At 65.8% G+C, this 115,343-nt stretch carries 73 protein-coding genes and 1 pseudogene (1 of these 74 running past the window's edge); 33 read left to right on the plus strand and 41 right to left on the minus strand.

Annotated features, from left to right (window positions below; all coding sequences use genetic code 11):
- Window positions 1–508 precede the first annotated feature (508 nt).
- The 4 genes from GTZ97_RS14510 to GTZ97_RS14525 form a co-directional block, all read right to left on the minus strand.
- Window positions 509–862 carry a hypothetical protein gene (locus tag GTZ97_RS14510; RefSeq protein WP_161651363.1) on the minus strand — a complete coding sequence of 118 codons (354 nt, stop codon included), beginning with the start codon at window positions 860–862 and terminating at the stop codon, window positions 509–511.
- Between the two features lie 45 nt (window positions 863–907).
- Window positions 908–1,768, minus strand: a complete 861-nt coding sequence (locus GTZ97_RS14515; protein ID WP_161651364.1) for a hypothetical protein — start codon at window positions 1,766–1,768, stop codon at window positions 908–910.
- Window positions 1,769–1,865: 97 nt separating this feature from the next.
- Entirely contained in the window at window positions 1,866–2,861 is a 996-nt protein-coding gene (locus tag GTZ97_RS14520) for a phage exclusion protein Lit family protein (RefSeq protein WP_161651365.1), read from the minus strand.
- A gap of 1,170 nt (window positions 2,862–4,031) precedes the next feature.
- A complete protein-coding gene (locus GTZ97_RS14525; RefSeq protein WP_161651366.1) occupies window positions 4,032–4,484 on the minus strand; it encodes a hypothetical protein in 453 nt (150 codons plus the stop codon).
- A 302-nt stretch (window positions 4,485–4,786) separates the two neighbouring features.
- Between GTZ97_RS14525 and rimO the strand changes: the two genes are divergently transcribed.
- Both rimO and GTZ97_RS14535 read left to right on the plus strand, forming a co-directional pair.
- A complete protein-coding gene (gene rimO, locus GTZ97_RS14530) occupies window positions 4,787–6,202 on the plus strand; it encodes a 30S ribosomal protein S12 methylthiotransferase RimO (protein WP_161651367.1) in 1,416 nt (471 codons plus the stop codon).
- Window position 6,203: 1 nt separating this feature from the next.
- The gene (locus GTZ97_RS14535; protein WP_161651368.1) at window positions 6,204–7,412 is read left to right on the plus strand and encodes a PLP-dependent transferase; all 1,209 of its coding nucleotides are present in this window, start codon (window positions 6,204–6,206) and stop codon (window positions 7,410–7,412) included.
- Window positions 7,413–7,419: 7 nt separating this feature from the next.
- On the opposite strand, the gene GTZ97_RS14540 is transcribed toward GTZ97_RS14535, so the two are convergent.
- Window positions 7,420–8,316: a metal-dependent hydrolase gene (locus GTZ97_RS14540; protein ID WP_161651369.1), complete on the minus strand. Its 897-nt coding sequence runs from the start codon at window positions 8,314–8,316 to the stop codon at window positions 7,420–7,422.
- A gap of 176 nt (window positions 8,317–8,492) precedes the next feature.
- On the opposite strand from GTZ97_RS14540, the gene GTZ97_RS14545 reads away from it, so the two are divergent.
- Window positions 8,493–14,615, plus strand: coding sequence for an alpha-2-macroglobulin family protein (locus GTZ97_RS14545; protein WP_161651370.1), 6,123 nt, complete (start codon window positions 8,493–8,495; stop codon window positions 14,613–14,615).
- A 53-nt stretch (window positions 14,616–14,668) separates the two neighbouring features.
- Window positions 14,669–16,891 carry a penicillin-binding protein 1C gene (gene pbpC / locus GTZ97_RS14550; RefSeq protein ID WP_161651371.1) on the plus strand — a complete coding sequence of 741 codons (2,223 nt, stop codon included), beginning with the start codon at window positions 14,669–14,671 and terminating at the stop codon, window positions 16,889–16,891.
- Here the strand turns inward: pbpC and smpB are convergent.
- Entirely contained in the window at window positions 16,871–17,362 is a 492-nt protein-coding gene (gene smpB, locus GTZ97_RS14555) for an SsrA-binding protein SmpB (protein ID WP_330863622.1), read from the minus strand. The genes pbpC and smpB overlap by 21 nt on opposite strands.
- Window positions 17,363–17,373: 11 nt before the next feature.
- Here smpB and GTZ97_RS14560 point away from each other — a divergent pair, with 11 nt between their 5' ends.
- Both GTZ97_RS14560 and GTZ97_RS14565 read left to right on the plus strand, forming a co-directional pair.
- A complete protein-coding gene (locus tag GTZ97_RS14560; protein ID WP_161651373.1) occupies window positions 17,374–17,847 on the plus strand; it encodes a type II toxin-antitoxin system RatA family toxin in 474 nt (157 codons plus the stop codon).
- Window positions 17,834–18,229, plus strand: coding sequence for an RnfH family protein (locus GTZ97_RS14565; protein ID WP_236651236.1), 396 nt, complete (start codon window positions 17,834–17,836; stop codon window positions 18,227–18,229). Before GTZ97_RS14560 ends, GTZ97_RS14565 begins: the two co-directional genes overlap by 14 nt.
- A gap of 7 nt (window positions 18,230–18,236) precedes the next feature.
- Here the strand turns inward: GTZ97_RS14565 and GTZ97_RS14570 are convergent, their stop codons facing one another.
- The gene (locus tag GTZ97_RS14570; RefSeq protein WP_161651374.1) at window positions 18,237–18,761 is read right to left on the minus strand and encodes a DUF4124 domain-containing protein; all 525 of its coding nucleotides are present in this window, start codon (window positions 18,759–18,761) and stop codon (window positions 18,237–18,239) included.
- Window positions 18,762–18,885: 124 nt separating this feature from the next.
- On the opposite strand from GTZ97_RS14570, the gene guaB reads away from it, so the two are divergent.
- From guaB to GTZ97_RS14590, 4 genes are all read left to right on the plus strand, one after another.
- Window positions 18,886–20,358, plus strand: coding sequence for an IMP dehydrogenase (gene guaB / locus GTZ97_RS14575; protein WP_161651375.1), 1,473 nt, complete (start codon window positions 18,886–18,888; stop codon window positions 20,356–20,358).
- Window positions 20,359–20,483: 125 nt separating this feature from the next.
- On the plus strand, window positions 20,484–21,773 hold the full coding sequence (locus GTZ97_RS14580) for an MFS transporter (RefSeq protein WP_161651376.1): 1,290 nt from the start codon (window positions 20,484–20,486) through the stop codon (window positions 21,771–21,773).
- A 6-nt stretch (window positions 21,774–21,779) separates the two neighbouring features.
- Window positions 21,780–23,384 carry a glutamine-hydrolyzing GMP synthase gene (guaA, locus tag GTZ97_RS14585; RefSeq protein ID WP_161651377.1) on the plus strand — a complete coding sequence of 535 codons (1,605 nt, stop codon included), beginning with the start codon at window positions 21,780–21,782 and terminating at the stop codon, window positions 23,382–23,384.
- Between the two features lie 112 nt (window positions 23,385–23,496).
- Window positions 23,497–24,027, plus strand: a complete 531-nt coding sequence (locus GTZ97_RS14590; protein WP_161651378.1) for a 2'-5' RNA ligase family protein — start codon at window positions 23,497–23,499, stop codon at window positions 24,025–24,027.
- An 11-nt stretch (window positions 24,028–24,038) separates the two neighbouring features.
- Here the strand turns inward: GTZ97_RS14590 and GTZ97_RS14595 are convergent, their stop codons facing one another.
- Window positions 24,039–24,443, minus strand: coding sequence for a SirB2 family protein (locus GTZ97_RS14595; RefSeq protein ID WP_161651379.1), 405 nt, complete (start codon window positions 24,441–24,443; stop codon window positions 24,039–24,041).
- A 71-nt stretch (window positions 24,444–24,514) separates the two neighbouring features.
- Window positions 24,515–26,077, minus strand: coding sequence for a methyl-accepting chemotaxis protein (locus GTZ97_RS17030; RefSeq protein WP_161651380.1), 1,563 nt, complete (start codon window positions 26,075–26,077; stop codon window positions 24,515–24,517).
- A 231-nt stretch (window positions 26,078–26,308) separates the two neighbouring features.
- Here GTZ97_RS17030 and tadA point away from each other — a divergent pair, with 231 nt between their 5' ends.
- The gene (gene tadA, locus GTZ97_RS14605; RefSeq protein ID WP_236651237.1) at window positions 26,309–26,920 is read left to right on the plus strand and encodes a tRNA adenosine(34) deaminase TadA; all 612 of its coding nucleotides are present in this window, start codon (window positions 26,309–26,311) and stop codon (window positions 26,918–26,920) included.
- Between the two features lie 25 nt (window positions 26,921–26,945).
- On the opposite strand, the pseudogene GTZ97_RS14610 reads toward tadA, so the two are convergent.
- From GTZ97_RS14610 to GTZ97_RS14620, 3 genes and pseudogenes are all read right to left on the minus strand, one after another.
- Window positions 26,946–27,341 (minus strand): annotated as a pseudogene (locus GTZ97_RS14610) (ribonuclease HI family protein); the annotation flags it as partial.
- Window positions 27,331–28,413 carry a DUF72 domain-containing protein gene (locus tag GTZ97_RS14615; protein WP_161651382.1) on the minus strand — a complete coding sequence of 361 codons (1,083 nt, stop codon included), beginning with the start codon at window positions 28,411–28,413 and terminating at the stop codon, window positions 27,331–27,333. The pseudogene GTZ97_RS14610 and the gene GTZ97_RS14615, both read right to left, overlap by 11 nt.
- 58 nt (window positions 28,414–28,471) lie before the next feature.
- Complete coding sequence (locus GTZ97_RS14620) at window positions 28,472–30,157, minus strand: electron transfer flavoprotein-ubiquinone oxidoreductase (RefSeq protein ID WP_161651383.1); 1,686 nt, start codon at window positions 30,155–30,157, stop codon at window positions 28,472–28,474.
- A gap of 199 nt (window positions 30,158–30,356) precedes the next feature.
- Here GTZ97_RS14620 and GTZ97_RS14625 point away from each other — a divergent pair, with 199 nt between their 5' ends.
- The 6 genes from GTZ97_RS14625 to GTZ97_RS14650 all read left to right on the plus strand — a co-directional run bounded on the left by GTZ97_RS14625 (window position 30,357) and on the right by GTZ97_RS14650 (window position 53,589).
- Entirely contained in the window at window positions 30,357–31,142 is a 786-nt protein-coding gene (locus tag GTZ97_RS14625; RefSeq protein WP_161651384.1) for an SDR family oxidoreductase, read from the plus strand.
- Between the two features lie 102 nt (window positions 31,143–31,244).
- Window positions 31,245–31,712, plus strand: a complete 468-nt coding sequence (locus GTZ97_RS14630) for an acyl-CoA thioesterase (protein ID WP_161651385.1) — start codon at window positions 31,245–31,247, stop codon at window positions 31,710–31,712.
- A gap of 163 nt (window positions 31,713–31,875) precedes the next feature.
- Complete coding sequence (locus GTZ97_RS14635) at window positions 31,876–32,589, plus strand: CoA transferase subunit A (protein WP_161651386.1); 714 nt, start codon at window positions 31,876–31,878, stop codon at window positions 32,587–32,589.
- A 2-nt stretch (window positions 32,590–32,591) separates the two neighbouring features.
- Complete coding sequence (locus tag GTZ97_RS14640) at window positions 32,592–33,236, plus strand: CoA transferase subunit B (protein ID WP_161651387.1); 645 nt, start codon at window positions 32,592–32,594, stop codon at window positions 33,234–33,236.
- Window positions 33,237–33,547: 311 nt separating this feature from the next.
- On the plus strand, window positions 33,548–51,916 hold the full coding sequence (locus GTZ97_RS14645; RefSeq protein ID WP_161651388.1) for a leukotoxin LktA family filamentous adhesin: 18,369 nt from the start codon (window positions 33,548–33,550) through the stop codon (window positions 51,914–51,916).
- Window positions 51,907–53,589 (plus strand): ShlB/FhaC/HecB family hemolysin secretion/activation protein, encoded by a 1,683-nt coding sequence (locus GTZ97_RS14650; RefSeq protein ID WP_161651389.1) that lies wholly within the window; start codon window positions 51,907–51,909, stop codon window positions 53,587–53,589. Before GTZ97_RS14645 ends, GTZ97_RS14650 begins: the two co-directional genes overlap by 10 nt.
- Here GTZ97_RS14650 and GTZ97_RS14655 read toward each other — a convergent pair.
- Complete coding sequence (locus tag GTZ97_RS14655) at window positions 53,576–55,105, minus strand: sensor histidine kinase (RefSeq protein WP_161651390.1); 1,530 nt, start codon at window positions 55,103–55,105, stop codon at window positions 53,576–53,578. The genes GTZ97_RS14650 and GTZ97_RS14655 overlap by 14 nt on opposite strands.
- A gap of 20 nt (window positions 55,106–55,125) precedes the next feature.
- Window positions 55,126–55,674: a heme NO-binding domain-containing protein gene (locus GTZ97_RS14660; RefSeq protein WP_161651391.1), complete on the minus strand. Its 549-nt coding sequence runs from the start codon at window positions 55,672–55,674 to the stop codon at window positions 55,126–55,128.
- A 128-nt stretch (window positions 55,675–55,802) separates the two neighbouring features.
- Between GTZ97_RS14660 and GTZ97_RS14665 the strand changes: the two genes are divergently transcribed.
- Entirely contained in the window at window positions 55,803–57,296 is a 1,494-nt protein-coding gene (locus tag GTZ97_RS14665) for a DNA recombination protein RmuC (RefSeq protein ID WP_161651392.1), read from the plus strand.
- Here GTZ97_RS14665 and hemH read toward each other — a convergent pair whose 3' ends face one another.
- The 11 genes from hemH to GTZ97_RS14720 form a co-directional block, all read right to left on the minus strand.
- Window positions 57,297–58,409, minus strand: a complete 1,113-nt coding sequence (hemH, locus tag GTZ97_RS14670) for a ferrochelatase (protein WP_161651393.1) — start codon at window positions 58,407–58,409, stop codon at window positions 57,297–57,299.
- Window positions 58,406–61,672: a hybrid sensor histidine kinase/response regulator gene (locus tag GTZ97_RS14675; protein WP_161651394.1), complete on the minus strand. Its 3,267-nt coding sequence runs from the start codon at window positions 61,670–61,672 to the stop codon at window positions 58,406–58,408. The genes hemH and GTZ97_RS14675 overlap by 4 nt, the downstream gene beginning before the upstream one ends.
- 65 nt (window positions 61,673–61,737) lie before the next feature.
- On the minus strand, window positions 61,738–62,673 hold the full coding sequence (locus GTZ97_RS14680) for an adenylate/guanylate cyclase domain-containing protein (protein WP_161651395.1): 936 nt from the start codon (window positions 62,671–62,673) through the stop codon (window positions 61,738–61,740).
- A gap of 136 nt (window positions 62,674–62,809) precedes the next feature.
- A complete protein-coding gene (rpoD, locus tag GTZ97_RS14685) occupies window positions 62,810–65,077 on the minus strand; it encodes an RNA polymerase sigma factor RpoD (protein WP_161651396.1) in 2,268 nt (755 codons plus the stop codon).
- Window positions 65,078–65,187: 110 nt separating this feature from the next.
- Entirely contained in the window at window positions 65,188–67,248 is a 2,061-nt protein-coding gene (dnaG, locus tag GTZ97_RS14690; RefSeq protein WP_161651397.1) for a DNA primase, read from the minus strand.
- Window positions 67,249–67,333: 85 nt separating this feature from the next.
- Complete coding sequence (gene adk / locus GTZ97_RS14695) at window positions 67,334–67,990, minus strand: adenylate kinase (protein WP_161651398.1); 657 nt, start codon at window positions 67,988–67,990, stop codon at window positions 67,334–67,336.
- 109 nt (window positions 67,991–68,099) lie between these two features.
- Window positions 68,100–68,873, minus strand: a complete 774-nt coding sequence (gene kdsB, locus GTZ97_RS14700) for a 3-deoxy-manno-octulosonate cytidylyltransferase (protein WP_201748307.1) — start codon at window positions 68,871–68,873, stop codon at window positions 68,100–68,102.
- A gap of 1 nt (window position 68,874) precedes the next feature.
- Window positions 68,875–69,084 (minus strand): Trm112 family protein, encoded by a 210-nt coding sequence (locus GTZ97_RS14705; protein ID WP_161651495.1) that lies wholly within the window; start codon window positions 69,082–69,084, stop codon window positions 68,875–68,877.
- 34 nt (window positions 69,085–69,118) lie between these two features.
- Window positions 69,119–70,189 carry a tetraacyldisaccharide 4'-kinase gene (gene lpxK / locus GTZ97_RS14710; RefSeq protein ID WP_330863621.1) on the minus strand — a complete coding sequence of 357 codons (1,071 nt, stop codon included), beginning with the start codon at window positions 70,187–70,189 and terminating at the stop codon, window positions 69,119–69,121.
- 5 nt (window positions 70,190–70,194) lie between these two features.
- Window positions 70,195–70,620 (minus strand): ExbD/TolR family protein, encoded by a 426-nt coding sequence (locus GTZ97_RS14715; RefSeq protein WP_161651497.1) that lies wholly within the window; start codon window positions 70,618–70,620, stop codon window positions 70,195–70,197.
- Between the two features lie 22 nt (window positions 70,621–70,642).
- Window positions 70,643–71,278 (minus strand): MotA/TolQ/ExbB proton channel family protein, encoded by a 636-nt coding sequence (locus GTZ97_RS14720; RefSeq protein ID WP_161651401.1) that lies wholly within the window; start codon window positions 71,276–71,278, stop codon window positions 70,643–70,645.
- Between the two features lie 350 nt (window positions 71,279–71,628).
- Between GTZ97_RS14720 and xseA the strand changes: the two genes are divergently transcribed.
- The 7 genes from xseA to zapE all read left to right on the plus strand — a co-directional run bounded on the left by xseA (window position 71,629) and on the right by zapE (window position 81,283).
- On the plus strand, window positions 71,629–72,951 hold the full coding sequence (gene xseA / locus GTZ97_RS14725) for an exodeoxyribonuclease VII large subunit (protein ID WP_161651402.1): 1,323 nt from the start codon (window positions 71,629–71,631) through the stop codon (window positions 72,949–72,951).
- A gap of 121 nt (window positions 72,952–73,072) precedes the next feature.
- Window positions 73,073–73,654 carry a superoxide dismutase [Fe] gene (gene sodB, locus GTZ97_RS14730; protein WP_161651403.1) on the plus strand — a complete coding sequence of 194 codons (582 nt, stop codon included), beginning with the start codon at window positions 73,073–73,075 and terminating at the stop codon, window positions 73,652–73,654.
- 308 nt (window positions 73,655–73,962) lie between these two features.
- A complete protein-coding gene (locus GTZ97_RS14735; protein WP_161651405.1) occupies window positions 73,963–76,821 on the plus strand; it encodes a 2-oxoglutarate dehydrogenase E1 component in 2,859 nt (952 codons plus the stop codon).
- Between the two features lie 106 nt (window positions 76,822–76,927).
- Entirely contained in the window at window positions 76,928–78,208 is a 1,281-nt protein-coding gene (gene odhB, locus GTZ97_RS14740; RefSeq protein WP_161651407.1) for a 2-oxoglutarate dehydrogenase complex dihydrolipoyllysine-residue succinyltransferase, read from the plus strand.
- Window positions 78,209–78,278: 70 nt separating this feature from the next.
- Entirely contained in the window at window positions 78,279–78,596 is a 318-nt protein-coding gene (locus GTZ97_RS14745) for a PspC domain-containing protein (protein WP_161651409.1), read from the plus strand.
- Window positions 78,597–78,640: 44 nt separating this feature from the next.
- Window positions 78,641–80,080: a dihydrolipoyl dehydrogenase gene (lpdA, locus tag GTZ97_RS14750; protein WP_161651411.1), complete on the plus strand. Its 1,440-nt coding sequence runs from the start codon at window positions 78,641–78,643 to the stop codon at window positions 80,078–80,080.
- 90 nt (window positions 80,081–80,170) lie between these two features.
- Window positions 80,171–81,283, plus strand: coding sequence for a cell division protein ZapE (gene zapE / locus GTZ97_RS14755; RefSeq protein WP_161651413.1), 1,113 nt, complete (start codon window positions 80,171–80,173; stop codon window positions 81,281–81,283).
- A 39-nt stretch (window positions 81,284–81,322) separates the two neighbouring features.
- Here the strand turns inward: zapE and GTZ97_RS14760 are convergent, their stop codons facing one another.
- Window positions 81,323–82,090, minus strand: coding sequence for a PP2C family protein-serine/threonine phosphatase (locus tag GTZ97_RS14760; RefSeq protein WP_161651414.1), 768 nt, complete (start codon window positions 82,088–82,090; stop codon window positions 81,323–81,325).
- A 104-nt stretch (window positions 82,091–82,194) separates the two neighbouring features.
- On the opposite strand from GTZ97_RS14760, the gene GTZ97_RS14765 reads away from it, so the two are divergent.
- Window positions 82,195–82,398 carry a YdcH family protein gene (locus tag GTZ97_RS14765; RefSeq protein WP_161651416.1) on the plus strand — a complete coding sequence of 68 codons (204 nt, stop codon included), beginning with the start codon at window positions 82,195–82,197 and terminating at the stop codon, window positions 82,396–82,398.
- 6 nt (window positions 82,399–82,404) lie between these two features.
- Here the strand turns inward: GTZ97_RS14765 and GTZ97_RS14770 are convergent, their stop codons facing one another.
- A complete protein-coding gene (locus tag GTZ97_RS14770; protein ID WP_161651418.1) occupies window positions 82,405–84,996 on the minus strand; it encodes a [protein-PII] uridylyltransferase in 2,592 nt (863 codons plus the stop codon).
- 16 nt (window positions 84,997–85,012) lie between these two features.
- Entirely contained in the window at window positions 85,013–85,831 is an 819-nt protein-coding gene (gene map, locus GTZ97_RS14775; RefSeq protein WP_161651421.1) for a type I methionyl aminopeptidase, read from the minus strand.
- A gap of 152 nt (window positions 85,832–85,983) precedes the next feature.
- On the opposite strand from map, the gene purL reads away from it, so the two are divergent.
- Window positions 85,984–90,021, plus strand: a complete 4,038-nt coding sequence (gene purL, locus GTZ97_RS14780; RefSeq protein WP_161651499.1) for a phosphoribosylformylglycinamidine synthase — start codon at window positions 85,984–85,986, stop codon at window positions 90,019–90,021.
- Window positions 90,022–90,165: 144 nt separating this feature from the next.
- Window positions 90,166–91,251, plus strand: coding sequence for a calcium/sodium antiporter (locus GTZ97_RS14785; RefSeq protein WP_161651423.1), 1,086 nt, complete (start codon window positions 90,166–90,168; stop codon window positions 91,249–91,251).
- A 10-nt stretch (window positions 91,252–91,261) separates the two neighbouring features.
- Here GTZ97_RS14785 and GTZ97_RS14790 read toward each other — a convergent pair whose 3' ends face one another.
- The 6 genes from GTZ97_RS14790 to GTZ97_RS14815 form a co-directional block, all read right to left on the minus strand.
- On the minus strand, window positions 91,262–92,176 hold the full coding sequence (locus tag GTZ97_RS14790) for a ribose-phosphate diphosphokinase (RefSeq protein WP_161651425.1): 915 nt from the start codon (window positions 92,174–92,176) through the stop codon (window positions 91,262–91,264).
- 1 nt (window position 92,177) lies between these two features.
- Window positions 92,178–93,734 (minus strand): thymidine phosphorylase family protein, encoded by a 1,557-nt coding sequence (locus GTZ97_RS14795; RefSeq protein WP_161651427.1) that lies wholly within the window; start codon window positions 93,732–93,734, stop codon window positions 92,178–92,180.
- 10 nt (window positions 93,735–93,744) lie between these two features.
- A complete protein-coding gene (locus tag GTZ97_RS14800; protein ID WP_161651429.1) occupies window positions 93,745–95,538 on the minus strand; it encodes a hypothetical protein in 1,794 nt (597 codons plus the stop codon).
- 2 nt (window positions 95,539–95,540) lie between these two features.
- Window positions 95,541–95,858: a DUF2322 family protein gene (locus GTZ97_RS14805; RefSeq protein ID WP_161651431.1), complete on the minus strand. Its 318-nt coding sequence runs from the start codon at window positions 95,856–95,858 to the stop codon at window positions 95,541–95,543.
- 66 nt (window positions 95,859–95,924) lie between these two features.
- A complete protein-coding gene (locus tag GTZ97_RS14810; protein ID WP_161651433.1) occupies window positions 95,925–96,821 on the minus strand; it encodes a UDP-2,3-diacylglucosamine diphosphatase in 897 nt (298 codons plus the stop codon).
- 104 nt (window positions 96,822–96,925) lie between these two features.
- On the minus strand, window positions 96,926–98,893 hold the full coding sequence (locus GTZ97_RS14815) for a peptidase U32 family protein (RefSeq protein WP_161651435.1): 1,968 nt from the start codon (window positions 98,891–98,893) through the stop codon (window positions 96,926–96,928).
- 43 nt (window positions 98,894–98,936) lie between these two features.
- Between GTZ97_RS14815 and GTZ97_RS14820 the strand changes: the two genes are divergently transcribed.
- A complete protein-coding gene (locus GTZ97_RS14820; protein WP_161651437.1) occupies window positions 98,937–99,737 on the plus strand; it encodes an acetyltransferase domain-containing protein in 801 nt (266 codons plus the stop codon).
- A gap of 22 nt (window positions 99,738–99,759) precedes the next feature.
- Entirely contained in the window at window positions 99,760–100,431 is a 672-nt protein-coding gene (gene rpiA / locus GTZ97_RS14825) for a ribose-5-phosphate isomerase RpiA (RefSeq protein ID WP_161651439.1), read from the plus strand.
- Between the two features lie 25 nt (window positions 100,432–100,456).
- Here rpiA and GTZ97_RS14830 read toward each other — a convergent pair whose 3' ends face one another.
- The 5 genes from GTZ97_RS14830 to GTZ97_RS14850 form a co-directional block, all read right to left on the minus strand.
- Window positions 100,457–101,101 (minus strand): glutaredoxin family protein, encoded by a 645-nt coding sequence (locus GTZ97_RS14830; protein ID WP_236651239.1) that lies wholly within the window; start codon window positions 101,099–101,101, stop codon window positions 100,457–100,459.
- Window positions 101,102–101,127: 26 nt separating this feature from the next.
- Window positions 101,128–103,179 (minus strand): M3 family metallopeptidase, encoded by a 2,052-nt coding sequence (locus tag GTZ97_RS14835; RefSeq protein ID WP_161651441.1) that lies wholly within the window; start codon window positions 103,177–103,179, stop codon window positions 101,128–101,130.
- A 49-nt stretch (window positions 103,180–103,228) separates the two neighbouring features.
- Window positions 103,229–104,092, minus strand: a complete 864-nt coding sequence (gene folD, locus GTZ97_RS14840; protein ID WP_161651443.1) for a bifunctional methylenetetrahydrofolate dehydrogenase/methenyltetrahydrofolate cyclohydrolase FolD — start codon at window positions 104,090–104,092, stop codon at window positions 103,229–103,231.
- 131 nt (window positions 104,093–104,223) lie between these two features.
- Entirely contained in the window at window positions 104,224–104,868 is a 645-nt protein-coding gene (locus GTZ97_RS14845; RefSeq protein WP_161651445.1) for a response regulator transcription factor, read from the minus strand.
- A 6-nt stretch (window positions 104,869–104,874) separates the two neighbouring features.
- Entirely contained in the window at window positions 104,875–107,463 is a 2,589-nt protein-coding gene (locus GTZ97_RS14850; RefSeq protein ID WP_161651447.1) for a PAS domain S-box protein, read from the minus strand.
- Window positions 107,464–107,654: 191 nt separating this feature from the next.
- Between GTZ97_RS14850 and aceE the strand changes: the two genes are divergently transcribed.
- From aceE to lpdA (GTZ97_RS14865), 3 genes are read left to right on the plus strand one after another with little or no spacing between them, the layout of a single operon-like run.
- Window positions 107,655–110,357, plus strand: coding sequence for a pyruvate dehydrogenase (acetyl-transferring), homodimeric type (aceE, locus tag GTZ97_RS14855; RefSeq protein ID WP_161651449.1), 2,703 nt, complete (start codon window positions 107,655–107,657; stop codon window positions 110,355–110,357).
- 18 nt (window positions 110,358–110,375) lie between these two features.
- Window positions 110,376–111,731 carry a dihydrolipoyllysine-residue acetyltransferase gene (gene aceF, locus GTZ97_RS14860; protein ID WP_161651451.1) on the plus strand — a complete coding sequence of 452 codons (1,356 nt, stop codon included), beginning with the start codon at window positions 110,376–110,378 and terminating at the stop codon, window positions 111,729–111,731.
- Between the two features lie 10 nt (window positions 111,732–111,741).
- Window positions 111,742–113,595 (plus strand): dihydrolipoyl dehydrogenase, encoded by a 1,854-nt coding sequence (lpdA, locus tag GTZ97_RS14865; protein WP_161651453.1) that lies wholly within the window; start codon window positions 111,742–111,744, stop codon window positions 113,593–113,595.
- 17 nt (window positions 113,596–113,612) lie between these two features.
- Here lpdA (GTZ97_RS14865) and GTZ97_RS14870 read toward each other — a convergent pair whose 3' ends face one another.
- On the minus strand, window positions 113,613–114,020 hold the full coding sequence (locus tag GTZ97_RS14870; protein WP_161651455.1) for an MAPEG family protein: 408 nt from the start codon (window positions 114,018–114,020) through the stop codon (window positions 113,613–113,615).
- Window positions 114,021–114,151: 131 nt separating this feature from the next.
- Window positions 114,152–115,343 carry the 3' portion of an error-prone DNA polymerase gene (locus GTZ97_RS14875; RefSeq protein ID WP_161651457.1) on the minus strand. Its footprint extends 1,952 nt past the window's final position, so the window shows 1,192 of its 3,144 coding nt (coding positions 1,953–3,144); the start codon falls outside the window, past its right edge — the gene reads right to left on this strand; it ends in the stop codon at window positions 114,152–114,154.

Genomic DNA, 115,343 nt, shown 5'->3' on the forward strand with positions numbered 1-115,343 from the left:
GCGGTCCGCGTCACGCAGCACCGCAACCATTTGCTCTTCGGTGAATCGACTCTTTCTCATGGGCTCCTCGCAGGATGGGAGCCATCTTCCCAGGAATCACTGGAGCGAAGAAACCGGGCAGGTCAGCAACATCATGCACACAGCCTTATCTCTTGCGCCAATGACTTCCTCCTGAGTGAGTGGGGCACCCTTCTGCTTCTCAAGATTCAATAGCAAGGCGCTCAGAGCCGGAATCGGAACAGGAATCAGATCTTCGGATGCGCTCGAATCCACTGATTGTGGTTTTGATCGGCCAAGAAGTTTTGAGAGAAACGACATAGGTTTTTTCGTGAGGCCTAACGCCAAGGTTAACCGGCGCCGGAGCGCGAAGCGCGTAGGGCACCAACACTGGCCATAAAAATGCCGAAGGCATGGCCAGTGTTGGCGTCCGCGTTGAACCGACAGTTAGGCTGGGGCGCGAAGTGGAAGGGCGTAATCACTGCCATGGCTTGAGTTAATGTGTAGTTGGCTATTCGTCTTCGTCGGTGCAAGAGCTATCGGATGCGCGAGCGACGTATGCCTCCGCCTGGACCTCTTTGAGGAAGTCGATCAACTTCGTTACGTCGTCAGGGTGCACCGTGATGACGACGTCATCCTCGTGATGCTTTACCTGCTTGAGGCATACATGCCCCTTGGCGCCTACGTATACTTCGATTTCGAGTCGCTCTTCAATAATTCGCTTCATTTCGATAGCACTTGTTGATTCGAGGGTGTATGCGGCATCCAGCGCTGTGTTTTCGGAGAGCCTAACGCCCAGGTTAACCGGTGCCGGAGCGCGAAGCGCGGAGGGCACCAACACTGGCCATGAAAATGCCGAAGGCATGGCCAGTGTTGGCGTCCGCGTTGAACCGACAGTTAGCCCTGTGGATTAAAGCTCCTCTTGTTCCAACAATGCACGGGTACGGTGCAGTCGTTCCATGAGATTCCTAAAATAGCGATGCTCTTGCTCTTCCCTGCACTCCATAAGTGCCATCTCTGCATCACGCATAAGCATGTGTAGCTCTTCAATGCGAGCACCGAGAGGTTGTCGTTTATTGGATTTGAGCTTTTCCAAAGCGCTACTGATTCGCTCAAACTCAATGGCGGCAAGGCTGTTTGCCCGCAAGCCATTCCGGCTCTCATACAATGAGACCTCTACCATTTTTCTGATGTCGCGCATCTCCGCTTGCATTATCTCCATGGCAAAGTGCTCTTTGCCACCTTTAAGTTCAGGTATCCGGGCGGGGGAGTCCAGTGCAAGAAGTTTGACGATTGAATTTACGTTTCCTTGATCGCCATCTGCGGTGACGGTTGCTTTGATAGCCTCACTGAGCTCTTCTTGGCTGCGAAGGACCTCGTGATACTTCATGTCTTTAGAGTACTCAAGGTATCGAAGTGGAGCGATATCGAAGATACGAGGCGTTCCCTTTTCTTGGATCAACACAACTGGCTTATCAAACGCTTGGCGGATGCCTAGCTCAAATAGAACGTTTGGGTTTCTCGTGCTCAGATCGCATATGGCTATAGGCGCCTCGATGAGCTTCCTCAGAATGTCCAGATGAATAAGGTTTGACGCCTTGACTTCGTCTGCTCGGGTGGCTTTATAGCTAGCAGCCTCACAGCCCGGAACGATTATGTTGTCGTAGACCTGTTTGAAGTGGCCAGGCGGATAGCCATCGACATCGGCGATGGGCATGATGGTAAAGCATTCAGGCTTTGCTGCAGGCTTTTCGATCTTTTTATCGGTCATGTTTCTCTCTGTCGATGTAGGGGGCTAACGTGGAGGTGAGCGGCCTGCGCGGCTTTTCGCGCAGGTCCGCTCGACTGCCGGGTTAGCCTTCTGTTGATTACTCTGTAGCAACGACACGGTGTTGAAAATCCCGAATCTTAGTTTCTTTGATTACGTCATCGACATACACCATACCCATCGCAACTTTTGCGGTCTCCAACGGAGTCTGTGCGCCAAGAAGTCCCATGCGACGACCTGCGTCGGACATAAACAACGTTACACGAGGAAACAAGGTATCTAACTCCTGCGGCTTAAATCGCTTTAGGAATGTGCCAATGCCGGTCAGGACAACGTATTGGCGCTCGTTGGGAAGCGGATGACGCTTCCCCATCCGCTGCGTGAGTTGCTGGAATAGAACGAAGACTGAGGTAATCGCATACGTATAGAACTCATACGCGGCTACTCGGCTCGGGAAGGTGATATCAACACCTCGGCCGGTTGGTCCAAGCGCACCTTCAAAAAAGGCCAGTAGCCACTCTCCAGCCTGACGATCAGCCTCTGCCTCCAAGCCCCGAGAGATTCTGAGTTGTTCCGGGGTGAGAACGTAGCCGGAGCTACCAAATTCATCCACCGCGCTGCCGGTAGTTTTGTTGAAGTAGTCGCAGTGCCCGAGAACAATGTGAGCAAGTTCGTGCAGCAATATGTAGTAGGTCGCTATGTAAAAGGAGAAGTCAGCAAGGCGTTCTTTGCGAGATGGAGTCCCCTCTCTCTTGAGAACTTTGCACTGACCGACCCAGCTAAAATACTCGTAGTCCGTCAGTACGAAGCGCGACGCCAACCAAAGGCGATAGGAGAGCCCAGCGGAGAGAACTATGCGGTACGAAGAACCAAGGACAATTGGTTCCGCAAATGCCTCGATGTTGTTCGGGTCACTGGCCTTCACAAAGAGGTCAATTGAGACGGGAATTCCCATCCGTCCGCTGATGCGCAACTTACGCAAGATTTGCTCGAAATGTGCAGAAATACCCGCAAGAATCGGATCGAAGTGCTCAAAAAAATGCTGGTCGTAGCCGGGGCCTCCGATGTAGATGACGGGGTTCTTCTTTGGCGCCATATGCGAAGTACGTAGAGGTATTGGAAGAAGGCTAACGCCCTGGTTAACCGGCACCGGAAGCCGAAGGCTGGAGGGTACCAACATAGGCCATCAAAATCGCGAAGCGATGGCCTATGTTGGTGTCCGCGTTGAACCCCCAGTTAGGCTGGGGAGCGCAGTGGAAGGCCGTTTTGGCTGATATGGCCCGCATTTTTGGGCGTTGCAATAGGTCATTTAACCAAAGTTGGGTTTACCTGTACAGCGAGCGTTCGTACATGCAGTTCGGGCAAAACACGCCGTCATTGAGGGCCTTTCCGTGGCAGCCTGCTGATATGCAATTTTTTTCTGAAGTGCCGCCGTGTTTCTGTGCAAGATGATTCACTCTCGCAATAGTGTCGTCGTACGATTTCCAGTTGGCATCGCTGTCGATCTTAATAAAGAGGGCATCCCAGCTCAGTTGACGTAATCCACTCTTCGTTTGAGCGTCGATTTGCCATAGCTGTCCACATGAGGTGCAGCGCATTAGGTGGCTCAAGTAGTAGTTGCCGAGTTCGGGGTTCAATTGAATCGGTGTTCGATTCTCCAACTCTTCGAGACGCCGTAGCGGGAGCTTCTTGGTATCTCGATCTAGTACGGGCGGAAGCTCTGCGCAAGGGCAAGTTTTTTTAGCGGTCATTTTTGCGCTGTGTTGAGAAAGGCCTAACGCCCAAGTTAAGCGGCGCCGGAGCCCGATAGGGCGGAGGGTACCAACACTGGCCATGAAAATGGCGAAGCCATGGCCAGTGTTGGCGTCCGCTTGAACGCCCAGTTAGGCGCTGAGTGTGGGTGCATGGGCATGCCTAGTTGCCTGGAGGGGCAGGCTCTATTGTGAGCCGCCTGATGCCTGCAATGCTGATCAATAGAACGCTGAGACCCGCTAGAACATAACTGTGTCGAGCAAGTATGAGAACTGACGCCATGACTGCTGAGGCGAGCATGGCTGCCTGCGTCAATTTGACTTGTATAGGGCGCTGGCAAGAACTGCATGGCACCGGGTGCTTGAGCAGGATCTTTGCGCTCACATCATTGCCGCAGTGCGGGCATTTGTATGTCGGTAGAAGTCGCATGAAGACAGGCGCCTAACGCCCACGTTAACAGGCGGCTGCCAGCGAAGCTGGTAGACGTCCTGTTGAACAACCAGTTAGGCCACGTTTAGAGGTAGTCAAAGTAGCGAGTCCACCAAGTAAAACCAGGCTCAAGAGGCTCATTTAGACCATCGTAGAGCCCTTGCAGGGCAGTCTCAGGTACATATTGATAACCGTGCTCCGCCAGCAGACGTTGCGCCTCAACAATGCTATATTGCTCGATTGCGCTTCCGTGGATGGTGTACAGCTTGGCAAACCAAGAGAAGCGAAAGCAAATTGCATAGGCGAAGACTCTTGTACCACTGTCTGACGGTTGTTGGACGAGAACGCCAAGATCTGCGAAGAAGGATGCGTCTTGGACTTGCTTGTCCAGCTCCAAACGAGTGCCAAGCGAAGCTTCTAGCGATGGATGCAAAGCCTCCAACTCGGTGATGGAACCTTGCCAATCAGCGTCGGGCGGATGTTCCCAAGCGCCCTTAACGTCGCAGGACAACAGAAGTGCGTGTTGCTCGGTGTTCATTTGAAGAGGCCTAACGCGATATAGACATCAATCCAGCCGCATATCCGCGACGGATACCTGCCGCACACCGGCCAAAGAGACGGATAACCTGCGCAACCATCCCGGCGGCAAGTCCTTGTTGGGCAACGCTTTTTGATGCCTGGCACGTCAGTCCTCCCAGATTCGCCGTCGCTGCGCGCGCGGCGTTCCGCTTGTTATGCCGTCAGCATAGCGCCTGGCGGCCTCTTGCAACACGCTTTCAGGTGTCTTTCAGGAGGGCCGCGTCGCCCCGGCGCCCCCGATTTGCCGGACAATCTGGCCCCATGAGTTCCGACAACGTCACCGCCCCCACCGCCAACGCCCCGAAAATCGGCTTTGTCAGCCTTGGATGTCCGAAAGCCCTAACGGATAGCGAGCTGATCCTCACCCAGCTGCGTGCCGAAGGCTACGAAACCAGCAAGACCTTCGCCGGGGCCGATCTGGTCATCGTCAACACCTGCGGCTTCATTGACGACGCGGTCAAAGAAAGCCTCGACACCATTGGTGAGGCCCTGGCCGAGAACGGCAAGGTGATCGTGACTGGCTGCCTGGGCGCCAAGGCCGGGGCCGGCGAGGGCAGCAACCTCGTGAAGGATGTACACCCCAGCGTGCTGGCCGTGACCGGCCCCCATGCCACGCAAGAGGTGATGGATGCCGTGCACCTGCATGTGCCCAAGCCGCACGACCCCTTCATTGACCTGGTGCCTGAGGCGCGCGCGGAATTTCGAGGGGCCGCCGGCATCAAGCTCACGCCCAAGCATTACGCTTATCTGAAGATCTCTGAGGGCTGCAACCACCGCTGTAGCTTCTGCATCATCCCGAGCATGCGCGGCGATCTGGTGTCGCGCCCGATCGGCGATGTCTTGAGCGAGGCCAAGGCGCTGTTTGAATCGGGTGTCAAAGAGCTGCTCATCATCAGCCAGGACACCAGCGCCTACGGGGTCGATGTGAAGTACCGCACCGGCTTCTGGGACGGCAAGCCCGTCAAGACGCGCATGCTGGATCTGGTAGCCAAGATTGGCGAGATGGCGCAGGCCCATGGCGCGTGGGTGCGGCTGCACTACGTCTACCCCTATCCGCACGTGGACGAGGTGATCCCGCTGATGGCCGAAGGCCTGGTGTTGCCTTATCTGGATGTGCCTTTCCAGCATGCTCACCCGGATGTGCTCAAGCGCATGAAGCGCCCGGCCAACGGCGAGAAGAACCTCGACCGCCTGCGCCGCTGGCGTGAGCTGTGCCCCGAGATCGTGGTGCGCTCGACCTTCATCGCCGGCTTCCCGGGCGAGACGGAAGAAGAGTTCCAGTATCTGCTCGATTTCATGAAAGAAGCCGAGATCGACCGCGCGGGCTGTTTTGCTTATTCGCCGATCGAGGGCGCGCCGGCCAACGAGCTGCCGGGCGCCTTGCCCGATGCCGTGCGCGAGGAGCGCCGCGCCCGCTTCATGGAAGTGACCGAGGCGGTGTCGGTTGCCAAGCTGCAGCGCCGCGTGGGCGCGATCATGCAGGTCTTGGTTGACAGCGCGCCCGCGCTGGGCCGCAAGGGTGGGGTGGGGCGCACGTATGCGGATGCGCCCGAGATCGACGGCACCGTGCGCCTGCTGCCGCCCGAGAAGGCCAGCAAGACGCTGAAGGTGGGCGAGTTCACGCGCGCGCGCATCGTGGCGGTGGAAGGCCACGATCTGATTGGCCTGCCGATCTGATATGTCGCAAGACAAGCTCACCCAGCTGATCCACCACCCCTATCGCGCGCCGGCCGGTTTCGAGGCGGTGCAGCCGGGGGTGCACAAGGCGTCGACCGTGATCTTTGAGAACACGGCGGCGCTGCACAAGCGGCAGTGGAAGGACAAGAGCGGCTACACCTACGGCCTGCACGGCACGCCCACCACCTTCACGCTCGAAGAGCGCCTGGCCACGCTGGAAGGCGGCAGGCAGACGCTGCTGACGCCTTCGGGCCTGGCGGCCATCACGCTGGTGGACATGGCGCTGCTGCGCACGGGCGATGAGGTGCTGATCCCGGACAACGCCTATGGCCCGGGCAAGGATTTCGCGCGGGGGGAGCTGGCCCATTGGGGCATCGGCCATCGTTTCTATGACCCGATGGACCCGGCTTCGCTGCAGGCGGCGCTGTCTGAGCGTTCGCGGCTGGTGTGGCTGGAGGCGGCCGGGTCGGTGACGCTGGAGTTTCCTGACCTCAGCGGCCTGCTGCAGGTGGCGCGTCAGCACCCCGGCCTGGTCGTGGCGATGGACAACACCTGGGGCGCGGGGCTGGCGTTTGATACCTTCGAGTTGGGCGTGCCAGGCCCGGAGGGTTCGGACACCCGGGGGGTGGACGTCTCCATCCACGCGCTGACCAAGTACCCATCGGGCGGGGGCGATGTGTTGATGGGCGCCGTGACCACGCGCAACGAGGCGCTGCACCACCGGCTCAAGCTGACGCACATGCGGCTGGGCCTGGGGGTGGGCGCCAACGACGCCGAGGCGATCCTGCGCGGGCTACCCAGCATGGGTGTGCGCTACCAGGCGCACGACGCGGCCACGAGGCGGATCGCGCAGTGGCTGCAGGGCCGGCCCGAGGTGAGCCAGGTGCTGCACCCGGCGCTGGCCGATTCACCCGGCCATGCCCATTGGGCACAGCATTGCACCGCTGCGGGCGGGCTGGTGTCGATGGTGTTTGACGCCAGCCGCCATGCGCCCGAGCGGGTGCACGCCATGGTCGATGCGCTGCGCCTGTTCAAGATCGGTTATTCGTGGGGCGGGCCGGTGAGCCTCGTCGTGCCTTACGAACTCAAGGGCATGCGCCAGATGGGCGCGCTGGCTGGGCGCGAGGGCACGGTGGTGCGGCTGGCCATCGGGCTGGAATCGCCCGATGACCTGATCGCCGACCTGACGCAGGCCTTCAGCCAGCTCTGACGGGCTCTCAGCGCCCGGCGGCGTGCAGCGCGTTGCCGGCCGCGATCGCGTCGCCCGTGGCCTCGTAGGTTTCCAGCCATTTGCCGTAGCTGGGCATCTCTTTGACCTTCCAGGGGTGGAAGCGGGGCTTGTAGTAGGCGAAGTAGTAGCCCAGCGTGGGCGGGAACAGCCCGCCGGGCTTGTAGAACCACCACAAGCCCTTGGCCCAGAGCTTGAGCCGCTCGGTGAAGCCGAAGCCATCGACCTTGAACATGTGGTTCATGATGCTGGCCACCGTCAGCGGGAAGCCGATGCTCACAATCATCATCGACAACACGCGCCGGAAGTACGACACCTTGGCCACCTTGGTGAGCACGTCATAGGCCACAGCCTTGTGCTCGACTTCTTCGATGGCGTGCCAGGCGTACATGGCGCGCACGCGCGGGTCGCTGGTCTCCAGCAGCTCGCGGCGTTCGAAGAAGCAGGTGCACATCATCGCCGTGAGGTGTTCCAGCGCGGCCGTGGCCGCCAGGCGCTGGTAGCGGCTGGTGAAGCGGGGCAGCCGTTCGAAGAAGTGCTGCTCCAGCGCGCGGTTGATGTAGTCGATGTCCACGCCCTGGGCTGCCAGCCGGTCGTTGAACTGGCGGTGAACCATGCTGTGCTGCGCTTCCTGGCGGGTGAAGTCGCGCACTTCCTTTTGCAGTTGCGGGTCTTTCACGTCGTCGCGGAACTCGCGCACGCTGGTGATGAAGAACTTCTCGCCCTGAGGAAAGAGCGTCGACATGGCGTCGAAGAAGCGCGTCTTGAACGCGTCGTTGTCCATCCAGTAGCGGGGGATGTCGCCGTCCAGGCCGAAGTCAAGGTGCTCACGGGGCACGATGGGCACGTGGTCCTCATGGCGGGGGGCGTAAGCGGTGGCAGACATGCGGGCCTCCTTCTCGATGGTGGGTTGCCGACGGGCGCAATATAGGGGCGATTGGCGTGCCCGGGGGCATGTCACTCCCCCTTTCAGGGTATGAGGTGCGACAGCGCCAAAACCATGCCGGCGGCTAGACTTTGCGGGTCAGACGGGCGAGGGCGCCCCATGCAGAGAGGACGACGATGTGGCCTGGTAGGAAGGCAGGGCGCGCAGCCGCCTGGATGGTGGGCTTGCTGTTGATGCAGGGCGCCGGGGCGGTCGGAGTGCGGCAGGCGTCGCCACAGGGCGTGGTGGGGCAGGTGCGTCAGGTGAGCGTGTCCTTCACGCAGCCCGTCATCCCGCTGGGCGAGCTTCGAGGCAGCGCGCCGTTTGACGTGCGGTGCCAGGGGCCGGCGCCCAAAGGGCAGGGCCGCTGGGCCAACGAGCGCACCTGGGTCTATGACTTCGAATCCGATCTGCCGCCGGGCGTGCGCTGCGAGGTGGTGCCGCGCGCGGGCTGGAAGCCGCCCTTGCCGGCGGCCGGCACGCTGCAGGCATCGGCGTTTCGGTTTCAGACAGGCGGCCCGGCCGTGCGATGGGTGGAGCCGGCCGAGGGCGAGGGCCCGATCGACGAAGCCCAGGCTTTCTTGCTGCAGTTGACGGGCGAGCCCGATCTGGTCACCGTCGCGGCGCGGGCGCATTGTCTGGTGGAGGGCATCGGCGAGCGCATGCCAGTCAGGCTGATACAGGGGGCCGAGCGCGAGGCCGTGCTCAAGGCGCGCAACCTGTCGGGACAGCGGGCGGCCCAGGCCGTGGTGCTGAGCTGCCAGCGGCCTTTGCCGGCCGGCGCCGAGGTGAAGCTGGTCTGGGGCGCAGGTGTGGCCGCCAAGGGCTTGCCCACGGGCGTGACCACCACGGCTCAGAGCTATGGCTACACGGTGCGCCCGGCCTTCACGGCCGAGTTCAGCTGCGAGCGCGAGCGTGCCAACCGGCCTTGTCTGCCTGTGCGGCCGATGAGCCTGCGGTTTTCGGCGCCGGTGCCGCGTGAGTTGGCGCAGCAGATCCGCCTGCAGCCCGACGAGGGACCGGCCAGCAAGGGGCGCCTGTTGCATGAGTCGCAAGAGACCCCCAAGGGCGAGCTGGTGGATGAGGTGCGGTTCGAGCCGCCCTTGAAGGCCTCGGCCGGCTACCGCGTTACCCTGCCGGCCGGGCTGGTGGACGAGACCGGGCGGCCCTTGACCAACGCGGGCAGCTTTCCGCTCAAGGTCGTCACCGGCGTCATGCCGCCGCTGGCCAAGTTTGCGGCGGCGCCCTTTGGCGTGATCGAGCTGCATGCCGAGCCCGGTCAGCCCCCGGTGCTGCCGGTCACGGTGCGCCAGGTGGAGCAGGCCATCCCGGTGCGCAGCAAGACATTGACCTCGGCGCAGGACATCCTCGACTGGCTGGCCCGTGTGCGTCGGTATCACGAATCGCAGGTGACAGCCCGCGAGGCCGGTTTGCCCGCTGCACAGTGGAAGGAATGGGTCGAGGTGGAGGATGCGCGGGGCCGAAAGCGCAAGATCCAGCAAGACCGCTGGATTGCCACGCGCGAGCTGTCGCTGTTGTCGGGCGAAGGCGGGGTCAAGCCGTTACAGCTGCCCCGCAGTGATCCGAAAGACCCGCGTCCGTTCGAGGTGGTGGGCATCCCGCTGGGCGGCCCCGGCTATCACGTGATCGAGTTGGCCTCGCCGCGTCTGGGCGAGGCGTTGCTGCCGCAAGCTGGGCCGATGTATGTGCGCACGGGGGTGCTGGCCACCAACCTGTCGGTCCACTTCAAGCATGGGCGCGAAAACGCACTGGTGTGGGTGACCAGCCTTGACAAAGGGCAGCCCGTGGCGGGTGCCGAGGTGGCGGTGCATGACTGCGCCGGCACGCGGCTGTGGCAGGGGCGGACCGATGCGAAAGGCCTGGCGCAGGTGGATGCAGCGCTGACCAGCAACCGCCAGGGATGCGCCTTGCATGATGGCCTGTTGGTTCTGGCCCGCAAACCGCTGGCTGACGGGCCGTTCAAGGGACAGACGGACGTGTCCTTTGTCTTCAGCGGCTGGCAGAAGGGCATCGAGCCCTGGCGGTTCCAGCATCCGACCCAGTCGCCTGAGGCTTACTGGGGCCACGACGGTGTGCGCGCCCATACGGTGTTCGACCGCAGCCTGTTCCGCGCGGGCGAGACGGTGTCGATGAAGCACTTTCTGCGCTTCGAGCAACGCCATGGCCTGACCGGCTTGCCCAAGGCGCAATGGCCGGATACGGTCAAGATCGTCCACCAGGGATCGGACACAGAGTACCGATTGCCGCTGGCCTGGCGCGACCCGCTTCATGCGTTGTCGACCTGGCCAATCCCGGAAGACGCGAAGCTGGGGCGCTACGAGGTGAGCTTCGAGGGGCCGGCCATCCGCCAGCGGCCCGACGCCGAGGTGGAGGGTGGGCAGGGCGAGCGCCGCAGTTGGGCGGCCGGCAGCTTCCGGGTCGAGGCGTTCCGTGTGCCGCTGGTGGAGGCGCGCTTGACGGGGCCCAAGGGGGCACAGGTGGCGCCCCGCAGCCTGCCTTTGTCGGTACAGATGCGCTACCTCGCTGGCGGGGCCATGCAGCAGGCAGCCGGGCAGGTGACCGCCGTATGGCGTGAGCGCACGCCGCGCTTCGCGGATTACGACGGTTTCAGCTTCAGCCCGCCGCGCGAGTGGCAAACCGGATCGCGCACGGGCGGCGGCGCCGATGGTGCGGGCGAGGACGGGGACGATGGTGAGATGGAGGCCTCAGACGGGGCAGACCGCGTGCTGGCGCGGGCGGTGGGGGTGCTGACCGACCGCGAAGGCCAGGCCCGTGTGACCTTGGACAAGCTGCCCGACTGGCGCAAGCACGGACGCCCGGGAGAGGTGCAGGCCGAGTTGACTTTCACCGATCCCAATGGCGAGGTGCAGACGGTGGCCACCCGCGTGCCGGTGTGGCCCAGCGAGGTGGTGCTGGGCGTGGCCAGCAGCCGTTGGGCCGGCAGCGGCAGCGACGCGGGCCAGGCGCGCTTCAGGGTGGTGGCGCTCGATACCGCCGGCAAGCCGCTGCGCGGCCAGCGCGTGAAGGTCAGTGCGCGGATGGTTCAACATTACAGCCACCGCAAGCGCATCGTGGGCGGTTTCTATGCCTATGACAACCGCACCGAGGTGAAAGACCTCGGCACGGTGTGCGAAGGCCAGACGGATGCAAGGGGCCTGCTGCTCTGCGAGACCCGCTTCGACGAAGCCGGAGAGGTGGAGCTGATCGCCCAGGCCCAGGACAGCCAGAAGCGCGCAGCACAGGCTGCAACCAGCATCTGGGTGACCCGCCAGGGTGAGGTGTGGTTCAGCCAGGACAACGACGACCGGATGGATGTGCTGCCCGAGAAGCCTGGCTACGAGCCGGGAGAGACGGCGCGCCTGCAAGTGCGCATGCCCTTCCGTGAGGCCACGGTGCTGGTGTCGGTCGAGCGGGAAGGGGTGATCGACACCCGCGTGATGACCTTGAGGGGCGATGATCCCGTGATTGCCTTACCCATACCGAAGTCGCAGCGTGGCGCGGACGGCGAGCTTCGGAGCTGGGCGCCCAATGTGTACGTGAGCGTGATGGCGCTGCGCGGACGCATCCGCGAGGTGCCGTGGTACAGCTTCTTCACATGGGGGTGGCGCTCGCCGGTGGAGTGGGCTCGGGCCTTCTGGTACGAAGGGCGCAGCTACCAGGCTCCCACCGCGCTGGTGGACCTGTCTCGCCCCGCTTACAAGCTCGGCGTGGCGGCCTTGCGCATCGGGCGTGCGGAGCACGCGCTGAAGGTCGAGGTCATGCCCGAGAAAGCCGTCTATGGCATCCGCGAGACCGCACGCACCCGCATCCGCGTGACGCACGATGGCAAGCCGGTCACCGGCTCGATCGCCTTTGCGGCCGTCGATGAGGGGCTGTTGGCCCTGTCGCCCAACCGGTCATGGAACCTGCTGGATGCCATGCTTCAGGAGCGCGCCTGGGGCGTGGAGACTAGCACCGCGCAGAGCGAGGTCGTGGGGCGCCGGCACTATGGCCGCAAGGCCGTGGCGCCCGGCGGCGGGGGCGGAGGCAGCGCCACGCGCGAACTGCTCGACACCTTGTTGCTGTGGCAGGGCGATGTGGCGCTGGACGCGCGCGGCGAAGCGGTTGTCTCGGTGCCGATCAACGATGCCTTGACCCGCTTCCGGCTGGTGGCGGTTGCGGCATCGGGTCTGCAGCGCTTTGGCACAGGGCAGGCCGAGATTCGCGTCACGCAGGATCTGCAGGTGCTGCCTGGCCTGCCGCCGCTGGTGCGCGAGGGCGACCGGTTCGAGGCCATCCTGACGGTGCGCAACACCACCTCGCGGGCGCTGACGGTGCAGGTGGGGCTGCGCGGCGAAGCCGAGGCCACGGCCGATGCGACGCTGGCAACGGCCACGATCAACCTTCCCACGCGCCAGATCACGGTGGCGCCGGAAGGCGCGCAGGAGGTGCGCTGGCCGGTGGACGTGCCACTGGGCGCACAGCGTCTGGCATGGGTGGCCAGCGCGGCCACCAGTGCGGCCACCAGCGCGGATGGCGGCGGCAAGCCCTTGCGCGATCAGGTCCGGGCTGCGCAGGTGGTGGAGGCCGCCGTGCCCGTGCGCGTCTGGCAGGCGACCTTGGTGCAGGCGCCTGGTGGCGAAACCACGGGCCCGCAAACGCTGCTGGCCGTGGCGCCGCCGGGCGATGCCGTGCTCGACAAGGTGGGCGGCACCTCGCGGCCGCGCGGGGGGCTGCGGGTCAGCCTGCATGCCAGTCTGGCTGGCGCCATGCCGGGCGTGCGCCGTTACTTCGACACCTATCCGTTTGCCTGCCTGGAGCAGAAGGTGGCCAAGGGCCTCGGCCTCGCCTTGCTCACGGGCGACGCGGCCTTGTGGAACACGGTTGTGGGGCAGTTGCCGTCCTATCTGGACGAAGACGGCCTGGCTGCCTATTTCCCGCCCTCGGAGGGCGCCGGTGCGGTCGGATCGGATTATCTGACCGCACATCTGCTCAGCGTGGCCCACCAGGCCGGTCGGGCGTTGCCACCCCAGGCGCGCGAGGCCATGCTGGCGGGGCTGGCCGCGTTCGTGCGCGGGGAACTGGGCCGCGATGTATGGGCGCCTTCGGGCCTCGGCCGCGGCCAGGTCAACGACGCAAGGCGTCTGGCAGCCATCGAGGCCTTGGCCCGCTACGGCCGGGCCGAGGCGCGCTGGCTCGATACCGTTCAGATCACGCCCCAGGTCTGGCCGACCTCGGCGTTGCTGAACTGGATGGGCATTCTTCAGCGCGTCTCGGATGTGCCGCAGCGGGCGCAGCGCCTGGCTGAGGCCGAGCAACTGTTGCGCGCCCGGCTGATGCAGGGTGGCACCACGCTCAGCTTTGCGAACGAGCAGGACGACTTCTGGTGGTGGATGATGGAGTCGCCCGATGCCAACGCCGTGCGCCTGATCCTGGCGGTGCTGGACCGTCCCGACTGGCGTGATGACCTGCCCCGCCTGGTGCAGGGGGCACTGGCTCGGCAGCGGCAGGGCGCGTGGCTGACGACCCATGCCAACCTGTGGGGCGTGCTGGCCGTGCAGGGCTTTGCGCGACGCTTTGAAGCCGCGCCCGTTACGGGACGCAGCGTGATCCGCCTGGGCGAGACAAGCCGCGAGGTGAACTGGTCGCCCGAGCCAGGCCCATCCGGTGTTCAGGCGGCGCTGCCCTGGCCAGTGACGGGGCAGCCCAAGGCGGCGCCTGCTCCCGCGGCACTGACCTGGCAGCATCGCGGCACCGGCCGGCCGTGGGCGGCCGTGCAGACCTTGGCCGCCGTACCCCTGAAGGCGCCGCTTCAGGCTGGTTATGCGGTGCGCAAGACCATCACGCCGGTGGACGCGGCGGGCGAGCCGGTCAACGCCAGGCCACCGTATGCGCGGGGCACCATCCTGCGCGTGACACTGGAGCTCAATGCCCAGGCCGACATGAGCTGGGTGGCCTTGCAGGATCCGGTGCCGGGTGGAGCCACCGTGCTGGGCAGCGGGCTGGGCCGCGACAGCGCGCTGGCCACACAAGGCGAACGCCGAGCCGAGGAGGGCGCAGGGCCCATCTATGTCGAGCGCAGTTTCTCGGCCTACCGGGCCTATTTCGACTTCCTGCCCAAGGGGCGGCATGTGCTGAGCTACTCGGTGCGGCTGAACAACCCAGGGCGGTTCGCGTTGCCGCCCACGCGCGTGGAAGCCATGTACGCGCCTGAGACCTTTGGCGAGTTGCCCAATGGCAGTGTGGAGGTGGCGCCTTGATCTGGGCCGGCCTTCGCCACCGCCTTGCCTGTCGCCAAAGGGGCAGGGGCGTCATGAGGCACACGGTGGCAGCAGGCTTGGCAGCCTGGCTGGCGAGCGGGGTGGCGCAGGCGGCTTATCCGACGGTGGCCGAGGTGCGCGCGGCCCACCAGCCGAGCGATCTGGTGCTGCTGGATCACCGCGGGCGGCCCATCCAGAGCGTGCGGGTCGACGGGCAAGCGCGTCGGCTGCCGTGGGTGAGGCTGGAGGATGTCTCGCCCGCGATGCGTACGGCCATCGTGCTGTCTGAGGATCAGCGCTTCTGGCGACACAGCGGGGTTGACTGGCAGGCCGTGGCCGCCAGCGCGTGGGCCAACTTGTTCGACGCGCGCACGCGAGGCGCCTCGACCGTGACCATGCAGCTGGCGGGGCTGCTCGACAGCGATGCGGCACGCCCAGGCGAGGGGCGGTCGTGGACGCAGAAGGTGGCCCAGACCTGGGGCGCACGCCAGCTTGAAGCCCATTGGCGCAAGAGCGACATCCTGGAGGCTTACCTGAACCTGGTCCCGTTTCGGGGGGAGCTGGTCGGGCTGCCCGCGCTGACTCAGACGCTGTTTCGCAAGCACCCCGCCGGGCTGGACGCACACGAGGCGGCCATCGCCGCCGCGCTGGTGCGGGGCCCCAACGCGAGCGAGGCGGTCGTGGCGCGGCGGGCATGCCAGGTGTTGGCCTTGCAGCAGCGCAGTTGCGCCGGCATCGAGCTGCTGACGGCGCAGGCGCTGCGCCGAAAGGGCGCGCCCATGCTCGGGCCGCAGATTGCGCCGCATTTTGCGCGCTGGGCCCTGGCGCAACAGGGGCCAGGCGAGCCAGGCGGCCAAAGCTGGCCTGCTGACGCCCGCACCACGCTGGATGCGGCGCTGCAGCGCCAGGCCCGCGCACTGTTGCACCGGCATCTCGCCGAGCTCGCCGGGCAGCAGGTGGAAGACGGCGCCGTGGTGGTGCTTGATAACGCCACGGGGGCGGTGTTGGCCTGGGTGGGCAGCAGCGGCGCTTTGTCGGCGGCGGCCGATGTGGATGCGGTGCTGGCCCGCCGCCAACCGGGCTCGACGCTCAAGCCCTTTGTGTATGGCCTGGCCTTCGAGCAGCGGGTGCTGACGCCCGCCAGCCTGCTGCACGATGCGCCGGTGCAGCTGCCCACGGGCGCTGGGCTGTACATCCCGCAGAACTACGATCGGCGCTTTCGTGGCTGGGTGAGCGTGCGCACGGCGCTGGGCAACAGCCTGAACGTGCCGGCTGTGCGGGCCGGTGCCATGCTGGGGCCGGACCGGCTGGCGCAGCGCCTTAACGACCTGGGCCTGGCCCTGTCGCAACCGGGCAGCCATTACGGGCCGGGCCTGGCACTGGGCAGCGCCGAAGTCACCTTGCTGGCCCTGACCAATGCCTACCGCGCGCTGGCCAACGGCGGACACTGGTCGCCAGTACAAGCCTGGCGACCCGGGCCCGCGACCTCGAAGGCGAGGCCACAGCGTCAGGTCTTCTCGCCCGCGGTGGCCTACCTCGTGACCGACATCCTGTCGGACAACGCCGCACGCGCCATCACATTCGGGCTGGACAGCGCGCTCACAACGCGAGGCTTTGCCGCAGTAAAGACCGGCACGAGCAAAGACATGCGCGACAACTGGTGCGTCGGCTACACCGATCGCTACACCGTGGGCGTGTGGGTGGGGAACGCCAGTGGTGCGCCGATGCGCCGTGTCAGCGGCGTGTCGGGCGCTGCGCCCGTCTGGGCTGGCATGGTGCGCGCGCTGCACGAAGAACGCGTCTCCCGACCGCCGACCATGCCGGCCGGCGTGGTGCGCCAGGCCATCCATTACGAAACCGCGGGGGGCGAAGGTCTGGCCGAGCCCGACCGCGTGGAGGTCTTCCTGCAGGGCACGGCCCAGGCGCAATGGCAGCTGGCGGCAGGGGCGGGCGAGGGCGAAGCCGGGGTGGCACAGCCCGGGCGCCTGATTCGTTCGCCGGCCGATGGCGCTGTGCTGGCGCTCGATCCGGACATCCCGCCTCAGTCGCAACGTGTGCACTTCGAGGCCGCGCGCCATGTTCTGGCCGCCCCGGCGGGTGGCCGGGCTCAAGCGCCGGCCTGGTGGCTCAACGGCAAGCGGTTGGGCAGTGCCCGTGGGCCTGTGCGCTGGCTGCCCATGCCGGGCCGGCATGTTCTGGAACTGCGCCGCGGCAACGAAGTGCTCGATTCGGTGCGGTTCGAGGTGCGGGGCGCCTCAGTCCTTGCCGCTGGATGAGACCTTGTGCCGCATCAGGCGGCCCTTCTCTCGCTCCCACTCGCGTTCTTTGACGGTGTGGCGCTTGTCGTGCTCGGCCTTGCCCTTGGCCAGCGCGATCTCGGCCTTCACGCGGCCGCCCTTCCAGTGCAGGTTGAGCGGCACCAGGGTGTAACCCTTTTGTTCGGTCTTGCCGATCAGGCGCCGGATTTGCTCCTTGTGCATCAGCAGCTTCTTGGTGCGATCGGCCTCGGGCTTGATGTGCGTCGAGGCGGAGCGCAGGGCGTTGATGCGCAGCCCGATCAGAAACAGCTCACCGTCCTTGATGACCACATAGCCGTCGGTCATCTGCACCTGGCCCTCGCGAATGGCCTTGACTTCCCAGCCTTCCAGCACCACACCCGCTTCGAAGCGTTCCTCGAGGTGGTAGTTGAAATGGGCTTTGCGGTTCTCGGCGATCGTCATGGGGGCGCGGCGGCTTCTCTCTAAAATACCGACATTCTATGAAGCACGTTCACAAGTCCGTCTTGCTCTGGTACTCACCCCGTGAAATGTATGGGCTGGTGACCGCAATCCAAGACTATCCGCAGTTTTTGCCTTGGTGCGATCGCGCCGAGTTGCTCCAGACCCACGACGATGGCGTCACCGCGCGGCTGCACATCGCCTTTGCCGGTGTGCATCAGGCCTTTACCACGCGCAACACCCATGAGCCCGGCCGCAGCGTGCACATGACGCTGGTGGACGGCCCCTTCTCGCAACTGGAAGGCACGTGGCGCTTCCAGCCACTGCAGCAGCCCGGCACCGAGCCCACGGGCGATCCCCTGGACGCCCCCGCCTGCAAGGTGGAGTTTTCGCTGCACTACGCGTTTGCGAGCCGCACGCTGTCGATGGTCGTCAGCCCCGTGTTCGACCGCATCGCCAACACCTTTGTCGAAGCCTTCGTGAAGCGGGCCGAGCAGGTGCATGGCCCGCGCTGAAGCTCAGATGGGCGCGGCGATGCGTGTGGAGGTGTGGGTGAGCCTGGCGCCCCGCGAGGTGCGCGGGCAGACGCTCCAGTTGCCCGCTGGCAGCACCGTTGCGCAGGCCATCGAGGCCACGGGCTGGGTGGGCCAGCTGCAGGGGCTCGATGGCACGTCGTTTCACGATGGGTTGCAGACCGGCGCCTGGACCTTGGCGATCTGGGGCCGCAAGACCACCCTGGGCCACGTGCTACGCGAGGATGATCGCGTGGAGTTGCTCAGAGGGCTGACCGTGGACCCGAAAGAGGCGCGGCGTGTGCGATACCGCGCCCAGGGCGAGAAGCTCCCGAAGGGCTTCCACCGGCCGCGCACGCCAAAAGACCCGACGCGGCAGGGCTGAGCCGCTTTCAGCGGCAGCTGGAATCGATGATTTCCTGGGTGCGCTGCATTTCCGCGGCACGGCCCTTGTCGTCCAGGATCTCGCGTTCGCCGTTGGCGTTGGTGCGCGCGATGCGGATGCCGTCGTTCAACGAGCGTTGGTAGGCACGGGCGCGTTCGCAGTTCTCGGCGCGGGCCTTGGCGGCGCGCTCTTCCTCTGCTTTTTTCTGGGCCTGCTGCCTGGCTTTTTCTTCAGCCTCGGCCTTGCGCTTGCGGGCGTCGAGTTCGTCGACCTGCTTCAGCTCTGAGCTGGGGGCCGACGCGGGCACCGCGGCGGGAGCGGGGCGGTTCGCGGCCCGGCTGCCCGAAGGGCGCGCCAGGATGAACTGTTCGGGCGTGCCTGGAGGCGGCGGCCGGTCGCTGTATTGGATGGCGCCATTGGCGTCGCGCCATTTCCACTGCGTCTGGGCCTCGGCGGTCGACGCCAGACCCATCAACACCACGACGGAAGAGAAGGCGGCTGCGACGAGCCGGCGGGCTTGCACACTGGTCATACAGCGCAGTGTAGCGAAGCGTGTCGCCGCCATGTGCAATGGATTGTCAGGATGCGTGGCGTGTGCCACGCAGAGGCCCCGGACCGATCCGCGTATAATCCGCTTTTGCGTCTGGAGCCCGTTCATGCGCCTGCTTGGAAAAGCCCTCACGTTCGACGACGTGCTGCTGGTGCCAGCTTATTCCCAAGTGTTGCCCCGCGACACTTCCCTGGCCACCCAATTTACCCGCAACATCCGCCTCAACCTGCCGCTCGTGTCTGCCGCGATGGACACCGTGACGGAGGCCCGTCTGGCGATCGCCATTGCCCAGGAAGGCGGCATCGGCATCATCCACAAGAACCTGACGCCCAAGCAGCAGGCGGCCGAAGTGGCGCGGGTCAAGCGCTATGAGTCGGGTGTGCTGCGCGATCCGATCACGATTTCGTCGGGCGTGAAGGTGCGCGACGTGATCGAGTTGTCCAAGCAGCACGGCATTTCCGGCTTCCCCGTGGTGGACGACGGCAAGGTGGTCGGCATCGTGACCGGCCGCGACCTGCGCTTTGAAACCCGCCTGGACGCGCCGGTGCGCGAGATCATGACCCCGCGGGAGCGTCTGATCGTCGTCAAGGAAGGCGCCAGCCTGAACGAGGCCAAGGCCCTGATGCACCAGCACAAGCTGGAGCGGGTGCTGGTGGTCAACGACGCGTTCGAGCTGCGCGGCGTGTTCACCGTCAAGGACATCACCAAGCAGACCAACTTCCCGAACGCCGCGCGCGATCCGCAGGGCAAGCTGCGCGTGGGTGCCGCCGTGGGCGTGGGCGAAGGCACCGAAGAGCGCGTGGAACTGCTGGTCAGGGCCGGTGTCGATGCGCTGGTGGTGGACACCGCACACGGCCACAGCGCGGGTGTGATCGAGCGCGTGCGCTGGGTCAAGAAGAACTTCCCGCACGTCGAGGTGATCGGCGGCAACATCGCCACCGGCGCGGCTGCCCTGGCGCTGGCTGAAGCCGGTGCAGATGCAGTCAAGGTGGGCATTGGCCCCGGCTCGATCTGCACCACCCGCATCATCGCGGGCGTGGGCGTGCCCCAGGTGACCGCCATCGACAACGTGGCGACCGCCCTGCAAGGCACGGGCGTGCCCCTCATCGCCGACGGCGGCATCCGCTACTCGGGCGACATCGCCAAGGCCATCGCTGCGGGCGCCAGCACCGTGATGATGGGGGGCATGTTCGCCGGCACGGAAGAAGCCCCGGGCGAGGTCATCCTGTATCAGGGCCGCAGCTACAAGAGCTACCGCGGCATGGGCTCGATTGGCGCCATGAAGGCCGGCTCGGCCGACCGCTACTTCCAGGAAAACGACGAAACCACCAACCCGAACGCGGACAAGCTGGTGCCCGAGGGCATTGAAGGGCGTGTACCGTACAAGGGCTCGGTCGTCACGATCCTGTACCAAATGGCTGGCGGCCTGCGTGCGTCCATGGGCTATTGTGGCTGCGCGACCGTCGAAGACATGCGCAGCCGTGCCGAGTTCGTCGAGATCACGGCGGCCGGTATCCGCGAGAGCCATGTGCACGACGTGCAGATCACCAAGGAAGCCCCGAACTACCGCATGGAGTGACCGGACGCCTCGGTCATGACCTGCGCCCGGCTTCTGGCCGGGCGTTGGTGTTTTAAGCGCTGAACATGAAACCCGCCTCGGCCCCCGATCACTCCCCGACTTCCGCCGGCAGTCGGGTGGCGGCCATGCGCTTCATCATGATCACGGTGGTGCTCGACATGATCGCCATCGGGTTGATCATCCCAGTGCTGCCTGCGCTGGTCGGCACCTTCACCCAGTCGCAAACCGAGCAGGCCGAGGCCTATCGCCTGGTGATGCTGGCGTTCGGGGTGGCCAACTTCCTGTGCTCGCCGCTGCTGGGTGCGCTGTCAGACCGCTTCGGGCGGCGCCCCGTGCTGCTGATCGGCATGACAGGGCTGTCCATCAGCCTGTTCACCACCGCGCTGGCCACGGCATTGTGGATGTTGGTGGCCGTGCGTCTGGTGTCGGGCGCGATGCAGGCCAACATTGCGGTGGCCAATGCCTATGCAGCCGATGTGTCCACGGCCGAGAATCGTGCCAAGCATTTCGGCATGCTGGGCGCGATGTTCGGTGTCGGCTTCATGCTGGGGCCCATACTGGGCGGCCTGCTGGGTGCGGTCGACATCCACCTGCCGTTCTTTGTCGCGGGCGCGCTGACGGTGCTCAACGGGCTGTATGGCTACTTTGTGCTGCCCGAATCCCTGCCGAAAGAGCGTCGCAGCCCGCTCAGTTGGGCCAAAGCCTCGCCGTTCACAGCTTTCAAGGCGCTGAACCGGCTGGAAGGCATGGGCCCGCTGGTGCTGATCCTGGCGCTGTCCGGCCTGGCTCAGTTCACGCTCAACACCACCTGGGTGCTGTACACCCAGATGAAGTTTGGCTGGGGGCCGCTCGAGAATGGCGTGTCGCTGTTTGCCGTGGGCCTGATGTCGGTGATCGTGCAGGGTGGCCTGATGGGCCGCTTCACGTCGGCATTTGGCGCCCGGCGGCTGGCGATCGCCGGGCTGGTGTCCTCATCACTGTGTTTCTTGGGCTGGGGCCTGGCCTGGGAGGGCTGGATGATGTTCGTCATCGTCGCCCTCAACGTACTGGGTTTCACCGCTCAGCCGGCCATGCAGAGTCTGATTTCCAACTCCGCGGCGCCTCATGTGCAGGGCCAGACCATGGGCGCCGTGGCCGCCGTCAACAGCCTGATGGCCGCCGTGGCCCCGGTGGTGGGTCCCTCGCTGCTGGTGTGGGTGGGCCACCTGCCGCAGGGCGATTGGCGCATCGGTGCGCCGTATTACCTTTGTTCAGCGCTGCAACTGGTGGCCGCCTTGCTGGTGTGGCGCCATGTGCGCCAGACCCCGCTGCAGGGCACTTCAGTGTCCGCAGCTCCCCGTACGCCCGCGCATGAAAGCCCGGGCTCTCATGCACCCGACCCGGTTGATTCCTCCGTGAGCGCCTCGCCGCGCTGAAGCACCATGCACGACAAGATCCTCATCCTCGATTTCGGCTCCCAGGTGACCCAGCTGATCGCGCGTCGCGTGCGCGAGGCCCACGTCTATTGCGAGATCCATCCCAATGATGTGTCGGACGACTTCATCAAGTCGTTTGCACCCAAGGGCATCATCCTGTCAGGCAGCCACGCCTCGACCTACGAAGACCACCAGCTGCGTGCCCCGCAAGCCGTGTGGGATCTGGGCGTGCCCGTGCTCGGCATCTGCTACGGCATGCAGACCATGGCCGTGCAACTGGGCGGCGAGGTGAGCTGGTCAGACACGCGCGAGTTCGGCTACGCCGAGGTGCGCGCCCATGGCCACACCAGGCTGCTGGATGGTATTCAGGACTTCGCCACGGCGGAAGGCCACGGCATGCTCAAGGTGTGGATGAGCCACGGCGACAAGGTCACCAAGCTGCCTGATGGCTTCAAGCTGATGGCTTCGACGCCCAGCTGCCCGATCGCCGGCATGGCCAACGAAGACAAGGGCTATTACGCCGTGCAGTTCCACCCCGAGGTGACGCACACCATCCAGGGCCAGGCCATGCTCAACCGCTTCGTGCGCGAGATTGCGGGTTGCCAGGGCGACTGGATCATGGGCAACTACATTGAAGAGGCCGTGGCCAAGATCCGCGAGCAGGTGGGCGATGAAGAGGTCATCCTGGGCCTGTCGGGTGGCGTTGACTCGTCCGTGGCTGCGGCTCTGATCCACCGCGCCATTGGCGACCAGCTCACCTGTGTGTTCGTCGACCACGGGCTGCTGCGCCTGAACGAAGGCGACATGGTCATGGATATGTTCGAAGGCAAGCTGCACGCGAAGGTGATTCGCGTCGATGCGTCTGACCTGTTCCTGGGCCAACTGGCCGGCGTGACCGACCCTGAGAAGAAGCGCAAGATCATTGGCGGCCTGTTTGTAGATGTGTTCAAGGCCGAGGCCGAGAAGCTCAAGCAAAGCGGCCAAGGCCATAAGGGCGCGACCTTCCTGGCCCAGGGCACCATCTACCCCGACGTGGTCGAAAGTGGCGGCACCAAGACCAAGAAGGCGACCACCATCAAGAGCCACCACAACGTGGGCGGCCTGCCTGAGCAACTCGGCCTGAAGCTGCTGGAGCCGCTGCGCGAGCTGTTCAAGGACGAGGTGCGCGAGCTGGGCGTGGCCCTGGGCCTGCCGCCCGAGATGGTCTACCGCCACCCCTTCCCGGGCCCGGGCCTGGGTGTGCGCATCCTGGGCGAGGTGAAGAAGGAATACGCCGACCTGCTGCGCCGCGCCGACGCGATCTTCATCGAAGAGCTGCGCAACACCATCGACCCGGCCACCGGCAAGAGCTGGTACGACCTGACTTCGCAAGCCTTCACGGTGTTCCTGCCGGTCAAGAGCGTGGGCGTGATGGGCGACGGACGCACGTATGACTACGTGGTGGCGCTGCGCGCCGTGCAGACGTCTGACTTCATGACGGCCGACTGGGCCGAGCTGCCTTACAGCATGCTCAAGCGCACGTCCGGGCGGATCATCAATGAGGTGCGCGGCATCAACCGCGTGACCTATGACGTGAGCTCCAAGCCGCCTGCCACCATCGAGTGGGAGTGAGTTCAGCAGCACCCGTGGATGCGATGGGGTGAGGGCGACTGTGGCAGAGCAGCTTACGCTGGACGGGTTTGCTGGGGAGGCTCCACAGCCCTACAGCCTGTTCTTCGCACTGATGCCCGACGCCCGTGCCGCTCAACAGGCGACGGAAGTTGCATCGCTGGTGGCGCGCGACCAGGGCTTCGCGGCCAGGGCCGACCGCACTTCCCGCTTTCACGTCACGCTGTTCCATGTCGGTCACTTCGCGGGCGAGATTCCTGCAGGTACGCTTGCCACTGCGCGAGCCGTTGCGGCGGAGATGGTGGCACCGCCCTTCGAGGTCTCATTTACCCACGTCGGTAGCTTTGCGGGTAGGCCGGGTAACCTGCCCATCGTGCTGCTGGGGGCAGACGCCGAGCCCGAACTGATGGCCTTTCAGGCCGTGCTGCAGGATCGGTTGCTGCGGGCAGGGCTGACGGCGGGCGTGCTGCACAAACGCTTCAATCCTCACCTTACGCTGTTCTACGGGCGCCAGCCGCTCGAGGCGAGCGAGATCACGCCCATCAGCTGGCGTGCCGACGCGTTTGTTCTGTTACGCAGCGTGATCGGGCAAAGCCGCTACATCGAAGAAGGGCGCTGGGCGCTCCGCGGACCTTTGGCGAAGTAGGGGGCTGCGGCTCACAGCCAGCTTGCCAGCGCGCCCAGCGGGTGATGCGCCCGCGCGATGCTGTACATCGCCAGAAAGCTCGCCAGCGCGGCGATGAAGGCCAGGCCCTTGCCTTGTCGGGTGCGGGCGCGCTTGAGCGCAAATGTGCCCAGGACGATGTAGACCACCAGCAGGGCCAGCTTGGCCTGCAGCCATGCCACGGCAAATGGGTTGAGCTGCAGCGCGATCAGTAGCAGCAAGGCGGCAACCAGCAGCGCCGTGTCGATCACCATGCTGACGATGCGCGCCCAGCGATGCATGGCCCAGCGCAGGCCGGCCAGCACCGATACGCCGCGCAGGGCAAACAGGCCCCCACTGAGCATGGCCAGCCCGACATGGCTGGCCTTGAGGGTGACGTAGAACTCGGACAAAGGCATGACGACAGATGACGGGCGGTGAATGACGCCCGCCATCATGCCAGCCCTTGCCCGAGTCCTTAGACGAGTCCTTACACGCGGAAGACAGCGACGGTCTGGACCAGTTGCACCGACTGCATGCGCAGGCTTTCTGCAGCGGCGGCGCCTTCTTCGACCAGCGCGGCGTTCTGCTGCGTGACCTGGTCCATCTGGCGGACGGCTTCGCCGACCTGCGAGACAGCCGTGCTTTGCTCTGTGCTGGCCGCACTGATCTCGGACATCAGGTCACTGACGCGCTGGATGGCGTTGACCACCTCCTGCATGGTCGTGCCGGCCTGGTCGACCAGCGTGCTGCCGTGCTCAACCCGATCCACGCTGGCGTGAATGAGCGCCTTGATCTCGCGGGCGGCTTCAGCTGACCGGCTGGCCAGGCTGCGCACCTCAGAGGCCACCACCGCGAAGCCGCGACCCTGTTCGCCTGCCCGGGCTGCTTCGACGGCGGCGTTCAGCGCCAGGATGTTGGTCTGGAAGGCAATGCCGTCGATGACACCGATGATGTCGGCGATCTTCTTGGAGCTTTCGTCGATGGCGCGCATGGTGTTGACCACCTGACCCATCACCTCGCCGCCGCGCACAGCCACGGCGCTGGCGCTCAGCGCAAGCTGGCTGCCTTGTGTGGCGTTGTCGGCGCTGTTGTGAACCGTGCTGTCCAGTTGCTCCATGGAGGCGGCAGTCTGCTGCAGCGAGGCGGCTTGTTCTTCCGTGCGCTGGCTGAGGTCCAGGTTGCCTTGGGCAATCTGGCTGGCGGCGGTCGCCACGCTTTCCGAGTTGGCGCGAACCTGTTCCACCACTTGTACGAGGCTGCCCTGCATGCGCTTGAGTGCGGCCATGACGCTGGCGTCGTCGCCCGCTTTCAATTGGATGGGGGTGGCCAGGTCACCGGCAGCCACGGCTTGGGCCAGCGTCACGGCCTCCGCCGGCTCGGCACCCAATTGCCGCATGAGGCTGCGAGCGATCGCCACGCCAATGCCAATGCCCAGCAGCAGCGCGCCGGCGACGAGGGCGATCATGGTGTTGCGCGCACTCGCATAGATGGCACTGGTGCGGGCCGAGGTGTCGGCAGCGTTCTTCTCCTTGAGGCGTGCGAGTTGGGTCAGCAGCTCGTCCAGTTTGCCGGCCTGCTGTGCGAAGTCACCGAACAGAAAGCGTGTGAGTTCAGCGCGGTCATCCAGGCTTGAGGCGCCGATCATCTCGTGCAATTTCGCGCCCATGCGCGTGTAGTCGCGCCAGACTTGGTCAATCTCGTCCAGGTAGCCTTTCCCCTCAGCCGAGAAGAACAGGGGGCGTGCCTTGTCGAGGTGGGCGCGCAAAGACTGCAGGTGGCCTTCGGATTTCTCCAGGTAGGTCTGGCGTTCCGCCTCGGTGGTCGCCAGCATGGCATTGCGCCGGTCGCGCGCAAGATAAACCATGTCAATGTTGGCTTCCTTGACGTGTGAAAGCGCGATGAGCTCGCGGCTGTACATGGTGTCCGCCTCGTCATTGAGCATGCTCATGTTGCGGATGCCGACACCGCTGACTGCCGCGCCGATCAGGCTGACGGCGGCGAAAGCGGTGATGAGCTGGGTGCGGAGCGAGAGTTGGGCGAAGGCAGTCATGGCGTGAAAATCGCATGTCGAGTCAGTGGAGCCCAGGAGGCCCTGGGCGTCGTGGTCGAAAAAACACCCGTTCGACAGCGGGAGCGAGATTCACTTCTGGGTACTGCAGTCGCTGGAGGCTATATCGGCCGCACCTGCGTTTCCTGCATCGCGAGAAGGTAACAATCGGTATGCCAGGGGGCGGCGATAATGACGGTTGCCTTCATCTCCTTGCTTCCGTCGTGCCCGCCCATGTCGATTGCTGACGAATACGCCATGCGCCTGGCCCTGGACCAGGCCCACAACGCCTGGCTGGCCGGCGAGGTGCCAGTGGGTGCGGTGATCGTGCGCGCGGGGCAGGTGGTGGCCACCGGTTACAACCGGCCCATCACCACCCATGACCCGACCGCCCACGCCGAGATCGTGGCCCTGCGTCACGCGGCACACCTACTTGAGAACTATCGGCTGCCCGAGTGCGAACTGTTTGTCACGCTGGAGCCGTGCGCCATGTGCGCCATGGCGCTGATGCATGCGCGCTTCAAGCGCGTGGTGTTTGCAGCGCCTGACCCGAAGACGGGCGTGGCCGGCTCGGTCATCGACCTGTTTTCAAACCGCCAGTTGAATCACCACACCGAGGTGGTGGGCGGCGTGCTCGCCGAGCCCGCCAGCGCCTTGCTCAAGCAGTTCTTTGCCGAGCGTCGCGCCCAGATCAAGGCTGAGCGCGACGCGCGCAAGGCCGCGGCGTCGCGTCAGGCGCTTCACGGTCTGGACGTGATCGAGCCGGAACCGGATCTGCCGGTGGGGCTGGTTGTGGAAGTCGAGAGCGATTTGCTGCGCGTCCCGCCGGACGAGCCGCAGGCCTGACGGGCAAGCCCACCGCTTCACGCGACAACCGGTCGGCCTCGGCATTGCGATGGCCGGGCACCCATGCGACTGAGAATGCAGCCAACGCGCTGGCCAAGCTCTGGATTTCGCTGACCAGTGCCTGCAGCGAGGGGGGAATGGAGGGTGGGCGAGCGACCGGCTGCAGGTGGTCTGCGGCGATCCGGCTGTCCGTTTGCAGGCGGAGCTGCTGCGCGCCAGCGTCGAGTGCCATGCTCACAGCCAGCAGGATGGCGCGCAGTTCGGCTTCGTTGTTGCAGCCCCGTCCTTCGGCGCGCACCGATCGTGTCTGAACGTCTCCCCCGGGCGAGCGCAGCACGACGCCCAGGCCCATCGGGCCCGGGTTGGGGGAGGCGCTGCCATCGCAGCACGCCGTCCACATGTCGGTCGCGTCAGGTGTCATGAGAGTTGGAAGCAGGTGGATCGACAATGGCCCGGGCCAGCGCCTCGACCGACAGCGGGGCGCAGCCTTCGGCCTTGTTGCTGATCGAGACGTAGGCAGGCAACTGCGCTTGTGCGGCAGCACGCACCACCTTGGCCAGCGTCTCGCGGGTGGCGAGGTCTTCGTCCTGCAGGCGGTTGAAAGGCTCGTACAGCGCCTTGGCTGATTCGTAACCATGCGCGCCGTGGCGCCGATGCAGGTTCCAGCGGCAGACCACCGGACTGGGCCATAGCTTGCGCAACACGGGCAGTTGCCCGTCGATGTCTGGCATGCGTGCATGCAGGCCCAGGCAGTAAGCCGCGCCAGTGTCGCGCAAGACCTCGGCCAGCTCGGGGCGAACGAGTGAAGCGTCGCGCAGCTCCACTGCGATCACGGCATCCGGTGCGGCCTGGTGCAAGTGGCGCGGGCGGGGCAGGGCGCTGAGCAGGGCATGCAGTCGGGCAAAGAGGCGCTCGGGTTGTCTCAACCAGTCTTGCGGCATGGGGCTGAGCTGAAACACCAGCGCGCCCAGCTTGGTGCCGAGGCCCTGCAGCGCTGGCATCACGAAGCTGCTCAGTGCAAGATCGGGATCGAGAAACAAGGGGTTGTGCGAGCGCCCGCGGCCCCGTTCGTCCCGGATCAGGGCGTCTGCCACCGCGGCGGGCGCCTTGACCATGAAGCGAAAGCTGGCCGGCACCTGGGCCGCGTAGGTGGCGTACTGCGCCTCCGGCAGGGCCTGGTAGAAGCTGCGGTCGATGCTGACGGTGCGCAGCAAGGGGTGCTGCGCGTAGGCGCGCAGACCCTGCCGCGACAGGGTGGATTCGCTGTGCGCACGTGCCCAGACCAAGTCCGTCCAGCCAGGATAGCTCCACGACGACGTGCCGAGGTGGACGAGGGGCGACAACAGTTCGCCGAGTGCGCGCTGGTCCGCGGCGAAGGCGGTGGGCTGCACCGGGCCAGTGGCACGGGCAGGCGGCGCACTGGGCAGCCTGGGCCGCTGCAGCGGCTGTGAGGGCGCGGGTGTGTCGCCGAACAGGTCGTCTTGCGGATCCATGGTGTGCGAAAGCAAAAGGGAGCCCCGAGGCTCCCTTTCTGCTGACCAGATCAGGCCATCACATGCCCGCGTAGTTCGGACCGCCGCCGCCTTCCGGCGTGACCCACACGATGTTCTGGGTCGGGTCCTTGATGTCGCAGGTCTTGCAGTGCACGCAGTTCTGCGCGTTGATCACCAGCTTGTCCTGGTTGTCGTCAGTCTTGACGAATTCGTACACGCCAGCCGGGCAGTAGCGCGACTCGGGGCCGGCAAACTTGGCCAGGTTGGTCTGCACGGGCACCGAGGCATTCTTCAGCGTCAGGTGGGCGGGCTGGTGTTCGTTGTGGTTGGTGTTCGAGACGAACACCGAGCTCAGGCGGTCGAACGTGAGCTTGCCATCCGGCTTCGGGTACTCGATCTTGGCGCACTGCGAGGCGGGCAGCAGGCGGGTGTGGTCGGCCTCGGTGCGGTGGATCGTCCACGGCGCTTCCTTGATACCCAGCTTGGGCAGCAGCCAGTGCTCGATGCCGGTCATCAGCATGCCAACGTACATGCCCTTCTTGAACCACTGCTTGAAGTTCTTGGAGGTGTTGAGCTCTTCCTTCAGCCAGCTGTTCTCGAAGCCGTTGACATAGGCCGTCAGCTCGTCGCCCTGGCGACCTGCGGTGAGGGCCTCGAACAGGGCTTCGGCGCACAGCATGCCGGTCTTCATGGCGGCATGCGAGCCCTTGATGCGGGCAGCGTTCAGGAAGCCGGCGTCACAGCCCACCAGGGCCCCACCGGGGAACACGAACTTGGGCAGCGACAGGATGCCACCGGCCGTGATGGCGCGGGCACCGTAGCTCAGGCGCTTGGCGCCTTCCAGATATTGCTTGATGCTGGGGTGGGTCTTCCAGCGCTGCATTTCTTCGAACGGGGACAGCCAGGGGTTCTGGTAGTCCAGACCCGTCACGAAGCCCAGGGTGACCTTGTTGTCTTCCAGGTGGTACAGGAAGCCGCCACCGTAGGTCTGGGTGTCCATCGGCCAGCCGGCGGTGTGCACCACCAGACCGGGCTTGGCCTTGGCCGGGTCGATTTCCCAGAGCTCCTTGATGCCGATGGCGTAGCTCTGCGGGTCTTTGCCTTCGTCGAGCTTGAACTTGGCGATCAGTTGCTTGCCCAGGTGGCCGCGTGCACCTTCGGCAAAGATGGTGTACTTGCCGTGCAGTTCCATGCCGAGCTGGAAGTCGCCGGTGGGCTCGCCGTTCTTGTCGACGCCCAGGTTGCCGGTGGCCACGCCCTTGACCGAGCCATCGTCGTTGTACAGCACTTCGGCAGCCGCGAAGCCGGGGAAGATTTCTACGCCCAGGGCTTCGGCCTGCTGGCCCAGCCAGCGCACGACGTTGCCCAGGCTGATGACGTAGTTGCCTTCGTTGTGGAAGCAGTTGGGGATCAGGGCCTGCGGGGTGGCCATGGCGCCGGTTTCGCTCAGCACCAGCACCTCGTCGGCGGTGACGGGCTGGTTCAGGGGCGCGCCCAGCTCTTTCCAGTTGGGGAAGAGCTCGTTCATCGAGATCGGGTCCATCACGGCGCCAGACAGGATGTGGGCGCCGGGCTCCGAGCCCTTTTCCAGCACGACGACGGAGATCTCGCTGCCGGCCTTCTCGGCCAGTTGCTTCAGGCGGATGGCGGTGGACAGACCGGCAGGGCCCGCGCCCACGATCACGACGTCGTATTCCATCGACTCGCGGGGGCCAAACTGCTCAAGAATTTCCTGGGGCGTCATCGTGATTCCTTCTGTCTGGGGCAACAGGATGGGGTGATTTTTCGAACAAGTCCGCGATTCTATGTCGAGGTGCATGCGAATTCACGCAGAAAATAGCACGACCGTTCGAAAATCGCCACCCTGGGCGGGGGGTGTGCCGGTGCTGACGCGGCTGCGTGCTAAGGTTGACGCCGACCGAGACTGCTGAGGAGCACCCCACATGAGCTACACCCTTGACCTTTCCGGCCGCGTGGCCCTGATTACTGGCGCCTCCAGCGGGTTGGGCACGCAGTTCGCGCACACGCTGGCCAAGGCCGGCGCGGCAGTGGTGCTGGGCGGCCGACGGGTGGAACGGCTCAAGACGCTGCGCTCCGAAATCGAGGCCTATGGTGGCGACGCCCACGTGGTCGGCATGGACGTGACCGACGTGACCAGCATCCGCTCGGCCGTGGCCCATGCGGAAACCGAGGTGGGCCCGATCGACATCCTGATCAACAACTCCGGGGTGAGCACCACCGAGCGCCTGCTGGATGTGTCGGAAGAGAGCTACGACTACGTGTTCGACACCAATACACGTGGCGCGTTCTTCGTGGCGCAGGAAGTGGCCAAGCGCATGGTGGCCCGGGCAAAAGGCGCTGCGCCGGGCACCTACACCGGCGGGCGCATTGTCAACATTGCCTCCGCAGCCGGCTTGCGCACGCTGCCCCAGATCGGCATCTACGCGATGAGCAAGGCGGCGGTGGTGCACATGACCAAGGCGATGGCTGCCGAGTGGGGGCGCTATGGCATCAACACCAACGCCGTCTGCCCGGGTTACATCGACACCGAAATCAACCACCACCACTGGGAGACCGAGGCAGGGCAGAAACTGATCAGCATGCTGCCGCGGCGTCGGGTGGGCCAGCCCAAGGATCTGGATGCGCTGGTCGTGATGCTGTGTGCAGCCGACAGCGATTTCATCAACGGGGCAATCATCTCGGCAGACGACGGCATGACGGCTGCCTGAGGCTTCGCGCGCTTGCGGGCTTGAAAGCCTTCGGGCCGCCCGCATGTGTGGTTGCGCCGGTTCACGCGTTGTGAGCCCTGTCTCGTCACCTGCGTTTTCGCCATGCGTCTCGACATCCCTGATCACAAGATCCTTGTTCACCAGATCCGTTTGCCCATCCTGTGGGGCGACATGGACGCGCTCGGCCACATCAACAACACCGTGTACTTTCGCTACATGGAGCAGGCCCGCGTGGACTGGATCACCACCATCCGGGGCGAGGTGACCAACGCCGAGGACGGCCCGGTCATCGCCAATGCGTTCTTCAACTTCTACCGGCCGCTGGTGTTTCCTGGCGAGGTGCTGGTCAAGCTCTATGTGGGCGACCCGGGGCGCACCAGCATCGATACCTTCGTGACCGTGGAGCGGGCCGATGAACCGGGCTCGCCCTATGCCGCCGGGGGGGCCACCTTGGTGTGGGTGAGCACCGGTGAGGGGCGGCCCGTGCCGCTGCCGGAGCCGATCCGGGCGCTCAAAGGCACACCTGCGTTGCCCGGCGCCGATGTGCCGCCCGCCTTGCCGCCACGCTGAGCGTCGCGCTGCTCGTCGCTGACGCGCTCCGTGGGCGTGTCAGCGCGAACGCCACACTGCCGGTTCGATTTGCGCGAGCAGGCTGGATTTTTGCTTCGCAGCCGGTGTACCCTCGGTCATGCTGCGCTGCAGCGAACTTCCCCTGTTGCCAAGGAGTGTGTGGATGAACAAGGTTTATCCCGATGCAGCCAGCGCGCTGGCCGGCATCGTGAAAGACGGGCAGTTGCTCGCGGTGGGTGGCTTCGGCCTGTGTGGCATTCCAGAGGCGCTCATTGATGCGCTTCAGGCCTCGGGCGTGAAGGACCTGACGGTGATCTCCAACAACGCGGGGGTCGACGGGTTTGGCCTGGGCAAGCTGCTCAACACGCGCCAGATCCGCAAGATGATCTCGAGCTACGTGGGCGAGAACAAGGAGTTCGAGCGCCAGTATCTGGCGGGCGAGCTGGAGCTGGAGTTCACGCCCCAGGGCACGCTGGCTGAGAAGCTGCGGGCCGGCGGCGCCGGCATCCCCGCCTTCTTCACCAAGACAGGCGTGGGCACCATCGTCGCCGAGGGCAAGGAAACCCGCGAGTTCGACGGAGAGGTCTACGTGATGGAGCGTGCGCTGGTGCCCGAGGTGGCGCTGGTGAAGGCGTACATCGCCGACAAGTCCGGCAACCTCGTCTTCCGCCGCACAGCCCGCAATTTCAACCCGGCAGCGGCCATGGCCGGCAAGATCACGGTGGTTGAGGTGGAGAAGATCGTCGAGACGGGCGAGCTTGATCCGGACAGCGTTCACCTGCCGGGGATTTATGTGCACCGCATCGTGCACAACCCCAACCCGGAAAAGCGCATCGAGAAGCGCACCATCACCGAGAAACCCGCGGCGGGAGTCTGATCATGGCCTGGACACACGATGAAATGGCGGCCCGCGCGGCCCGCGAACTGCAAGACGGCTTCTATGTGAACCTGGGCATCGGTCTGCCCACGCTGGTGGCCAACCATGTGCCCCAGGACATGGAGGTCTGGCTGCAATCTGAGAACGGCATGCTCGGCATCGGCCCCTTCCCGACGGAAGACCAGGTGGATGCCGACATCATCAACGCCGGCAAGCAGACGGTCACCGTGCTGCCGGGGTCGTCGATCTTTGGCAGCCATGAGAGCTTCGGGATGATCCGCGGCGGCAAGATCAACCTGTCCATCCTGGGCGCCATGCAGGTGTCCGAGAAGGGCGATCTGGCGAACTGGATGATCCCCGGCAAGATGGTCAAGGGCATGGGCGGAGCCATGGACCTGGTCGCGGGCGTCAAGCGCGTGGTGGTCCTGATGGAGCACGCGGCCAAGAACGGCGAGCACAAACTGCTGCAGCAGTGCACGCTGCCGCTGACGGGGGTGGGCGTGGTCGATCGCATCATCACCGAGTTGTGCGTGCTGGATGTGACGCCGGAAGGCTTCAAGTGCGTCGAGATCGCGCCCGGCGTGACGGCCGAGGAGATCCGCACCAAGACGGGTGCGCATGTGCACCTGTCGCACTTGATCGGATGATTTAGCCGGCTGATCCGTCGCATCCCGCCCCTTTTCAGGGGCTGAACGAGCAAGGCGCCCCGTAGAGGGCGCCTTTCGTTTTTTTTCAGAATGTGGCGTCATCACCTCATTCAGTGGTTCGCCCGAACGGACGACGTCGTTGCGCGACAACGCACCTTCCAGTCGATTGACGCATATCGACTTTCCATCTAGCCAGAGGATTGAGCAGCGGGGTGATTCCGCATTAAATGTGCGCTTTCTCACACCGCTCACCCATTGTCACGGTGCGCGGGTCGGTTGAACGGCGCCACTCAGGCGCAAGGGAGCGCACCATGAACCACATTTACCGTCTCATCTGGAATGCCGAGCTGTTCAGCTGGGTGGTGGCTCCGGAGACGGCCAAGCGTCAGGGCAAGTCGTCTCATGGTGTGGCGGCGGTGGATGTGGTGGGCGGTGGCGGCGCAGGCGCAGCCGGCGGGGCGGGGCGTTGGCGCCTGGCCGGCTCGACGCTGGCGTGTCTGTTGGCCTGGCAGACGGTGTGGGCACCGTCCTGGTTGAGCGCCCAGATCGTGACCGATGGGCGCACCCAGACGGTGGTGCAGACCAACGGCTCGGTGACCACCGTGAGCACCAGCACGGTGCGCGGCGCGAACGCGTTCAATTCGTTCCAGACCTTCTCCGTGGGCGCGGGCACCACCGCGAACCTGGTGTTGCCCAATGGCACCAACAACCTGATCAACCTGGTGCGCGACCAGCGCACCACGATCTCGGGAGTGTTGAATGCGATCAAGGACGGTCAGATCGGCGGCAACGTCTACTTTGCCAACCCCAATGGTTTCCTGATCAGCGCTTCGGGTGTGGTCAATGTGGGCAGTCTCACGATGACGACGCCGACGGCCGGCTTTGTGCAGGGCTTCTTCAATGGTCCGGGCAATCCGAGCGATGCTGCCACAGCCCAATTGCTGGGCGGCACGGCGCCTCGCAACGTGAATGGGCAGATCGACATCCAGGGCACGGTGAATGCTGCGGGGGGCGTTCGCCTGGCGGCCGGCACGATTGTGGTGGGCGGCGCGGTCTATAGCAACGCGAGCTTCACCGGCACTGCGCCCGACTTCTCGGACGTCGTCAATGTCAACGGCCTGCCTTCGGGCACGCGCGTGGTCGTGCAACCTGGTCGCATCGACATCGTGGCCGACGAACAGGTGACCGTGCGCGGCACCTTGTCGGCCTGGGTGAACGACAGTGCACCGGCGGGCGACATCTCGGTGCAGGTGCAGGCTCAGCAGACGCCCTTGCAGGACGTGGAAGCCGGCATCTTGCTGGAAGGCGCCACCATCCAGGGCGCCAACGTGACCATGTCGGCCAGCGCAGCCTACAGCAGCCGGCTGTCTCCGGTGGTGGTCAAGACCGTGCGTGCCACGGTGGACGTGGTCGACACCCAGATCACCGCGCAGGGTGGTGACATCCGGCTGAGCGCTGCGGCATCGGTCGACAGCGCCACAGGGGCGATCCCCATTCCTGCGTCGGTGTTGACGCTGGACAGCGAAGCGGGCGTGCGGGTGTCCGGCAGCAGCGAGTTGAACGCATCGGGCGCCGCCGTGTTGGAGGCCAGCTCCAACGTGCTGGCTCAGGCCAAGCCCACTTCCGCGTTGGCCAATCTCAGCGGCGACGGCTCGGTGGCCATCTCGGTGATCGACAGCCGCGCCACGGTGAGCGTGGGCGACCAATCCCGTGTGGAAACCGGCGGCGCCTTGTCGCTGCTGGCCGATAACAAAGTAGACGTGCAGTCGATTGCCGACGCCTCGGCGGCGGGCAGCAATGCGGCTGGTGCGTCTGTGGCGGTGAGCAAGGTGCTCAGTGAAACCCTGGCGGCCATCGAAGGGCAGGCCACGGCCGATGCGGGCGGGGCGCTGACGCTGTCTGCCAAGGCGGACACCAAGGTGACGACCACCGCCAAGTCGGCCGCCAAGGGCGCTCAGGAAGACACCAGCGGCAACAGCGAGAGCGCCAAGACGCTGAACGAGTACGGTGACACGGCGCAGACCTCCGAAGGGTCGGTCAAGGTGGCCGGTGCCATCGCGGTGGCCGATGTGAAGAGCGACACGCAGGCGCGCATCACCAGCACGGGGCTGGTCAACACCGACGCCAAGCTGACCGTGGGCGCCGATTCGCTGACGCAATCGAACGCCAGCGCAGACGGCAGCGCCACGGGCGGCACGACGGGCGTGGGTGCAGCCGTGGCCATCCAGATCGCGAACGTGAGCCATGCGGCCACGCTGGGCGACAACACGAATGTGCGTTCGCGCGGCGCCGAGATCACGGCGCTGACACAAGACGGCAAGGACCACGCTTTCTCGGCGACGGCCAAGAGCGGCGCGGGCGCCAGCAATGTCGGCGTGGCCGGCGCGCTGGGTGTCAACGTGGTGAGCAACCGCGCGCAGGCAGCGCTGGCGGGAGACGCCGACTCCGGCGGAACCGGCGCGCAGCTGGATGCCGGTGGCAATGATGTGCGCATCGAAGCCACCAACCGTTCGTCAAGCAACGTGACGGTGGGCGCGGACGTGACCGGCTCGGGCGATTCGGCCAAGGTCGGCGTGGGCGCGTCGGTGGGCGTGAACGTGGTGGTGAACGAAACCGACGCCACGGTGGGCGATGGCGCGCGCCTGACGGGCGCGCGTGACCTGACCATGGCGGCCAAGGCGGCCCACGCGCTGGCCAACACGGTCACGGGTGGGGCCAGTGGTGCAAAGATCTCGGTGACGCCGGTGGCGGCCACCACGGTGGCGGTGAACCGCACCGAGGTGCGCATCGGCACCGCTGCTGGTGAGTTGGCCACGTCGGGCGAGCTGGACATGTCTGCCGAGCAGACGGCATCGTCCAGCGCCACGGCCACGGGTCAGACGAGCGGCAACCGCGTCGCGGTGGGCGCTTCGGTGGCGGTCAACGTCAGCACCGATGAGGCGCGCGCCACGCTGGACCGCGATGTGACGGCTGGCGGCGCGGTGAGCGTGGCGGCCGATGGGCGCTCAACCAGCTCGGTTTCGGCCACGGCCAGCGTGGCCGGGGGCCAGAAGGCCGACAGCAACGACGAGCCGGCCGGCAGCGGTGGCACGCCGGGCAAGACGGTGGATGAGCAGGTCACGGCCCAGAAGGATTCCGCCCGCCGCAGCGGCTCAGCCGCTGACAGCGATGCCCAGGACAAGATCGACCAGAACGATCAGACCGCACCGAAGGCCGAAAGCAGCGAAGGCGGCGTCAGCGTGGCCGCCGCTGTGGGCGTGAACGTGGCCAAGGCCACCACCCAAGCCGAGGTCTCGACAGGCCGCACGGTGCGCAGCGGCGGGCAGGCCCGCGTCACCAGCACGCACGACATGGATGCGTCGTCGAGCGCCGATGGCAGCCAGGTGGACAACGGCAAGACCAATGTGGGCGTGGGCGCCGCGGTGGCCTTGAACCTGGCCACCTCGCGCAACACGGCCGTGGTGGCCGACGATGCCGATGTGCAGTCGGCCGGGCTCGTCGTCAAGGCCGTGACGGCCGCGGGCGAGACCCAGACCACGTCGGCCACGGCCAAGAGCGGCGCGGGCGCCGAGAACGTTGGCGTGGCCGGGGCGTTGGCCGTCAACGTGGTGGACCACGTGGCGCGCGCCGAGGTGCAGGGCAACGAGAACGGCGTTGGCACGGGTGCCAAAGTCGACGCGCAGGGCCAGGACGTGACCGTCGAAGCCCATACGGCATCGAGCAATACGGTGTCGGTCACGTCTGACGTCAAGGGCAGCGGCGACAACGCCAAGCTCGGGGTAGGCGCCTCGATCGGCGTGAACGTCACGAGCCAGACCACACAAGCCCGCGTGGGCAGTGGCGCCGTGCTGACCGACGCGGCCAAGGTGCGCGTGGCGGCCGATGCGGCGCATACCGCGTCGACGACGGCCACGGGCGGCGCATCGGGCGCCAAGGTCAACATCACGCCGGTGGCGGCCGTGACGGTTTCGGTGAACACCACGGGCGCCAGCATTGACGCTGGCGGGACGCCGGTCGCGATGACGGGTGCGCTCGAGATCGACGCCAGCCAGACCAGCTCGGTCACCACGCAGGCCACGGGCCGCGCGCAGGGCAATGTGGCGGTGGGCGCGTCGCTGGCCGCCGCCATTGCCAAGGAAGACGTGTCGGCTTCGCTCGACAGGAACGTGAGCGGTGCCAGTTCGGCCAGCATCGAAGCCGATTCCACCAGCAGCCTGCGCACGGAGGCTGTGGCAGGCGCCAAGGGCGCAGCAGAGAAGAAGAAAAGCGATGGTGAGCCCGAGGCGGGCACCACGGTCGATGAGCAGAAGCAAAGCCAGCTGAACTTTGCGAAGAACCGCAACAGCGCGACCAGCAGCACGGACACCAGCAGCCCCGAGGCGCGCACGCCTGACACCAACACCGATCAGTCGGGCGGCAGCAAGGCACAGGGCAAGAAGGTCAGTGTGGCCGCTGCCATTGGCGTGAGCGTGGCTGAGAACCAGGCCAAGGCACGCATCGGCCAGGGCGTGCGCGTGGAGACCACGGGCCGTGTGGATGTGAAGGCCGACACGCAGACCAACTACCGTACGCTGGCCACCGGCGAGGCCGTGTCGGACGAGATCGGCATTGCTGCGGCCGTGGCCGTGACGGCGACGCGCAACAAGACGATCGCCGAAGTGGGGGCAGGCAGCGAGATCACTGGCGCGACCGACGTGACGGTGCATGCGCGCTCGCGGCAGAACCGCGATAGCGCTTTCGTCAACACCCAGAGCGCCGAAGCGGTCTCGGGTGCAAGTGGTGGCGAAGTGGCCGTGGCCGGCGCGCTGGCGCTGGTGCTCAATGAGAACGAGACGCGCGCCTCGATTGACGAGGGCGCCGACATTGGCACCGTGGCCGATGCGGTCGACCATGTGAAGGTGCATGCCGAAGACACCAGCAAGGTGGCGGCTCAGGCACGCGCGGGCGCGCTGTCCAAGGGTGGGCAGAGCAAGGCAGGCGTGGGTGCATCGTTTGCCGTGCTGGTCTCGCGTAGCGAGGTGATGGCCTCGGTGGGCCGCGATGTGGCAGGCAGCTGGGGCCCGTCGGGCCTGCACGTGCAGTCGTTGACCATCCGCGCTGATCGGCATCCGGTGATGCTCAATCCCTTGCCGAATATCGCCGACGTGAAGAGCTTCAACTTCGACACGCTCGATCCGGCCAGCTACCTGGGGTCCAACAACTACTACACCGAGGCGGTCGCGGGGGCGGCCTCCAAGGGCGATGCGGCCGTATCGGGCGCATTCTCGGTCAATGTGTTCGAGAACATCACCGAGGCGCAACTGGCCCAGAACGTGACGGTGCGAAGCGCCGGCGTCCAGCCTCAAGCCGTGCCGGGGACGCCCAATGCCGAGCAGCTCGGCGTGGCTGTCCAGGCCCAGTCGGGCACCCGCGCGATCTCGTTTGCAGGCGCGGTTGCGGCGGCCAAGAAGGCGGGTGTGGGCATCTCCAACACCGACATCATCAACCGTGACACCGTGCGCGCCAGCGTGGGCGCGGGCGCTGATGTGCAAGCCAATGGCACGGGCGCAGGCGTGAAGGTCAGCGCCCAGGCGCAGCAGGACATCACCAATGTGTCGGTCAGCGCCGCGGCTGGCACTGAAACGGCCGGCGTGGCCGGGGTGCTGGGCGTGATCGTGTCGGACAACACCGTGGTGGCCGAGGTGGGCGAAGGCGCCCGTGTGGCTGCGCGTGGGGATGTTGGCGTGACAGCCGACAACGACAGCACCCTGGTGATGGTCACTGGGGGCGTGGCGGCTGGCGCCAAGGTGGGTGTGGGCGGCTCGATTGCTGCCAACATCGTGCGCAACACGACGCAGGCCACTCTGGGCCGCAATGCGGTGGTGGATGCCGGCCGGACGGTGGCGGTGAGCGCCCATGCGGACGAAACCGTGGTGACCGCCGTGGTGGCGGGTGCTGGCGGTGGCAAGGTGGGCGTGGCCGGCGCCGTGTCGGTGAATGTGGTCGAGTCGACCACGGAGGCGACGATCGGTCAGGGCGCCTACGTGAACACCGAAGCTGGTTATGCCACCAGCCAACAGGGCGTCACCGTGGAGGCCGTGGCCGACACGACCGTGGTGGGGGTGTCGGGTGGTGGCGCCGGCGGTGGCCAGGTGGGCGTGGGTGCGGCGGCGGACACCACCGTGTTGGCCAAGACGGTCAAGGCTGGCATCGCAGATGACACCCTGGCTGATGGCCGCCAGGCGGATGTGCGCGCTGCACGCGACGTGCGCATCGAGGCGCGGGCATCCGAAGATGTTGCATCTGCCACCATCGGTTTTGGTGGCGGCGGCAACGTCGGCGTGGGCGGCGCAGTGTCGCTTTTGATCGTCGAGAGCGACATCGAGGCGGCCATTGGCAACAAGGCTCGCGTGCAGGCGCAGGGCAATGTCAAGGTCCATGCCGAAGACGACATCACCGGCGTGCTGATCGCCGGTGGGGCGGCCGGCGGCGGCACGGCCGGTGTGGGTGGCTCGCTCGGCGTGGCCGTGCTGCAGGGGCAGACCACCGCCCGCGTGGGCGACGAAGCGCAGGTAACGGCGCGGGGGCAGGGCGCGGCGCAACAGGTCACGACCGGTGAAGCGGGCAAGGCGACCGAGGCCGCCAAGGGGCTGGCCGTGACCGCGCACACGCGTGAAGACCTGATCACGACAGTGGCCAGTGGCGCGGGCGGTGGCTCGGCCGGCGTGGCCGCCACGGTCTCGGCCAATGTGATCGCCAGCGAGACGCACGCACGGATCGGGCGCAACGCGCGCATCAACGAAGACAACACGGGCGCCTCGGCAGACCAGCAGGTGCGCGTGCAGGCCACGGGCGAGACGCTGCTCGTGAATACGGCCGCGGGGGCAGGCGGTGGCGGCGCAGCCGGTGTCGGTGCAGGCGCCAACGTGGGCGTGGTGATCAAGGACGTGCGCGCCACGATTGGCTATGGCAGCGTGGTGCGCTCGCGCGATGACGTGCGCCTGGGCGCTGATGCAATGACCACCACCGTGGGCACGACGGCCGGTTTTGCCGGCGGCGGCAGCGCCGGCGTGGGTGGCGCCGTGGCCGGTGTCGGTATTGGCGGCCATACAGAGGCATCCATTGAGGATGCGCCCGGCGCAGGCCAGGCAGCCGACATCCGGGTCACAGGAGGTGACCTGGATGTGTCCGCACGCTCGGAAAGCACGACCACGCTGGCCACTGGTGCCGGTGCGGGCGGTGGAGCCGCTGGTGTGGGGGTGTCGCTGGCCGTGGCGGTCAACACGGGTGAGACCGTGGCCCGCATTGGCGACCATGCCATTACCAATGCCAGCGGCACGACCCGCGTGGCCGCTCAGAACACGCAGCACGTCAACACGGTCACGGTGGCCGGCGCAGGTGGCGGGGCCGCCGGTGTGGCCGGCACGATCTCGGTGAATGTGGTGGCGTCGGATACGCGTGCCAGCATTGGCCAGAACGCCCGCGTCAACCAGGATGGCAGCATCACGTCGGCAGCCCAGTCGGTCGCGGTGACGGCGGATGACGAGATCCGTACCATTTCCGCGGCAGGTGCTGGTGCCGGAGGCGGCGCGGCGGGCGTGGGTGGTACGGCCGACGTCACCTTCGTGAAGAACAAGACGGCCGCGGTGATCGAGCAGGGCGCGCATGTGAGCGCCACCAAGGACGTGACGGTCGAGGCCCAGGCGGACAAGGACATCCATTCGGTGACCATCGCGGGCGCCGGGGGTGGTGCAGCGGGCGTGGCCGGCGCAGTGTCGGTGGTGGCTGTGGGCTCGCTGCTGGACGGCGAAGCCAGCGACGGGCTCAAGGGCAACAACACGGCGGCCTATTCGGACGGGCAGTTGACCAAGAGCGCGGTGGGCAGTCAGATGGGCACTGACGCACGTGCGCAATCGGCTCGCAGCACGCTCGATGGCAACGCCTCGGCGCTCGCCGTGGGCTCGCAGATGGGCGCGACGACGGCCGATATCCCGACTCAGGCCGTGGTGGCGCATGTGGCGCAGAACGCGCGAGTGAACGCGGGCGAAGACCTGCGCGTGGCCGCGGCGGACCGTTCGACGGTGGTGATCGCCGCGGGCGCCGGTGCTGGCGGGGGCGCCGCGGGCGTCGCCGGCGCCTTCGGCGTGGCCTTGCTGCGTGATTCGGCCACCGCGTCGATCGCCGCAGGCGCGCAGACCAACGCGCGTCAGCGCACCGAGGTGCACGCCACCACGTCCGAGGACGTCTACAACGTCGGTATTGCCGGCAGCGGCGCAGGCGCGGCGGATGTGAGCGGTGCTGTCGTCGTCAACGTGGTCTCGTCTCAGACGACGGCGCTGATTGGGGCCGCCCAGGTCAACCAAGACGCGGCCTATCAGACCAGCGCCCAATCGGTTGACGTGAAGGCCGACAGCGGCACCAACCTGGTCACTGTGGGCGGTACGGGCGGCGGTGCGGGTGTGGCGTCTGTGGGCGCGGCGCTGGACACCAATGTGCTGACGAAGGAAACGCGCGCCATCATCGGAGAAGGCGCGCAGGTCAAGGCGCGGGACACCGTCGCGGTGGAAGCTGCTTCCCGCGAGAACATCATCTCGGCTGGGCTGTCGATCCGTGGCGCAGGCGCCGCAGCGGTGGGCGCTGTGGCCACGGCCAATGTGGTGAACAACGTGACCGAGGCCTACATTGGCTCGCATCGCGACGACACCACCAAGCAGGCCGCCACGGTCGATTCCGAGGGCAACGTCAAACTGTCGGCCACCGACGACATCCTGATCATCTCGGCTTCGGCCGTGGGTAACGGCGGAGGGGCGGCTGGCGTGGGCGTCAATGTGGGCGCCAACGTGATCGGCAGTGTCACCCGCGCCTATGTGGGCGATGACTCGGTTGTGAACGCCCGCGGCAACGCGGCGGCGACCACGGTGTACAGCGGCGCCATCGGCGCGGCGACGGCGCTGCCCCCTGTGGCCGGCGGCCGCAGCGGCGGCATTGACCTCAATGGCGATGGGACATCCGAAGGCCAGGTCGGCAGCGGCATCTCGCTGCAGGTGCAGGCGCAGGGCAGCAATGGCCAAGGCGGCGCGAACAACACGGTGGATCCGTCCGCCCAAGGCCTGGGCCCGTCGGCTGTGGCCGGCGCCACGGGTGGCATCGGGGCCAAGCAGACCGAAACCACCAAGGGCCTGTCGGTCACGGCCATCAACAACGAGAAGGTCATCAGCACGGCCATCGGTGTGGCAGGTGCTGGCGCTGCGGCCGTGACAGGCGCGGCCTCGGTCAACGTGATCACCTCGCAAACCGAAGCGACCGTGGGCGACGGCGCGAAGATCAATGTGGGCACGCCGGTGGGCGCGGACCCGTCGGTTCGCGTTCGTGCAGCCGATCACACCTTCGTTGTGCAGACGGTGGGCACGGTGTCGGGCGCAGGGGCGGCCGCCGTGAGCGGTGCGGTTGACACCCTGGTGCTGGAGAAGCAGACGCGCGCCGAGATCGGCCGTGCCGAAGTGCAGGCGCGTCACGTACACGTGCGCGCGGAAGGCTCTGACACCTTGTACGGCATCAGCGCCAACGTGTCGGTGGGCGGTGCAGCTGGCGTGGGGGCAGCCGTTGGCGTGGCCGTCATCAGCAACGAAACCGAGGCCCGCATCCGCGCGGGTGCGCAGATTTCGGCCAGCGGCAACCTGGCCGTCCAGGCCGATCAGAACAGCCAGGTCGACCTGTACACCGTGAGCGGTGCGGCTGGCATCGGCGCTGTCAGCGGGGCCTTCTCGGTGGCCGTGGTCGACAACACCACACGCGCCGAGGTGGAAGGCGCCACGACGTCAGCCGGCGGTGCCGTGCTGGATGCCTCGGGCAGCACCGAGGTGGTGGCCAGCGGCCGTGAGGCCATCCGCACGGCGACGGTGAGCGCTGCAGGGGGCGGCGTGGGTGTGGCCGGCGCCGTAGGCGTGAAGGTGACCAAGTCCACCACCACGGCCAACATTGGCAACCACGCCAAGGTCAACCAGACCCGGCGCGGTGCGGCGCAGGATGTCACCGTTCGGGCCACCGATACCGTGGAGCTGAGCGGGGGCGGCGGCTCCGCCGCCATTGGTGCCATCGCAGGCGCCGGTGCAGTGGCCGATGTGAACATCGTTCGCAACACGACGACGGCCAGCGTGGGTGACAGCGCCCGGGTGCGGGCCGATCGGGATCTGACGGTCTCAGCTGAGTCGACCAAGGACGTGCAATCGGCCGCAGCTGCCGCGGCGGGCGGCGGTTCGGTGGGCATTTCGGGCGCGGTGGCCCTGGCCATCGTGGGCGCCAAGCTGGATGCCGACTCGCAGGAAGGCATTGGCAACGGCGGCACGGCCAGCAAGGCCGACGAGCAGATCCGGCAAGACAAGGTCAGTGGTCAACTGGACCACTCGGATCGCCTGCAGGGCAGTCGCACGGCCATCCAGAGTCGCACAGCCGGTCTAGGCGTGGGCGCGGACCTCAATGACAACCGCAGCAGCTCGCTGGACAAGACACGCGCCTTTGTCGGGCAGGACGCCACGCTCGTCACCGGCAGACACGTGCGCGTGGAAGCGACCGACCGGACACAGCTGCGCCTGGATGCCGTCGGTGCCGCCGCAGGCTTCGTGGGCGTTGGCGGCGCGGTCGGCATCGGCCTGACCAACAGCACAACCGAGGCCTTCATCGATGCGCGCACCACGGTCGACGCCGATGGCGACCTGACCGTGCAGGCCAACGCGCAGAACGTCAATGGCAACGGCTCGCTGGTGACCAGCGCGGCCGGTGCGGGTGGCGTGGTGGGGTTGAGCGCGTCGGTGGCGGTGCTCAAGGACACCAGCCAGACAAAAGCCAAGCTGGAGAACGACGTAGACGTGCAGGATGCGACGGCCACGACGGTGAGCGCCACGACCAACCGCCGTGCTCGAACGGAAGCCTATGGCGCATCGGCTGGTGCACTGGCTGTGGGGGCGTCGGTGGCACGCTCGACTTTCGAGGGTAGCACCCGGGCCGATCTGGGCCAACGCGTGAAGGTGCGTGGTGACGACCTCAGCGTGACGGCCAGCGACACCTCGGTGGCCAGCGCCAAGACCGTGGCCGGCGCGGCAGGCATTCTGTCCGGATCCGGCGCGGATGCGAAGGCGTCGATGACGGCCACCGTGGCCGCAACGACGGGCACCCAGATCGATGTGGTCCTGACCGATGACATGGTCGTGCAGGCCACCAGCACGGTGGGCGTGGATGCCGAATCGTTCGGCGTGTCGGTTGGTGCGGGTGCCGTGGGTGCCTCGCTGGCCACGGCCACATCCGCAGCCAATGTCCAGGCTCAGGTCGGAGATCAGGCCGCGATCACGGCGGCGGATCTGGATGTCAGGGCAGAGCGCCTGGTGGGCAGCACGCCCACGGCCCGCGCACGCGCCACGGGCGCGGCGGGTGGCTTGCTGCTGGGCGCCAACGCCACGGTAGCGCGCGCCGACGCTGGCGGTCGTGCCGAGGCGGGCGTGGGCGCGAGCAGCACGCTCAACGTGAGTGGCACCACCGAAGTGGTGGCAGAGAACCGCTCGCTGCAGGCCGCCTCGTCCGAAGGGATCTCGGCGGGCATCGTGGCGGTGGGTGCGAACTTCGCCACGGCCAATGCATCGTCCACGACGCAGGCCTCGCTGGGCGACAACGTGCGCGTGGTTGGCCAGACGCTGGATGTGCGCGCCAACAGCGACGACGCCAACTATGCCTACAGCATTGCGGGCAGTGGCGGCGTGGTGTCGGCACCGTTCTCCGAGGCAACCACCTCGAACAGCAGCCAGACCTTTGTGCGCACCGGCTCGGGCGACAACGCCGCCAGCAACGCGCGCAAGATCGACGTCACCCAGCTCCACCTGTCGGCCACCCACACTTCGCGCTTCGACAGCTGGATCGACAGCACCAACGCCTCGCTGGTGGGCGTCAGTGGCGCCAAGGCCACCAACACCGTCAGCAATGTGACCGAGACGCATGTGGGGGCAGGCGGTTACGTTGAGGCAGATCACATCACGATCGCGGCCGCCAACACGGTGCTCAAGCAGTCGCCAGGCAGCACGATTCCAGGCTTGAACGTCAACACGCCGGCGTGGAACGTGAACTCCAGCTCGGGCGGTCTGGCTGATGTGCCGGCAGCCAGCAGCACGACCACCATCAGCAACCGGGCAGCGGTCAATGTGGGTGCCGCTGCGAAGCTGGTGCAGACGGGCCTGCGCACCAACCCCGGCACCTTCCGCATCGACGCGTTCAACCAGGTCACCGCTTCGGACAAAGCCAAGCTCAGCTCCGGTGGTGCCATTTCGGCGGCGAGCGCCAAATCGGTCGTGCTGGCCAACAACAACCAGGCCATCGTGAATGTGGCGACCCAGGCTGAACTCAGCAGCGTGGGCGACATGGCGCTGGGTGCGCGCTCGGTGGCCGATGTGCGCGCACAGGCCGCGGTCGACGTCTATGGCGCCGTGGGGGTGGCTCCGGCTGGCGACAGCGTGGCCAGCTTCATGGGCACGCACACCATCGACATTGCCTCGGGCAGCCTGCTCAGTTCGATGCGCGACGTGCGCCTGTCTGCGGGCGCCAGCAGCACCGAACAGCAGACCACGGTCAACACGGTGGCGCGCACGGACGTCTACAACAACACGGCCATCCCGGTGAACCGCGATCCGGTGGCCGATGCCATCAGCCAGGTCCACAGCCAGATCAACATCGCGCAAGGGGCCGAGGTCGAAGCCTCTCGCCACGTGATGCTGTACGCCGAAGAGGGCGCTGTCACGGCCTCCGGCGTGGGCATTGGCAAGGATCTGTATCGCGAAGCCCTGGCCGCCGTGGCCAGCGCCGTCAGCAACGCCTTTGGTGGCGGAGACGTGTCGTTCGAAACCCGGACGGGCCGCTCCATCAAGGTGCAGACCTCGGATGTGGCCGTTGACGGTGATGTGCACGTTGGCATCCACCGCAAGCAGGAGTTGGTCATCGGCATGGATGGCACGGCCACCAAGCAGACCGATGGCATCTCGATCACGGGGACCGGCTTCCGCAATGTGGCCGCCGACATCATCGAGCGCATCGAGGATCTGAAGGCCCTGATCCAGGAGTACACCGTCACGCAGACGGACGCCAACGCGAGCATCGCTGTGGCGGCTTACCAGTCCGAAATCCGCTTCCTGGAGCGCAAGCTAGAAGAACTCGGTTATCAGGACCAGGCGGGCTTCTCGGGCGTTGCATCGATCAGTGCTCGACAGGCTGCGCAAGAAGCCATCGATGGGATGACCGAAACCAGCGCGGGCTACCAGACTACCCGTGGTGAAAAACAAAGCGACAACGCCACGCGGTCGGCGCAGAACAGCACGCTGACCACACAGAACAACGACCTCACGACGCACAACAGCACGCTGAGCTCACAAAACAGCACGCTGGCCGCGCAGAACGTCACACTGCAAAACGAGATCAACGCCTTGGCGGCCAATGATCCGCAGCGCGCAGTGAAGCAGGCTCAAATCGACGCGAACAACGCGACGATCAGCAGTAACAACACCACGATCAACAACAACAACACGACGATCGCCAACAACACCACCACGATCAATGCCAACAACACGCAGATCACGCAGAACAACACGGCGATCAGCGAGCTCAACGGCAAGATCGACAACCTGTCGAGCCTGATCAGTGGCATCAACCTGGATGACTACAGCAATGAGGTGCAACCAGGCCCAGTGGCCCGCTACCTGACGATCAGCGACAGCTTCGCGCAACTGGGCAACATCTACGTCCGAGGCGACCGCCTGCGCGGCTCGGGCATGCTCGATGCGCCGGGTGATGCCGAGATCAAGATCACCAACAACGGGCCGAGCTTCCTGGTGTTGAAGAACCTGACCATTGCGCCAGACGAAGGCGGCAAGGTCTACTTCAACAATGTGGACGTGGCCAACAACGGTGAGGTCAACCAGGTCAATGGGCTTGCAGGCGGAGCGAACCTGAAGTTGTTCACGGCGGAAAGCGCGGTGGATGCGAGCGGTCAGCCGGTCACGGCGGCAAAGCCCCGCATCCTGGTCGAGAGCAAGTACGACCCGCTGGATCCGATGTACCTGGCATCGACACCGGCCGATGTGGCACCGCTTGCGCCAGACATCATTCTGCAGGGCGACATCTCCAATACGCGCGGCCTCGTGAAGATCGACAGCGCAGCCGGCTCGATCCGCCTGGAGCAGAAGCGCGACGCGAATGGCGACCTGATCACACCGGTCGAAACCGCCACGATCCGCGCCGACACCGTCGAGGTGGCTACCCGCAACGGCGACTTCGTGCAGAGCTACACCGACAGCTTCTTCCATACGGCTGGCGGGCCCCTGACCATGGTGCCGGGTGACAGCCAGATCGGTACCGTGGACCGCGTGGACTACACGCCTGAGACGGCTGGCGCCGGGATTGTGGCCAACGGCAGTGTGTTGATCGCAGCCCGCTACCTGAACATCAACGGCACGATTCAGAGCGGCATCCCGGAGTGGGGCGTGAACGTGCCGGCCGACGCCACCGTGGCTTTGGGTTCTGGCACTGGCAGCTTCGCGCAGGCCCGCGCGGCGTACAACGCCAAGAGCCCCGCAGAGAAGGCCATTGCGGGCGCCGAGTTCTACGAGGTCAACGGCGCCAACGTCACTGGGCTGGGTACGGCCGCCAGCGGCAAGTGGGAGCAGATCAAGGTCTACTTCAACGCCAAGGAGAACCGCCTGGAAGTCTCTGGCGTGCAGGTCCAGGGTGGCTACATCGAGCTGTTCGGGCAGATCTTCAACACCAACCAGGCAACGGGTGGCGGCCAGCTGCGCGTGCTCGATGGTTATGGGCAGATCAAGGTCAGCAACGCCAGCGACCTGCCGATCTGGATCAACACGCTGGACGCTGGTCGCGGCGTGAACGGCAAGATCAACGTCACCAACATCACCGGGCTGGATGCGCAGGGGCGCCCGATCATGAGCACGCAGACGTTCACGCGCACCCCAGGCGGCAGCCGCGATGGTGGCACTTACAGCCCCACGACCGGCCTGCGTTACGCCATGACGGTTGGTGCGGACAGCGGCAAGCGCGAGTTCTACCGTTACTCGCAGAAGGGCTGGTTCGACATCCGATCGACCTTCAGCTCGCTGGCACTGGATCAATATCGTCTGCGCACCGTACCGACCACGAGCGACCCACTCGCACGCGGTGAACTGCTCAGCACCGGTCTGAAGGGCATCACAGGGCAGCCACACACGCACTACCGTGAAGAGTCAGTGGTGACCGATCGCACCTTCACCCCAGGCCGCAGTTGGAAGGAGTGCAACTGGTGGACCCTGTGTGCCAACGCTACGTACTACACCGAGTTCTCGGTAGCGACGTCCACAAAGACAGTCAAGACCACGAGCGTCCGCGCAGACTACCCGATCAAGATCAGCTACATCGGCCACGATCAGGGCCTGGTTCAGGTGAATTCGACGGGCGGCGTGGTCATCAACGGCGCCATCAACAACCGCAATGGCGACACGTCGATCACCTCGACGCAAGGCAGCATCAACCGCAGCGGCGACCAGTCGGTCATCAGTGGCAACAACATCAACCTGCAGGCCAACACGGGCATCGGCAGCACCACGGCACCGATGCTCGTCAAAGTCAAGGAAGGTGGGCTGCTGAATGCCACATCGAACTCGGGCGATGTGCGCGTCAAACAGGTGCTGGGCAACCTGCGTGTGGGCACGGTGGGCGGCACGGGTGTGGCCAATGTCATGCTCGAGGCCGACCGCAGCATCCTCAATGGCAACGCGAATGCGTATGTGCAAGGGCGCCGCGTCGAGCTGGTGTCACACAATGGGGGGGTGGGCGAGCTGTCGGCTGGCGTCGACAACCCGCTGACCGTGCGCACAGGCTACAGCGCCAATCAGGCCGACTGGCCTAACAACGGCCTGATGGTGAGCGCGCGCGAGAGCATCAACGTGTCGAATGTGGCCCAGACGGGCCAGGCGGCCTATTCGGGCAACCTGTTGCTGATCTCTGCCGAGTCGCTGGCCGGCGACGTGAAGATCCGCACCTCGGGCGGCCTGATCGACAACAACCCGTTCGCCACGACCGACCTGCGTACGCAGGACGAACTGGCCGAGCTGTGGGACAGCCTGCGCCTGCGCGGCCAGGGTGCCGTCGACAAGGCCGACGAAGCAGTGGCGGCGTTCGCACGCGGCAAGAAGAACAACTACGAGCTGTACTGGCAGCTGCGCCGCCAGCAGGCTGATGGCGGCACGACGTACAACGAGGCGTATCAGTATCAGGTCTCGGACGCCGAACGTGCAGTGTTGCGCACTGGCCGTCCAGAGGGCGAGACCGATGCGGCCTTCAATGCCTTTGTCGACACCTTCGCAGCCAACCGCACGGCGCAGTACCACCAGTTGCACGCTGAGGTGGGCGGTTTCACGGCCGCCTACGACCGCGGTTTCACGTACACGGTGAGCGCGGCTGAGGACGCGCAGATCCGTCGCGGCTCATCTTGGTCGGATGCGCAACTGATGTTGTCGGTCGGCGCAGGCCTTCTGAAGAACATCACCGACACGGTGGTCACGATCAAGGAGCCCAACGCCAAGGGGCGTAACGTGCAGCTGATTGCCGGCACCGGTATCGGTTCCTATGACGCACCCCAGGTGATCGACCTGAGCGCAGGGCTCGATGCCCTGACCGTCGAGCAGAAGGCCGCTCTGGCCGCTGCCGAGCGGGGCGACGCGGTGCTGGCCGGCAACATCATCACGATCACCCGGCCGCGGCCGGTCAATGTGGCCGTTGGCTCTGGTGCCCTGACGGCGACCACCGCCACCGGCGATCTGCTGATCGGCTCCGAGCAGGACCTGCGTCTGGATCAGGTCAGCGCCCCGGGCGACGTGCGGATCAAGACAGCCGGTGCCCTGATCAACGGTGCGGCCGCGGGCACGACCAACGTCAGTGGCCGCAACGTGATCCTGGAGGCCGCCAACGGAGGCATTGGCATCGTCAACCTCGAAGGCGAAGTCATCGGGGCCATGCGCATCGATGTGAACGGCAACCTGATCGCCCGGGCCGCTGGCGACATCTCGCTGGATGCCCAGGACGACCTGGCCGTCGACACCATCTACTCGCGCCAGGACGTCACGCTGGTGGCGGATGGCTCGCTGCTGGATGCGCATGTGGGCGAGTCCACTGTGACGCCTGAGACCAACATCCGCAGCCGCAGCATGCGGCTGACGGCCCGGAGCGGCTCGATCGGTACCTTCACCAACGCGCTCGATGTAGGGGTGAACGCGGATGGCCGTGTTCATGCGTTTGCGACCACGCCGGGGCAGGGCGTGCACCTGTTCGCGCCGGCCGGCGAGCGCCTGAACATCGGGACCATTCGCTCCGGCGACGCCCTCAGCCTGGGCTCGTCGACCGACATGACGATCGACGGTGAAGTCTCGGCCCTGGGACCGCTGTCGCTGACCGCCGGTGGAACGATGCACCTGACCGATCAGGCTGATGTGCATGCTACGACGCAAGGCTTGCGCCTGCGCGCCGGCAGCCTGCGCATGGACGATGCCGGCAACGGCAGCGACGCCGCGCAGATCCGTGTCGATCTGGGCAGCATCGACATCGAAACCGTCGGTGATGCGTTGATCACCGGTATCCAGGCTGGACGCGATGCGGCGGATGCCGTGCGCATCGTCAGCACCGCTGGGCGCATTCTGGACAGCGGTGACACCCGCGTGGACATCATGGCCATGGGCGGCGCTGCATCGCAGGTGACGCTGGTGGGCGCACAGGGCGTCGGCAACGACCCGCTGGACGTGGCCACGGCCAAGATCAGCGCCACCTCGGGCGGCGTGGTCGATCTGGCTTTTGTGGGCGACATCGACATCGTCGGCATCGAGGCGGGCAACCGGGTCCTGCTGACGGCCGACGGCAGCATCACGGGCAACAGTGTGGTGAGCACCGGACTGGGCGTGTCCAACCCCGATCAGAGCGTGTTCATCCGCGCCGAGACCGGGTTGGTCAACCTGCAGCAGGTGTCGGGCACGGCGGATGTGCAGCTTGCCGCGCCGACATCGATCCAGGTCGGCAGCGTGACGGTCGGTGGTGGCTTCTTTGCCGCCAGCGACCGCATCACCGCCTCGGTACAGGGCACTGGCGCCGATGCGCACGGTGGCGCGCTGACGGGCTGGGAAGGCGGGCGTGCCACGCGCATCGACGCTGTGTTCGATTCACCCACGGCCTTCCGTCTGGACACGGTCTCGACAGTTTCAGGCCTGCTTCGCGTGCCGACTGGCGAGTTCTGGGTGAGCGAAGTGGATGTGAGCCGCACGCTGACGCTGCTGAATCCGCAGACCACGCTGCTGATCGACCAGACGAGCCGACGCCTCAAGGACGCGGACGTGCAGCTCTATACCGGCGGCGCGCCATTCTCGCTGGGACTGTTCACCAACCACGTCGACACCGATGCCTGGGCCATCGGTCGCCGGCCCACCCATGAGGTGCTGTCCGCCAACGGCAACAACACCAGCGCGGTGGAAGAGTCCAACAACGTGTTCACCGAGAACCGCTCAGTTGACACGACACGCGGCGCGGCCCCTGCTGTCAGCCGCCCGGGGGGTGCTGTGACCGTCTCCGCGGACGGCGCAGTGAGCACCGACAACGGTCAGGGCAACTGCCCGGATGGAGCACAACAATGCGAATGACGATGATCCCGAAGATGGGCTGGCTGGCGGCAGCGCTGGCGGCCTGGCCTGCAATGGCCCAGGTGCCACCGGTTCTCCCTCAGACTGTCGACCCTGGCGCGCTGCAGCAGCGCCGCATTGAGGAAGAAGAGCGCCGCAGGATGATCGAGCGGGCCGAGCAGCAGCGGTCCGCACCGCCTGCGGTGGAAGCGCCGCCTGCCCCGGCGGCCACCAAGGCCGATGACACCGTGCGCTTCGAAGTGCGCGAGGTGAGCTTCACCGCGTCCGAGATCTTCTCGGCCGAGGAACTTCAGGCGTTTGCCAACGCGTTGAAGGGTCCGAACCGGACCCTGGCCGATGTCCAGGCCACGGTGGCCGAGATCAACGCCATCTACCGCAAGCGCGGCGTGGTCACGGCCCGCGCGGTGCTGCCGCCTCAGAATGTGGCCGGCGGCGTGGTGCAGATCCGGCTGGTCGAAGGCCGCGTTGGAGAGGTCCGCGTTCAAGGTGCCACGAGCACCCATCCGGATTACGTGCGCAACCGCATCAGCCTTCAGCCTGGCCAACTCGTGAGCCTGCCGGCGCTGGAAGACGACATGCTGTGGTTCAACCGGACCACCGATGCGCAGCTGCAGGCGCAACTCAAGCCGGGCGCGTCGTTCGGCACCACCGACGTGCTGATCAACATCAGCGAACCGCCCCGCCACCTGTTGCGTGTGGCCTATGACACGCTTGGCAGCCGCAGCACGGGCGAGTTGCGTACCAGCGTGGGCTACTACAACCGCAGCCTGCTGGGCTACCGTGACGAGGCGTCGATCACGACCACGCAATCGCGCGGCCAGCAGAGCTATGCGGCCGGCTACACCTTTCCGTTCAATCGCCAGGGTGGCCGCCTGAGCCTGAGCTATTACGACGACAACACGCAGATCCGCTTCGGGCCTTTCAAGCAGCTGGATGTGAGCGGCAAATCGAACAGCGCGTTGGCGTCCGTGCGCCAGCCCTTGGTGATCACCCGGCAGGCCCAGTTCGATCTGCTGGTGTCGGCCAAACAGCGCCGCACCGACAACTACACCGCCGGGGTGTTTCTCACGCGCGTCGAAACCACAGATGCCAGTGTGGGCGGCGAATGGCAATGGCTGGACAACGCAGGCTACTGGGTCGCGAACTACGCGTACACGAACGGGCGCGAACGCACCGTCGACCGCAGCCGCTACCACCATGGTCGTGGTTGGCTGCGTCGGCAGCACCAGCTGTCTGAAGGCTGGAACGCCACCGGCACCTTGTCGTTCCAGCACACCAGCATTGCGCTGCTGCCCTCAAGCGAACAGTTCGTGATCGGGGGCGAGGGCTCGGTGCGTGGCTACCCGGTGGGCACCTGGTCGGGCGAAACAGGCTATGTGGCCTCGTTCGAGTTGCAACATCCCATCGGACAGACGCAGTTGGGCACCGCCGGCACCACGCTGAGCGCAACGGGCTTCCTGTTCCTGGACCATGGCGATGTGAAGCCTTTCCGGCCACCCGAGACCACCTTGTCCAGTCACCAGCATCTGACCAGTGTGGGGTGGGGCGTCAACGCCGCGTTTGGTCAGCACACCAGCACGCGGCTCACCCTGGCTTACGCAATGAACAAGGTGCCCGAACAGGTACGCGGGCGAATGACGGCCCAGTTCCAGCTGGTCGTCAACTTCTACTGACCGAGGCGGGCAGCCACAGGCTCACCTGCGTGCCCACGCCCGGCTCGCTCGTGACCTCGACGGCCCCGCCGTGCAGGTGGACGATCTGCTGGACCAGGCTCATGCCCAGCCCTGAGCCCGGGATGTTGCCTGACGGATCGGCCCGGTAAAAGCGCTCGAAGATGCGTGCCAGCTGGGCCTCGGTCATGCCGATGCCCTGATCGCAGACGCACAACCGTATCCCTTTGCGGTCCCCAAGCGGCGTGGCGGTGACCGACAGGGTGACAGGTCCGCCTTCTGGCGAGTATTTGAAGGCGTTGGACAACACATTGCCCAGCGCTTGCCCCGCCTTCAGACGGTCCACAGCGATGTCGGGCAGCTCTTCGTCGATCGCCAGGCTGAACCGCGCCATGGCGTCGGCATCGCAATAGCCCGTGAAGACCTCTTCCAGCCACTCCGGCACGGGCACGGCTTCGATGTGAAAGTCGCTGCCCTGGCGCGCCTCGAGGCGCGCCAGATCCAGTACCTCATTGAGCAGGGTGACCATCCAGGACGACTGTCGGTAGATGGTTTCGGCCACGTACTTGGCCTTCTCGGGCGGCAGGGCGCGCTTGACGAGCATCTCGCTGAATCCGTAAATGCTGGTCATCGGCGTGCGAAGTTCATGGGCCGCCGTGGTCATGAATTCGGTCTTCATCCGATCCAGCTGCGTTTCAGCGGTCACGTCCCGGATGTACAGCACGTGCGCGTCGCAGCCCGCGTTTCTGTAGCGGATCTTCAGATGCTCACCCGTGCGCGTCATGACCACCAGGGCTGGCGGGGCCTGAGCGGTCGCCGGTGCCTGTGCATCGGCCGTGGCCAGGGCGGGTAGATCCAGCCTGTCTGCATCCGTGGGGATCAGCATCTCCCTGAGCCTGACCGTGACGGTCTCGATGCTGCAGGGCATGGTGGTGCTCGCAGGCCATCCCAGTAGGGTGGTGAACAGCGGGTTGTGCTGAAGCAAAGCACCGTCCTGATCGAAGTAAGCCACCCCATGACCCGACAGTTCGGTCATCCACTGCAGTTGCTGCCCCTTGACCCTCAGGCGCTGGGCCAGCCGTTGCGCATCATCGACCGATGTCTGCAGCGCTTGCTGCAGCAACAGCAGGTCGCCTGTTGCATCATGCAGGGCCAGGTCGCCAAGTTGCAGACCAAGTCTGCGCAGGTCGTCCAGTCTGGTCACCACAGGTGACAGCAGCAGCAGCACGCCACCGTCCGCCTGCCCCACAAGCTGCCCGCGGAACATCGGGGCTGGCTCGGTCTTGCCCCGCAGCACCACGGCGCTGCGATCAAACGTCCGCCAGTCCGTGTGATCGGCCAGACCCCGGGGGCGTGTCGGTGTCAAGGCATCGCGCACAGGCGAGCCGACGATCAGGGTCGGAACAGCGCGCAGAAGCGCGGCGCCAGCCGACACCACGCGTAAATCGTCGTCAAGTAACAGGAAAAATGGAAATGCCGCTTCGAACGCCTCACCGCACAAGACTGGGCGGGCGGTCACGGAGGCAGGCAAGGGGGCGGTCATGGCAAGGGCCGTACCTCGAAGACATCGACCGGGTGTGTTGGCGTTCGTGGATGTCGGTGATGAACCTCTACCGCCTGCCCGAACCGTCGTCCCAGCCCCACGATCAAGCCCTCCACCATGGGCGCGAGCCCATCCCGCTCTGACTCATAGTGCAGCAGCATCTCGCCGTTCGCGCCGTCCTCGACACGGAAGTGTGGGGGGCGGATGTGTGGCATCGTCGCTTCCATGCGGGCGTGCATGTGGTTCATGCCCTCGAGAAAGCTGCGAAGATCGCTGCCACACATGGTCAGCATGTCGCCGTAGCCCTCGTCTGCGGTGTAGAGAATCCAGTACTCGCCGAATGCCCGAAGCACGTCGGCAGGCGGCATACCCAGTTCCTGGCTCACTGCGCCCACGAGCCGATAGGTGACGCCGTCGTCATAGGTCTGCATGGCCACAAAGCCCTCGTCGGGCCAGTCGGCCTGGCGGCACACGCGGCGCCACCCCTCCTGACCACGCAGGGACACGACCAGTTGCTCGATGGCGCGATTGACCAGACCGTACATGGGGCGCTCCTTTCACGCGAAGGCCACATGGGTCTGTAGTCGGCTCGTCGAGCCAAAAGATGAACCCGGTGTGACCCGCATCACGCCTGCCGGACCGGTACTCCATCACGTCTGAGACAATCCCGCGCATGAACTGGATCCTTCTTGCGCTTGCCGTCGTCAGCTGTCTTCTGCTTCTGTGGCTGGTGATTCGTCGGCAGCCCGGTGTCACCGTTGCCGATCTCGAGCGCGTGACCCTGGCCAGCCAAACCCAGCTCAGCCAAGCCACGGCGCAGCTTGAGCGCCAGCTGCGCGACGAGCTCTCGCGCAGCGCCAGTGGCACGCGCCAGGAGCTGGCTCAGACGCTGGGCCTGTTCCAGCAAACGCTGCTCAGCCAGCAAGGCGATGCCACCCGCACACAGAACGAGCAGCTCGACAGCTTCCGCGTGCAGTTGGCCACCTTCCAGCAGGCGCTGTCGGACGGCATGCGCGAGAGCAGCCACCAGTTCGGCCTGCAGTCGGCCGCCTTACGCGAGGCTCAGGCATCGGGCCTCGCCCGCTTCAACGAGGCGCAGGAGGCCAGCCTCAAGCGCCTGTCCGACACCACGACGGAGCAGTTGCGGGCTTTGTCCGAGGCGAATGACCGGCGCCTGGCCGAGGTTCGCCACACCGTCGAGCAGCGCCTGCAGGCACTGCAGGCCGACAACGAAAAGAAGCTGGAGCAGATGCGCCAGACGGTGGACGAAAAGCTGCACGCCACACTGGAGCAACGCCTCGGCGAAAGCTTCAAGCAGGTGGCCGAGCGGCTCGAACTGGTCCACCGCGGTCTGGGCGAAATGCAGCGGCTGGCCAGCGATGTGGGCTCGCTCAACCGGGTGCTGAGCAACGTCAAGACGCGCGGCATCTTTGGGGAGGTGCAGCTCGCCGGTCTGCTCGAGCAGGTGTTCACGCCCGAGCAGTACGCCGTCAACGTCGAAACCGTACCCGGCAGCGGCGCACGGGTCGAGTTCGCCATCCGGCTGCCTGGCCGCGGGGAGCCCGACCAGCCCCTGTGGCTGCCGATCGACGCCAAGTTCCCGCGCGAGGATTACGAACGCCTGCTTGAGGCGCAGGACCGTGCCGACGTGCCGGCGGTCGAGCAGGCCGCCAAGGCGATTGAGGCGCGTTTGCGGCAAGAGGCTCGCACCATCCGTGACAAGTACCTTGCGCCGCCACACACGGCGGATTTCGCCATCCTGTTCGTGCCCACCGAAGGGCTGTATGCCGAGGCCCTGCGCCGGCCAGGGCTGGTAGAAGCGATGCAGCGTGAGTGCCGCGTCATGCTGGCCGGCCCGACCACGCTGCTGGCCACGCTCAACAGCCTGCACATGGGCTTCCGAACCCTGGCGCTGGAAAAGCGCTCGGCCGAGGTCTGGCAGGTACTGGGGGCCGTCAAGACCGAGTTCGCCAAATTTGGCGACGTGCTGGCCAAAACGCGCAAGAAGCTGGATGAAGCCAGCAACACGATCTCGTCGGTCGAGACGCGTACACGGGTCATGGGGCGCGCGCTCAAGCAGGTCGAAGCGCTGCCCGATAGCCAGGCCCAGACCCTGCTGCCCGGCGCAGATGCCGCCGAGGCGACGGAGGCCGACGAGCAGCCCTGATCAGCGTGCCGCGCCCATGGCCCGAGCGCGCTCGCACTGGGCCTTCAGCGCCGCCTCGGTGGGTTGTTGCACCGGCTGAGTCGGCCAGCCTTGCAGGTGGCGCTCGATCAGGTCGCACAGCGCCGTGATCCACTGCGGCTGGTCGTTGAGGCAGGGAATGTAGTGAAACGCCTTGCCACCGTGGTGCAGAAACGTCTCCCGGGCCTCCATCGCGATCTCTTCCAGCGTCTCGATGCAGTCCGAGACAAACGCGGGGCAGATCACGTCCACCCGCTCGTTTCCAGCCTCGGCCAGCGCCTTGAGTGAGGGCTCGGTGTAGGGCTCGAGCCAGCGCGCCTTGCCGAACCGGCTCTGGAAGGTCACCATGTACTCATCGGGCTTGAGGCCTAGGCGCTCTGCCAGCAGGCGGCCCGTCTTGTGGCACTCACAGTGGTACGGGTCGCCCAGCATCAGCGTGCGGTGCGGCATGCCATGAAAGCTCATCACAAGCTTGCCCTTGTGGCCCACACCAATGCGGCCTTCCTTCTGCCAGTGAGCGCGCACCGTGGCGGCCAGCGCCTCGATGTAGGCCGGGTCATCGTGGAAGTGATTGATGTGGCGCAGTTCGGGCAGCAGGCGTGTTTGCAGGCCCCAACGGAACACCTCGTCCATCACGCTGGCCGTGGTCGCGCCGGAGTACTGCGGATACATCGGCACGACGAGGATGCGCGTGGCGCCTTGGGCCTTGAGCTCGTCCAGCACCGAACCCACGCTTGGCTGCCCGTAGCGCATGGCGTGTCGAATCAGCAGCCGGTGGCCGCGCTCGCCCAGCGTGCCTTCGACGCGGGCTGCCTGGCGCTGCGTCCACACTCGCAGCGGCGAGCCCTCCGGTGTCCAGATGCTCGCGTACTTCTCAGCCGATTTGCGCGGCCGCACCCGCAGGATGATGCCGTGCAGGATGGGCATCCAGACCAGTTTGGGAATCTCGACCACACGCGGGTCGGCCAGGAACTGACCCAGGTAGCGACGCAGGGCGGGGGCGTCGGCGGCCTCCGGGGTGCCCAGATTGACCAGCACGACAGCGGTCTTGGGCGGGGTGCCGTGGGTGTAGGCAGGTTCTTTGGCAACGCTCATGGCTCGCCATTGTCCATGGCGGCCGCCAACCTGCGCAGCTCTGTGGTCACTGCCACGATGTCGATCGGTTTGGTCCAGTAGCCGCGAAAGCCGCACGAAAGCGCACGCTCGATGTCTTCTGGCATCGCGTCGGCTGAACACATGTAGGCAGGCACGTGCTCGAGCCCCGGCAGCGTTCGCAGTACACGCAACACGTCAAAACCAGACATTCCCGGCAGGTGGGCGTCCAGCACAAGCACGTCGGGCGAGGCCTGTTGTGCCATCTCCACCGCCATGTCGCCGTCTTCGGCAATGCTGAGGTTCAGTTCGGCAAAAGGACGCAGGGCCTCTTCGAACAGCATCGCGTTGATGCGGTTGTCCTCGACATACAGCACATTCAACGCGCGTGCCGGGGCGGAGGGGGAAACAGGGGGCATGGGCTCCACGGAAACGGCCAGGCTTGTGCCTGGATGCATGTCGACTTCAACGACGGCCAGATCGGCATCGCCCACCGCGCACGGCAGTGTCAACGATGCCAGGGTGCCGTGGTCGGGTCGGCTGTCGATCGACAAGCTGCCCCCCATGGCTTCGACCAGCGAACGGGTGATGATAAGCCCAAGCCCGGTGCCTTCGACATCGGAGGTTTCTCGCCCCAGGCGCTCGAACGGTTGGAACAGTCGTGCCAGTTGCTCCGAAGACATGCCCTGGCCGGTATCGCGAATGCTCAGGCGAGCGGCAGGGCCGTCCTGCAGCACACTGACTTCCACCCGCCCGCCGGGGCGGTTGTACTTGATCGCGTTGGACAGCAAGTTCATCAGAACCTGGTTGAGACGCTGACGGTCTGCCAGGACGACGGCCGCCTCAGGCACCGTCGCATGCAGTTGCACCCCGTGTCGTGTGGCCATGGGCGTCAGCAGCGTGAGCATGCGGGCCACTTCCGGCTGCAGCGCCACAGGCGCAAGGCTGAAGCGCATCTGCCCGGCCTCGACCTGCTGCAGATCCAGTACCTCGTTGATCAGCGCACAGAGGTGCTCGCTGGCGTGAAGGATTTGGTCGATGTGATCCTTCACACCCGCGAATGCGCCGTGCTGGACAGCCGGCTGCAGCCGCAGAAGCTGCGCAAAGCCGTGAATCGCGTTCAGGGGCGTCCGGATCTCGTGGCTCATGCGCGACAGAAAAGCCGTTTTGGCGGCATTGGCCGCTTCGGCCATCTGTTTGGCGACCAGTGTGCGCTCAGCCTCCCGTACCAGTGTGACGTCCGAGTGCGTGCCCACCACCCGAGTGGGCATGCCTTCGGCGTTGCGCTGCATGACCTTGCCTCGCGACAGGACCTGCAACACCCGGCCGTCACGGTGCAGCATGCGGAACTCGATCTGGTGTTCGCCGCAGCCCTCGCCGATGTAGGCCATCAGGCTGGCGGCTACCCGCTCGCGGTCCTCTGCGTGCACGCGCAGAAAGAAAGCCTCTGCCGAGCTGTCGACTTCATCGTCCTCGTAACCCAGAAGGTGCTTCCAGCGGCTTGAGAAGTAGACCTGACCTGTTGCTAAGTCCCAGTCCCACACACCGTCGCCGGCGCCTTCCAGTGCAAACTTCCAGCGCTCTTCGGAGCGGGCCAGCGCCATCAGTGTCTCGCGTTCCTGCGTGACGTCGCGCAACCGGGTCATGAAGGCAAACGGGGCGGTAGCTGCTTCCGTGCGCAGAGGATGGCATGACAGGTTCACCCATACCCGCCGGCCGTCCGGCCGTACCAGCGCGCAGCAACGGTCGGGCTGCGACTGGCCCGTGAGGGTGGCGGCCATCACCGGGTGGGCATCGCCGAGCAGAGGGGTGTGACCGTCTTCTCCCATGAGACTGAGGCCCGCCAGGCTGCGGTCGTCGACCTGGCGCAGCGCAGCGGCGTCCACGCCCAGGATGCGGCAGGCCGCGGGATTCAGTGCCACCACCTGTCCTTGAGCCTCTGTGATCAGCAGGCCATCGGAGATGGCGCCTGCTACTGTTCGGTAAAGCGTTTCACTGACCCGCAGTTTGTCAAGCGCCTGCTGGCGCTCGGACAGGTCGCGCGCGATGAACAGGGCCTGCGCACCCGGCATCGGCACCACCCTTGCCTCATAGTGACGGCGCACGCCGTCGGGGTCATCCAGCCCATACTCCAGATGCTGCATGGAGCCGGTTTGCAGGGCGCGCGCCACCGCCCGCTGTTGCATGGCGCCGATGTCTGCAGGCACGTCGGCGCCCAGCGGATGGCCGATCAACTGCTCGATGCGGGCCTGCATCAGCGGATGTCCACCGTGTCCGTCCAGACAGGTGCCTTGGGCGTCAACCAGAAACCAGATGTCCGGAAGAGCATGAAGCACTGCGCTTAACCTGGCCTGGCTGGCCGCCAGCTCCCGGCGCTGCTGCAGATCCAGCTGGCGGGCGGCATCCTCCGCCTCCACCTGTCGCGTGATGTTGCGGCTCGCGCCGCGGTAGCCCTTGAATGTGCCGTGGCTGTCGAACACGGGGATACCCGAGACGCTGACCACGAGCCGCCCACGCGGCGTGTCGCGGACGCCGATCATGTCGTGGAACGGCTCATGATGGGCCCGCGCGGCCACAAAGCGATCCCAGGCGGCGAGGTGGGCGGGGTGAGGGACATACAGGTCGGCGCCGCGCACGCCGACCTCGCTGGTGGGATCCAGCCCCGTGTGCTGCAGCAGCGACGTGGACACCCATTGCAGCCGCCCGTCGGCATCGGTCTCCCACAACCAGTCGGATCCAGCGAGGCTGGCGGTGCGAACACGCGCTTCATTGCGCCGAGCGCGTTGGCGTCCCAGCTCCGCCTCGACCAGAGCGGCGGCGCTGGCCGACACGTCGCGCATGTGGGTGTGGTCTGCTTCGGTCCATTGCCGGGCAGGAAGGTCCATCACGCACACGCTGCCCATGACCTGCCCCTCCACGATCAGCGGCACGCCAAGGTAGCTGCGCCAAGGTGCGGGGCCGGTGCGGGCCAAGAGGTCGGCAAAACGCGCATCTTGTGGCAAATCCGCCACAGACAAAGCTTCCTGCGCTGCCACGACGCGGCCGCAGAGCGAGTCTCCCAGAGCGTACTGGCGGAGCGTGGTGCCTACGCGGGCCACGGCCCACATGGTGTCACCTGCAGCGAGGTTGATCAGCGCCACGGCGCTGCCAGTCAACGCGGATGCCATTCGCACGAGGGCGTCGAAGGCTGGATGGGCGTCCGCACCATCCAGCAGGTGCGTCGCACGGAGCAGGGCCAAGCGTTCTGCGTCAGCGGCAGCGGTCATGCGGACAGCGGGTCAGATACATTTATCTACACTGTATCCGCTGCGAGGCCGTCTGACGCTGGTGGTCAATACTGAGGCAGCGTGTCGGAGAAGCTCAGCACTTCGAACTGGATCTGAGTGCTGGTCGGATCGTGGGGCGGCGCACCCAGGCTGATGACGCCGCTGCCATGCAAGGTGCACGTGCCCCGCCGCAGGGTCAGGATCTGATCGTCGTGCTCGAAGCGCACGTGCGTTCCGTTGTAGCTCAAGTCGGTCAGATAGATCTGCCCACTGTGGGACTCGATGCGCGCATGTGAGCGGGAGACACGGCTGTCGCTGACGCAGAACGAGGCCTGCGGGCTACGTCCCAGGACCACAGGCATGTCGGCAGTAGAGAAAATGCGCTCACTGCCCAGCCATGACAGCCGCAGCCCCTCCGGAAAGTCGGTGGCGGGTGACTCCAGCATCTGGGTAGACAGCGTGTCGCCAAACCGGCGCGCCTCCATGCGCAGCACCGCCACGGGCTCTTGCCTGCCTCTGAGGTGCAGGCGATCGATGCTGCGAAAGCGCTCCTGCTGGTCAGAGGGGAGTTGGCGCTGCAACGGCCCGGTGATCAGCGTTTCACCTTCGCCGGCGAGGTCCAGCAGGCGTGCCGCCACATTGACCGCATCACCGAAGCAGTCACCGTCGACCTCCACTGTTTCGCCCCACGCAATGGCCACCTTGAGGCGCAGCACGTGCGAGCGCGCGGGCAACACATCCGGCGCCGGGGTGAGCTTGTCGACCGAGTCGTGCAGCACGACCGCGGCCTCGACCGCCTGATCGGGATCGTCGAAGGCGGCCATCAGGCCATCGCCCAGGGTCTTGATGACGTGGCCGCCCCCCTGCACGATGTGCTGTCCCAGCCGGGCGAGGCTGTGGGTGACCACGGCCGCAGCCTCGCTGTTGCCCAGCTTGAGGTAAAGGGCGGTGCTGCCGCGGAGGTCGGCAAACAGGATGGCCCGTTCCTTGGTGACGCTCATGGGTACGTATCATCGCCCCCTTTCGGGGTTCACAGCGTGATGAATTGCACGTATTTGAGGGAGGAAATGCCGAAAAAAACCCGGCGCGAGGCCGGGTTTGGTGTGGGGGAGCGGAGCGGGACGCCCACGCGGCGCATCACAGATTGTCCAGATAGGTCCGTAGCTTGTCTGAACGAGACGGGTGCTTGAGCTTGCGGATGGCCTTGGCTTCGATCTGGCGGATGCGCTCGCGGGTGACGTCGAATTGCTTGCCGACTTCTTCCAGCGTGTGGTCGGTCGACATCTCGATGCCGAAGCGCATGCGCAGCACCTTGGCTTCGCGCGGGGTCAGTGAGTCGAGGATGTCCTTCACCACATCGCGCAGGCCAGCCTGCATCGCAGCCTCGATCGGCGCGGTGTTGTTGGTGTCCTCGATGAAGTCGCCCAGGTGGCTGTCGTCGTCGTCCCCGATGGGTGTTTCCATCGAGATCGGCTCCTTGGCGATCTTCATGATCTTGCGGACCTTGTCCTCCGGCATCTCCATCTTGGCCGCCAGCGTGGGGGCGTCCGGCTCGAAGCCGAACTCCTGCAGGTGCTGACGCGAGATGCGGTTCATCTTGTTGATCGTCTCGATCATGTGAACCGGGATGCGGATGGTGCGGGCCTGGTCGGCGATCGAGCGCGTGATGGCCTGACGGATCCACCACGTCGCATACGTCGAGAACTTGTAGCCGCGGCGGTATTCGAACTTGTCCACCGCCTTCATCAGGCCGATGTTGCCTTCCTGGATCAGGTCCAGGAACTGCAGGCCGCGGTTGGTGTACTTCTTCGCAATCGAGATCACCAGACGCAGGTTGGCCTCGATCATTTCCTTCTTGGCGTCGCGCGAGGCCTTTTCGCCCTCGTTCATGCGCTTGTTGATCTGCTTGAGATCCTCGATGGGCACGACGGCCTTGGCCTGAAGGTCGATCAGCTTTTGCTGCAGCTCCTGGATGGCGGGCAACTGGCGGCCCATGACGGGGCTGTAGTTCTTGCCGGCCTGGGATTCCTTGACGGCCCAATCCAGGTTCAGCACGTTCGGCGGAAATACCTTGATGAAGTGGTCCTGCGGCATGCCGCACTTGTCGACGACGATCTTGCGCAGTTCACGCTCGTAACGGCGCACGTCATCAACCTGCGAGCGCAGCACGTCGCACAGGCGTTCGATGGTCTTGACCGTGAAGCGGATGGTCATCAGCTCCTGGCTGATGGCCTCCTGGGCCTTGTTGTATGAACTGGAGCGGTAGCCATCCTTCTCGAAGGCCTTGGCCATCTTGTCGAAGTTCCCGCGCAGGTTGTCGAACTTCTCCAGCGCCGCGCTCTTGAGCTCTTCAAGCTTCTTGGTCAGCGCCTTGGAGCCGCCGTTGCCATCGTCGTCGTCTTCTTCGTCGAATTCGTCGAAGTCTTCTTCGGCCACGTAATCGTCGGCCTCGTCTTCGGCCACAAAGCCGTCGACCACGTCGGAGATGGGCAACTCGCCTGCACGGATCTTGTCAGACAGCGAGAGGATTTCTGCAATGGTGGTCGGCGAGGCCGAGATGGCCAGCATCATGGCCTGAAGGCCACCTTCGATGCGCTTGGCAATCTCGATTTCGCCTTCACGGGTCAGCAGCTCGACCGTGCCCATTTCGCGCATGTACATGCGCACGGGGTCAGTCGTACGGCCGAACTCCGAGTCCACCGTCGAGAGGGCCGCTTCGGCTTCTTCTTCGGCTTCTTCCTCGGTGGCCGTGTTGGTGACCTGGTTGGTCAGCAGCAGGGTGGCCGCGTCGGGAGCCTGTTCGTAGACCGCCACGCCCATGTCATTCAACATGGAGATGATGGCCTCGAGGATTTCAGCTTCGACCAGCTTTTCAGGCAAGTGGTCGTTGATTTCCTGGTGTGTCAGGTAGCCGCGCGTCTTACCCATCTTGATGAGGGTCTTGAGCTCCTGGCGGCGCTTGTTGACTTCCTCTTCGGTCAGGGTGGTGTCGTCGATGCCGAACTCGCGCATCAGCGCGCGCTCCTTGGCGCGCGAGACCTTCATGCGCAAGGGCTTGGCCTTGGGCTTGTCCTCGCCCGCCGACTCGTCGGCCTCGACCTCGGGCTCAGCGGCTTCCACGTCGCCTTCGAGGTCGGCTTCGATGTCGCCCATGTCGTCTTCTTCAAACGAGGCCTTGCGGGCTTCCTTCTTGGCAGGGGTGCTCTCGGCACTGGCTGCCTTCGGCTTGCGGCCGCGCTTTTTGGGCTCGGCCACCGCTTCTGCGGCCTCCGCGCCTGGGGCTGCGACCTCGGCTGACTTGTCGGCAGACTTGGCCGTGCGGGATTTGGCGGCCTTCTTCTCGGTCACCTCGGTTTCCGTGCCGGCAGTCTTTGCAGCAGATTTCGCGGTCTTCTTCGCGGTCATGCGCTTCCTCGAAAGAGATTCTTAGGGCTGATCGAACCCTCCATTATCGCTGAATCGGTAAGGACCGTCAAAAAACAGCGGCGATTTTCGGGGTGGATTCTGTGCGGGCTTCAGCGGGAAATGGGTCGACTCTGGCTGATTTCAAGCTTGATGGCCGTCGACAATCGGATGAGTTCCAGCTTGCGCGCCTCGGCGGCCTCCGACAGCTCGCCGGACTGGGTGAGCAATTCGAATTCCTCCTGCAGGGCGACGAGTTCGAGCGGACGAATGAGGCCGACTAGGCTGTCGACCGTATCTTTGTCGTCGGGCATATCCAGAAGCCCTTTGATTCGGCCCGCGAGGGCCGCCAGGTCGCCAACGGTGGTACCGTGGAGTTCGTCCCCATCCTGCTCCTCGGTCATGGCAGCCAGCAAGGCGTCGCGCACCAGTGGTCCCTGGTCGTGGACGAGCCGGTCCAGCCAGCGGAAAAAGTAGCCGTATGGTGCGGGCTGATCGCACAGCAAGTCATGGACGGGTGCGGCCAACTGCTCCCAGAACTCGCTGTGGGACACCAGCACCCATACGATGCGGTCAAGTGAGCTGGCGGCGCGAGGCAGCGGGCGCGGCGCCAGCGGTGCGCCGCGGGCGTCCCAGCGCGAACCGCGCCAGCCGTTCTTGCCGCCGCGCCAGGGGCGCCTATCACCGTAAGCGCCGCTGCGACGTGCTTGTGAGGCCCCCCCACTGTAGTCCGGGGGCGCGTCCGGCGCCCACTCGGCGTCGTCGGGTGGGCCATGGTTGCTGGCGTATGCCGGTACGCCGTCATCTGACGCGCCCTGGGCGTCGCCGCGCCGGGGGCGATCGGCCGCACCCTCGCGTCGGGCCAGATGCTCGGTCAGTCGGCGACGCACCTCCTCCGGGGGCGTGCGGGCCATCTGGGCCAGTTCGTCGGCAATCAGCCCCTGCAGCGCGCCCTCGGGGAACTGTGCAAGCAGGGGGATGGCCTGCACCAGCAACCGCGCACGCCCTTCGGCCGTGTCGAGGTCACAGTCGTCGCGTGCGTGCTCCAGCACTTGACGCGACAGCGGCACCGCCTTTTGCACGCAAGCCTCGAACGCCTCGGCCCCATGAGCCCGGATGTAGCTGTCCGGGTCATGTTCGGGCGGCAGAAACAGGAAGCTGATGCGGCGGGTGTCGGTGGCAAAGGGCAGGGCGGCCTCCAGCGCGCGTCCGGCGGCGCGGCGTCCGGCGGCGTCGCCATCGAAGCAGAACACCACCTGCTCGGTAAAGCGGAACAGCTTCTGGACGTGTTCGGCCGTGCATGCCGTGCCCAGCGTGGCCACCGCGTTGCCGAACCCCCACTGCGCCAGGGCCACCACATCCATGTAGCCTTCGGTGACGATGGCGTAGCCCTTGTTGCGCAGAGCAGCGCGGCCTTCAAAGAGGCCATAGAGTTCGCGACCCTTGACGAAGACGGGCGTCTCGGGGGAGTTGAGGTACTTGGGTTCGCCCTTGTCGAGCACCCGCCCGCCGAAGCCGATGACTTCGCCTTGCGGGTTGCGGATCGGGAACATGATCCGGTCCCGGAAGCGGTCGTAGCGCCGCCCCTCGGACTCGCCTGGTTGCGCATCCTGCACGATCACAAGGCCGGCTTCGACAAGCAGCGGGTCGTCGTACTGCGCAAAAGCGCTGGCCAGACCATGCCAGCTGTCTGGCGCATAGCCCAGTCCGAAGCGGGCAGCGATGTCGCCTGTCAGCCCGCGGCCCTTCAGGTAGGTCACTGCGCGCGGTGTGGCTTTGAGCTGCTTTTTCCAGTGACGGGCGGCCTGGGCCATCACCTCGGTCAAGGTGCGCTGTTTTTCCTTCTGCTGGCGCTGACGTTCGCGCTCTTGCGGGTCAACACGGTCATCCGGGACCTGCATGCCCTGTTGCTGAGCGAGATCCTTGACCGCCTCGACAAAGCTCAGCCCGCTGTACTCCATCAGGAAGCCGATGGCGTTGCCATGGGCGCCACAGCCGAAGCAGTGGTAGGTCTGCCGGCTCGGGCTGACGATGAAGGAAGGTGATTTCTCGCCGTGGAAAGGGCACAGACCCTTGTAGTTGATCCCCGCCTTCTTGAGCGTGACATACCGCCCCACCAGATCGGCGACGTCGGTGCGGGCCAGCAGGTCCTGAATGAATGACGGCGGAATCACGGCCGGGGATCGTGTGTGGAGGCCACCAAACAAAACGGCCCCGTCGCCAGGCGGCGGGGCCGTGGTGTCGGGTCAGCCTGCGCGCTTATTGAGACAGGGCCTCAAGTGCGCGGCGGGTGATGTCGTCCACGGAGCCCACACCGCTGATCTTGCGGCATTGCGGGGCGGCGGTATCGCCTGTGGCGGCCCACTGCGAGTAGTAGTCGACCAGGGGGCGGGTCTGCTGGTGATAGACATCCAGGCGCTTGCGCACCGTTTCTTCCTGATCGTCGTCGCGCTGGATGAGGTCCTCGCCCGTGACGTCGTCCTTGCCGGCCACCTTGGGCGGGTTGAAAGTCACGTGGTAGGTGCGGCCCGAGGCGACGTGGACGCGCCGACCGCTCATGCGCTCGATGATGGAAGCGTCAGGCACATCAATCTCAAGCACGAAGTCAATCTTCACGCCGGCGGCCTTCATGGCCTCGGCCTGCGGAATGGTGCGGGGGAAGCCGTCGAACAGGAAACCCTTGGCACAGTCTGATTGCGTGATGCGTTCCTTGACCAGGCCGATGATGATGTCGTCGCTGACCAGCTGGCCCGCATCCATGACTTTCTTGGCGGCCAGGCCAAGCGGCGTACCCGCCTTGACCGCTGCACGCAGCATGTCACCGGTGGAGATCTGAGGGATGCCGAAATGCTGGCACAGGAATGCCGCCTGGGTGCCTTTGCCGGCGCCGGGTGCGCCCAACAGAATGAGTTTCATGTGACTCCTTGAGGTCGCAGGCAGTCGGGAGTTGTGCCCCCTTGAAGCCGCTGCGTGACAAGCCTGTGAGGATAGCATGGCTACCCCCCCGAAAAGGGGCGGGTTGGCCTCAGGGTGTGGCGTTCATGCCCTCAATCAGTGCACGTACGCGGGCCAGGTCTTCAGGGGTGTCGACACCCGGCCCAGGCGCGTGGGCGCTGCGATGAACCGCGATGCGCTCGCCATGCCAGAGCACCCGAAGCTGCTCCAACGATTCCACCTGCTCAAGCGGGCTGACCGGCAGCTCCGGAAAGCGTCGCAGAAAGCCGGCGCGATAGCCATAGATGCCGATGTGACGCAGCACGGCGGCCATGCCCTGCGGCAACTGTGTGGCATCGGGCGCATCGCGCCACCAGGGGATGGGCGCGCGCGAGAAGTACAACGCACGGTCCTGCACATCGGTCACAACCTTGACCACGTTCGGGTTGCGCCACTCGGCCGCATCGTGCACCTCGTGCGCGGCAGTGCTCATGACGCAGTCGGGGCGATCGAGCAGCAGCCGGGCACAGGCATTGATGAGCGCCGGATCGATCAGGGGCTCGTCGCCTTGCACGTTGACGATGCGTGCGTCGCCATCGAGGCCCAGCAATCTGCAAGCCTCGGCCAGGCGGTCGCTGCCGGTGGGGTGGTCGGAACGCGTCATCACCACAGGGACGTGGTGCTGTTCGCATGCTGCTGCGATGCGAGGGTGATCGGTGGCGACAACGACCTGATCAGCATCGCTGAGCCGGGCGCGCTGGGCCACACGCACCACCATGGGCAGGCCGCACAGGTCGGCCAGAGGCTTGTCGGGCAGCCGGGTGGAGGCCAACCTGGCCGGAATCAGCACGGTGAAGGTCGACACCTCAGAGCTCCTGACCAGTCGTGGCGCCGGTGATCGGTTGGTCGTGCTCGTCCAGCGGCAGGGCTTCGCCTTCGAGCATGACCGGAATCCCGTCACGGATCGGGAAAGCCAGGCGGTCGGCCATGCACAGCAGGTGTGCGCCATCTGTGGTGCGCTGCAGCGGCCCTTTGCAGACGGGGCAGACCAGCAATTGAATCAGTCGGGTGTCCATGATTGGCATCCAGCAAGGAAGAGAGAGCGGCAGATCATGCAGCAGGACGTCGTCGAGCGCGCGCCAGCGCATCATCGAGCGCCTGCCAGAAAGCCGGTTCGGGTTGAAAGTCTAAGGGGGCCACCCACACCCGCGTCAATGGGCGTTCGCGGGCCAGCCGGTCCGGAGCGAGTTTGACGGCGTCCTTCTCCGTGACGATGAGATCGCACGGCTGGTCGGGCCACGGTAGCGTGGCCATGTCGGCGTGGTCGGGCAATGGCAACTCGGTGATGTGCCAGCCTTGCTGTCTCAGACCGTCAAAAAAGCGCTGCGGATGGGCGACGCCCGCCAAGGCGAGATAGGGCCTGGCCAGGCTGTCGGCCGGTGATGGCCTGTCTTCGGTGCTCACGCCCCGCCACCAGTTGGCCAATGCTTGCAGTTCACCGAGCGTTGCGGCGCCCCGAAAGCCCGGCAAGGGGGTGCTGGGCGGGCAACCGTTGTAGAGCACCAGTGGGGCGGCGCTGAGACCGGGCAGCGGCTGCGTCTCAATGGGCTCGCGCAGCGGGCCGGCGGGCAGCAGCCAGCCGTTGCCTTGTCCACGTTCGTCGAACACGACAACCTCGATGTCGCGCGCCAGCCGCAAGTGCTGCAGGCCGTCGTCGCACACCAGAATGTCGATCTCGGGATGCCTTGCCAGCAACGCCTGGCCGCCCCGCACGCGATCACGGTCGATGGCCAGGGGCACACCCGTGCGGCGCCACAGCAGCAGGGGTTCGTCGCCAGTCTGGTCCGCGGTCAGCGATGGCGCCGATTCGGCATCGAGGATGAGCGCATGGTCGCCAGGGGCATGGCGCGCGCCATAGCCTCGGGTGAGCACGCCTGGGCACCAGCCCGTCGCGCGCAGGTGGGTCAGCAGGGCCAGCGTCGTGGGCGTTTTGCCTGCGCCACCCACGATCCGGTTACCCACCACGAGCACCGTGCGCGGAAGCCCATGACGGCGCAGCCAGCCCAGCCGGTAAGCCAGACGCCGAGTCGCGACGAGCGACCACATCAGCGCCGACACGGGGGACAAGACCCACGCGAGCAGGCCGCGACTCAGCCAGGCCCGCTGGAGGGTGGCGGCCACGGCACTCAATCGCGCTCGCTCTGGCCCTGCGTGGCGAAAGTCAGCTGCGCCAGGCCCGCCCGCCGCGCCGCGTCCATCACATTGACCACACTCTGGTGGCTGGCTGCCGCGTCCGCATTGATGACCACGACAACATTGCGCTCCTGTCCCGCTGCACGGTTGAGCGCGGCGGCCAGCAGCTCAACGCTGCGCCCTTCTACCAACTGCTGGTTGACCACATAGCGCCCATCCTGCGGCACCGTCACGACGATCTCCAGCGGCCTGTTCTGAGCCTGCTTGGCATTGGCCGTTGGCAGGTTGATGGGCAGTTCGGTGTACTTGGCGTAGGTGGTGTTTAGGACCAGAAAGATCAGGATCACCAGCAGCACGTCAATGAACGGGATCAGGTTGATCTCGGGCTCCTCTGCGGCTGGGCGACGGCGAAAGTTCATGGCCATGCGGCGGCTCCAGGGCTCAGCGGCGATGTGCTGACAGACGCAGCAGGTGCGGCACCATCCGCTCGGCAGCCTGTTCCAGCGCCAGCGTGTAGGCCTCGACCTTGGCGCGGAAGTGGCGGTAGAACATCAGCGCAGGAATGGCGACGATCAACCCGAACGCCGTGTTGTACAGCGCCACCGAGATGCCGTGGGCCAGCTGCGTGGGATTCGTGCCTCCGCCTGATCCACCCCCCGTCGCGCCAAAAATCTCGATCATGCCCACCACCGTACCGAGCAGGCCCATCATCGGGGCGGCGCTGGCAATGGTGCCCAGCGCGTTCAGATAGCGCTCCAGCAGGTGGACGGCGTCGCGGCCGGCCGATTCGAAAGCCAGCCGCAGCTTGGCCTCGGCGATGCGCGGCTCTGCGGCCACGGCGCGCAAGCCCTCTGCCAGCACCTGGCCCAACACGGAGTTGTCAGCCAGCTTGTTGATGGTGTCGGCCGAAGGCAGGCTGCCTTTGGTGACGCCGATCACCTCATCCACCAGCGTGGGCGGCGCCACGCGGGCCTGCCGCAGGCTCAGCATGCGCTCGGCAATCAGGGCCAGCGCGACGACGGAGGAGATCAACAGCGGAATGATCGGCCATCCGGCAGCTTGTAAGATCGACAGCAATGGAAGCCCCCCAGGGAACAGGACACGGAACGCGGCCGATTATGCGGGCGAAACGGCCCAGGGTTGACCCGACGTCATGCCCGGGCCACGGCGTCGCGGAGGGGCTGACCGATTCTCCGAATGTGAACTGACAGGTATCCACTGATCTTGTGGATAACTTTGTGGGCAAGCTTGGGACGCTGCCCGCCGTCGCCCGTGAAATCGGGCTTTTGCTTGGTTTGCCACTTTTTTAAGCAGCATTTTTTCGTTTAAAATCAACAGCTTAACGAAATTTGACGCGCATATGACAGCCTCTGCGGGGGGCATGGTCCCATGGGGTTGCCTGTGGATGGGCGCCCGGAGTCTCCAGCATGACCACCTTTGATTCCCCCTCGGCCACACGGGTCTGGCGCGTCGCCGCGCTGGTTCAGGCGGTGGCCGACGCGCTGCAGGCACGGTTTGCCACGGTGACGGTGCGCGCTGAGCTCAGTGGCTTCACCCGCGCGGCCAGCGGCCACGCATACTTCACGCTCAAGGACGACCAGGGTCAGGCCGCGCTGCGGTGCGCGATGTTTCGCCGGGCCTTCGCTCAGGCCGAGCAGGGAGGGTTGGTGCCGCGCGAAGGGCTGCTGGTCGAAGCAGTGGGGCAGCTGTCGGTTTACGGCGCCCGCGGCGAGCTGCAACTCGTGGTGGAGCGGCTTCGCCCGGCAGGCGAGGGGGCGTGGTACGAACAGTTTCTACGGCTCAAGGCCCGCCTGGCAGCTGAAGGCTTGTTCGATACCGCACGCAAGCGCCCCTTGCCGATCTATCCCCGCCGGGTGGCGGTGATCACCTCCAGCGCGGCGGCGGCCCTGCGCGATGTGCTGCACGTTCTGGCGCGGCGCTGTCCGCATGTCGAAGTGTGGCTGGTTCCCTGCGCTGTGCAGGGTGCGGACGCCCCGCCGCAGATCGTGGCGGCGTTCGACGCCGTGCGCCAGGCCTGCCGCGACGGCATGGCGCCCGACGCTGTCTTGCTGTGTCGCGGTGGCGGCAGCATCGAGGACCTGTGGTCGTTCAACGACGAGCGGGTGGTGCGCGCTGTTGTCGCCTGCCCGGTGCCCGTGGTGTGTGGTGTGGGGCACGAGACCGACGTCACGCTGGCCGACTTTGCGGCTGACTTGCGCGCGCCCACGCCGTCCGCCGCGGCTGAAGTGATCAGCAGAGACCGCATCGAGTGCCTGCAGGCCCTCGATGCACTGGCCGAGCGCCTGAGGGGCCGGCTTGAGCGCCGGCTGAATGGCCAGGCGCAGCACCTGGACCGCCTGGCGGCGCGCCTGAGTCGCCCTGGTCGCGGGCTGGTTGCGCATCATGCGCTGCTGGATCGGCTGGCCGGCCGTCTCGCGCGCGCTGCGACCCAGACGGGTGCAATGCGCGGGCAGGACTTGCGCCACCTGCGTGAGCGACTGGCGCGGGCCGCGGTGCGGCATGCTCAGCACGCTGCACTCAGGCTGGATGGCCTGGCGGTGCAGTTGCACAGTCTCTCGCCGCAGCGTGTGCTGGAGCGCGGCTACGTGTGGCTGACCCGGGAAGACGGGCGCACGCTGCAATCGGCAGGCGACGTGGTGCCAGGCGATGCGGTGCGCGCCACACTGCAAGACGGTGTGTTGCGTCTGAACGTCACCGACGTGCATGCGAAGCCGGTTGGTGGCGACTGAAACGGCCGACGGGACCGCTGTCACCGCCACAGGCCCACGCGGCGTGGGTCCATGCCTGCAAGGGGCAAGGCGCCGTGCCTACAATCCGGCAGTCGATCCCCAACCACTTCAGGAAACCAAGATGGCACACACGCTTCCTCCTCTGCCGTACGCGCAAGATGCACTGGCTCCCCACCTGAGCAAGGAAACCTTCGAATACCACTACGGCAAGCACCATCAGGCCTACGTCACCAACCTGAACAACCTGATCCCGGGCACCGAGTTCGAGAATCTGCCTCTGGAAGAGATCGTCAAGAAGTCCAGCGGTGGCGTCTACAACAACGCAGCCCAGATCTGGAACCACACCTTCTTCTGGAACTGCATGAAGCCCAATGGCGGCGGCGCACCGAGCGGCAAGCTGGCTGATGCCATCAATGCCAAATTCGGTAGCTACGACGCCTTCAAGGAGGCCTTCACCAAGTCCGCCGTGGGCAACTTCGGCTCGGGCTGGACCTGGCTGGTCAAGAAGGCCGATGGCTCGGTCGACATCGTCAACATGGGCGCGGCCGGTACGCCGCTGACCACGGGCGACACCCCGCTGCTGACCATCGACGTGTGGGAGCACGCCTACTACATCGACTACCGCAACGCCCGTCCCAAGTTCGTGGAAACGTTCCTCAACAGCCTGGTGAACTGGGAGTTTGCCGAGAAGAATTTCGGCTGATTGCTGTTGCCAGCGCTGGCGCGCAAAGAAAAAGAAGCCGGGCTCGCCCCGGCTTTTTTTGCGCTCGCCCCAGGCATCTGGGCCCCATGCTCCATGCCCGGTTGCGACTTTTTTTCTCCACGTGTACCGCGGGGGGAGGTATCAGTGATACAGTGCCCTCCGAGATGTAAACGGCCCTTTCCGCCGTCCTGCGAGCGAATCGTGATTCATTGCAGGGCACGTCGCAATCCGCCAACCGGTCAAGCCGTGTCGCGGAAGGTTGATCAACCAGCCAACAGCCCGGGAAACCCGGGGGTGAGGTGAGCGAAATGATGCAGCAGTTCAGGTCGAACTCGTACCTGTTCGGGGGCAATGCCCCATACGTTGAAGAGTTGTACGAGGCCTACCTCGACAACCCCGGCTCGGTGCCAGACAACTGGCGCGCCTACTTCGACGCCCTCCAAAACGTTCCAGCCTCTGACGGCACGGACCACCGCGATGTGGCTCACGCGCCGGTCGTGGAATCGTTTGCCCAACGCGCCAAGGCGAATGCCTTCATGGTCAAGACCAGCTCGGCTGATCTTGATGTGGCGCGCAAACAGGTTCAGGTCCAGACGCTGATTGCTGCCTATCGTTTCCTTGGCTCCCGCTGGGCTGACCTCGACCCCCTCAAGCGCCAGGAGCGCCCCAAGATTCCCGAACTCGAGCCGTCCTTTTATGGGCTGAACGAGTCGGACATGGACATCACGTTCTCGGCCACGAACACCTACTTCACCAAGGCCGAGCACATGACCCTGCGCGAGATCGTGCAGGCCTTGCGTGAGACGTACTGCGGCAGCATCGGCGCCGAGTACATGCACATCACCGACCCGGCCGAAAAGCGCTGGTGGCAAGAGCGTCTGGAAAGCATCCGCTCCAAGCCCACCTTCTCGGCCGAGAAGAAGAAGCACATCCTCGACCGCCTGACGGCAGCCGAAGGCCTCGAGCGCTTCCTGCACACCAAGTACGTCGGTCAGAAGCGCTTCTCGCTGGAAGGCGGCGAGAGCTTCATCGCTGCGATGGACGAACTGATCCAGCGCGGTGGCGAGCGTGGCGTCCAGGAGTTCGTGATCGGCATGGCCCACCGCGGCCGCCTGAACGTGCTGGTCAACACCCTGGGCAAGCAGCCCAAGGACCTGTTCTCCGAGTTCGAACACACGGCACCCGAGCACCTGCCCGCGGGCGACGTGAAGTACCACCAGGGCTTCTCGTCGGACGTCTCGACGCCTGGCGGCCCGGTTCACCTGTCGCTGTCGTTCAACCCGTCTCACCTTGAGATCGTCAACCCGGTGGTCGAAGGCTCAGTGCGGGCCCGTCAGGACCGTCGTGGCGACACCGAAGGCGACCAGGTTCTGCCCGTGCAGGTGCACGGCGACGCGGCCTTTGCCGGCCAGGGCGTCGTGATGGAAACGCTGGCATTGGCCCAGACCCGTGGGTACTACACGGGCGGCACGGTGCACATCGTCATCAACAACCAGATCGGCTTCACCACCTCGGATCCGCGCGACAGCCGCTCGACGCTGTATTGCACGGACGTGGTCAAGATGATCGAAGCCCCCGTGCTGCACGTCAACGGCGACGATCCCGAAGCGGTCGTGCTGTGCACGCAACTGGCGCTGGACTACCGCCAAGAGTTCAACAAGGACGTGGTGGTGGACATCGTCTGCTTCCGCAAGCTGGGTCACAACGAGCAGGACACCCCCTCGATGACCCAGCCCCTGATGTACAAGAAGATCGCCAAGCACCCCGGCACCCGCAAGGTGTACGCCGATCGGCTGGTCGCTGGCGGCAGTATCTCGGCCGACACGCCCGATGCGCTGGTCAAGGCCTACCGCGAGGCCATGGAAGCGGGCCGCCACACGGTCGATCCGGTGCTGACGAACTTCAAGAGCAAGTACGCGGTCGACTGGACGCCTTACCTGGGCAAGAAGTGGACGGATGCGGCCGACACCGCCGTGCCGCTGGCCGAGTTCCGCCGCCTGGCCGAACGCATCACCACCATCCCGGCCAACTTCAAGCCGCATCCGCTGGTGCAGAAGGTGATCGACGACCGCGCGGCCATGGGCCGTGGCGAGATCAATGTCGACTGGGGCATGGGCGAGCACATGGCGTTTGCCTCGCTGGTGGCCTCGGGTTATCCGGTGCGCCTGTCTGGCGAAGACTGCGGCCGCGGCACGTTCACGCACCGCCACGCCGTGCTGCACGATCAGAACCGCGAGAAGTACGACGAAGGCACGTATGTGCCGCTGCAGCACATCGCCGAGAACCAGGCCCCGTTCGTCGTCATCGACTCCATCCTGTCGGAAGAGGCGGTGCTGGGCTTCGAGTACGGCTACGCCGGCTCCGACCCCAACAGCCTGGTGATCTGGGAAGCCCAGTTCGGCGACTTCGCCAACGGTGCCCAGGTGGTGATCGACCAGTTCATCGCGTCCGGTGAAGTGAAGTGGGGCCGTGCCAACGGCCTCACCCTGATGCTGCCCCATGGCTACGAAGGCCAGGGCCCCGAGCACAGCTCGGCCCGCCTGGAGCGCTTCATGCAGCTGGCGGCCGACAACAACATGCAGATCGTGCAGCCCACCACGGCCAGCCAGATCTTCCATGTGCTGCGTCGCCAGATGGTGCGGATGTTCCGCAAGCCCTTGGTCATCATGACGCCGAAGTCGCTGCTGCGTCACAAGGATGCCACTTCGCCGCTGTCCGAGTTCACCCGCGGCGAGTTCCGCACGGTGATCAGCGAGACCGACGAGGCCATCCAGGCCGCCAAGGTCAAGCGCATCATCTGCTGCTCGGGCAAGGTCTATTACGACCTGGTCAAGAAGCGCGCCGAGAAGAAGGCTGACGACGTGGCCATCATCCGTGTCGAGCAGCTGTATCCCTTCCCGCACAAGGCCTTCGCGGCCGAGGTGAAGAAGTACGCCAACGCCACCGAGCTGGTGTGGTGCCAGGACGAACCGCAGAACCAGGGTGCCTGGTTCTTCGTGCAGCACTACATCCACGAGAACATGGCTGAAGGCCAGAAGCTGGGGTATGCCGGTCGCCCGGCATCGGCTTCGCCCGCAGTGGGTTATGCCCACCTGCACCAGGACCAGCAGAAGGCGCTGCTGGATCAGGCCTTCGCCAAGCTCAAGGGTTTCGTTCTCACCAAATAAGGCTCAAGGCGGCACCGTCCAGGCGGGCCGCAGCCGGCGAGCAGGCGCGATGTGCGCCGCCGGCTGAGCAGGCCCGAGATGGTGCGCGCGTCAGGAGATACACATCATGGCAATCATCGACGTCAAGGTTCCCCAACTCTCTGAATCCGTGGCCGAGGCCACGCTGCTTCAATGGAAGAAGCGCCCCGGCGAAGCCGTGGCGGTGGACGAGATCCTCATCGAGATCGAGACCGACAAGGTCGTGCTGGAGGTGCCCGCGCCGTCCGCAGGCGTGATGGCACAGATCATCAAGAACGACGGTGACTCTTGCGTGTCCGATGAAGTCATCGCGCGCATCGACACCGAAGGCCAGGAGGCGGTCAGCCCGCTGCCGCTGAAGGCGATTGAAGCGCCTGCACCGGCCACGCCAGCAGCCGCCCCTGCTGCGGCTGCTGGTGGCAGCAAGTCGGATGTGGCCATGCCGGCCGCGGCCAAGCTGATGGCCGACAACGGTCTGAGCGCAGGCCAGGTTGCGGGCACCGGCAAGGACGGCCGCATCACCAAGGGTGACGTGCTGTCGGCCGTGGCCGCTGGCGCCAAGCCCGCGCCCGCCGCGGCCCCGGCTGCAGGTGCTGCCATTCCCACCGGCGTGCCGACCAGCAGCCTGCCGGCTGTTCAGGCCCCCGTGCCTCGCGTGAACCTGGGCGAGCGTCCCGAGCAGCGGGTGCCGATGAGCCGCCTGCGCGCCCGCGTGGCCGAGCGTCTGCTGCAGTCGCAAGCCACCAATGCCATCCTGACCACGTTCAACGAAGTGAACATGGCCCCCGTGATGGAAATGCGCAAGAAGTTCCAGGAGAAGTTCGAGAAGGAGCACGGCGTCAAGCTGGGCTTCATGAGCTTCTTCGTGAAGGCGGCCGTCCATGCGCTCAAGAAGTACCCGGTGCTCAACGCCTCTGTCGATGGCAACGACATCGTCTACCACGGCTACTTTGACATCGGCGTGGCTGTGGGCTCGCCCCGTGGCCTGGTGGTGCCGGTGCTGCGCAACGTCGATCAGATGACCTTTGCCGAGATCGAAAAGAAGATCGCCGAGTTCGGTGTGAAGGCCCGCGACGGCAAGCTGGGCATCGAAGAGATGACGGGCGGCACCTTCTCGATTTCCAACGGCGGCGTGTTCGGCTCGATGCTGTCCACCCCCATCATCAACCCGCCCCAGTCGGCCATCCTGGGCGTGCACGCCACCAAGGACCGCCCGGTGGTGGAAAACGGCCAGATCGTGATCCGCCCGATCAACTACCTCGCGATGTCGTACGACCACCGCATCATCGACGGCCGTGAGGCCGTCCTGGGTCTGGTGGCCATGAAGGAAGCGCTGGAAGACCCGGCGCGCCTGCTGTTCGACATCTGACAAGTTTTGCGGCCGGGCGGGCCTCACAAGGGCCCGCTCCGGACCTGCATCCTGACAGGAGACACCCGCCATGTCCCTCACCGATGAACTGGAACGCCTTGCTGCCTTGCGCGACAAGGGCGTCCTGACAGACGACGAGTTTGCACGCTTGAAGTTGCAGTTGATCGACAGGGGACCGGTGGAGCCGGCCGGGCCAGGCCCCACGTCGGTCAACCGTCTGCGCCGCTCCCGAACCGATCGTTGGCTCGGAGGCGTCTGTGGTGGTCTGGCCGAACAGACGTCGCTGGAGTCATGGGTCTGGCGACTGGCCTTCGCGGCGCTCTTCCTGTTCTGGGGTGCGGGACTTCTGTTCTACATCCTGCTGTGGATCTTCGTCCCCGACGAGTGAAACGCGGCCACCGCTCATCTCCTTCCTGAACAAGGCAGGCACACATGTCCCAACAATTCGACGTCATCGTCATCGGCGCCGGTCCCGGCGGCTACATCGCAGCCATCCGCGCGGCGCAACTCGGCTTCAAGGTCGCCTGCATCGACGAATGGAAGAACGCCAAGGGCGGGCCCGCGCCCGGCGGCACCTGCACCAACGTCGGCTGCATCCCGTCGAAGGCGCTGCTGCAGTCATCCGAGCATTACGAACAGGCTGCGCATCACTTTGCTGATCACGGCATCAACGTCGAGGGCCTGTCGATCGATGTGCCCAAGATGATCGGTCGCAAGGACACCGTCGTGAAGCAGAACAACGACGGCATCCTTTACCTGTTCAAGAAGAACAAGGTCAGCTTCTTTCACGGTCGTGGTTCGTTCGTGAAGGCCGGTGAGGGCGGCTACGAGGTTGCCGTCGGCGGCGAGAAACCTGAGACGCTGGTGGGCAAGCATGTGGTCGTGGCCACGGGCTCGAGCGCACGCGGGCTGCCTGGCGCTGCCTTTGATGAGAAGCTGATCCTGTCCAACGAAGGCGCGCTGGCGCTGACCGAGGCGCCCAAGAAGCTGGGCGTGATCGGTTCGGGCGTGATTGGCCTGGAGATGGGCTCGGTCTGGCGCCGCCTGGGCGCCGAGGTGACTGTGCTGGAAGCCATGCCGACCTTTTTGGCTGCCGTGGACGAGCAGGTGGCCAAGGAGGCCCAGAAGGTCTTCATCAAGCAGGGCATCAAGTTGCAGTTGGGCGTGAAGATCGGCGAGATCAAGACCACCAAGAAGGGCAAGGCCACCGGCGTGAGCGTGGCCTACACCGATGCGTCGGGCGCGGCTCAGACGCTCGAAGTGGACAAGCTGATCGTCTCGATCGGCCGTGTGCCCAACACCAACGGATTGAATGCCGAGGCCGTGGGCCTCAAGCTGGACGAGCGTGGCGCCATCCTGGTGGACGACGACTGCAAGACCAACCTGCCCAATGTGTGGGCGGTGGGCGATGTGGTGCGCGGCCCGATGCTGGCGCACAAGGCTGAAGAAGAGGGCGTGGCGGTGGCTGAGCGGATTGCCGGTCAGCACGGTCACGTGGACTTCAACACGATTCCCTGGGTGATTTACACCAGCCCGGAGATCGCCTGGGTCGGCAAAACCGAACAGGCGCTGAAAGCGGAGGGCCGGCCCTACAAGGCCGGTTCCTTCCCCTTCATTGCGAACGGGCGTGCCCGTGCGCTGGGTGACACCACCGGTTTCGTGAAGTTCCTGGCCGATGAGAAGACCGACGAGATCCTCGGTGTGCACATCATCGGCCCGTTTGCCAGCGAGTTGATCTCGGAGGCCGTGGTGGCCATGTCGTTCAAGGCCAGCGCCGAAGACATTGCGCGCATTTGCCATGCTCACCCCAGCCTGAGCGAGGCCACCAAGGAAGCCGCACTCGCGGTCGACAAGCGCACATTAAACTTCTGAGCCTGCTTCGTCAGGACCATGGAGAGAAGGGGTGGCAGCGCTGCCCCTTTTTGTTTGGTCGAGCCCCATCCTGTTCAAAACCGCGACAACATGCCCGCCTACAAGCAATCCGTCACCCAACTCTATGAACAGAGCCTGGCCGAGCGGGGCTACAAGGCCGACGATGCGCAACGCAAGGGCATTGCGGCGTTGCAGCGCTGCCAGGACGAATGGGCCAACTACAAGGCCAAGCGCAGCAACGCGCTGACCAAGATGCTGCGCTACCCGGAGCTACCTCGGGGCGTCTACATGTACGGCGGGGTGGGGCGGGGCAAGAGCTTCATCATGGACTGCTTCTTCAACGCCGTCCCGCTGGAGCGCAAGACGCGGCTGCACTTTCACGAGTTCATGCGTGAGGTCCACCGCCAGCTGCACGAACTGAAAGGCCAGCAGGATCCGCTGGAGGTGCTGGCCAAACGCATGGCACGCAAGCACCGCCTGATCTGCTTCGACGAATTTCACGTGGCGGACGTGACCGATGCCATGATCCTCTACAAGTTGCTGGACGCCATGTTCCGCAACCGCATGAGCATCGTCACGACATCGAACTTTCATCCCGACGGGCTTTACCCCAATGGGCTGCACCGCGATCGCATCCTGCCTGCCATCGAGTTGCTCAAGCAGCAACTGGAGGTCGTCAATGTGGACAGCGGCACCGACTACCGCCGCCGCACACTCGAGCTCGCTCGACTTTACCTGACACCGCTCAACGCGCAGACGGATGAGGAGATGCACACCATCTTCGGGCAGCTTGCCGAGAGCGCTGACGAGGCCCCCGAATTGAACATCGAGCACCGCGTGTTAAAGGCGCGCCGCCGCGCGGGCGGCGTGGTGTGGTTCGACTTCCAGACCCTTTGCGGCGGGCCGCGCTCGCAGAACGATTACCTGGAGTTGGCCTCACGCTTTCACACGGTGATGCTCAGCGACGTGCCGCACATGCCGGTGCGCATGGCGTCGGAGGCGCGACGCTTCACCTGGCTCGTGGACGTGCTGTACGACCGCAAGTGCAAGCTGGTGATCTCGGCCGAAGTGCCACCCGAGCAGCTCTACACCGAAGGGCCGCTGTCGCATGAGTTCCCGCGTACGGTGTCCCGGCTCAACGAGATGCAGTCGAAGGAATACCTCAGCGAAGAACGTCGCGTGGTGGATACCTCACTGACATGAGTCAGGGCTGGGCCTCGTCGGGCCCTGTTGCCGCGCGTATCAGCTCGGCGATTCCACGCGAACCAGCGCCAGCGACAGGTTGTCGCCGCCCCCTCGTGCCCGGTGGCGGGCCTTGGTAACCAGCATTTCCGCCGCCTCGCGCGGAGGCAACGTGTGCACGATGGCACCCAGTTCCTTCGGGGTGAAGTAGTGCCACAGGCCGTCTGAACAGACCATCAGGGTGTCGCCGACCGCCAGCCGGTTGACGCGATGCAGCGTGACGGGTGGCTCGGCCTGGGCGCCGAGGCAGGCCGTCAGCAGGTTGGACTGCGGGTGAACGTTGGCCTCTTCCTCGGTGATCTGGCCCTCATCAACCAGACGCTGTACAAAAGAGTGGTCTACCGTCCGGTGGGCGAGATCAGGGCCATTGAAGTGGTATACCCGGGTGTCGCCGACGTGAACCAGGTAGGCGGACCGGTCGGGATTGACGATGAACGCGCCGATGGCGCTGTGTGGCTCCTCCTCGAAGGCCATGGCCGTGAGCCGGATCATCAGGTGGCTTTCCTGGATCAACTGGGTCAGCGCCTGCTCGGTCGGGTCCTGTGACGGGACATAACGGTCGAACACCTGGCGTGCCGTGAGAATGACCTGGTCTGCCGCCTTGCGGCCCCCACTCTTGCCGCCCATGCCGTCGGCCACAACGGCCATGACACAGCCCGACACCCGCGGGTGCGGCAGGATTTCCACCTGGTCCTGCTGGTAGGGGCGGTCGCCACGGTGAATACCCGTGGCAGCGGCCAGGCGGAAGGGGGACGTGTCGTCGATCATCCGAAAACTATAATCGTGAAACCAGGCGATCCGATGGCTTGCCTTCGTCCCGGCGATCCCCCGTTCGGGCGTGGCTGGTCTGGCGCACGACCTGTTCCTGTTCCATGCAAGATAACCTGCACTCTCCCCAGCGACGCCTCATCGAACTGCGCATGGAGCATGCCGATCTCGACAGCCTCATTGACCGCGCTTCAGAGCAGGCGCCACTCGACGAACTGGCACTACGCCGACTGAAGAAGCGGCGGCTGATGCTGCGCGATCAAATCGCACAGCTGGAGCGCGTGCTGGATCCGAAAGAACCTGCCTGACCCCGGTCAGGCCGCCAGCGCTTCGAGCAGCTCGGTTTCAATGGCGAGTTGCGCCTTGTCCTGGCGCAGCGTCTGTCCGGTAACCAAGAAAGTGTCTTCCACCCGCTCACCCAGCGTGCTGATCTTGGCCAGCTGCACGCTGATCTGGTGGCGCGCGAGGATGCGGGCGATGACATACAGCAGGCCTGAGCGGTCACTCGCGGAAACGCTGAGCAGCCAGCGCTGAGCGCGCTCGTCCGGGCGCAGGCTCACGCGCGGGGTCACCGGGAAAGAGCGCACGCGCCGAGACAGGCGCGCCTTGCTGGGCTCGTGAAGCGGCTCCTGTGAGGATACCGCGGCGGCCAGCTGGGTCTCGACCAGTGCAATCATGTCGCGGTAGTGCACGCCTTCGAAGGTCTGGTTCTCGCCGGACATGATCTGGAACGTGTCCAGCGCATAGCCTTTGGCAGAGGTGTGGACGCGGGCGTCCTGAATGGTGAAGCCGGCTCGGTCGAAGTAGCCGCAGATGCGGGCGAACAGGTCCGCCTGATCCGGCGCATAGACGAGCACCTGCAGGCCTTCGCCGATCGGCGACAGCCGTGCGGCCACCACCGGCGCCGCCGTGCCAACGTGCTGCCACAGCACCCGCGCGTGCCAGGCGATGTCCTGGGCATCGTGCCGGGCGAAGTAGCGCATGTCGAGCGTCTGCCACAGGGGCGCCTCAATACCCGGTGGCAGGAAGTGCAGTGCCAGGGTCTGTCGAGCCTGTTGCTTGCGGGCCTCGATCTCGGCGTCCATGTGGGGGCGCGCACCGCCCAGGGCTCGGAGGGTGAGCTTGTACAGGTCTTCCAGCAGCTTGCCCTTCCAGGCGTTCCAGACCTTGGGACTGGTGCCCCGTATGTCAGCCACCGTCAGCAGGTACAGGGCGGTGAGCGTGCGCTCATTGCCCACGCGGCGAGCAAAGGCCTGGATGACGTCCGGGTCGGAGAGGTCTTCCTTCTGGGCCACGCGCGACATGGTCAGGTGCTCAGCCACGAGAAACTCGACCAGGTGCGCGTCGTCGCCCTGGATGCCGTGGTCCTTGCAGAAGCGTCGCACCTCGATGGCCCCCAGCTCGGAGTGGTCGCCACCGCGGCCTTTGGCCACATCGTGGAAGAGGGCTGCGACGTACAACAACCAGGGTTTGTCGAACTCGGATGCAAGCTGGGTGCAGAACGGGTACTCGTGCGCATGCTCCGGGATGAAAAAGCGGCGCACGTTGCGCAGCACCATCAGGATGTGCTGGTCGACCGTGTAGACGTGAAACAGGTCGTGCTGCATCTGCCCGACGATGCGGCGAAACACCCACAGATAGCGCCCCAGAACCGAGGTCTGGTTCATGAGGCGGAACAGCCGGGTCTGGCCCTGATCGGCCTGCAGGATGGCCATGAAGGCCGACCGGTTGACCGGATCCTTGCGGAAGCGCCCGTCCATGACGTTGCGGGCGTTGTACAGCGCCCGCAGGGTTCTGGCCGACAGACCCTTGAGCGTGTTGTCGCGCTGCAGGGTGTGAAACGCTTCGAGGATGGCGTGGGGTTCACGCACGAACAGGTCGTCGCTGGCCACTTCGAGAAAGCCGCCGCGGTCGAAGAAGTGCCCATCCAGCGGTCGCATGGGGGCATTGTGCGAGCCTCGCACGCGCTCTTCGAGGTTGAAGATCAGGATCTGGTTGAGCTGGGTGACCGCCTTGGCCGCCCAGTAGTAACGCCGCATCAGGACTTCGCTGGCGCGCAGCGCCGGCGAGTGGGTATAGCCAAATGATTCGGCCACCGCGGTCTGCAGATCGAAGACGAGGCGGTCTTCGCGTCGCCCCGCCACCAGGTGCAGTCGCGCGCGGATCAGCTTGAGTGTGCCTTCGTTGCGCTGGAGTTGCCGTGCCTCGAACGGCGTGAGCAGGCCGTTGCGGGCCATCTCATGCCAGGTGCGGCCCAGTCGGGCCGCGCGGGCCAGCCACAGCACGACCTGCAAGTCGCGCAGGCCGCCCGGGCTTTCCTTGCAATTGGGCTCCAGCGCGTAGGGCGTGTCTTCGTACTTGGTATGGCGCTGGCGCATCTCCAGCATCTTGGCCGTGACGAAACCGGGCACATCCAGGCATTCGTGCGTGCGCCGCTCCAGTTCGTCGAAACGGGCGCGCGAACCACACAGAAAGCGCGCTTCCAGCAGCGCGGTCTGCACGGTGACATCACGTTGCGCTTCTTCGGTGCACTCTTCAACCGTGCGCACGCTGGAGCCGATCTCCAGCCCGATGTCCCAGCAAGCGGTGATGAAACCCTCAATGCAGGGCGCGAGGCTGTCATCGCCAGCCACCGAGGGTGCCACCGGCAGCAACACGAGCACGTCGATGTCGGAGTGCGGAAACAGCTCGCCGCGGCCGTAACCGCCCACCGCGACCAATGCGGCGCCCTTGGGCGGGCATACGCCTTCCCAGAGCTTGCACAGGGTTCGGTCGACCAGTCGGGCGAGCTGGTGCAACAGCCGGCAGGCAGACGCGGTCGAGGGGCGACTGTCCTTGAACTGGGTCAGCAGATCCGCCTTGGCGGCCCGAAACTCGCTGCGCAGTGCGGGGATGTCAAGCGCCATGGGTACTGCCGTTGACTCAGGCGCTCGTCGCCTGCTGCACGGCGAAATCGGGCGGCGGCGGGCTGCCGGCCGACAGTGTCAGCACCTCGTAGCCCGTCTCGGTGACCAGCACAGTGTGCTCCCACTGCGCGGAGAGCGAGCGGTCCTTGGTCACAATGGTCCAGCCATCGCCCATGGAGCGGATGTCCTTCTTGCCCGCGTTGATCATGGGCTCGATGGTGAAGGTCATGCCAGGCTGCAGCACCTCCAAAGTGCCGGGGCGGCCGTAATGCAGCACCTGGGGTTCTTCGTGGAACTTCTGGCCGATGCCGTGCCCGCAGAACTCGCGCACGATGGAGAAGCCCTGATTCTCGGCAAAGGTCTGGATGGCATGGCCGATGTCGCCCAGGCGCACGCCGGGCTTCACCTTGACGATGCCCCGCCACATGGCCTCGTATGTGATCTGGCACAGGCGCTTGGCCGCGATCGACCCCTTGCCCACAACGAACATCCGGCTGGTGTCACCGTGCCAGCCGTCCTTGATGACCGTGATATCGATGTTGACAATGTCACCGTCCTTGAGTGGGCGATCGTTCGGGATGCCGTGGCACACCTGATGGTTCACGGACGTACAGATCGACTTCGGGTAGGGCGTGTGGCCGCCCGGGGCGTAGTTCAGCGGCGCCGGGATGGTGCCCTGAACCTGGACCATGTAGTCATGGGCGAGCTTGTCCAGCGCCTCGGTGGTGACACCCGGTGTCACGTGGGGGGTGAGGTAGTCCAGCACCTCGGAGGCCAGCCGACCTGCCAGGCGCATGGCGTCGATCTCGGCGCCGGTTTTGATCGTGATGCTCATGGGGCGGCATTATCCGTAATTCGGGCCGTCCGCATCGAGGAAGAGGCCATCGGAAAGCGCATCTGACGCGCGCCGAGCGGGCCGCGGACAGTAAAATTCGCGTTTTTCCGTCTTCCAGGCCCCCTGACGTGACCGATCGCACTCCCATCCTCATGCATTTCGAGGGCGGCAACGCCCTGGCGCCGCACCAGATCCAGTCCTTGCTGCCCAGGCTGCAGGCGATTCAGCCCCGGATTGCATCGGTTCACGCGCGTCACGTGCATTGGGTCGCACTGGACCAGGCGCTGCCGGCGTCCGAGCAGGACAAGCTGGCCGCCTTGCTGACCTACGGCGATGCCTACGATGGTCCGGCCGAGGGGGAGCTGATCGTGGTGGCGCCGCGTCTGGGCACGGTGTCGCCCTGGGCCTCCAAGGCCACCGACATCGCGCACAACTGCGGTCTGCCCATCCGTCGCGTCGAGCGCGTGACCGAGTACCGCTTGACGCTGAAATCTGGCCTGATCGAGGGGCTGGTGGGTACCCTGACGGGCTCGGGCGCAAAAGGACTGACCGATGCCGAGCGCGCCGCTGTGGCCGCCTTGCTGCACGATCGCATGACGGAGAGCGTGCTGGCGGCCCGTGAAGACGGTCGCCACCTGTTCGACGAGAAGCAAGGCGCCCCCATGGCGCATGTGGATGTGCTGGGGCAAGGCCGTGCCGCACTGGAAGCCGCCAACACGGAATTCGGCCTGGCCTTGTCGGATGATGAAATCGACTACCTGGTCAACGCGTTCACCGGCCTGAAGCGCAACCCGACCGACGTCGAGTTGATGATGTTCGCGCAGGCCAACTCCGAGCACTGCCGCCACAAGATCTTCAACGCGAAGTTCACCATCGACGGCCAGGAGCAGGATTTGTCGATGTTCGGCATGATCCGCAACACCGAAAAGCTCAGCCCGCAGCACACGGTGGTGGCCTACTCGGACAACGCTTCGGTGATGGAAGGCCATCAGATCGAGCGTTGGATGCCCAACGGTTTCACCAACGCGCCGCAGTACCAGGCCCGCGAAGAGCTGGCCCACGTGCTGATGAAGGTCGAGACCCACAACCACCCGACGGCGATTTCGCCGTTCCCGGGCGCCTCGACCGGCGCGGGGGGTGAGATCCGCGACGAAGGCGCCACGGGCCGTGGCTCGCGCCCCAAGTCGGGCCTGACGGGCTTCTCGGTGTCGAACCTGCACCTGCCCGGCACGAACGAGCCTTGGGAGCAGAACCCAGTCGGCAAGCCCGAGCACATCGCCAGCCCGCTGCAGATCATGATCGAAGGCCCGCTGGGTGGCGCCGCCTTCAACAACGAGTTCGGCCGTGCCAACCTGGGCGGCTACTTCCGCGTGTTCGACCAGCAAGTGGGGGAGGGCGAGGGCGCCATCCGCCGGGGTTACCACAAGCCCATCATGATCGCCGGCGGCATCGGCACCATCAGCGCCGAGCAGACCAAGAAGGTGGTGTTCGGCGCGGGCACGCTGCTGATCCAACTGGGCGGCCCGGGCATGCGCATCGGCATGGCCGGCGCAGCTGCGTCGTCGATGGCCGCGGGCACGAACTCCGCCGCGCTGGACTTCGATTCGGTGCAACGTGGCAATCCTGAAATCGAACGCCGCGCGCAAGAGGTGATCAACCACTGCTGGGGCCTGGGCGCCAACAACCCGATCCTCGCCATCCATGACGTGGGCGCGGGCGGCATCTCCAACGCCTTCCCCGAATTGGTGGATGGCGCGGGCAAGGGCGCGCGCTTCGACCTGAGCAAGGTGCCGCTGGAAGAGTCGGGCATGGCCCCGAAAGAAATCTGGTGCAACGAGAGCCAGGAGCGCTACGTTCTGGCCATCGCACCCGAGAGCCTGCCCATCTTCACCGCCATGTGCGAGCGCGAGCGCTGTCCGTTTGGCGTGATCGGCACGGCGACCGAGGCGCTGGAGCTGGTGCTGGAAGACACCACCAAGCCGGGCGCTGACAAGGCCGTCGACATGCCGATGGAGGTGCTGCTGGGCAAGCCGCCCAAGATGCACCGCGTGGTCGAGCGCGTGCAGTGGGACGGCGGCCAGCTGGACCTGACGGGCGTGCAACTCGACAAGGTGGCTTTCGACGTGCTGCGCCACCCCACGGTGGCCAGCAAGCGTTTCCTGATCACCATCGGTGACCGCACCGTGGGTGGCCTCAACAGCCGCGACCAGATGGTCGGCCCCTGGCAGGTTCCCGTGGCCGACGTGGCCGTGACGCTGGCCGACTACAAGGGCTTCGCCGGTGAAGCCATGGCCATGGGCGAGCGCACGCCGCTGGCCTCGGTCAACGCGCCCGCTTCCGGCCGCATGGCCGTGGGTGAGGCCATCACCAACCTGCTGGCTGCGCCCATCGAGCTGCCGCGCGTGAAGCTGTCGGCCAACTGGATGGCCGCTTGCGGCGAGAAGGGCGAAGACGCGGCGCTGTACGACACGGTCAAGGCCGTGGGCATGGAGCTGTGCCCGGCGCTGGGCATCTCCATCCCGGTCGGCAAGGATTCGCTGTCGATGCGCACCAAGTGGTCCGACAACGGCGTGACCAAGCAGGTGACGGCGCCGGTGTCCTTGATCGTCACGTCGTTCGCGTCGATCGCCGATGTGCGCGGCACGCTGACGCCGCAACTCGTCACCACCGAAAACGGCCAACCGCTGGACACCAGCCTGATCCTGATCGACCTGGGCCAGGGCAAGAAGCGCATGGGCGGCTCGATGCTGGCCCAGGTGCTCAACCAGTTCGGCAACGAGGTGCCCGATGTCGATTCACCTGCCATGCTCAAGGCCACCGTCGAAGCCGTGAACGCCTTGCGTGCCCAAGGCAAGCTGCTGGCCTACCACGATCGCGGTGACGGCGGCCTGTGGGCCACGGTGTGCGAAATGGCCTTCGCCGGCCACACCGGGGTGGCCATCAATGTGGACATGCTGGTGACCGAAGGCGCCGGCATCGACGACAGCCGTGCCGAGTACGGCGACTCGAAGAACTGGGCGGGTCAGGTCAGCGAACGCCGCAACGAGCTGACACTGCGCGCTCTGTTCAATGAAGAACTGGGCGTGGTGCTGCAGGTGCGTACGGCCGAGCGCAACGAGGTGATGCAGACCCTGCGCGAGCATGGCCTGAGCGCCCACAGCCACGTGATCGGCAAGCCCATCCTGACGGGGGCTGGCAAGCACGAAGTGCAGGTCTGGCGCGACGCCAAGGACATCTTCAAGGCTCCGCTGCAGCAGCTGCACCAGGCCTGGGACGAAGTGAGCTGGCGCATCGCCCAGCTGCGCGACAACCCCGCTTGCGCCGACAGCGAGCATGCCACCATCGGCGACGTCGCCAACACCGGCCTGCACGTGTCGCTGAGCTTCGACCCGCTGGAGGACGTCGCTGCGCCCTTCATCAACAAATCTCGCCCCAAGGTGGCCATCCTGCGCGAGCAGGGCGTGAACTCGCATGTCGAGATGGCCTACGCCATGCACCTGGGCGGCTTCGACGCCTTCGACGTGCACATGAGCGACCTGATCGCCGGTCGCGCCCGCCTGGACCAGTTCCAGGGCTTCGTGGCCTGCGGTGGTTTCAGCTACGGCGACACCCTGGGCGCCGGCGAAGGCTGGGCCCGCTCGGTGCTCTTCAACCCGCAACTGGCCGAGCAGTTTGCGGCCTTCATGAACCGTGGCGACACCTTCGGCCTGGGCGTCTGCAACGGCTGCCAGATGCTGGCGGCGCTCAGCCCGATCATCCCGGGTGCCGAACACTGGCCCAAGTTCACCACCAACCAGAGCACGCGCTTCGAGGCCCGTCTGAGCCAGGTCGAGGTGCTGGAGAGCCCGTCCATTTTCTTCGCAGGCATGGCCGGCAGCCGCATGCCGATCGCCGTGTCGCACGGCGAGGGCTTTGCCAACTTCTCGCAGCGTGGCGATGCGGCCAAGGTGCACCGCGCGGTGCGGTTCGTGGACCACACCGGCGCGCCGACCGAGGTCTACCCGTTCAACCCCAACGGCTCGCCCGAAGGCCTGACCGGCGTGACCACGCCCGACGGCCGCTTCACAGCCATGATGCCGCACCCGGAGCGCGTGTTCCGCAACATCCAGATGAGCTGGACCAGCGGCGACAAGAGCTCCCCGAGCCCGTGGCTGCGCATGTTCCGTAACGCGCGCAAGTGGGTGGGCTGAGGCGGTTGCACGAAAGTTTGCCCCAAATCCCTGCGGGTTTTAGGACAGCCCGCTTGGCGACAGGTCAAACCCGCTGCAAACTCTTGGCGATGGTCGCCCCCGCAAGGGGGCGTTTGCTTGCCTGAAGAACAATACTGAATTCTCATGTCTCTGACCATTGCGTTGATGTTTGCAGGCGGGCTGGTGGCCCTGGTGCTGGGGGCCGGTTGGCTGGTGCGTGGCGCCGCCAAGCTCGCGCTGTCGTTCGGTATCTCACCGCTGGTCGTGGGCCTCACGGTTGTGGCATTCGGCACGAGCGCCCCGGAGCTTGCGGTGTCCGCTGGCGCGGTGCTGGATGGCAAGGTCGACATTGCCATCGGCAACGTCGTGGGCAGCAACATTCTCAACGTGCTGTTCATTCTTGGAGCTTCCGCGCTGATCGCACCGCTGATCGTCCACGTGCAGCTGATCCGCCAGGAAGTGCCCATCATGATTGCTGCCACGGTGGCGCTGCTGCTCATGATGCTCGACGGCGTGCTGGCAACTTGGGAGGCGGCGCTGCTCGTGTGCGCCATGGTCGGCTACACGGGGTTTCTTGTGATCCAGTCTCGCCGCCAGGGCGCGTCTGCAGAGGCGGAGTTCGAAGACGAAGTCGACATGAGCAGCACCTGGGATCGCCATTGGTCGGTTCAGATGGGATTGATCCTTGCCGGCCTGGTGGCGCTGGTGGCTGGCAGCCACTTCCTCGTCGAGGCAGCAGTCGTGACTGCCCGGCAACTGGGTGTGAGCGATGTGGTGATTGCGCTGACCATCGTCGCGCTGGGGACGTCGCTGCCTGAGATTGCGACGTCGATCACCGCGGCCCTGAAGGGCCAGCGCGACATGGCCGTAGGCAACGTGGTGGGCAGTAATACCTTCAACATCCTCGGCTGCTTGGGCATCTCGGGTGTGTTGTCGACCTCCGGTCTGGCCGTGGCCGAGTCCGTCATCCACTTTGACGCCTGGGTCATGCTGGCGGTGGCGCTGGCCTGCCTGCCCATCTTCATCACCGGCCGCGAGATCGCGCGCTGGGAGGGGGTGGTGTTCCTGCTGTACTACGCTGCGTACACGGCCTACCTGATCATGGCGTCACAGGAGCATGCCGCCTTGCCGCAGTTCAGCGCAGTCATGCTTTACTTCGTGGTGCCATTGACGGTGATCACGCTGGCGGTGTCGTTGTTCCAGCATCACCGCGATGGGCGTGCCGCCTGACCGCGTTCGGTCAGGCACATGACGACAGAAACTGGCGCACACCGTCGGCCAGCAGGGGCGCCAGGTAGACGGCGTTGCTGTCATGCGTGACGCTGTCGGCGCTCCAGATGTGACGCACCCCTGCGGCGCGCACGGCCGCCACAGCGTCGTCAGCGAACAAGGCATGGGTCACGGCCACATCGACGCTGCGCGCACCCTGCTCAAGCAGTTGGCGGGCCGCCACGGCCAGCGTCCGGCCTGAACTGGCCATGTCGTCCAACAACACCACGGCCCGCCCTTGCACCGGCAATTCCGGCAGGGCAATGCGCACGTCGCGGTCGCCCAGGCGCTCCTTGTGACACACGCCGTTGATGGCGCCGATGGCCAGAGCGGCTTGCTGGACCCATTGACTCGACTCGGCATCAGGGCCAATCAGCACCGGTTGCTGCACATGCGCGGCGACGTGCTGTGCCAGCGCGGGCGCCGCCGAGACGGAGCATGTCCATGTGGCGGGCACCGCTTCCTGCAGGCTGCTCACTCGATGCAGGTGCGGGTCGACCGTGATCACGCCGTCAAACCACTTCGCCAGTGATTGCCCGATCTGCCGCTGGCTCACCACCTCGCCAGGGTGGAAGGACATGTCCTGCCGCATGTAAGCCAGATACGGCGCCACCAGCAGGATGCGCTGCACGCCCCACGCACGGGCCTGTGCGGCCACCAGCATCAATTCCACCAGCTTCTCGTTGGGCTGCGACAGGCTGCGGTAGAGCACCAGGGTTTCAGGGCAGCCATTGGCCTGCGTGAAAGGCAGGGTGAGCCGGAGTTCGCCATCAGGGAAGCGATGACGTTGCACCAGGGCCACCGGGCCATTCAGCGCATCGGCGAGGCGCTGAATGGCGGCGAGCTGGTCATCGAAGCCCAGCAGCAAGGAAGGACAGCGGGACATCTCACACCTCCAGGAAGTTGGGGGGCACGTCGGCAGCGGCGCCAAGGCCCATACCGGGGCTTTGCTCTGCGGCCGCCCGTGCAAAGGCCAGATCGGCCGAATAAGCCGCATGGACGCGGTACAGCGGCATGCCAGCTTGCACGGTGTCGCCCAACTTGTGCAGCAGGTCTACCCCCGCACCCTGGACCTTGGGCGCCCCGGCCAGGCGGGCAATGCGCGCAAGTTGCAGGTTGTCGACACGGCAGACCACACCATCGACCGGCGCCAGCACCTCGAAGTGTTGCGCGGCCAGTTGCGGTGCTTCAGGGTCGAAGGCCTTGGCGCCCTGAGCGGCCATGATGGCCTCCATCTTGGCCAGCGCACGACCGGATTCGAGGATGTCGCGTGCGATCGCGAAGCCATCGCCGCCGCGCACATCCGGGTCGAACTCCAGCATGCGACCGGCCAGGCGCAGGGCTTTGAGCCGCAGATCGTCGGGTGCGCGTGGGTCATTGCGCAGCACCCACATCACGTCACGGGCTTCCAGCACGGGGCCGATGCCGCGGCCTACTGGCTGCCTGCCGTCGGTGATGAGCACGTCGATGGTCAGCCCCAGGCGCTTGGCGACGTACTCGAACAGGCGCCTGAGCCGCTGGGCTTCTGGAATGGATCGCACTTTGGCGGTCGGCCCCACGGGAATGTCGAGCAGCAAGTGGGTCGAGCCGGCCGCCACTTTCTTGGACAGGATGGAAGCCACCATCTGGCCGGGTGAGTCGATCGACAGCGGGCGCTCAACCGAGATCAGCACGTCGTCGGCTGGAGACAGTTCACTGGTGCCGCCCCAGGCCAGGCAACCGCGGTGCTGGCGCACGATCTCGGCCAGACGCTCGAACGGCGGATCCACCTTGGCCAGCACCTCCATGGTGTCGGCCGTTCCGGCAGGCGAAGTGATGGCGCGCGACGAGGTCTTCGGGCACAACATGCCATGCGCGGCCACGATGGGCACGACCAGCATTGACGTGCGGTTACCCGGGATGCCGCCGATGCAGTGCTTGTCGACCACAGGATAGGCCTGCCAGTCGAGCTTGCGGCCCACTGCAATCATGGCCTCGCTGAGGTAGTAGACCTCTTCGCGGTCCAGCTCGCTTTGGTTGGTCGCCACCACGAACGCCGTCAGCTCGATCTTGGAGTAGCGGTGCTCGGCGATGTCGCGCACGATGGCGCGGTAATCCTCATGGCTCAGCCGCTCACCGGCGATCTTGCGGTGCAAGGCCGGGATGGAGGAGGGCGGTTCGGCCTGGCGGATGCGGGCGGGGTGCCCGTCCGGCACATCCAGCTGGGCAAAAGCATCTTCCGACAGGCCAAGCTGGTCGCGGTCGACGATGCAGGTGTCGTCCACGACGTTCAGGCTGGCGAGGATGCGGCGGCCGTTGGCCCGCACCTCGACCTTGGACAGGGCCTGAAAACCCTCGGCCCGGTAGACCGCGCAGTCGCGGTGCAGGTAGGCCACGTTCTCGCGGTAGGTGTCGATCGCGACGCGCTTGAGGCGCAACTCCGGTGGGGCAGTCGTGTCTGGCATGCGACCGATGTTACCCGGCCGCCTCCTGAGGAGGTTGCGATGCGGCGGGCGCATGATCCGGTTTCTTGAGCAGAATCAACTGCGCCTGGACGCGCCGAGCCAGCGTCCAAGAGCTCAGCCCGCCTTCCAGCACCGTGCCGTCGCGCAGTGCGATGCGCATCACGCCTGTCAGCTGGGCCTGACAGACCAAACGTTCCCACCAGCGCAGGGTGCCCCGCTCGCGGAGACTCACGCGCACGACCTCGCGTCGCGGTACCTCAAGTACCAGCCGACGTGCGCGCGCGCGCGCTGTAAAGACGAGCAGCCGCTGGTTCGTGAGGATCAGCCAGCGGGGGCGCCACAGGTGTCGCAACAGCCAGGTTTCGCGCACATGCTCGCCGGGCACGGCCACGCGCCGCCAGTCGTCTGAGCGCATCAACCAGCGCACCGGCACCACATTGAGCACGGCCTCGGCGGCTTCTTGTCTGGCCTGACGGCGCAGCCACCAGGTCCCCCACCAGGCCAGCAGCGCGGCGACAGTGACCGACGTGGCCAACGCCGCCATCACGGTCATGCGGCCGGTCGACAGGCCCATCACGGCGGGTGACAGCACCAGACGGATGAGCAGCATCCACAGCATCAGGGCCCCCAATGGCGCAAACACCACGGCGGCCCGGCGAAGCCAGGCGTTGCGCGGCAGCACAGGTGTGCCCAGGAATCGGGCCACCTCCAAAGCGGCCTCTGGCGATACCAGCCGGCGGCGTTCAAACCAGGCAAACCACAAAGCGCCGGTCAGGGCAGCGCCTATAGCCGCCCAGAGGCTGACATGGTGGGTGCGATCCCAGCGACCGCGAGCGATGTGCAGGTCGGCCAGATCCTGGCGAACCTGCGCATCGCCAAAATCCGGCAGCGGTTGGTTGAGACTGTCGAACCGGCGGACGCGCCAGTCGCGGCCATCGACGATGAACAAGGTGTCGTTTGACCAGCCCAGCTCAAGTGGGCGGGCGCCAGCGCCCAGGTCCAGACTGTCTTCTCGGCCGTCGTCCCACACGTGGACCACGCGGCCGGTGTCCATTCGGCCATCCAGGCGCGCCACGGTTGCCCGAGGGGCGGTGCGAGCCACCCCAGCATGAGGGTGAGCCTTGGCCAGCGCCGTGTAGCGCAGAGCGTCCTCGTCGTTCAGCGCCACACGTTGTTGCTCGGCCAAGGTCTGGCCATCCAGCCGCACCAAGGCATGGCCGTTGGTGTCAGTGGTCCAGAGGGCGTCGCCTTCCCACCAGAGCTCGTTGGTGTAGCGGTAGCGGCCCGGCGACGTGCGCTGCAGGAATCCGCCGTCTGGAGCAAACAGCACGACGGTGTGCCCCTTGCCGGTGGCCACGGCCATGCGACCGTCGTCGTGCACTGCCAGCCAGACGGCGCCTCCCAGCGAGCCGAGCAGATCCGGCGGCCAGGCCAGCGCCAGGGTACGGATCGGCTGTGCTGTGCGCGGGTGAAGCACGGCCACGCGGGTGCCATCCCGCGTGATGGCATACAACTCCTGGGTGCTGCGCCGGTAGGTGAGCACGGCCGGCGCGCTGGCGAGCCCGGTTTGGCCCACCGGCACGCGATGCAGGCGGTGTCCCGCCGCGTCCAGCCCCCACAACGCATCATCGACCAGCAGCCATGCCGCGCCGTCAGGCAGCAACCCGAGGGTGGAAGGCCCCTGGATGGCCGCCTTGCGCTGGCTTGCCCAGATGGACAGCCCCGCGCAGGCGATCGCCAGCGCCAGCAGCACGATGACACCCCAGGGCTGCCGCCGCGTTGGGCGCGGGGCGACCAGCACCATGCTCATCCGGCAGCGCGGGTGACGACGGTCAGTGTGTCGCCGCTGGCACGCAGGGCGATCAGGCGGTCGATGTTGGGGTGCTTGCCGGGATGGGCCTGCGCATCGGCCGTGTGTTCGGCATACAGGGCAAGGCCTTCTTCAGCGGCTGCGGGGCTGATGCTGCCGTGGCGGCTGGCCAGTGCGGCATAGACGGCCAGCGAACCAGCCTGACCGGGCTTGTTCTCGATGGTGGCCACGACCTGGCCTTGGGCATTCACCAGATCGAGCGCGGCCAGATGGGCCACCGAGGGCAGTTGTTTGAGGTTGTCGGCAAACGCCATGCTGAGCTCCAGATGGCGCCCGTGGGCGCCCCGAAAAAGAGCGCCATTGTGCCCGAGCCGCCGCGTTCAGGTTGCCTGCGCCAGCCCTTCGAGCGCGGGGATGCAGCCACCCCGCGCCACTGCGCTCCAGTCCACGATCTGCAGGCGCCCGTCGGCGTGCTCGACCAGGGCGGTCAGGCTCTCGACCCAGTCACCATCGTTGGCGTACAGGATGCCATCCAACATCCGCAGCTCGGCATGGTGGATGTGGCCGCACACGACGCCATGCACGCCGCGGCGGCGGGCTTCACGGGCGAGCGCCTGCTCAAAATCGGCCACATAGCTGACTGCGCGCTTGACCTTGAGCTTCAGGTAGCGCGACAGCGACCAGTAAGGCAGGCCCATGCGGGCCCGCGTGGTGTTGAGGTGGCGGTTGAGCTTGAGCGTGAACTCGTAGAGCTGGTCACCCAGCAGGGCGAGCCAGCGCGCGCACTGAATGACGCCGTCATACAAGTCGCCATGCGTGACCCACAGCCGCCGGCCATCGGCCGTCGTGTGCAGCCATTCTTCGGCCACCTCGATGCCCCCGAATGCATGGCCGACAAACGCACGCGCAAACTCGTCGTGGTTGCCGGGAATGAAGATGACGCGGGTGCCCTTGCGCGCCTTGCGCAGCAGCTTCTGCACAACATCGTTGTGGGCCTGCGGCCAGTACCAGTTGCGCCGCAACTGCCAGCCGTCGACGATGTCGCCCACCAGATACAGCGTCTCGCACTCGACCTGCCGCAGAAAGGCCAGCAGCGCATCTGCCTGACAACCCGGTGTACCCAGGTGCACATCCGAGATCCAGACGGTGCGCACCTTCCATGGGGCGGGCGGCTCGTTGGCGTCATCAAGGGCCGGCTCGCCCAGCACGCCACCGCCGGCCAGCAGACTGGTTGGCGTCAGGGATCTCAGCAGGGGGCGATTCAACCAGGCGCGCATGAGCCCATGGTCTAGCCCTTGTGTGACAGCGCCGCGTCGCCTGGATGACGGCAGTTTGACGGCGGGGTACCGCGAGGACAACCCGCCCGCACGCCCCGCCCGTGTCAGCGTGCGGCAGGCCGGGTGCGATAGAACTGCAAGGGGGCGGCGGGCACCTGGTTCATCACCGCACGCTTGATCTTGCCCACCACGTGCATCTCGCAGGGCTTGCAGTCGAAGCGCAGCGTGAGCTTTTCCTTGCCGTTGATCAGCTGCAGTGGCTCGGCCTTGACCTGGCCTTGCACACCCGTCACACCCTTGGCCTGCTTGGGGCACAGGCTCAACGAGAAGCGCACGCAGTGCTTGGTGATCATCAGGCTGACTTCGCCTTCTTCCTCGTGGCTCTCGTAAGCCGCGTCGATCACCTTGACGCCGTGTTTCGCGTAGAAATCGCGGGCCTTGTGATTAAACACATTGGCGAGGTAGCTCAGGCTGTCTTCCGGGTAGGCCACAGGGGGCGTCACCGCCTCCCCCGGCAGCAAACGCTCGAAGGCGGCGGCGCGCGCGGCTTCCAGGGCAGCCACGGCATCGCGACGCAGCGCATTGACCACCGAGGCCGGCACGAACCACGGCTGGGCGAGCGCAAGCTGCACATCCAGCGCGGCAAAGAGCGTGGCGCCCAGTTTGCCGAGGTTCTCGCGCAGGCTGGCCTCGGCCTTGTCGGGGTGCTGTGGCGGTTGCTTGTCGCAGACCACGTTGGCTTCGCCCACGTGGCCCTCTTCGTCAGTCAGGGTCAGGCGCAAGCCGTCCGACGTATCAGCCAGCGCCATCCACACGCCGATGCGCCGCTCGGCCGACTTGCGCCCCATCAGGTTGTCCCAGGCGCGGTCGCGGTTGCGGTTGATGGCCACGCCGGGCTTGAGGTCGGCCAGCGCCGTGATCTCTTCGTTGGGGAACACGCGCCACAGGCGGCCCGACTTGCCCACCGGCTCGGCGGTGTTGACCTGCACACCCACGATGTCTTTGAGCAGCGTCTGGTAGTTGAGCCCGTCGCCGTTGTGGATGGCATCGGCCTGCTTCGGGTCGAGGGCCACGTCAAACCAGCGGTCACCCACCTTGGCCACTTCGCCAATCGGCAGACCCAGGTGCTTGGGGCTGTCAAAGGCGCCGATGTCGTCCTTACGCCCATTGACGAAGTAGTCGGTGCTGCCGCGGTTGAAGTTGCGATCCGGCTCCGGCTGGAAGAAGAAGGTGCATTCGCCGGAAGACGACCGGGCCAGCTCCGGCCGCTCTTCCAGAATCTCGTCCAGCAGCAGGCGGTAATGGGCGGTGATGTTCTTCACATAGCCCATGTCCTTGTAGCGGCCCTCGATCTTGAACGAGTTGACACCCGCGTCGATCAGCGCGCGCAGGTTGGCGCTCTGGTCGTTGTCCTTCATGGACAGCACGTGCTGGTCGAAAGCCACCACCTGGCCGCTGCCATCCAGCACGTTGTAAGGCAGGCGGCAGGCCTGCGAGCAATCGCCCCGGTTGGCGCTGCGGCCCGTATGGGCGTGGCTGATGTAGCACTGCCCGCTGTAGGCGACACACAGCGCGCCGTGGATGAAAAACTCGATGTTGGCGTGCGTGTTCACGGCGATGTCGCGGATCTGCTTGAGCGTGAGCTCGCGGGCCAGCACGATCTGACTGAAGCCCACGTCCTGCAGAAACTTCGCTTTCTCGACCGTGCGGATGTCGGTCTGGGTGCTGGCGTGCAGTTGAATGGGCGGCAAATCGAGCTCGAGCAGGCCCATGTCCTGGATGATCAGCGCGTCGACCCCGGCGTCGTACAGCTGCCAGATCAGCTTGCGCGCCGGTTCCAGCTCGTCGTCGCGCAAGATGGTGTTGAGCGTGGCGAAGATGCGCGCGTGGTAGCGGTGGGCGTGGGACACCAGCCGGGCGATGTCGGCCACCTCATTGCAGGCATTGGTGCGGGCGCCGAAAGACGGGCCGCCGATGTAGACCGCATCGGCCCCGTGGTTGATGGCCTCGACCCCGATGTCCGCGGTGCGGGCGGGCGACAACAGTTCAAGGCGGTGGGGGCGGAGGGACATGGGACAGCTCGGCAAAGCGCGGGGGAGGGCCGATACTATCGCGATGACCGCAGAAAAACACCGAAGGCCCCACGTTCACGCGTCTGCCGGTCGTTACGACCGGGTTGACGCCCTGCGCGGCGCCGCCCTGGTGTGGATGGCGTTGTTCCATTTTTGTTTTGATCTGGCCAACTTCCGGCTGATCGAAGCCAACTTCTATCAGGATCCGTTCTGGACCTGGCAGCGCACAGCCATTCTGTCGACGTTTCTGTTGTGCGCGGGCGCCGGGCAGGCCATCGCCACCCATCGGGGGCAGACCTGGCGCCGCTTCTGGCTGCGCTGGGCCCAGATCGTGGGCTGCGCGCTGCTGGTGAGCCTGGGGTCGTGGTGGATGTTTCCGCTCAGCTACATCTCGTTCGGTGTGCTGCATGGCATGGCGGTGATGCTGATCATCGCGCGACTGAGCGCGCCTCTGGGGCGATGGCTGTGGCCGCTCGGCGTGGTGGCCATCCTGCTGCCCCAGCTGGTCCAGCATCCGCTCTTCGACACCCGGTGGACGAACTGGGTGGGTCTGGTCACCCGCAAGCCCATCACCGAGGACTTTGTGCCCATCCTGCCGTGGCTGGGTGTGATGTGGTGGGGGCTGGCCGGCACACAATGGCTGCTGGCGCGCCAGCCCACTTTGCTGGGCAGCCCGGCCAGTCAGATCACCCCATCCAGCCAGCGCGGCGACAATACCGGCTCGGTGGTCTGGCGTGGCCTGACCACCCTGGGCCAATGGAGCCTCACGTTTTACATGGTGCATCAGCCTGTCTTCATCGGCGGTCTGACCGCCTGGCTGTACCTGACCCGGCCGCAGGGCTGACACCTCACTGCTGACATCGATCATGACCCAAGACGAACTCAAGACCCTGGTGGGCCGCGCGGCCCTGGATTACGTGACACCCGGCAGCATCGTCGGCGTGGGCACCGGCTCGACGGTGGACAAGTTCATTGACGCGCTGGGCGAAGCGCTGCGGGCCGATCCCAAGCGGGTGGCCGGCGCGGTGTCCAGTTCCGTCCGCAGCACCCAGCGCCTGGAAGCGCTGGGCATTCCGGTGCTGCCGGCCGAGCAGGTGGAAGGCCTTGGTGTCTACATCGACGGCGCCGACGAGATCGACCATCGTGGTTACATGATCAAAGGCGGTGGCGCCGCGCTCACGCGCGAAAAGATCGTGGCCGAACTGGCCGAACGCTTTGTGTGCATCGCCGATGAGAGCAAGCTCGTGCAGGTGCTGGGCAAGTTTCCGCTGCCGGTCGAAGTGATTCCGATGGCAGCCGCCCAGGTGATCCGGGCCTTCGCCAAGTTAGGGGGCGCGGGGCGAGTGCGTGAAGGCGTGACCACGGACAACGGCAACGTGATCGTGGATGTGAGCGGCTTGTCGATCGCTGACCCGGCCGCCTTTGAGGCCGATGTGAACCAGTGGCCGGGCGTGGTCACCGTGGGCGTGTTCGCGCGCAACCGCGCCGCCGTCTGCCTGCTGGGCACGCCCGCCGGCGTGCGCACGATGACGTTCTGAGCGACAGCGCGGCGGAGGCCGCGCGTCAGAAGCGGATGCCGGGCGGAGGCGCCACCGGGACGGGCGGCGACGTGGCAGGCCCGGATTCCGCCCCATTGGCCGGCGCAGCCGAACCAGCCGGTGTGCCTTCTGCCGCGGCCCAGGTGCGCGCGGCAGGGTGCGTGTAGTTGACTGGCAACTGCGATTCGACCGGATAGCCCGCTGCATCCAGGTAGGCGCGCCATTCGCCCTGTGCGAAGCCGCTCATCACCTTGCTGCCCATGCGCACGAGCGGCAACTCGTTGACCTTGAAGCGGGCCTGGAAGGCCTGTTGCTCAGCAGGCGTGTTGACGGTGATCTCGTTGAACGGCACACCGCGCGTCTTGAGGAAGCCGCGGGCGCTGTCGCAAGGCGCACAGGTGGCACTGGTATAGAGCGTCACCGGGTAGCGTTCGGCAGCCTGCCTCACAGTGAAGGGCAGACCGGCCGCTGGGCTGGCTGCGCCACGGCCTGCGGCGCCCGATACCGGCTGAGCCGGCGCCGTGGGTGGCGGACGATCGGTGTAGGTCACGCGCCCGTCCGGGCCCACCACCTTGTACATCGCCCAGGCCGGGCCGGTGGCGAGCAGGGCGGTCGCCAGCAGGGCGACACCTGGGGTGGCCATGTGCAACGTCTTCAGCAACGTCTTCATCTTGCTGCCCTTGTGTGGCCTGCGGCTCAGGCCATGCCCTGATGCCGCAGCAGTGCGTCGATCTGCGGTTCGCGCCCGCGGAAGGCCTTGAAGCTGTCCATCGCGGGGCGACTGCCGCCGGCCTCGAGAATGGCCTCGCGGTAGCGGCGCCCCACCTCCGCGTTGACCACACCACCGGCCGCCGCGGCTGCCTCCTCGAAAGCCGCATACGCGTCGGCCGACAGCACCTCGGCCCACTTGTAGCTGTAATAGCCGGCCGCGTAGCCACCCGCGAAAATGTGCGAGAACGTGTGCTGGAAACGGTTGAAGGCAGGCGGGATGTTCACCGCCACCTCCTGCCGCACCTCGTCGACCACCTGCTGAACCCGCTCGGCGCTGCCGGGTTCGGCGTGCAGCCGCATGTCAAACAGCGCGAACTCGATTTGGCGCAGCGTCATCAGGCCGCTCTGGAAGTTCTTGGCCGCCGTCATCTTGTCATACAAGGGGCGCGGCAGCGGCGCCCCGGTGTCGACATGGGCGGTGAGCTCCTGCAGCACATCCCACTCCCAGCAGAAGTTCTCCATGAACTGGCTGGGCAACTCGACCGCGTCCCATTCCACGCCGCTGATGCCCGACACGCCGATGTCGTTCACCCGCGTCAGCATGTGGTGCAGCCCGTGGCCGAACTCATGGAACAGGGTGATGACGTCGTCGTGTGTCAACAGCGCGGGCTTGTCGCCCACGCCCTTGGCGAAATTGCACACCAGATGCGCCACCGGCGTCTGGGTGGCCTGGTTGTCCGGGCGCGTCCAGCGGCCACGCACGTCGTCCATCCAAGCGCCCGGACGCTTGCCGGGGCGCGCATACGGATCAAGGTAGAACTGGCCCACCAGATCGCTGCCGCGAACCATGCGGAAGAAGCGCACCGATTCGTGCCATACCGGCGCAGTGTCCGCCTCGATGCGCACGTCGAACAGCCGCTCGATCAGGCTGAACAGGCCCTTGAGCACGGTCGGCTCGGTGAAGTACTGCTTGACCTCCTGATCGCTGAAGGCGTAGCGGGCTTCCTTGAGCTTTTCGCTGACATAGGCCACATCCCACGCCTGCAGGTCAGCCAGACCCAGTTCGGTGCGCGCGAACTCGCGCAGCTCCGCCATGTCCTTCTCGGCAAAGGGGCGGGCTCGCTGGGCCAGGTCGCGCAAGAAACCCATGACCTGTTGTGGGTTGTCAGCCATCTTGGGCACCAGCGACACGTCGGCAAACGTGGCGTAGCCCAGCAGAGCAGCCTCTTCCTGGCGCAGGGTGAGGATGTCGCGCATCAAGGCGCTGTTGTCACGCTCGGCCGGGCCAAACTCGCTGGCACGGGTACTGTAGGCGCGGTACAGCGTCTCGCGCAGCGCGCGGTTGGCGGCGTACTGCATCACCGGCAGGTAGCAGGGCATGTGCAGCGTCAGCTTGTGGCCTTGCTTGCCCTCGGCCTCCGCGGCCGCGCGCGTGGCATCCTGCACGTCCTGCGGCACGCCTGCGAGCTCGTCCGTGCCCGCATAGTGGGCGTAGGCGTCGGTCGCGTCCATCACGTGCTCCGAGAAAGCCTGCGATTTGGCTGCCTGCTCTTCCTGAATGGCGGCAAACCGGGTCTTGGCCTCGCCTTGCAGCTCAGCCCCGCCCAGCACAAAGCCGCGCAAGGCGTTGTCCAGCGCGCGCTGGCGCGGGGCGCTCAGTCGCTGTTCGGGCGGCAGCCCGCTCTGCGCGGCGTTCAGCGCCTTGTACTTGGCGTACAGCCGCTCGTCGGCCCCCAGCCGTGTGTAGAACTCCGTGATGCGCGGCAGGTTCTCGTTGAACGCCGCACGCAGCTCGGGTGTGTCAGCGACGCTGTTGAGATGGCCGACAGCGCCCCATGCTCGCCCCAGCCGCTCGGTGCTGACGTCCAGCAACAAGGACAGCGCGTCGTAATCCGCTGGCACGTCAGGGCCGGTCACCTTCTCGAGCGCCGCTTCGGCATCGGCCAGCAGCACGTCCAGCGCCGGCGTCACATGTTCGGGTCGGATCTGATCAAACAGGGGCAGACCGGTGGACTCAAGCAGGGGGTTGGTGCTCATGAGGTGGGTCGATGGCAGGTGAAGGGCGCGAGGAAAGGGCTGCGTTGGTTCAGGCGGCTTGCGCCACGCTGCGCTCGGCAGCCTCCATGGTGTTGACCAGCAACATGGTAATCGTCATGGGGCCAACCCCGCCGGGCACGGGGGTGATGTAGCCGGCGACTTCCTTGCAGCCTGCGAAGTCCACGTCACCACACAGCTTGCCCTCATCGTCGCGGTTCATGCCCACGTCGATCACGACGGCACCGGGCTTGACCATGTCGGCCGTCAGCACGTTGCGCTTGCCCACAGCGGCCACGACGATGTCGGCCTGGCGGGTATGGTGAGCCAGATCGGCGGTGCCGCTGTGGCACACGGTGACCGTGGCATTGGCGGCCAGCAGCATCATGGCCATGGGCTTGCCCACGATGTTGGAGCGCCCGATGACCACGGCGTGCTTGCCGCGCAGGTCCTTCATGCCGATGGATTCGAGCATCTTCATGCAGCCATAGGGCGTGCAGGCCTTGAAGCCGACTTCGCCGACCATCAACGCGCCGGCGCTGGCGACGTGGAAGCCGTCGACATCCTTGAGTGGCGAAATGGCTTCGATGACCTTGTGGTCGTCGATGTGCTTGGGCAGGGGCAGCTGCACGAGAATGCCGTGGATGCCGGGGTCGTTGTTCAGCGCTTCGACGCGTGCGAGCAGGTCGGCCTCGCTCAGGCTGGCGTCGTACTTTTCGAGCACCGAATGGAAGCCGGCATCTTCACAGGCCTTGACCTTGTTGCGCACGTAAACCTGGCTGGCGGGGTTGTCGCCCACCAGGATGACGGCCAGGCCCGGTCGGGTGCCCCGGGCGGTCAGCGCGGCGGCACGCTGGGCGACTTCGGTGCGCAGTTGGCGGGACAGGGCGTTGCCGTCGATCAGTTGGGCGGTCATGTCGTATCGTGAAATCAATGGGGGTCAGGACGCTGCAGGGCCGAAGCCCGGCACAAATGCAACAGGCCGCGCGCAGCGGCCTGTGAAGAAGCGGGCGACGGCATGCCGCAGGGCGTGCAGCCGCCGGGGGTTCACTTCGTGGCGGGAGCGCCGCCGGGTTGGCCACTCGCGCCCAGCGCGATCTTGAGCAGGTCGGCCACGGTGTTGGCGTTCAGCTTCTCCATCACGTTGGCGCGGTGCGCCTCGACCGTCTTGATCGAGATGCCCAGGTCATCGGCAATCTGCTTGTTCAGACGGCCCGCGACGATGCGCTCGAGCACCTGGGCTTCGCGGGTGGTCAGGCGCGACAGCAGGGCCTCACGGCTGGCAGCCTCTTGCGATTGCGAGAAGGCGACGCGAGCCTGGTCCAGCATGCGCTCGACCAGGGCGACGAGGGCGTCTTCCTTGAAGGGCTTCTCGATGAAGTCCATCGCGCCCTTCTTCATCGTGTTGACCGCCATGGGCACATCGCCATGACCCGTGATGAACACGATGGGCAGCGGCGACTTGCGCTCCAGCAGCTTGTCCTGCAGTTCCAGCCCGCTCATGCCGTCCATGCGGATGTCGGCGATCAGGCAGGCGACTTCGCGTGGGTCGAACCGGGCCAGGAAGGATTCAGCCGAGTCGAAGCAGCGGACGCGGTAGTCCTTGCCCTCCAGCAGCCACTGCAGTGAGTCGCGGACGGCCTCGTCGTCGTCCACCACATACACCGTGCCTTTTTTGGGAATCAAGCTCATGGATTGTCAGCCAGCAAAATCGTTGGAGGATGAGGATGCCGCATCGGCAGGGCCTGCGCCTTCGCCGGTGTCGATGGGCAGCGTGAAGCTGAATCGACATCCAACTGTCACCGACCCATTGTAGAGGTTCTCGGCCTTGATCCTGCCATGGTGCGACTCGATGATGGAGCGGCAGAGACTCAGGCCTATCCCTAATCCCTCGGCTTTGGTCGAGTGGAAGGCTTCGAACAGGCGGGCCAGCATCTCTTCCTTCATGCCCGGGCCGCTGTCGGTGACGGTGAACTCCACAACCTCGCCTTGCTCCTCGGTCCGGCGTTGCTGCACACGCAGGTCGATCACGCGGCGCGACTGCGGCATGTTCGAGGTGTCGATGGCCTCTGCCGCGTTCTTCAGCAGGTTGAGCAGCACCTGCTCCACCAGAATGGGGTCAGCCATGATCTGCGGCAGGCGGTTGGCCACCACGGTGTTGAGCGTCACGCGGCGGCGCTTCATCTCGAAGACGGCCAGATCGAGCACGGCGTCGGTGATGTCGCGCACGCGGCAGGGCTGGCGCTGCGGCTCGCTTCGTTTCACGAACTGGCGGATGCGGTGGATGATCTGGCCGGCGCGTTGCGCCTGACGGGCTGTCTTGTCCAGCGCACTGATCAGCGCCTCATTGTCGATGTTGCCGGATTTGACCCGGCTCAGCATCCCGCTGCAGTAGTTCGAGATGGCAGCCAGCGGCTGGTTGAGCTCATGCGCCACCGTCGAGGCCATCTCGCCCATGGTGATGAGCCGGCTGGTGAACTGGGCTTTCTCAGCCTGCCGGGCGGCGGCATCTTCGGCCAGCTTGCGGTCTGTGATGTCGGTGGCAATCAGCATCTGGGCCAGGTTGCCATCCGTCCACTGGATGTAGCGGGCGCGCACATCGAACCACTTCTGCGCGCCTTCCAGGAACACCTCGCGGGTGTCGCTGCCGGCATTGGTCAGGGCCTGGGCAGGCAGGCCACCGAAGTCGTCAACCGATTCGTCCCCATCGATCACCTCATCGGGCGTGACCTCACCGCCTGTGAGCTGCGTGTGGGCGTCCGGATTGGCACCGAACCAAAGGCGGTAGGAGCGGTTGGCGAACAACAGCTCGCCGCGCTGGACGGACACCACGGACACGGCGGCATCCAGCCCCTCCAGCACGGTGGTGAAGCGCTCGTGGGCCGCCGTGAGCTGATCGCGCACGCGCTTGGCCTCGGTGATGTTGGTGACCGAGGTCATCCAGCCAGTCTGGTCGCCCTGGGCGTCGATCAGGGGCGACACATACATGCGGGCATCGAACTGGCTGCCATCCCGCCGCTGCATCACCACCTCAATGCCGCCCATGGGGCTGCGGCCCAGCAGCTCTTGCTGGAACATGCGGTTGAACTCGTCGAGCCGATCCTTGGGCCAGTAGGGGTAGGGCGGCACGCAGCCAATCAGCTCTTCTTCCGAGAAACCCGTCATCGCGCAGAAGGCCGGGTTCACGTAGGTGATACGGCCCTCCAGGTCGATGGTGCGCATGCCGGTGAGCATGGAGTTCTCCATGGCCCGGCGGAAGTTGGTTTCCTGCACCAGTGTCTTCTGAATTTCGGCGCGGCGGCGCATGTGGCGCAGCGTGCCCATCAGCGTCCAGACGGTCAGCGCCGACAGCGCTACCACCATCCAGAACAGCGTGTTGCCGATCAGGCTGGAGGAGGTCCGAAAACCCATGCCGCGCAGAATCAGGCCATTGCTGACCGGGGTAACGACCACTTCGTGCACAAAGGTGGGGCGCGCGCCCGTGGCTTCCCTGCCCAGACCAACGCTACCCGTCAGGGGCGAGCCGTCCAGTTGGACGAGGCTCATGGCATGGCGGCTGGCGATCTCCTGCGGCACGAGGTACCGCATCAGGGGCTCGAGGGCGTACTCGGCGACCACCGCGCCGGCGAAGACGCCGCGGTCGACCATGGGCACGTGGATCTGGATGACCTTGTTGCCCGCCGCGTTGCGAAACGGGTAGGAGTAGCTGGGCTGGCCCCGGTCGCGGGCCACGCGAAAGCCTTCCACCGGCTCAGGGGCGCCCTTGAAGGGGTCGTAATCTGCCATGGCGGGGGCTTGCCGCGCCTGCTCGCCCACGCTGCTGGGGTCCAGCGGCAGGCTCAGGGTGTTGCGCGAAGCCCGCACGCTGCGGTCGGCACCGACCCAGGCAATGCCCACCACCTCGGGGCGAGAGCGAATGAAATCCCCCGTCTGACGCAGGAACTGTTCCGTGTTGATTGCCCGCAGGTTGACCTCTCGGGCCAGACGAACGAGCTGCTCCTGGTTGTCAATCAGGCGCAGGCGGATCTGCTGCTGGACGACCTCGGTGTCGCGCTTGACGGCCTCCTGTTCACGCTCCAGTTCTTCGTTGCGCAAGTACCAGAAGGCCGCGATGATGGCCGCCAGAAAGAGCAGGACCGATACCAGCGGGCCCAGCGTGGCGTAGCGGTCTTGCTGGCTGGGCGTCTGACGACGCCACCAGCGCCAGAACAGCCGATTGGTCTGGCTGCCCGCAGTCGGGGCGGGCGAAGACGGCGAGGAGGGCGGCAATGTTGCGGGAAACACCATGGTGCAATTATCCGTGTGGGATCCCGCATCCGATCTGCAGGAAAGTCAGCGTATGCTTTTCGTGTTTCCCGGCGCCACCCCTGTTGTGGAAACACTTCGAAACCCTGTGGTTCCCTCGCTTATCCGCGATCCGGGGACCCGGGCCGGTGTCCATACTGGTGCACAGGCCCTCACTTCTGGAGACTGAACCCATGTCTGCCCATGATCCGCTGCCGTCCGCATCCCTGGACCTGGATCCCGAAGAAACCCGCGAATGGCTGGACGCCCTGTCCGGCGTCATTCAGACCGAGGGCCGCGCCCGCGCCCACGAATTGCTCGAGAACCTGCTCGATCACGCCCGCCAGGCCGGCATCGACATGCCGTTCTCGGCCACCACGGCGTACGTGAACACCATTCCGGTCGAAGACGAGGCCCACCACCCGGGCAATCTGGAGATCGAGGAGCGGCTGCGCAGCTTCATGCGCTGGAACGCCATGGCCATGGTCGTGCGAGCCAACCGCCACAACCCGCCGGATGGTGGCGACCTGGGTGGGCATATCTCTTCATTCGCCTCGCTGGCGACCATGCTGGGCGTCGGCTTCAACCATTTCTGGCATGCCGATACGCCCGATCACGGCGGCGACCTGCTGTACATCCAGGGCCATTCCGCGCCGGGCATCTACGCCCGCGCCTTCATGGAAGGCCGCATCACCGAAGACCAACTGGCCAACTTCCGCCAGGAAGTGGGGGGCAAGGGCCTCTCCAGCTACCCGCACCCGAAGCTGATGCCCGAGTTTTGGCAGTTCCCGACGGTGTCGATGGGCCTGGGGCCCATCATGGCGATCTACCAGGCCCGGTTCCTCAAGTACCTGCACGCGCGCGGCATTGCCGACACCAGCAAGCGCAAGGTGTGGGTGTTCTGCGGCGACGGCGAGATGGATGAGCCCGAGTCGCTGGGCGCCATCGGCCTGGCCGCCCGCGAAAAGCTCGACAACCTGATCTTCGTCATCAACTGCAACCTGCAGCGCCTGGATGGCCCTGTGCGCGGCAACGGCAAGATCGTGCAGGAGCTCGAAGGCGAGTTCCGCGGCGCCGGCTGGAACGTGATCAAGCTGCTGTGGGGCTCGTATTGGGATCCGCTGCTGGCGCGCGACAAGGAAGGCATCCTGCGCAAGATCATGATGGAGATGGTTGACGGCGACTACCAGGCCTGCAAGGCCAACGACGGCGCCTTCGTTCGCCAGAACTTCTTCGGGCGTGACCCGCGCACCGCCGAGATGGTGGCCCGCCTGTCGGACGACGACATCTGGCGCCTGAACCGGGGTGGCCATGATCCGCAGAAGGTCTACGCGGCCTACCATGCGGCAGCCAACCATCAGGGCCAGCCCACCGTGCTGCTGATCAAGACGGTCAAGGGCTTCGGCATGGGCAAGAGCGGCGAGGGCAAGAACACTGCCCACCAGACCAAGAAGCTGACCGACGAGGACATCAAGCTGTTCCGCGACCGCTTCAACATCCCCGTGACCGACGAGGACCTGCCGAATCTGCCCTTCATCAAACCGGCCGAGCACACGCCGGAGATGACGTACCTGCACGAGCGCCGCCAAGCCCTGGGTGGCTACCTGCCCAAGCGCCGCCCCAAGGCCGAGGAGACGCTGCCCGTGCCCGGCCTGGACGCGTTCCAGAGCGTGCTGGAGCCCACGGCCGATGGCCGCGAGATCTCGACCACCCAGGCCTTCGTGCGCTGCCTGACGCCGCTGCTGCGCGATGCCAACCTGGGCCCGCGCGTGGTGCCCATTCTGGTGGACGAGGCCCGCACCTTCGGCATGGAGGGCTTGTTCCGCCAGATCGGTATTTATGCGCCGGAGGGCCAGAAGTACACCCCGGTCGACAAGGACCAGGTCATGTACTACCGCGAGGACAAGGCCGGCCAGATCCTGCAAGAGGGCATCAACGAAGCGGGCGGCATGAGCTCGTGGATCGCCGCGGCGACGTCGTACTCGACGAACAACCGCGTGATGATCCCGTTCTACATCTACTACTCAATGTTCGGGCTGCAGCGCATTGGCGACCTGGCCTGGGCGGCAGGTGACATGCAGGCGCGCGGCTTCCTGCTGGGCGGCACGTCGGGTCGCACCACGCTGAACGGCGAAGGCCTGCAACACGAAGACGGCCACAGCCAGCTGGTGGCGGGCACGATCCCGAACTGCCTGAGCTACGACCCGAGCTTCGCCCACGAGGTGGCCGTGATCATCCAGGATGGCCTCAAGCGGATGGTCGAGCAGCAGGAAAACGTCTTCTACTACCTGACGCTGCTCAACGAAAACTACGCGCAACCGGGCCTGAAGCCGGGCACCGAGGCGGAAATCATCGCCGGCATGTATCTGCTGCAAGATGCAGATGCAAGCAAGGCGCTGCAAGTCAACCTGCTGGGCTCAGGCTCCATCCTGCGCGAGTCGATGGCCGCCAAGGCGCTGCTGGAGGCCGATTGGGGCGTGGGCGCGAACGTGTGGAGTTGCCCGAGCTTCAACCTGCTGGCCCGCGACGGCCAGGATGTGGAGCGCTGGAACCTGCTGCACCCGACCGACGCACCACGCGAGGCCTTCGTGACGAAGCAACTCGGCCGCACGCAAGGCCCGGTGGTGGCCTCGACCGACTACGTCAAGGCGCTGCCTGAGCAGATCCGGGCCTACATCCCCAAGGGACGCGCGTACAAGGTGCTGGGTACCGACGGCTTCGGCCGCAGCGACTTCCGCTACCGCCTGCGCGAGCACTTCGAGATCAACCGGCATTACATCGTGGTCGCGGCGCTGAAGTCGCTGGCCGATGAGGGGGCCGTTCCGGTGGCCAAGGTGGCCGAGGCGATTGCCAGATACGGCATCGACACCGACAAGATCAACCCCCTGTACGCCTGACGACCCGAGGACTGCAACATGGCAACGATAGAACTGACCGTCCCGGACATCGGGGACGTGAGCGACGCTGCGGTCATCGAGCTGCTCGTCAAACCGGGCGACACCATCAAGCCCGAACAGAGCCTGATCACCATCGAATCCGACAAGGCCTCGATGGAGGTGCCCGCCTCGGTAGGCGGCGTGCTGAAAGAGCTGCGCGTGAAACTGGGCGACAAGGTCAGCCAGGGTGCGGTGATTGGCGTGCTGGAAACCGCAGCAGCCGATGCGCCAGCCGCGCCTGCACCCGCGGCACCAGCCCCTGCGGCCGCCGCGCCCTCGGCACCTGCCGTTGTGGCGCCTGCCGCTTTGCCTGCTGCACCCGCTCCAGCATCTGAGGCGCCGGGGCGCAGCATGCCGACTGCGGCCCTGGCGGAAGAGGCTGTGGCGGCACCCGGCGTCGTGCCGCATGCTTCGCCGTCGGTGCGGCGCTTTGCACGCGAACTGGGCGTGCCACTGGGCCAGGTGCAGGGCACGGGCCCCAAGGGACGCATCACGCATGCCGACATCCAGGGTTTCGTCAAAGGCGTGATGGCGCGTGGCGCCCAACCCGCGCCGGCTGCGGCTGGCACCGGCACGGGCGCTGGCTCGGCAGATCTGGGCGGCATGACGCTGCTGCCCTGGCCTGCGGTCGATTTCACCAAGTTCGGCCCCGTCGAGCGCCAGCCGCTGTCGCGCATCAAGAAGATCTCGGGCGCGAACCTGCACCGCAACTGGGTCCGTATCCCGCACGTCACGAACAACGAAGAGGCCGACATCACCGAGTTGGAGGCCTTCCGCGTCAGGCTCAACGAGGAGCACGCCAAGGCCGGCACCAAGTTCACGCTGCTGGCCTTCCTGCTCAAGGCCTGTGCGGTGTCGCTGCGCAAGTTCCCGCAGTTCAACGCATCGCTGGATGGCGATGACCTGGTACTCAAGCAGTACGTGCACATCGGCTTTGCGGCCGACACGCCCAACGGCCTGGTGGTGCCCGTGATCCGTGACGTGGACCAGAAATCGCTGAGCCAGCTGGCGCTGGAAACCGCTGCGTTGGCCGCCAAGGCACGCGACGGCAAGCTGACGCCGGCCGAGATGAGTGGTGGCTGCTTCTCGATCTCGTCGCTGGGCGGTTTCGGGGGCACGACCTTCACGCCCATCATCAACGCGCCGGAGGTGGCCATCCTGGGCGTGTGCCGGTCGGCCATGAAGCCGGTATGGAACGGCAGCGAGTTCGTGCCGCGCCTGATGCTGCCGCTGAGCCTGAGCTACGACCACCGCGTCATCGACGGGGCGTCGGCAGCCAAGTTCAACGCCTACCTGGCGTCGCTGCTGGCGGACTTCCGCCGCGCACTGGTGTAAGGGGACGGTCATGGCATACATCGACATCCCCGTGCCCGACCTGGGCGACATCGCCGACGCGGCCATCATCGAAATCCTCGTCAAGCCCGGCCAGAGCGTGGCCGCCGAGCAGAGCCTGATCACGCTCGAATCCGACAAGGCTTCCATGGAGGTGCCTTCGCCCCAAGCCGGGGTGGTCGGCGAGATCAAGGTCAAGCTGGGCGACCGCGTGGGGCAGGGCCACGTGATCCTGACGCTGGATGTGGCGGGCGCTGCGGCAACCGCGGCAGCGGCCCCCGCTCCGGCTGCATCGGCCACCACGCCGTCGGCGCCGGTGGTGGCGCCGGCTTCTGTTGTCGCCGCCTCCCAGGCTCCAGTGGTTGCAGCCACGGTGGCCGCTCCTGCCGGCATCCCGGCCGATACCGACTGCGATGTGCTGGTGCTCGGCGGCGGGCCCGGGGGCTACAGCGCCGCCTTCCGTGCCGCCGATCTGGGCCTCAAGGTCATCCTGGTCGAGCGTTACGCCGAGCTCGGCGGCGTGTGCCTGAACGTGGGTTGCATCCCGTCGAAGGCGCTGCTGCATGTGGCCGCCGTGATGGACGAGGTCAAGCATTTCGACGCGCTGGGCGTGAGCTATGGCGCGCCCACATTGGATCTGGCCAAGCTGCGCGCCCACAAGTCGGGTGTCACCGGCAAGCTCACGCAAGGCTTGGCCGCCATGGCCAAGGCCCGCAAGGTGGAGGTGGTGCGCGGCTACGGCAGTTTGGTGGACGCGCACACCTTGAAGGTGGAGCTCACCACCGGCACCAGCCAGGACAAGACGGGCGAGACGCGCCAGTTGCGCTTCAAGCGCGCCATCCTGGCCGCGGGCTCACAGGCCGTGCGCCTGCCTTTCATGCCCGATGATCCACGCGTCGTCGATTCCACAGGTGCCCTGGCGCTGGCCAGCGTCCCCAAGAAGATGCTGGTCATTGGAGGCGGCATCATCGGCCTGGAGATGGGCACGGTCTACTCCACGCTGGGTGCCCGTATTGATGTGGTCGAGATGGGCGACGGCCTGATGCCAGGCGCCGACCGCGATCTGGTCAAGGTCTGGGACAAGGTCAACGCGCACCGCTTCGACCGCGTCATGCTCAATACCAAGACCGTGGCGGCCGAAGTCACACCCGAAGGCATCAAGGTGAGCTTTGCCTCGGCCAAAGACGGCGAGCCTGCGCCTGAACCTGCCGTCTACGATCTGGTGCTGCAGGCCGTGGGCCGCTCGCCCAACGGCCGCAAGATCGGCGCCGAGCAAGCGGGCCTGACGGTCAACGAGCGCGGCTTCGTGCCCGTGGACCGGCAGATGCGAAGCAACGTGCCCAGCTTGTTTGCCATTGGCGACCTGGTGGGCCAGCCCATGCTGGCGCACAAGGCCGTGCATGAGGGCCACGTGGCGGCCGAGGTCATCGCCGGAGAACTGCTGGGCGACGACAAGCTCGTCCGCGCCGCCTTCGACGCCAGTGTGATCCCCAGCGTGGCCTACACCGACCCAGAGATCGCCTGGGTGGGCCTGACCGAAGACCAGGCGAAGGCGCAGGGCAGGGCAGTCAAGAAGGGCCTCTTCCCTTGGGCGGCCTCAGGCCGCGCGCTGGCCAATGGCCGCTCGGAGGGTTTCACCAAATTGCTGTTCGACGTTGAAACGCACCGCATCGTCGGGGGCGGCATCGTGGGCACGCACGCGGGCGACCTCATTGGCGAGATCGCCTTGGCCATCGAGATGGGCGCCGACGAAGTCGACATCGGCAAAACCATCCACCCGCATCCCACGCTGGGCGAGAGCGTGGGACTGGCCGCCGAGGCAGCGCATGGCACGTGCACCGACCTGATGCCGGTGCGCAAGCGCTAAGCACCCAACTCAGCCGATCAGAACGGCAGCTTCAGCGTGGGGGCGAAGATGGCGACGGTGAGACCGAGGCCAATGAACCACACCACGCTGCGCAGCGCGGCGATGTTGGCGAAGTACAGGCCGGTGTAGACAAGGCGCGCGCCGATGAAGGCCATGGCCAGCATGTCGGTGCGGGCCTGATCCAGACCGGCGAGTTGCGCGGCCAGCACGGCGAACACGAACAGGGGCAGGGCCTCGAAACCGTTGTTCTGGGCAGCGGCGGCGCGCGCCTTCCAGCCGGTCTGCTTGGCAGCCCAGTCGCGGGGGTGGTTGTTGTCGTAGCCACCTTCGCTGCGGCGTTTGCCAGCAGTGGCAGCCTTGGCCATGCCCATTGTGAGGATGGGCAGGATGGCGGCGATCAGGACGCAGGTGTTGGCGATGCTCATGCTTGTCTCCGGGTTGGGTGGGGGCCTCTGAGGCGGGCCGCAGCGGTGGATTCTATTTTGTGACAACGATTATTGTCTAATTTTGACTGTTGCCGGGCGCCGGCGCGTGTTGTCACGGCGCCAATGGGGCCTCAGTGAAAGTCCCGACTGTGCGTGGCCAGCCGGCCCAGCAGCGGGGTGAGGTCTCTGAGGCGGTGGGCCACCAGGTGACGCACCTCGCCCTGGCGTTGCCAGACGCCATAAACGGCCATCAGCCGCGCGTGCATCAACTCTTGTCGCTGGCGTTGCTTGAGGTGGGGCCAGACGATGACGTTGACGGTGCCGGTTTCGTCTTCCAACGTCACAAACACCACGCCGGAAGCCGTGCCCGGCTGCTGGCGCACGGTGACGATGCCGCACGCGCGGGCCAGCTGCCCATCGCGGTAGTCGGCCAGCTGGGCGGCACTCATCAACCGCTCGTCTGACAGACGTGGCCGCAGCAGGGCCAGCGGGTGGCGCCTCAGGGTCAGGCCCAGTGCCGCATAGTCGAACACGATCTCTTCGCCCTCCGGCGCGGCAGGCAGCAGCAGTGGCGCTTCATCGACCGGTGCGTCGCGCAACAGCGGCGGCGCGCGGTGAAGCGCGGCGGCTTCCCAGACCTGCTGGCGGCGGTGGCCCGCCAGGCTCTGCAGCGCATCTGCTGCCGCAAGGGCACGCAGATCGGCTTGATCCAGGCTGGCCAGGCGGGCCAGTTCATCCACATCCGTGAAAGCAGCCCGCTGGCGAACGCTCACGATGCGCTCGGCACTTGCGCGGGGCAAATGGGCCACGAGACGCAGCCCCAGGCGCACGGCCGGTTGAGCGGCGCCTGAGGGCACCAGCGTGCAGTCCCAGTCGCTGTGACACACATCGGGCGGCCACACCACCACGCCGTGACGCCGCGCATCCTGGATGAGCTGGCTGGGCGAATAAAAGCCCAAGGGCTGGGCATTGAGCAGGCCGGCCAGAAAGGCCGCCGGTTCGTGGCATTTCACCCAGGCGCTGGCGTAGACCAGCAGCGCAAAGCTGGCCGCATGCGATTCAGGAAAGCCGTATTCGCCAAAGCCTTCGATCTGCTTGAAGATGCGTTCGGCAAACTCGCGCTCGTAGCCATTGCTCAGCATGCCCTGGATCACCCGGTCGTAGAACTTGTGCACGCCGCCCTTGCGCCGCCATGCGGCCATCGAGCGCCGCAGCGCATCGGCCTCACCAGGGCTGAAGCCAGCGGCCAGCACGGCCACTTGCATCACCTGCTCCTGAAAGATCGGCACACCCAGGGTGCGCTTCAGGGCAGCCTCCAGCCCC

The sequence above is a fragment of the Aquabacterium fontiphilum genome, assembly GCF_009909205.1.
Lineage (GTDB): Bacteria > Pseudomonadota > Gammaproteobacteria > Burkholderiales > Burkholderiaceae_C > Aquabacterium > Aquabacterium fontiphilum.

Excerpts from the sequence above, each read along its gene's own strand:
- map (WP_161651421.1), bottom strand. The coding sequence starts at position 85,831 with ATGAGCATCACGATCAAAACCGGCGCCGAGATCGACGCCATGCGCCTG.
- GTZ97_RS14515 (WP_161651364.1), bottom strand. The coding sequence starts at position 1,768 with ATGACCGATAAAAAGATCGAAAAGCCTGCAGCAAAGCCTGAATGCTTT.
- GTZ97_RS14810 (WP_161651433.1), bottom strand. The coding sequence starts at position 96,821 with ATGCGCGCCTGGTTGAATCGCCCCCTGCTGAGATCCCTGACGCCAACC.
- GTZ97_RS14830 (WP_236651239.1), bottom strand. The coding sequence starts at position 101,101 with ATGAAGACGTTGCTGAAGACGTTGCACATGGCCACCCCAGGTGTCGCC.
- GTZ97_RS14525 (WP_161651366.1), bottom strand. The coding sequence starts at position 4,484 with ATGAACACCGAGCAACACGCACTTCTGTTGTCCTGCGACGTTAAGGGC.
- rpoD (WP_161651396.1), bottom strand. The coding sequence starts at position 65,077 with ATGACCGCGAAGAAGACCGCGAAATCTGCTGCAAAGACTGCCGGCACG.
- GTZ97_RS14520 (WP_161651365.1), bottom strand. The coding sequence starts at position 2,861 with ATGGCGCCAAAGAAGAACCCCGTCATCTACATCGGAGGCCCCGGCTAC.
- aceF (WP_161651451.1), top strand. The coding sequence starts at position 110,376 with ATGGCAACGATAGAACTGACCGTCCCGGACATCGGGGACGTGAGCGAC.
- GTZ97_RS14835 (WP_161651441.1), bottom strand. The coding sequence starts at position 103,179 with ATGAGCACCAACCCCCTGCTTGAGTCCACCGGTCTGCCCCTGTTTGAT.
- GTZ97_RS14640 (WP_161651387.1), top strand. The coding sequence starts at position 32,592 with ATGGCCTGGACACACGATGAAATGGCGGCCCGCGCGGCCCGCGAACTG.
- GTZ97_RS14630 (WP_161651385.1), top strand. The coding sequence starts at position 31,245 with ATGCGTCTCGACATCCCTGATCACAAGATCCTTGTTCACCAGATCCGT.
- GTZ97_RS14660 (WP_161651391.1), bottom strand. The coding sequence starts at position 55,674 with ATGTACGGTCTGGTCAATCGCGCCATCGAGCAACTGGTCGTGTCCCTG.
- GTZ97_RS14565 (WP_236651236.1), top strand. The coding sequence starts at position 17,834 with ATGGCCCGCGCTGAAGCTCAGATGGGCGCGGCGATGCGTGTGGAGGTG.
- GTZ97_RS14620 (WP_161651383.1), bottom strand. The coding sequence starts at position 30,157 with ATGACGCCCCAGGAAATTCTTGAGCAGTTTGGCCCCCGCGAGTCGATG.
- lpdA (WP_161651453.1), top strand. The coding sequence starts at position 111,742 with ATGGCATACATCGACATCCCCGTGCCCGACCTGGGCGACATCGCCGAC.
- GTZ97_RS14790 (WP_161651425.1), bottom strand. The coding sequence starts at position 92,176 with ATGTCCCGCTGTCCTTCCTTGCTGCTGGGCTTCGATGACCAGCTCGCC.
- hemH (WP_161651393.1), bottom strand. The coding sequence starts at position 58,409 with ATGAGCGTTGCCAAAGAACCTGCCTACACCCACGGCACCCCGCCCAAG.
- GTZ97_RS14845 (WP_161651445.1), bottom strand. The coding sequence starts at position 104,868 with ATGAGCTTGATTCCCAAAAAAGGCACGGTGTATGTGGTGGACGACGAC.
- guaA (WP_161651377.1), top strand. The coding sequence starts at position 21,780 with ATGCACGACAAGATCCTCATCCTCGATTTCGGCTCCCAGGTGACCCAG.
- GTZ97_RS14705 (WP_161651495.1), bottom strand. The coding sequence starts at position 69,084 with ATGGACACCCGACTGATTCAATTGCTGGTCTGCCCCGTCTGCAAAGGG.
- GTZ97_RS14650 (WP_161651389.1), top strand. The coding sequence starts at position 51,907 with ATGCGAATGACGATGATCCCGAAGATGGGCTGGCTGGCGGCAGCGCTG.
- GTZ97_RS14765 (WP_161651416.1), top strand. The coding sequence starts at position 82,195 with ATGCAAGATAACCTGCACTCTCCCCAGCGACGCCTCATCGAACTGCGC.
- GTZ97_RS14850 (WP_161651447.1), bottom strand. The coding sequence starts at position 107,463 with ATGGTGTTTCCCGCAACATTGCCGCCCTCCTCGCCGTCTTCGCCCGCC.
- GTZ97_RS14815 (WP_161651435.1), bottom strand. The coding sequence starts at position 98,893 with ATGTCCCTCCGCCCCCACCGCCTTGAACTGTTGTCGCCCGCCCGCACC.
- GTZ97_RS14680 (WP_161651395.1), bottom strand. The coding sequence starts at position 62,673 with ATGAGCGTCACCAAGGAACGGGCCATCCTGTTTGCCGACCTCCGCGGC.
- GTZ97_RS14870 (WP_161651455.1), bottom strand. The coding sequence starts at position 114,020 with ATGAGCATCGCCAACACCTGCGTCCTGATCGCCGCCATCCTGCCCATC.
- guaB (WP_161651375.1), top strand. The coding sequence starts at position 18,886 with ATGCGCCTGCTTGGAAAAGCCCTCACGTTCGACGACGTGCTGCTGGTG.
- GTZ97_RS14675 (WP_161651394.1), bottom strand. The coding sequence starts at position 61,672 with ATGACCGCTGCCGCTGACGCAGAACGCTTGGCCCTGCTCCGTGCGACG.
- odhB (WP_161651407.1), top strand. The coding sequence starts at position 76,928 with ATGGCAATCATCGACGTCAAGGTTCCCCAACTCTCTGAATCCGTGGCC.
- GTZ97_RS14715 (WP_161651497.1), bottom strand. The coding sequence starts at position 70,620 with ATGAACTTTCGCCGTCGCCCAGCCGCAGAGGAGCCCGAGATCAACCTG.
- GTZ97_RS14820 (WP_161651437.1), top strand. The coding sequence starts at position 98,937 with ATGACCGCAGAAAAACACCGAAGGCCCCACGTTCACGCGTCTGCCGGT.
- tadA (WP_236651237.1), top strand. The coding sequence starts at position 26,309 with ATGTCGATTGCTGACGAATACGCCATGCGCCTGGCCCTGGACCAGGCC.
- GTZ97_RS14795 (WP_161651427.1), bottom strand. The coding sequence starts at position 93,734 with ATGCCAGACACGACTGCCCCACCGGAGTTGCGCCTCAAGCGCGTCGCG.
- GTZ97_RS14625 (WP_161651384.1), top strand. The coding sequence starts at position 30,357 with ATGAGCTACACCCTTGACCTTTCCGGCCGCGTGGCCCTGATTACTGGC.
- GTZ97_RS14805 (WP_161651431.1), bottom strand. The coding sequence starts at position 95,858 with ATGGCGTTTGCCGACAACCTCAAACAACTGCCCTCGGTGGCCCATCTG.
- GTZ97_RS14590 (WP_161651378.1), top strand. The coding sequence starts at position 23,497 with ATGCCCGACGCCCGTGCCGCTCAACAGGCGACGGAAGTTGCATCGCTG.
- xseA (WP_161651402.1), top strand. The coding sequence starts at position 71,629 with ATGACCACCTTTGATTCCCCCTCGGCCACACGGGTCTGGCGCGTCGCC.
- aceE (WP_161651449.1), top strand. The coding sequence starts at position 107,655 with ATGTCTGCCCATGATCCGCTGCCGTCCGCATCCCTGGACCTGGATCCC.
- GTZ97_RS14665 (WP_161651392.1), top strand. The coding sequence starts at position 55,803 with ATGAACTGGATCCTTCTTGCGCTTGCCGTCGTCAGCTGTCTTCTGCTT.
- GTZ97_RS14785 (WP_161651423.1), top strand. The coding sequence starts at position 90,166 with ATGTCTCTGACCATTGCGTTGATGTTTGCAGGCGGGCTGGTGGCCCTG.
- GTZ97_RS14645 (WP_161651388.1), top strand. The coding sequence starts at position 33,548 with ATGAACCACATTTACCGTCTCATCTGGAATGCCGAGCTGTTCAGCTGG.
- GTZ97_RS14615 (WP_161651382.1), bottom strand. The coding sequence starts at position 28,413 with ATGGATCCGCAAGACGACCTGTTCGGCGACACACCCGCGCCCTCACAG.
- zapE (WP_161651413.1), top strand. The coding sequence starts at position 80,171 with ATGCCCGCCTACAAGCAATCCGTCACCCAACTCTATGAACAGAGCCTG.
- GTZ97_RS14570 (WP_161651374.1), bottom strand. The coding sequence starts at position 18,761 with ATGACCAGTGTGCAAGCCCGCCGGCTCGTCGCAGCCGCCTTCTCTTCC.
- GTZ97_RS14595 (WP_161651379.1), bottom strand. The coding sequence starts at position 24,443 with ATGCCTTTGTCCGAGTTCTACGTCACCCTCAAGGCCAGCCATGTCGGG.
- adk (WP_161651398.1), bottom strand. The coding sequence starts at position 67,990 with ATGAAACTCATTCTGTTGGGCGCACCCGGCGCCGGCAAAGGCACCCAG.
- lpdA (WP_161651411.1), top strand. The coding sequence starts at position 78,641 with ATGTCCCAACAATTCGACGTCATCGTCATCGGCGCCGGTCCCGGCGGC.
- GTZ97_RS17030 (WP_161651380.1), bottom strand. The coding sequence starts at position 26,077 with ATGACTGCCTTCGCCCAACTCTCGCTCCGCACCCAGCTCATCACCGCT.
- GTZ97_RS14535 (WP_161651368.1), top strand. The coding sequence starts at position 6,204 with ATGTCGCAAGACAAGCTCACCCAGCTGATCCACCACCCCTATCGCGCG.
- GTZ97_RS14800 (WP_161651429.1), bottom strand. The coding sequence starts at position 95,538 with ATGGTGCTGGTCGCCCCGCGCCCAACGCGGCGGCAGCCCTGGGGTGTC.
- pbpC (WP_161651371.1), top strand. The coding sequence starts at position 14,669 with ATGAGGCACACGGTGGCAGCAGGCTTGGCAGCCTGGCTGGCGAGCGGG.
- rimO (WP_161651367.1), top strand. The coding sequence starts at position 4,787 with ATGAGTTCCGACAACGTCACCGCCCCCACCGCCAACGCCCCGAAAATC.
- GTZ97_RS14545 (WP_161651370.1), top strand. The coding sequence starts at position 8,493 with ATGTGGCCTGGTAGGAAGGCAGGGCGCGCAGCCGCCTGGATGGTGGGC.
- GTZ97_RS14560 (WP_161651373.1), top strand. The coding sequence starts at position 17,374 with ATGAAGCACGTTCACAAGTCCGTCTTGCTCTGGTACTCACCCCGTGAA.
- folD (WP_161651443.1), bottom strand. The coding sequence starts at position 104,092 with ATGACCGCCCAACTGATCGACGGCAACGCCCTGTCCCGCCAACTGCGC.
- GTZ97_RS14510 (WP_161651363.1), bottom strand. The coding sequence starts at position 862 with ATGCCTTCGGCATTTTCATGGCCAGTGTTGGTGCCCTCCGCGCTTCGC.
- GTZ97_RS14760 (WP_161651414.1), bottom strand. The coding sequence starts at position 82,090 with ATGATCGACGACACGTCCCCCTTCCGCCTGGCCGCTGCCACGGGTATT.
- GTZ97_RS14770 (WP_161651418.1), bottom strand. The coding sequence starts at position 84,996 with ATGGCGCTTGACATCCCCGCACTGCGCAGCGAGTTTCGGGCCGCCAAG.
- GTZ97_RS14735 (WP_161651405.1), top strand. The coding sequence starts at position 73,963 with ATGATGCAGCAGTTCAGGTCGAACTCGTACCTGTTCGGGGGCAATGCC.
- GTZ97_RS14745 (WP_161651409.1), top strand. The coding sequence starts at position 78,279 with ATGTCCCTCACCGATGAACTGGAACGCCTTGCTGCCTTGCGCGACAAG.
- GTZ97_RS14540 (WP_161651369.1), bottom strand. The coding sequence starts at position 8,316 with ATGTCTGCCACCGCTTACGCCCCCCGCCATGAGGACCACGTGCCCATC.
- sodB (WP_161651403.1), top strand. The coding sequence starts at position 73,073 with ATGGCACACACGCTTCCTCCTCTGCCGTACGCGCAAGATGCACTGGCT.
- GTZ97_RS14580 (WP_161651376.1), top strand. The coding sequence starts at position 20,484 with ATGCGCTTCATCATGATCACGGTGGTGCTCGACATGATCGCCATCGGG.
- rpiA (WP_161651439.1), top strand. The coding sequence starts at position 99,760 with ATGACCCAAGACGAACTCAAGACCCTGGTGGGCCGCGCGGCCCTGGAT.
- purL (WP_161651499.1), top strand. The coding sequence starts at position 85,984 with ATGCATTTCGAGGGCGGCAACGCCCTGGCGCCGCACCAGATCCAGTCC.
- GTZ97_RS14635 (WP_161651386.1), top strand. The coding sequence starts at position 31,876 with ATGAACAAGGTTTATCCCGATGCAGCCAGCGCGCTGGCCGGCATCGTG.